This window comes from Candidatus Methylobacter favarea, from assembly GCF_902806695.1.
In the GTDB taxonomy this organism is placed as follows: domain Bacteria; phylum Pseudomonadota; class Gammaproteobacteria; order Methylococcales; family Methylomonadaceae; genus Methylobacter_B; species Methylobacter_B favarea.
In genome coordinates, this window is the sequence record NZ_CADCXN010000001.1 from 115344 (window position 1) to 221922 (window position 106579).

A 106579-nucleotide genomic window follows, 5' to 3' on the forward strand; every position below is an offset into this window, starting at 1 on the left:
AAGCCACCTCCAAAAATCAAAGTATGGACGACGAAGACGCTGCTGTAACTTCTAGACGCAAATTCCTGAAGAATATGGCCTATGGCTCTTTGCTCTCAGTTGCGGGCTCAAATATTGCCAATGCGGGTATTCTGCATTTTCCGTCCTTCAAAACGCTCGCTCTGGAAAATATGCATACCGGCGATAAATTAAAATTAACCTATTTTGAAGCAGGCAGCTATATTAAGGATGCGCTGCAGGAAATCAGTTATCTGTTCCGCGACTATCATACCGGCGATATCCATCCGATTGACCCGGCATTATTGGATCAATTATACGATTTGAAGCTCATTCTCGGCGTCAGAAAGCCTTTTCACGTTGTTTCCGGGTATCGCTCTCCTCTTACCAATGCCAAATTACGGCGAAACAGCCGAGGTGTCGCCAAGAACAGTTTCCATATGCAAGGAAGAGCCATAGACATACAGATTGCCGGCGTGGATACTAAAAGGATTAGAAATGCGGCACTCGCGATGCAGCGGGGCGGGGTCGGCTATTATCCGCGATCCGAATTTGTTCATCTGGATACAGGCAGCTTTAGAACCTGGTGAAAATTTCTTCTCGTGTCGATTTTGAAATAGTGTTAGGTTGACTTCTGATTATTCCCGTTTAAGCGGGTTTATGATAGGCCAGGATAATAAATTATTTCCCTAATTCTACAGGCGAACTGTTTTTGCTGATAAAAAGCGAATGGTCGGATACGTCTTCGGGTTTCTTAAGAGCCCCGAGCAACACAGCGTCATGGCCGTAAATATCCGGGTAAAATACTAAATTATTATTTTGATCAAAAAACGACGTGGTATAAAAAAATAATACCGGTATCGACTTTTTCAATACTACCCGTTGCGTTTTAGGTGTTTTCATAGCTTGTTCTACAGCTTCTCTAGTCCAGCCCTCCTGATTTTTAAGAACGAAATCCGCCAGCTTCTTAGGATCTTCAACGCGCACACAGCCATGACTGAAATCTCTTCGCGACTTGCTGAATAAGGAATTGGCAGGCGTATCATGCAGATAAACATCATTCTCGTTCGGGAAAATAAACTTCACCCTGCCCAGTGCATTCTTTAAACCCGGCCGTTGACGGACTTTTAACAGGCCTTGTTTGAGCTGAGCAATCGAGGTTTCGGTAACAGGAACGGGCAACGCCTCATTACCAAATCTTGAAACCAGCTCCATATTTTCTGTAGCCAGATAATTATTATTTTGAATCAATTTTGGCAATATTTCTTTTTTTGTAATGCTGTAAGGAATATTCCAGTACGGCATAAAATCAATAAAGCGCATTTCCGCCATCAGCACCGGAGTTTGATTTTTTAGCGCTCTGCCTACAACTACTTTCATGTTGACTATATCAGCTGCCTTTGCCCCCGCCGGTGCGTCGTCAAATGCCCATAATTGAAAAGCTGGAATATTGACAATAATCGAAGCGCCGACGCTGAGTTCGGGAAGCCAGCGCAGCCGTTCCATCGCCAATTCAATTTGCGTCACTCTTTCCTTTAACGGGACGCTGAGCGCCTCTGCTGTTCCCTTCCCGATCACTCCATCCGGCGTCAAACCGTGCCGATACTGAAATTTTTTAACGCCGGCAGCAATTTCCTCTGTGTACACAGGGAATTTGTCACTAGGGCTTTCAGGATATTCTGGGGGTAAGTCACCCACGGCATTTTCTTGGGGTAAATCACCCACGGCGACTAAAAAGCGGCGAAGTTCCGCAATTTTTGGATGATGGTCTCCAGAACGAACTGGTTTGTTAATTTTCATCTCGAAAAGCGGAGATTTTTCTGCCAGTTGCTTATAAGTAACCAAGGCTTCTTTTAATTTTCGATATTGTTTAAAGTTCGGCTCAACTAACTCCGGTAACTGAAGTAAAGCGCCGGCGTCCAGATTGGCTTTAATCAGCGATGCCAGATCCGTCAGTTTTTTTTCCCGCAATTTTAATTTAAAATTTATTCCTTGAGGATTCACCCGGCCATAATGTAAATCATGTGCGTATCGCAATAAAGATATGCTGATCGCTGTGTCATATAAAGCAAGCTCTTTATAAGCCTCCGGCTTAAGGCTTAAGGCCGGGATTAATTTCTGGCGCAGCGTTTCAGTATCGTAATGTACTGGATTCAAACCATGAACACTTGCATTCGCCAATAAATGGAGGACATCGGCGATATTTTTTTCTGAGTGGCCGTTACCCAGCCAAAGTAATCGATAATCGGCCATTTTATAAAGATTATCCATATCTTCCGCCCGATTCTGGAAACTCGATAGCATTAAATAGGGATGCTGTCTGGCAGCAATAATGGCAGTAATTTCCTGGTCTATGCCGGACACCTCCAGACTGGAGCCTTCGCCGAACAGCGGCTGCATGGACAGATTTAAAAACAGAAACATCAGCGACCAGCCGGCATATCGTTTTAGCAGGATTTTCCAGTCGTTTGCCGGCTGGAAGGATAATTTTTTTATAATGATAAGCATAATCAGCTTCATAAAGGGTATTGCCTGTTATTATTATACTTAATTTTTAAATTTACTGGGCGATAGTAAGGGTCTAGTTTAAGACTATAGCGCCGCCGCATTTATTCAATCAGCTTGGAAACTTGAAGACCACGAAAAAAGCTAATTCAACAACTCTGAACATATTTAGTAAAGGGGGTTCCCATTAAACCAAATATCGGTGCCCCCATCCGGGGGATAGCAAGCACTTTGTCCAGAAAACGCGCAGGACGCACGGATTCAGACAAAGCCGTAATAGCAACCGTAATTGCTAGGGAACCGATTAGATGATCACTATTCGCTTGCGCTCCTTGCGTACTAAATATTAATCGGGTACACATTAATTAAAATCCAGTAGCCGTGCTCAAAATTAATGACCCGGGAAGATTGACTCTGCCCTACCCTGGACTCTGCTCTTAATAATGGCGCGGCGAGCGTTCAAAATACCTCGGGCCCGGTTTTACGGCCTCATTTATTAGTAAATGACCTTGAGAAATACCAGAATAATTAAGATGCCCTTGCGCCGGCATTCGGCCAGAAACTGAAAGGCAGTAATCAATTCATCAATGGAATAAGGAAGCTGGATAAGCATAGCTGCGGCCGCGATCAGACAGAGCGTGCACCAAGTCCCGACAAGAAGGTGCCGAATAATAATAATGAAAAATATACTGACAGCGTCTAAAGGCACAAACCTTATGTCAAACAGAATGACCAGACAGAGCATAATGCCCCAGCGCGCCGGATACTTCGTTAAGGCCGGCCAAATTTCCCGTAAATAGATCCCCCGCCAAGGCCTGCGCCAGCAACAGGCTGGACCTTGGCGATATCTAAAGTGATAATCCGTGCTGTACCGTCCCCATAATGGGGATCTCATAAATTATCGATAGGGTCCAATTGATAGGCCGCCAAATAGAGGAAAATATAAAGCCTCATAAGTGCAAAAAATGACCAGTATGCGCTTCATCCATGCGAAGAGGTGTTAGTTTCAGCGGCGCAATATCAGGGTCGACAGGGCGCGACAACGCCAACTCCAGACATTGGTTGCACCAGCATGGCAAAGCTCATCACCAGGGGCCTGCCAGGGTATTGTTAAGATTGGCTGCGACACTCGGCGTCCAGAAAACCTAAAAAGCGAATATTAGCCACAACCCGTCCAATGCCCCGGCAAAGCTTGCCCATCATGCGCCTTAAAAGTGGCAGCGCCCCGAACAGAACCACTAGAAGGCTGCTAAGCAGGTCATTGACTATCAAGGCCTGGTCTTGATAGTCCAGAATAAGCGGGCTGGTAGCAGCCCTGTACCCATGCTCATAGCTAGAAAATGAGCCGAAAGATTTCCGGTGCTGATTACGCGTTGACTAATTATATTCCTCCAGAGGATGTTCAGAAGATTCAGGCGGGGAAGCCAGCGTTTCAACACCGTCCGGCGGAGTAAGCTTGTTGCGCTTGTACCCCCCTACAAAATTGTTTTTTAATTTCTCGACAATTACAGGAAGCGTATGGGACAGCAAATTCCAGGTTCCCAAGCCAGCAATTTTTCCGATTGGGAAATATTCCGCTCCTATATCCGTCAGTTCAAGACTCAGTAATTTATAGATTAATTGCATAAAATTCATTACTTTGAATTTATTGAATACAAAAAGCCATAGAAGTGCATGTTCAAGCACGACAGAGGCCCTTTGCGGATCAGACAACCACTTGATTATCAATAGATTCTTCTGGATGTACTGCCTAATTATAGGCCCTGGCAAATTACTTATTGCGGCTGATCAAAACTCGCCAGGGTCGCGGTCAATTATTAAAATAAGTTATACATAAGCTTTCTATATCAAAATCCCTGTTTACCTTTTCTGCTAAGATTAATCTGCCGGCCTGGTAAATTTGAGCGTTCATTTTTTTGTAAAACCTTAGCCTTTATGTACTTTTCCCTTTTCAGCTTTAACTTGAATCCAATGAAAACTCTTGCTCCTGGTATTGTATTTTCAAGGACTCATACTCTCCTGACGGTATTACTGATTATTGTCTTGGGATCAGCCGGATCATGGACAGCAACGGCTGCGTCGGAGAAGGAACAAAACCCCGGAACGATTGAAACCAGGGATACTGTGCAAGCCAGCATTGAGGCTATAAATGCCAGACAGGGAATTGATGAGGCGACAAAATCCAAAATACTAAAATTATATCAATCGGCCCTGGATAATCTTGGCAAAATGGAAGCTTTTAAAGCTCAGGCAATTGACTTTAAGAAAGCCATACAGCAGGCGCCGGAAAAAACCAGAAAGCTGCAAAAAGAAATTGAGCAGAGCCAGCTAAAGCTGACCAAACAAAACCTCGAGGATTTTAACCGCATCCCCGTTGAAGAGCTGGAGCAGCGGCTTATTATTGAAAGGGAAAAAGTCAGTAATCTCGATGAACAGATAAAAAATAAGGAAAGTGATCTGGGATTGCAAAACAGCCGTCCGCAAATTATCCGGCAAGAAACGCTGACAGCAAAACAGGATCTCGAAGCAGCCCAGAAAAAGCTTGGGGCATTAGTGACCAGCCCAGGCTCAGCGCCGGAAACTGAAGCCAGGCAGATTTACCTGAAAACTACAATTGAAAGCCGTCTTGCCGAATTAAAAATGCTGGATGTCGAAGCTATCAGTAATCCCGCCCGAGTCGAGTTATTAAAAACCGAGCTTCAGTTGCTGGATATTCAAAAGAACGCCTTAAGTCCCGTAATCACTGTTATAGAAAATCTTTTATCCGAGCGCAGGCAGCAGGAAGCGAGAGAAGTGCAGGATGCTCTCAGTCAGGCGGAAAAAGCAGTGTCCGGCAAGCATGCGCTGATTCAATCCATTACCCTGGAAAATATCCACTATAGCCGGGATTTACAAAATGTCACCGACAAGACTGAACAATACATTGACCAGAAAGCCAGGGTAGAAGCCCAGGCTAGCGAAATTGACGAAGACTTTAAAAGCGCGGAAAAGAAAATAAGCCTGGCCGGTCTAAGTCCGGCGCTGGGTAAAATTCTGCGCGAACAGCGCCGTAATCTAGCCACCCAGGATCAATCTGACCAGCAGTCAGAAACCATTCAGAATGAAACGGCGTTAACCAGCCTGGAGCAGTTCAAGATTGAAGACAAACTGAAACAGCTCGCGGATGTTGATGCCGCCTTGCAGAAAATAATGAAAGGACAGGTTGACCTAACCTTACCAGCCGATCAACGCATGATGATACAGGCTGAGTTGCGCGTCTTACTTAATGCCCAGAAAGAGGTATTGAATAAATTATCGGCTACGTATACGACGTACCTGCGTATTTTAGGCGATTTTGACTTTGCCCGGCAGCAAATGATTAACAAGGCAGAAAAATTTGCTGTGTATCTGGATGAACGTCTGCTATGGGTACCCAGCAGTGAGCCCATCAATTCCGACTTTATAGCGGGCCTTTATCATTCACTGCAATGGCTGCTGTCTCCGCTTAACTGGATGGCGCTGATAACGGACATGCTCAAAATTGCCTTTCAGAATCTGTTTCTTAGCCTGATTGCAATCGTGAGTTTAATTATTGCGCCCTATTGCAGAAAATGGGCAAAACAACAATTAGCAGCTATTTCGGATAAAGTCGACAAAATTTTTACAGACAGATTTAATTATACCTTGCGGGCGCTGGCTTACACCTTGATTCTGGAATTGCCGTTGCCGCTGCTTGTCTATTATCTTGGATGGTTTTTAAATAGCGATCTCCGTGTTGCCGATTTCACCCAAGCGATTGGGCAAGGCTTGCAAGGTGCTGCGGCTCCTTTGTTTATGCTGCAGTTTTTTTACCGGCTGTTCACTGCCGACGGTATAGCGCGTAAGCATTTTCAATGGCAAAAAAGCTCCACCTGTTTATTGCGCAAACACATTGCCTGGCTGCGTTTTATTGCGGTACCGGCTATCTTTATCATCACTGTCACCGGCGCCTCAAAAACCTCTATCCATAGCGACTACCTAGGCCGGCTGGCGCTTGTTACTCTTATGATGGCGCTGGCCATCTTTTTAAGTTATCTGCTAAAACCTGGCAGCGGCTTATTGCAAGGGTATATTAAAGTTCATCCCTTGGCATGGTTTACCCGCTTGCGCTATGTCTGGTATCCGGTCGCAATTTTAATACCGTTAATCATCATCGGATTTGCTATTGCAGGTTATTACATGAGCGCCCTGGAGTTACAGCAAAAATTAATTATTACCCTGCGTTTGATATTTTTAGTTGTCCTTATTCATGAAATGGTGATTCGCTGGCTAACGCTGGTTAACCGGCAGTTAGCTTTGGAAAATGCCCGGCAGAAACGCAAGGCCATGGCGATCAGGGAAAAACCGCAAGCAGGACCGGAAGATCCTGCTCTGCCTGTGGAAGAGCAAAAAATCGATATCCCTAAAATTAATGCGCAAACTATAAAATTGCTGAATGTTTTTATTGGCTTCAGTGTGATTATCGGTTTTTGGATAACCTGGAAAAATATTTTGCCTGCGTTCTCATTTCTGGAAAATATTGTTCTTTGGGAGGAAGTCGTTAGCACTGATAATCAGGAAATCACCAAACCGGTCACCCTGACCAATTTGCTGCTGGCGGGCTTGTATGCTTTTATTGCGATTGTCAGCGTACGGAATTTCTCCGGTATTATGGAATTATTTGTATTTCGCCGCTGGTCGATAGAACCGGGCATTCGCTATGCCATCGATCAACTGGCCAAATATATTTTAATTGCCATCGGTTTTATTACTGTAGCTAATGAGCTGGGCGGCAGCTGGGCAAAGGTGCAGTGGCTGGTTGCTGCCCTCAGTGTCGGTTTAGGCTTTGGGTTACAGGAGATTTTTGCCAATCTGGTCTCAGGCATAATCCTGCTTTTTGAACGTCCTGTCCGGGTCGGCGATGTGGTTACCATTGGCGATATTACCGGCAAAGTCAGCCGTATTCAAATGCGCGCCACGACCATTGTCGACTGGGATCAAAAAGATCTGATTGTTCCGAATAAGACTTTAATTACGGACAAACTGGTGAACTGGACGCTAACTAGCGCCATCCTCCGCATTGTAATACCTGTTGGAATTGCCTATGGCGCAGATATTGAATCCGCGCATAAAGTGATAGTCAATGCCATACGATCAACTCCGCTGGTATTGACGGAACCTGAGACCAGCGTATGGTTCGACGGTTTTGGCGATAGTGCGCTCAATTTCTCGATTTTTATTTTTGTCGAGCTGGCAAATGGATTGGCAGCCAAACAGAATGTGCTTATCCGGCTCGAAAAAGCGCTGCGGGAACATAATATAGCTCTTCATTTTGTCAAACGCGAAATCAGCTTCAGCCCGATCGTCCAGGACTCAGGCCGGACAATACAGGAAACTCAGCGGATAGTAGGAACGCCTAATCCAAAGCAGGCTTGATAGGGTTAGCAATAACCTTATCACAAGATTATGATCGTAAAAGCTAGCCGCTGGCCATGATAGTTTCTGCCTGATTATTCCTGACATGTCCTCTGATTCCAAAATATGACCGTCATGCCGAGCTCCTCCCACACGCCCCGTGCCGTTAGCAGGGTTTATTATTGTACAGGAAATGGCGGCCGCTACCCTGAAGCAATAAACTGCCAGCATTATTTCGCGACAACTAGAAAATAATATTGAATTTTAAAAACCCTATGCCTTCCATAACGTAATCCATAAGCCCTTCTCCTTTTCAGTTCATAGCAATATCATATACTAAAAAATCATGGATTAATCTGACGGACTAAAAGGCGGTGATTTTAAGCTGCTACGGACTTATAAAAACCAATTTGAATACCTTAAAACTAGCCCTGACAATTTTATGAAATTTTTTTATGAACAGCATTTTGTATTGCCTATGACGCTGATGGACTCTCATGAAGAAAAAACCGTTTGGCGCGCCTAAATCCTGTGATGCTAATGTCAGTGTTCTTGAAAGCCAGGCATCGTCCAGGTTGAAGGCAGGGCAATACAAGGACGCCATCGACCTGTACAAGGCGCTGTTAAAACGCGCGGATAATGCTGCCTGGCGACAGGCTCTGGCGCAGTGTTACTTGCAAAGAGCTATGGCATTTGCCGCCAAAGGCATGGTCAAAGAAGCGCTGGTATTGTGGGAAAATTATGCCCGGAATGCCGAGCCGCCGCACGAAGCCTATGATCACTATATCAGCTGGCTATTGCAAACGAACGATATGGCAAAAGTCAAAAACTGTCTTGGCCAGTTATCTGCGCAACAGCTGGACGAATATTATGCTGATCTTGCCGGTTTATTAGGGTTGCTTATCATTACAGATAAAGTCAGTTGCCAGGAATTGCTGCCGAAGGATTCGGCATTCATGAGGCAGCTGGGTTTTGTGCAGGAAGCGTTGAGCGCCTACCGGAACAATAAGCTGGAAGACATTGAGCCGGCATTGAAAAAGCTGCCGTTTCGTTCCGCTTTCCGTGATTGTCGCACGCTTATGAAAGCGGCCCTCCTGATTCCTGAATCGGTCGAACAAGCGCAAGCGCTGCTTATGAAAATTCCTGCCGGTTCGCCGTATCAGCAAGCGGGCGCATTGCTGCTTGCTATTACGCATGAAGGTGCGGCGCTGGTTAATGACTTATTGCAACTGACCACGCCGCAAATCAGGATTATTGAAGCTGCAAAAAACTTAACTAAAGAACAGACCGAGCTACTTGATGTATTAACCAAACAAAAAGGCCGCTTGTCGGACAAAACAAAATTTAATTTGGCTATTCAGTATCAGGCATTGATGGGTGCGGACTTGGCGCAACGTTACTGCCACGCCGCACTGTCAAACTATCCTGCCGGACAGCGCGATTATATCAGGCGCTTTGGCGCTATGGATGACTTTGAAGCATGGCGCTTAAAAGCGCTTTCGTGCGAGCGTGACAGGGATTTTCATGGCGCCGAATATTACTGGCAGCAAGGCATTACTGTTTTAAAGAATCAAGGTACTGAAGGCGCTTTCAGGATAGCGCTGATTATGAGACATATCGCGGAGTATCAGGAGAGACCCGAAGAGGCGGTCTCGTGGCTGATAGACAGCCTTGGTCATGATCCGGATGATCGTGAAAGTTACGTAAAAATTCTCCAGTATTATGAACGGCAGGAACAGGAAACCGATGCCTATAAGGAATGGCTGGATAAAAGCATCAAGAAGTTTCCAGGCGATGTTGAGCTGTTAGGTCTGGCGATAAAAGCCTCGACGCGCAACAAAGCCTTTAAAAAAGCCACCCAATATGCGCAGGCCTTGTTAAAAATTGACCCCGTTAACACGTTTGCCAAACAGGTTCTATTTACCAGCCGCCTGGCTCATGCGCGCAAATTAATTAAAAGTAAAAAGTTGCATCTGGTAGAAAAGGAAATTCAACAGGCGGAACAGATAACAATCGGCAAACGTTACCAGACGCTGGCGCAGTTAATGCGCGGTTTTCTTGTGTTTGTTGCAGAGAATAAAAAACAGGGTGCCGAGTTGATTGCAGAATCCGTGCAAAAATTGCATGACGGGCTTGTTTGCGCCTATTTTTGCGCGACTCTGGAAGCGTTATTATTGGATTTGCAAAGCGCCCCCGTATTAAAAGAATTGCCGCCCTTGGCAAAAGATTATTTGCTGTCCCAGCAGGAAATGACTCAGCTTATTCAACTGATCCACCAATATGCTGATGATAACGTAAACCAGACACAACTGCATAAGGCGCTGAAAAAGGTCAAGGCCGTTATTAAACAGTCCATCAGTCAACAAGATTATGGTGAAGAACTTTTATTGTCGCTATGCCAATGCCTGGAACGCATCCAGCATTTTGAATTGCTGCGGGCTTGCGTCAAGATTGCCCGGCCACTGTGGATTAAACCGATCTGGATGTACTATCGGGTTTATGCTGAAGTCAACGGCATTGCCGGCAAATGTTCTTATATGAACTACTTGCGCTTACGAGACAGCCTGGACAATGCCCAGGAGAAAAAAGACCAGCGGGCTGTTGCTTTGATCGGTAAATTTCTCGATCAATATCATGAAGCGCGCAATCCAGCCGGCTTCTCCCATATTTTCGATTCATTATTTGGCGGCAGTATCGAAAATGACGACGAAAACCCGATAGACAAGTTATTTGGTCATCTTCCCGATGATTTATTCGATCGGCTCGACGCGAAAGTAATGGAAATTACCAAGAAAATTCCACCGGAACGGATGCTTAAGCTACTCGCCGCCGACTATTTAGCAAACAACATGACGATGATGCAAAACCTGTTTAATGATCCTGATGCATTATTTGCCTTTTTAATGCTGAAAGCCGCGGATGATTTAGGGTTTGACATAGGCGTGACTGCTGAAAACATTATCGAATGCTTTCAGGGAAAAAAGGCAGCTTCAAAACCCGCGTCATTTCCGTTTTTTTAACAAACAGCACACACTGATGAAAACACCTTATGAAATTTTAGAGGTAGCCGAACAAGCCACGGATAGTGAAATCAAGCAGGCTTATCTGCAGAAGGTCAAACTCAACCCGCCCGCCCGTAATCATGAAAGATTTCAACAAATACACAGCGCTTACGAGACCATTAAAAATATAACAAGCCGAGAAAAATATGCGCTGTTTAATTACCCTGAAGCCGATTTTGACGCCCTGCTTGATCAGGCATTCAGCACCGCGCAGCCGTTATTAATCAGCGCTGATCATTTCGATAAATTATTGCGCGCGAGTATTGACGACAAAACTTTTCTGATCGGCAACCCTAAAAAGACAACAGTATGAGCGACACACAAAAAAACCGCTTGCTGGAAGAATTCCAGAGTTATCTGGAGCAAACCGATCTGGCCCATGCACTCAGCGCCGAACAGCCTGACTTGACTACCTTGCTCAGCGAAATGGCTGGCTTAAAAAGTGAAGTTAAAGCTGAATCAAGGCACTTCAAAACTACGCTGGACACGCTCAGTAATGCCCTGACGACGTTGCAAGCCGATCATAAAGTGCTTGCCGATGGACTTGCGATTCACAGCGAACGCTTGCAGAAAATGCGTAGCGAAACGTTGCGGACAGTACTGCTGGATATTGTCGATATTTATGATCGGCTCACCGCAGGTTTTGGCGTGTTACAAAACTACCAGCCGGTTTCATCGCTATTCAGCCATTCCAGGAAACAGGATGTCCGCTTTATTAAAGCCTTTAAAAAAGGCCAGTCCATCACGCTCACACGCTTTGAACAGCTGTTGCAGCGCCACAATGTCCACGCCATAGACTGTGTAGGCAAGCTGCTTGATCCTCTCACGATGAGTGCCGTTGAAATCAGCCAAGATCCAACGCTTGCCAACGGCATAGTGATCGAGGAACTGCGTAAAGGTTTTCTTTTCGAAGAAAATGTCCTGCGTCTTGCAGAAGTCAAAGTCAATAAACTTGTAAGCGCTCAGCCCTCCTCTTTGGAAAAGAGGGTTTAGAGAAAATTTTATTAGATAAATCCCCACTATCCCTTTGCCTTCCCCAATTAAAGAGATGTGAACGCTTAAATTCCAATACTTATTAACATTGCGTCCGCGTTAAAAATTTTTTCGTAAATTCATAGTGGATACTTTTAAAGCAGGAATCCTGATAAAGACATGGCAACCGATAAAGCGAGCTTAAAAAGACATATTACTTTATGGCCGCTCGTTCTTTACGGAGTGGGCGATATTTTGGGTGCAGGCATCTATGGATTGGTCGGGAAAGCCGCTGGGCAAATGGGCAACGCAGTCTGGATGGCCTTTATCGTGAGCATGATTGCGGCCTCATTTACCGGACTTTCCTACGCGTCGCTAGGTTCACGCTATCCGCGCGCAGGCGGCGCCTCTTACGTTACCCATAAAGCTTTCCGGAGTAATTTCCTGGCTTATGCCGTGGGTCTTGCAGTACTGGCGTCCGGTCTTACTTCAATGGCTACCGCTTGCCGGGTCTTTGCCGGCTATTTTTCTGGACTCTTTCCTCTATTTTCAGTGCCCGTCATTATTATCGGTTTTGCGTTGTCTTTGACCATTATTATTTTTATCGGCATTCGGGAAACGATTTGGGCCAACAGTTTTCTGGCAGCGATTGAAATCTGCGGCCTTCTGTTTATTATTTTAATGGGATCAAGTTTCGTCGGCAGCATCAATTACCTCGATGCCACTACGGTACAAAATCCAGCCGGAGATCTCGCAATTCCTCTGCTTTTAAGCGGCGCCGTTCTTACATTTTATTCTTTTGTAGGATTTGAAGATATCCTGAACGTGAGCGAGGAAATCGTCGAACCCAGGCGGACGTTGCCAAAGGGTCTGCTTCTGTCGGTGGCAGTGGCGTCCCTGATCTACATGTCGATCAGCATTGTCGCTGTCTCGGTCATTCCTGCTGCGGAGCTTGCATTATCGAAACAGCCGCTTGTTGACGTGATTGGCAAGGCCGCCCCCTGGTTTCCGCCGGAGGCATTCAGTCTGATTGCGCTCATGGCGGTATCGAACACCGCACTTTTAAATTACGTGATGGGCTCGCGCCTTCTTTATGGAATGTCATCCCAAGGGCTTATGCCGAAATTTCTGGCGGTTGTTCATCCGAAACGGTTGACTCCGCATCGAGCAATTCTTATCTTGCTCGTAGTACTTCTGATTTTGGCCTTGAGCGGAGATATTTCAGATTTGGCGCGGGCAACCAGTGTTTTACTTCTTGTTTGTTTTTCGCTGATGAACCTCGCCCTCATTCTCTTACAAAGAAAAGACCAGGTGAAGGGCCGCTTCGAAGTACCGGCGTTTATCCCGGCGGCTGGTTTAGTGGTGTGTATGGCAATGCTGACTCAAGCCAATTCAAAAGAACTTTTAATCGCAGGCGGAATCCTTGTTTTTATCGGGCTGCTTTATTTTTTCGTCAAGCCTTCGGCCGAAGCCATTGAGAAGATGGATGTTTAGCCCGTAGCGCCGCAACAAACACATGCGGGACAATATGCCCCGTTTGGCAGAGGAGCGCAATTGACAGCTTGACCGGGACTAAAAAAATAGAGATAGCTTATGAACGAAATAATTATCGGAATTGATTTGGGAACGACTAACTCGGAAGTTGCCATTGTAGAAAATGGCCAAGTGTTGGTGATTGCAGACAACAACAAAAAAATCCTGCCGTCTTTTGTAGGCATTGATGATCAGGGTGATATTCTGGTGGGCGAAAGCGCCAGAAACCAGTATCTGGTTTACCCGGAACGGACGGTTAAATCCATCAAGCGTTTAATGGGGCAAGACATCCAGGTGAATTTGGCCGGTCATGCTTATGCGCCGCAGGAAATTTCCGCCATTATTCTGAAACGGCTTAAAGCCATTGCAGAACAGTACGTCGATCAAGCGGTTACCAAAGCCGTCATTACCGTGCCGGCGTATTTTTCTGACGCACAGCGCCAGGCCACACGCGAAGCCGGGGAAATTGCAGGACTTGAAGTCGTGCGCATGATTAATGAACCTACCGCCGCCGCGCTGGCTTATGGCGGCAATCAGCTTGAACAAAAACGCATGCTAGTTTATGACCTGGGCGGCGGCACCTTTGACGTGTCGGTCGTGAATATCGAAGCTGGCGTGGTCGAAGTGCTGTCCAGTCATGGCGACAACCATTTGGGCGGCGATGATTTCGATCAACAGATTATTGAGCATCTACTCGATCATCTGCAGGAAACACAGGGTGTTGATCTACGCCAGCACAGCAAGGCGCTGGCGCGCATCACGCGGGCCGCGGAAAATGCAAAATTCGTGCTTTCCGAGCAGCCGTATGCAAAAATTGAAGAAGAATACTTGCTGGAGCATCAAGGCGCTGTAATTCATTTGTCTTTGGAGCTCTCCCGAATCGATTACGAAGCAATGATCGAGGACTATATCAGCGCCACCATTGATGCCGTGCATATCGCCATGAAAGGCGCTAAATTAACCCCCGCCGACATCGATGAAATCCTTCTGGTGGGCGGCTCGACGCGCACGCCGTGTATTCGTGAACGTCTTTATAATGAATTCGGTTTTGAACCGCACAGCGAAGTCGATCCCGATTTATGCGTCGCGATGGGCGCTGCGATTCAGGCCGCGATGATCAGCGGGCAGGAGGTAAACGCGGTATTGGTCGATGTCACGCCTTATACTTACGGCACCAGCGCAATTGGTTATTTGAATGACGACTATTATCCCTTCACCTACGTCCCTATCATTCACAAAAATACCGCGCTGCCGAATCGTAAAACCGAAGCCTTCGTAACCCATCATGATGGCCAGGAAGTCGTTAATGTAACAATCTATCAGGGCGAAGACCCCGACGCCCTAAACAATATAAAAATTGGCGAATTTCTCGTTGAAGGTTTACAGGACGTCGAGGCCGGCAACGTTATCACGCTGACCTTGAAACTTGATCTGGACGGTATGCTGCATGTCTTCGCCCAGGAAAAAGCGACCGGCCTGGAAAAGTCCATTACCATCAAAAACGCCATCTCGCGCTTTGAACACGGGGCCTTAGAGACTGCCCGGCACCGCATCAATAAGCTATTCGGACAAAATGAAACTATCGGCGCTGTTGTTAAAAATGAGTCACCGGAAATCGTCGAGGCGCGCAAACTGATTGCCAAAGCCGAAGCCTTGTTCGACAAAACATCCAGTGAAGACAAAGAGGATATGATGGATTTAATAGAAGACATTAACAGCTGTATCGAAGCCGGACTCAATGACCGATTGCAGGAGACCGCAGCAAAATTAGCCGACATTATCTATTATCTGGAATCCTGATGGAACGCTGCCCCTGCTGCAATGCGCGATTAGCGGGGGCGCAGTTCTGTCCTCGTTGTCAGGCCGACCTGGGCAGCGTCCTCGGCAGCGAACAATTTGCAAGACATTGCTTAAGCAAAGCCTTGCAATGTTGGCTTGCGGATGATCGGCAACTGACCAATCTGGCTTTAGCCAAATCCATCTTCCTCAAACAAACACCTTTGGCGCTGGTTTTCCGTGATTTTATCATCCGGCAGCAATGTGAGAATGTGTTGGGATTATTGGAAAAAAAGAAATATCCAGAAGCAAAAGAATCGCTGTCACTGATGCGCGACTTACACCCTGATGATAAATTTTTAACGCAGTTATACAGATTTACCAAGTATTTATTGGTAAAAGATATAATAAAATTTTCCAGCTGCAAACCATCAGAGTCTTCAATGAGTTCAAATCCGGACAGCCTCCCTTCATCCGGTATCAGCAATTGTTGACTAAATAATGATGATTTCTGCCTGTGCCGCTTTTATAGATGAAATTAAAGCCATGAAGCCGAAGTTAAGCCGACTTCAATGCTGATGCCCTGGGTTGAATGAAGCGATGAGAAAAATACCTGTAGGAATTTCAAAGCCATCGCATTGATGAATCAGGAAGGCTAAACACTGATTTTTCAGGCTAATCGACAAGCTTGCGGTAGGTGCCGCGATAATATAAAAGCGGCGTTCCAGTGCGGCACACACAGTCTTCTACTTCACCGATGATAATCCAGTGTGAGCCTGCGCGCACTTTTTCGATAACCTTGCATTCCAGAGATACCAAGCTGTCATTTAAGATTGGAACTCCGGTTCTACCGGCTTTCCAGGAGGTATTTTCAAAGCGCTGCTCCTGACTGCTGCCACCGGCAAACTGATTGGAAACATCCTGTTGCCCGGCGTTTAAAATGTTGACCGCAAAACACTGGCTTGTGTTAATGCCTTCACCGGTATCGGCAGCTTCATTAATACAGACCAATATCTGCGGAGGATCAATAGAAACACTGGAAAACGCTGTCACTGTCATGCCTTGAACGCCAAATTTTTCAGACTGTGTGGTAACTACGGTAACACCGCTAGCCCATAGTTGCAGGGCTCTTTTGAAATCATCCACACTCACTGTCATTTATTTCTCCGGCAACTGGTTAAGTTCAAGCGCTCCTGTATTTTTTGGGAAAGGAGCAAAGTTCAGGCGTTTTTTAATTCTTTTAATTTACTATAATACAATATCGGCTCTACTTGTTAAATACTCAGGGATGATACGATGGGTTAAAACGCTATACCAGGTTTCCTGATCGATTTTAAACGGGCTATCCGGATTTTAACTTAATCGATCTTTCAACTGTAAAAAGCAATAAGGAAACATCCCTTTGCGGATGTTTCCTTATTGCTTCAATCTTGCAGGAAAAATTCACGCCCCTTTTAATTGAAAATCGGGAGCAGCCTATGAGTTTATATTAATTCGCTTTTTTACTGCTCACTGTTTCGGCGGGCGAAATCAATGCTAATTCTGAGATGAAATAACAGAGCGCAGAGCGGGGTTTTCAAGCAGTATTCGGGAAGGCAGCAAGGCTATGTTTTGGCTTTTATAAGGATAATGATAACTAATTACTGATGCTGGCAAGGGCTGTGCATCCTTATAGGTGACAATAATATAACCTGTCTTGTGATGCCCGGCCCAGTTGTACAGCTCATCAAAATTCGACAATACGGCAATGGGTCGTCCAAGTCGTCCCATAAAATGGTATTGGCCATAATATTTATTTCCGTAATAGGAAATATCCCTGTTTTTATTCATTAAAGCGGCAATTTTGCGGCCAGGATTCTTCGTATCATACCGCTCGGCTTCAATTTCAAAAAAACCGCAGGAAAGCACTATGAACGCCGTTACTGAAGTAAGGCAGACAGCTAAAACCGAATCCTGTGCCGTATTGGCCCTGATCGCTGCGAATGCAAGCGAAACAACCAGCAGCACACTACCCCAAACAGGCGAAAGGACTGACAGTTCAGTCCGCCAGTGATAATAATTATTTAATCCGGGCAGTAATGCTAAAACTATTCCCAACAAGCTAAAAACCAGAACGCCGATTATATGGGCTCGTTTCCAGCCGTCTGGAGCGCTTGCTTCATCGACGGACCGCGCCAACAGTAAAGCCAGGGCGGGCATCAATGGTAACAAATAATGGATGCGCTTTCCGCTTACCAGCGAAAAAGCAATAAAAACAGGCAAAAGCCAAGCCAGGCAAAAACGGATACCGGGCTCCTGAACATTCAGTTTTACTAATCCGCTCCATATCGGCTTGAAGAGCAGCCACGGCAGCAATAGCAGCGGCAAGATTTCAAGATACCACCACCAGGGCAGTTGGTGGGCAAAGGACTTGACCAGACGGCCGCTGGTCTGTCCCAGAAAAATTGCCTGTCTGTAAACTTCCCCGCCCGCCATTCCAGCTGGAATTGCCCAGCTTAAGGCGATTACCGAGCCGATTAAAACAGCTGATACAAGTCCGGCATACCACTGCCTCCAGCGAAAATTGGCAGCTTGCCGTCCGCGCCACCACGGAGCAAGCAGAGCGACCGGCAGCAGATGCAGCAAGATCACGGGGCCTTTGCTAAGAACGCCGCCTCCTATGGCGACTCCTAATAATGCCCAGTGCCTGAATGCCACTCCTGAAGATGCCAATTTTACCAGGCTATAGATACCCAGCAATACAAAAAAGGCCAGCATCATATCGAACATGGTTAATGTGCTGTAAACGATCCAGATAAAAACCCCCAGCAGGATCAGCGGCGTAAGTTCTTCGACTCGTTTGCGCTCCGGCCACAAGGCACGCGCTACTGCGGACGATAAAAACAAGGTTGCCAAAGAAAAAAGAGGCGCAATAAGACGCAACGACCAATCATTGACGCCAAACAGCCGCCAGCCTGCCTGCATTAGCCAGAATAATAAAGGCGGCTTGTGACTGTATGGCTCCCCGTTTAAATAGGGTACGAGAAAATCCTCCCGGACCCACATTTCCCAGGCGACTGCCGCATACCGGGTTTCATCGATAGGAAATAAAGGCCGGGTAGAGAGGCTGACGGCAATCAATCCTCCCCAAATGAGAAAAATCCAAAGTCTGGCTGGCAGGAGTCGATACATGGAATATTTTGAGCGCGTTATTGAGCTTTCAGGTTTTTGTACTCGTGAATAACAAAATACAGGTTTCGAAAATAAATAAACAGACCGGCAGCTTGTCCCACGATAAAAACCGGATCTTGCCGGTATATGGCATAAGCCAGGAGCGTAATTCCCCCGGCAATACTGAAATACCAGAAGGCAATGGGAAACACGCTTTTTTTCTCTTTTTCGCTTTTAAGCCATTGCACGAGAAAGCGCGCCGAAAACAATGCTTGTCCCAAAAAACCTATAGCCAGCCAGATTGTTTCCTTATTCACATTCAATTTCCTTTGACATCGCCAGTTTTGCCCGTTTTTGTAACCAGATTACGCCTAATAAATCAATGATTCCCACCCAAAGCCGATCCAGCGTTCCATAATTTGAACGGCCATGAACTCTGGGACGATGAGTAACCGGTTCAGAAATAACCCGGCCCCCTGCCCGTAAAATCAATGCGGGCAGGAAACGATGCATATGATCGAAGTAAGGTAACTCAAGAAATTTATCCTTTAAAAACACCTTTAACCCGCAACCAGTATCGAGCGTATTATCGCCTAACAAGCCAGACCGAACCGTATTGGCTACTTTAGAGGAGAAAAGCCGCCAGGCTGAGTCATGGCGTTTGTGTCGCCAGCCGGCCACCATAAACAAGTTATTTATAGATTGTCTTTGTTTTTTCAATACATTGTATAATCGGGGAATATCGGCCGGATCATTCTGACCATCGCCGTCCAGCGTCGCTATGTAAGGATAGCTTGCAGCCTTTACGCCAGTGTAAATAGCAGCACTTTGCCCGCAGCTTTGTTGATGCTGAATCACCCTCAGAGTTTTATACAGTTGTTGTGTCTGTTTTAATACTGCCGCTGTGCAGTCATTACTGCCATCATTAACATAAATAATTTCATACTCTTCCGTTCCGCTCATAGCTGTAACAATCTCGTCAACCAGAGAAATTATATTATCCGCTTCATTATGAACAGGAATAACAATCGAAATTTTCACAGTTACCCCAAAGGTTTGAAAACTCATAAAAAAAGGGCTGCATTCGGAGAATACAACCCTTTTATTATTTCATTTTGGATAACGCCGGTCACTCCATAATACAATATTATTTTAACGTTTGGAGTATTGGGGACGTTTTCTGGCTTTGTGCAAACCAACTTTTTTACGCTCTACGATACGAGAGTCTCTGGTAACAAAACCAGCTTTTCTAAGCGCCGGACGCAGGGCTTCATCATAGGCCATTAATGCCCGCGTCAAACCGTGGCGGATAGCGCCGGCCTGTCCTGAAGGACCACCGCCTTTAACGGTCACGTTTATATCGAATTTGCTTGCCATGTCAATACATTCAAGCGGCTGAAGAGAAACCATCTGGTCTGTTTTACGGCCAAAATAGTCTTCAATAGTTTGTTTGTTAATAATGATTTTTCCAGTGCCTGTTGTTGCGTAAACACGTGCTATCGCACATTTACGGCGACCGGTTCCATAATATTGAGCTGCTGCCATGGTCTATCTACCTGTTTATAATTCAAGAACTTTGGGCTGTTGAGCCTGATGATCGTGTTCAGTGCCTGCATACACTTTCAATTTCTTGAACATTGCACGGCCTAATGGATTGTTGGGCAACATGCCCTTAACGGCTGTACTAAGAATACGGTCAGGGAAAATTTTTCTTAGTCTGCCAAGGCTAACCGTTTTAAGATTACCGATATAGCCGGTATGATGCTGGTACAGTTTATCTTTTTCCTTATTGCCGGTAACGCCTATTTTTTCCGCATTAACTACAATAATGTAATCACCAGTATCTACATGCGGCGTATATTCCGGTTTGTGTTTACCGCGAAGACGACGCGCAATCTCGGAAGCAAGACGGCCAAGCGTCTTCCCTTCCGCATCAACTACGTACCAATCGCGCTTGACTTCTGCTGGTTTTGCACTAAATGTTTTCATCGTTACTTGGTCTTACTGTTAAGGCTCAATAAAAGAGCTGAAATTCTACTAGGCATTACCAATTTTTTCAAGCTAATTTACAAATCCAATGCGCAGGCGCCTTGCTTTTTTAGCCCTGAGCATGGCATCCGGCTTATAATTTAATATTTAATGAATGTAATTTACGATAAAGGTGGGTTCGTTCCATGCCTACAGCAGACGATAATTTGGCAACGCTGCCGCCTGTCCTCTCAAAATGATATTCCAGATAAGCTTTCTCAAAATGATCCCGGGCATCTTTTAACGGTAAATTAAAAAATTCAGGCACCGATGACGTAGCGATAGCATCGCCTGTAACCGAACCTAATGCCGACTTCACTTCATCCAGTTCAATATCTTCTCCGACCCCAAGAATCATAAGCCTCTGCACCAGGTTTTTTAACTCCCTTACATTGCCGCGCCAGCTGTAATTGCGCAGGAAATTCTGCGCCGCCATTGAAAATTTTCGAAAAGACAGCTTATCCTGGGTGACAAAATAATCCACATAAAAATTCAGCAGGGCCGGCACATCTTCACTATGCTCCCTGAGCGGCTGGATTTCCAGGGTCACTTCATTGAGCAAATAATATAAATCCTGACGAAAACGCCCTGATTTAACCTCCTCATCCAATGCTGTTCTGGTAGAGGCCACTACCCTGACATCAACCCGAACAGTCTCGCTTCCCCCGACGCGCAGAAAAGAACTTGACTGCAGGGCGCTCAGCAATCGTAACTGGGTTTCTTTATCCATGCCGCCAATTTCGCCGAGGAACAGCGTGCCTTTATTTGCCCGTTCGAGCAAACCGGGATAGATTTTACCGCTTCCTTCCTTGCCAAAAAACTCTACCGCGGAATTTTCCGGCGCTATACTGCCTACCGCCACGTCAACGAAAGGCCCTTCGCGATGCGCGCTGTTATTATGCAGATAACGTGCAAACAGCTCCTTGCCGACACCGGCCTCGCCGACAAACAATACCCGCGTATCATGCTGAGCCAAGCGCTTTAATTGATCCTTGGTTCTGGCAACTGAAGCGCTTTTGCCCACCGGCTCAATATCAGGAACCAACAGTTGCCTGAGGCCCGCGTTTTCTATTTGCAAATTGCCGGCTTCCAAGGCTCTTTCCACAATCAATAATAATTTTGCCAACGATAAGGGCTTTTCGAGAAAATCATAAGCGCCAAGCCTGGTTGCCTCAACAGCGGCCTCTACCGACCCATGGCCTGACATCATGATAACGGGACACATCATAGTATCCTCTGCAACCCATTCTTTTAGCAGCGTAATGCCATCGGCATCAGGCATCCAGATATCAAGCAGAATTAAATTGGGCGCACCGGTTTTTTTTAATTCCCGGGCTTCGCCTGCATTCTCCGCCATGGCCACCCGGTATCCTTCATCCTCGAGAATTTCGCTTACCAGGCGGCGAATATCCGGTTCATCATCTACGACCAATATACGAGGTGTCTGTGTATTCATATTTTTTCGGTATATCCAAGGTTAAATGGCGGGAAGCTGAATTATAAAGCCCGCTCCTGTTTTACGGCTGGTATCGACCCAGATTGCCCCGCCATGCTCTTCAATTATTTTTTTTACAATAGCCAATCCCAGACCTGTTCCCTTGGTCTTGGTAGTCACATAAGGTTCAAAAATTTGCTCAATCTGCTGTTCCTTGATGCCGGGGCCATCATCATAAAGTGCTATTTCTATAAAATCAGTGCTGTTTTTTTGCACCCTGTGCAAATTTATTTCAATTCGGCCTTTGGCATCTATCGCTTCCAGAGCATTTTTTATCATATTATGCAGAACCTGTCTGATATTGACAGGATCTCCATTAATCATCAATAAGCCGGTTTCATAATCAGCCTTGAATTCAACCCCAGGCTGGACCGCATAAAGCGCCAATACTTCCTGCACCAAATCAGGCAAATCAATACGCGTGGTCTGCTTTTTGGAGGGTTTTGCATATTCGGAAAAATCATCCACCATTTCTTTCATTGCTTCAACCTGCTGCACGATAGTCCGGGTTGAACGCTGCAGTATATCGGCATATTTTGGCTCCAGCCGGTCCGCCAGCTTATGTTGCAGCCTTTCCGCCGACAGCTTTATAGGCGTTAGCGGATTTTTGATTTCATGAGCCAGTCTTCGCGCCACCTCACCCCAGGCGGCATTTTTCTGTGCCTGGATCAAATCCGTGACATCGTCAAATACGACAACTGCTCCAACGCGCCCGCCCTCCTGGGAAAAAAGAGGAGTGCCCCGGCACAATAGTTCCTGGCGGCCGTTCGCGCCTAAAAAAGCCAGTCGCTGCTGCCAGATATCATCCGCTTGCTCCACTAATCGCTGAATTGATTTTAACGGCTCTGCCAGCTCCGAATAGCCCTGGGCGAGGCCCAGTAAAGTCTGACCGACAAAATGACTGACATGAATGCGAAAAATTCGATAAGCGGCCTGATTAACTGTGCGAATTGTATAATCGGCATCAAAACTGATTACCCCGGCCGTTAAATTAGCCAGAATCGTTTCCAGATAAGCACGCTGATTTTCTACCTCAACCCCTGCCATTCTGATCTCATCGCGGGCTCTGGCAATGCGCTGGGTCATTTCATTGAATGACTCCACCAGAAAACCAAGATCATCCTGCGCAATAACCGGCAACTGTTGATCGTAATGCCCTGAAGCGACTGCCTGCGTGCCTTTGACCAGCTCTTTTACCGGCGCCACAATGTTGCCTATGCTGATAAAGGCGACCCAGATGGCCGCCAGCAAACTCATTAATAAAACCAGCGACAAAACCAGAGAAAAACTCAATTTTAATGAATCCCGCAGAAAATTCATTTCCTGATAACGCACAAAAGCAAACTCCACGGAATCCGCCAGATCGGCAATCCTCACGGGCACGGGATACAAGGCCTGTAAATATTCCGGCTCCTGGCTTTTTACCGTGACGATCACCTTGATCATTAATTCATCCTCACGCACAGGAGCTAAAGCAACATAGTCCGAATGCTGGCGTAATTGCAGGCGAATATTCTCATCAGGCAAACTGGGCAAAATATCGCCAGGATTGCTGCTGCTTGATGCAATAATTCTTCCCTGGCGGGAAAACAGGGTCATTTCAGAGGCTCCAGAAAGGGCGCGCATGTTTTCCATTTCCAGAGTTGCCAGAGGTTCTGATAATTCTTCCAGTTTAGCGGTCAATTGCCGGGTTTGTCTCAAATGCCAGCGCATTCTTTGATCCAGTGAAGCCTGACTGAGTTCCAGGGCGTCTTCCATTGCCCTATCCATTTCCACATTGAACCAGCTGTCTATGCCCTGATGCAGAAACTGCATGGAAAAATAAAACACAATAGCGGCAGGGGCCAAGGCAAGCAACACAAACAGAGAGACCATGCGGGTGGTTAACTTTGAACCCGCTTCCCGTTTTTTTAATTGCCGCGTCAGGGAATAAATATTGGCCCCGACCAGCCCCAGCAGCACAACGGAACCCAGGGCATTGATTAAAAGCAGCCATGAATACATCGCACTCAATTCTGAAGATTCCTGCGTCGCTGAACTCATAAGCTGCAGCGACAGCAAAATCAGACCGAACAGGATTATCACCGACAGACTGACGGGCGGCTTTATTTTTTCAGAGGCCATACATACCAGGCGCTGGATAAATACCATTGAGGATTTGCATAGGCAATCGGGCGCAACGGCAAAGGCAGCGCTTCCCGATCAAGTTTTACTTTCATTTTGGCAAGATAATCTTTTCCGGAAGCAATTTCAGTCTTATCCATAAGGTAAAAATCGCGTACTGTCGACATAAAATCCAGCGCGGCAGGGAGCGTTGAATAATTAAAAACCTCGCCTCCGTTCTCATTTCTGACCCTGTACATATTCAGTAAGGCATGATATTGGATGCGATAGCGTATTTTTTTATTAACTATTATCCTGTCCCAGAGGTAATTACGCTGCTGCTGAACCTTGACCTGCACAGTCCAGAACAGGGGAACGCCATTTTTTAATGCGTCCATTGCTCTGGGACTTAATTGATAATTTATATCGGCAGACAAGACATAGCTATCGTCTTGTAAAATAATTTCGGCATTTTCTATTTCAACTGCAAACGGATCGGCATCACATAAAGCTGGCAACAGCCATGCAAACAGGCAATAGAAAACAGCCCATAGTAAATGTAATTCAGGCTTTACGGAGGCGCGCATAATAAAAGCCGTCCATTGCTGATTCTCCGGTAAGAATCTGGCGACCGCAAGGCCTGGCGGTGCCCCATTTTGCATCAATCGGCCATTCGACGGCATTGTCATGCGTTGCCAGGAAAGCCTGTATCTGCTGTTCATTTTCCCGTTTGAAAACAGAACAGGTCGCATACAACAATACGCCGCCGGCAGCTAGCAGCGGCCAGACAGCGTGCAGAATGTTTTTTTGCAAAACCTGCAGCGGCTTGATGTCTTCGGCTCTGCGCAATAACTTGATATCGGGATGCCGCCGGATAACGCCTGATGCTGAACAGGGCGCATCCAGTAAAATCCGCTCGAAAGGTTTTCCATCCCACCACTCTTCAGGCTTTGCCGCATCACCGACTATCAAGCTGGCGTGCAGCTTTAAACGGTGTAAATTTTCCTTGATCCGCTGCATTCTCGATTCGTCAATATCTACCGCCACCAGTTCTTCCAGGTTGGGTTGACTTTCAAGAATATGCGCCGTTTTGCCGCCCGGCGCAGCGCACACATCCAGTACCCGATGCCCGGGCTGCACATCCAGCAAAACAGCGGCTAACTGTGCGCCGCTGTCCTGAACTGAAATTAAGCCTTGACCGAAACCCGGCAACAATTCCACGGCTACCGGTTTATCGAGAATAATTGCCGAAGGACAAAAGCTGACGGATGCCGCCCCTATATTCTGTAATGAAAGTGCGGTTAAATAGTGCACCCGGCTGGTTTGCGCCAGGTTGACACGCCCTGCCATAGGGGGCTGCCGGTTGTTTTCCAGTAAACACTCAGCCGCCTGCTGCGGCCAATCCTGCTCAATCTGTTCAATAAGCCAGTCAGGATGACTAACAGCTGCGGACTTGTTTTTATCGGCTTTATTTTCGAGGTTGTCCGCATCTCTAAGATAGGCTCTTAACACAGCATTAATAAGAGATTTAGCCCAGGGTTTTTGGCGGGCAGCCAGAACTGTCTCGGATACTGCCGCATGAGGCTTGACTCTCATATATTTAAGCTGAAACAAACCTATTAAAGCCAAGGCTTTAACATCGCTGTCTTTTAGCGGCTTATGCAGGAGCTGATTTAAAATAAAATCCAGGCGGTGATATTGCCTGCAAACGCCATAGCATAATGCCTGAATAAAAGCCTTGTCCTTGCCTGCTTCAGGATTCCGGAAAGCCTTATCAAGCGCTGCGTTCATGGACTGTCCGTCCTTTAAAACCCTTGTCAATACCCTGGCTGCGGTTAATCTCGAATTCACTGGGTATTCAACCTAGCTTGATTCCATCAAGATGATGAGCGCTGAGGAAAGCCTCTGCCGGCATGCGTTTTCCTCCCGGCAACTGCACGTCATGCAACCGCAACAGGCCTTTCCCTGTCGCCACATCCAGATTCTTATTAATGCATCTGGCAACTCCGGGTTCAGTATTAACCTCCTCCTCAATAGCTTCAGCCTGCCAGATTCGCAACACTTTGCCCTGGTAAAAAGTCTGGGCAACCGGCCATGCATACAGTCCCCTTACTTTTCTGTTTATGGCGACTGCCGATTGCGTCCAGTCAATGACGGCTTCACTTTTTTCCAGTTTTTCGGCGTAAGTAACCAGGGCTTCATCCTGCGGCTCAGGCTGTACAGTACCCGATTCTATTTGCGTCAATACTTTTTCCAGGCCCAATGCACCCAGTTTGGCGAGTTTGTCATAGAGATCGGCTGCGGTATCAGTTGGCCCTATAACATATTCTTCCTTGTGCAGCATAGCGCCGGCATCCAGCTTTTTAACCACCTGCATAATGGTGACGCCGGTTTTCTCGTCGCCGGCGATTAAAGCTCGTTGAATCGGCGCTGCTCCGCGCCAGCGCGGCAGCAATGAGCCATGCACATTAATACATCCCAGTCTGGGCAAAGCCAGTATGGCTTGCGTTAAAATCATGCCGTAGGCGGCAACAACCAGAAGATCGGGATTAAATGAAGCCATTTGCCTGAGATCTTCCTCTGTCTTCATAGTAAGCGGCTGAAAAACGGGAATTCCGGCGCTTATCGCCAGTTCCTTGACCGGACTTAAATGTACTTTACGCCCTCTTCCCGCCGGCCGGTCGGGCTGGGTATATACGGCACAAATCTCATGCGTGGAATCCAGCAGCATCTGCAAGGCGGGCACGGCAAAGTCCGGCGTGCCGGCAAAAATAATCTTCATGATCAGCTATGTTCCAGTTTATGAAGTTTTTGCAGTTTTTTCTTAATACGTTGTCGTTTCAATGGCGAAATATAATCGACGAACAATTTTCCGTTCAGGTGGTCCATTTCATGCTGCACGCAAACGGCAAGTAAATCTCTTGCTTCAAATTCAAAAACCTGACCCTCTCTGTCTAGCGCTTTTACCCTGATATATTCGGCCCGTTTTACCTTTTCAAAAAAACCCGGTACCGAAAGGCAGCCTTCTTCGGATTCTTCGACCCCCTCTTTTTCGAGGATTTCAGGGTTTATCAGACACACGGGAGTATCTTTTTTTTCACTGATATCGATAACGACAACCCGCAGATGCCTATCCACCTGCGTAGCTGCCAAACCTACGCCATGGGATTCGTACATTGTTTCAAGCATATCATCGACTAGTTTTTTGAGCTTATCATCAACCGTTTGAACATCTGCGGCTTTTTTACGCAATCGTTCATCCGGAAACTCAAGAATAGTTAGAATACTCAACACTCTCTCCACTACTATAATAATTGAAACCGGAATTCTATATGAATTTAAACAGAATCTAAATGGCCTGGGGCTTCTTGAAGAACCTGCAGAACTTCATCCCTGGCCTTAAATGTCTGCCCGGTAAATTCATTCTCCCACAAACAGATCTCGGGCATTTGCAAAGCATCGGCTTATGCAGCTATGGCCTCTTGTCGCTTGCTTTTTAAAAACCGGTAAATACATCCGCAAAAATAAAAGCTTTCAGTCAAGCCCTGCAATAATCCGGTTTGACGATTTTAAGGCCTGTCAGGTTCAATGGAGATGACAGATTAAGACCTGTTTTTATAGAAGGAGCCTTAGCCTGCTGCTTGCGGATACAGTTAAATCCCTGGCGCGGGCATTTGTATTCAGGCATTTTGTCCACGGCTAAAATTAATCAGGCTCTTCAATAGCTTAACCCTGTTATGGCGACCGATATAAGGCGAAGTCCTTCCTCTGGAACTTCAAGCCTATAATTTTAAGGTTTTCCAGAACCTGGGCTTAAGACAATTGTCTCAGTGTGGAAAAGCGCATTGACGACAGCGGGCAAAATAAGGTAAAAGGAATTTCTCCTGCGTAACCGTGCTCCGCCAGGGAGGCAGTTGTCAATAAAATACGCAGGCTGTATTTTATAAAGCTGTATCCGTAAGGAGAATAGTTATGAGTCAAGAAAAAAGTTATTTAAAAGGCCAGTTCGGGAATGCTGTTTCCGTTATTGTCAAAGGCATAGATCATGATGTAGAAAAGGGTGAAGACCTGCTTATGCTGGGTTTTGGCACGATCATGCTGTCTTCCACTTTCGCGCCTGTCGCGCCGCCGATTGTACTTTTGCCGTTGGTAGCGCTTACTTTCGCTGTTTCGGCGGGCCTGGCGCGCAGGAATTATTACAATATGCAACGAAAGCTCGCAGAATCCATGGCGCTGCTTGACAGGCATGAGAAAGCGCTGCTTTATCCAATTGCCGCCGTTTTTGCAGACCATCCCATAAATTCCCTCGCGGAGTCCTATAATCCTTTCAAGAACTTGAAACGAACCATTAAAAGCGCTCTGGGCGGATTTTTAATCAATCCCTTATGGATGCCGATTTTTTATATGATGGGCATACAGATCAATGAAGAAAAAAACCTGGGCATATTGAACAGGGCCATTATTGGCGTTGAGCAGAAGCTGTTTCCCAAACGGGTAGACACTGAATAAAGCCTGTTTATTATCCCGCTGCGCACTCTAGTCATCCATTTTGTCCCGCAAAAGATGCGCATAGGCCGGTAACGTTTGCAGCCGCTTATCCTCAAGGGGTTTACCCACCGTAAAATGATACAGGCTTTGAAAATTATAATCCTTGATCCCGACAATTTCATGTACGCCATCATCGAAGTAACAGCCGATGCCTGTGCCGCGAATTCCCGCGGCTTCCGCTTCCAGATACAGCACTTGCCCGATAAGGCCGCATTCCCAGAATAAACGCCGGTAAATCCAGGGCTTTTCCTCCATGAGTCCGCTGAATTCTGCCACCATAGCCAGACTGAACATACCATCGGCGGCAATCGGTTGATGGCAGGAAAGCGTTCTGGCAAGCTGTCTGAAATCCCCCGAATACAAATGGTAAAGCGGTATTGCTGCAGAGGCATTGTCATGCCGCGCCTCTACTTTCCGCCAGTCAAAATCAGTCAGGGTTGCCGCCTGCAGCTTCTCCAGGACATCATGATTTCTTGGCAAGGCATATAAACCGGGGGCCAGCCCTTCAATCCGATGGATAAAAATAAACAGGTGTATTTTTGGCGGCCAGCGCCACATATCGAAAGGCAGTTTACTTGGGGTTAAAACGGCACTCAGCATCCGGTAAAAGTCGGCAAGCGGCAGCGGAGGCGTTTTGCCATCAAACTGTTGAGCACTGCGGCGCTGGCGAATAATGGCCGTTGCCGTTTGCCTGCAGGATGATTTTATCGCCTGCTCCCGACTTGGCTGCCAATAGGCTTCCTGCGTATACGGTTTTGCGGCCGCTTTTGAAACTTCGTCAATGACCGGCCACTTATATAAATGATAGGCGCGAAGGCTCTCTGCTTTTCCAAACCACGCGCCGGACTGGGCGCTTTCCAGCAATGCAGCAGTATTTAAAGGCTTGCCGCGGCCAGCACGCGTATTTATCCGGCAAATAATATCGGGAGATTCATGCTCATGATTGCGGAAATCACCGCTTCGGTTAATGCCCAGCAAAGCGGCGATATCGGCATCCGGCCATTCAGCCAGCAATTCAACCGACCAGCCCAGTATGGCCGCAGCATAGCGCAGCGCGCCCAGGGCATGGCCTGTATCATGCTGGCAATAGCGGTAAGCCCGCTCGCCGTATTTCCAGGCCTCCCGCCAGTGAATTGAAGTTAAACCGATAAAAATATCCGTTCCGGTGGCTTCCGGGGTGAAAAGACAACGTCTTTCCAGATGATGATCATGACTGACATAATGATAAACCCCGGGGTTAAACAAGTCCTTGTCCGTATTAATCAGATAAGCTTCTGTCGGGTGCAGATTGCCGCTGGAAGGATTGCAGCGCAAGGCCCAGCGGCTTGGGCCGAATTGTTTCCAGGCGGACAGCCCGAAGGCCAGTTCCAGCAGTAAGCCCGTATTGACCTTGTTTAAAGGTTTAGGCGGTATTAATTCCGGTTTATCCAGATCAGCAAACAACGGTTCAAGCTCTGCGCCAGGGCTTGGCAGCGCGACAATATCGCAGCCTGAAAAGCGCCGGAACGGATCGGGCTGATCGTCCCAATCGAGGGTTTCAGGCCCCCTTGCGTATTTCTCCAGCCGGTGTTTGGTACGATCATGGTAGGCAAGAACTGTTTCGGTTTCCTGGTTCATAATAATGGCTTAAAGTTTGTTTAATAAAAAATAATTCCCGCCATTCAAGCTAAACCCTGAAAAGGCAGCTTTAGAAAGCTGTAAATTACCATACTAATCCGGCTTGTACCCAAGCAATGCACTATTCCATGATATGCTTTGTCTGACTAAACAATCTGTAACTGATCGTATCGTTGAGTCAAGCTCATGCAATTACCCGAAAACCTCCGCACTACCCCGCTTGCCCGTCGCCATGTTTTCCATGGCGGCGACCGTATAACCTGCACCCGCTAGTCCTATGCTATGCCAAACGCGAGAGTGAGCTGAAAAAAGCTAAGGCCTTGGGCGATCGTATCCTTGATCTCTATATATCCGTAGATGGTACCATTATGGGCAAGCATGGCGGCCCTTTGCCGTGATCCGGTGCAGGTAGTGGAAGCTTGCCGCTCAGCAGCATAGGTAAAGGCCGCCGCGTCGCTTTTTCACCCGCCGTGCAGCTTACTGAATGCGCTCAAGCTCGAAGGCCGCGTGAAAGCGGTATTGAAACGTGCCGGTTTTGAATTGTTGGCCGTGCAAGAGTCAACCATCTGTTGTGGCTCCGCGGGCACTTATTCCATCCTGCAACCCGGATTAGCACGCGAATTGCGCGACCGCAAACTCAAACACTTGCAATTACCTGAGCCGGAGGTTATCGCCACTGCCAATATCGGCTGCTTAACGCATCTGAACACCGCCAGTGAAATACCTGTGGTGCATTGGCTGAATCTGCTGGAGGCAGGTTAATTTTAGCTTTTGCAGGCCGCCTCGCTTTGCTCCAGGCTCGGGGACTCTGCAAGGCTGATTTCAATGGCCGAGTTTGTCCGCATAGAGCCATCAATTTATCTCAATCGGAGTCTGAATTGAAAACATCTCAAAGCCAGTCCAGACCGGATAATGACCGGAAGCTATGGTCATGAATGTAGGCGCTGTCTCTTGCCCTAATGGCGGTGACGTCCCGGCCCGGTCATAGCCAGCGAGCAGGCGTGATGGGTTGTGCCGTGTTCGATTTGCAAAGTGCAGTGATGGATGGAATGCTGCTGTTTCAGCGTCGCTTCGACGCTATCCATAAAAGCATCGCCAGGGTGTCCGCCAGGCATGACCAGATGGACAGTCAGCGCATTTTCGGTGGTACTCAGGCCCCAAATGTGCAAATCATGAATATCCGTCACGCCGTCCAGTTGGCGCAAGTAGGCGTCAATAGCAGCTTCATTGATCTGCCCGGGCACTGCATTTAGCGCCAGTTTCATCGAATCCCGCAGCAAGCCCCATGTGCCTGCCACAATGACCACTACAATCGCCAGACTGATGATCGGGTCCAGCCAGTACCAACCCGAGTAAAACATTGCCGCGCCGGCAAACACCACGGCGAGCGATACGGCGGTATCCGCCAGCATGTGCAGGTAAGCGCCGCGAATGTTCAAATCCTCTTTGCTCCCTTTCATCAGGAGCCATGCGGTCAGGCCGTTAATGACAATGCCCGCAGCCGCCACAATTATTACTGTCAGACTGGCGACCATGGGCGGCTGTGAAATACGGTGCACAGCCTCCCATGCAATCGCGCCACTGGCGACCAGAAGCAAGGCGGCATTGCCCAGCGCCGCCAGAATGGATGTGCTGCGGAATCCATAGGTGTAGCGCTGGCTGGGCTGCTTGCGAGACAAAATAACCGCGCCCCAGGCCAGCAGCAAACCGAGCACATCAGAGGCGTTATGCCCGGCATCGGCCATTAAAGCGGTTGAGTTGGAGATGAAGCCATAGATGAACTCAATTACTACAAATATCAAATTCAACACGATGCTGAATAGCAAAACTCGTCCTTTGTTATTTAAAGCGTCGTGAGGGCATCCCCCGGCATGGTCGTGTTTATGATCATGTTTCATAATGGATAGTTTCTCGTCCGGAAAATAGCTTGAGAGTTTGAGCTTTCTCTTTCTATTAAATGTTTTATTTTGTCGGTTATCTTAAATTTTTGCATCCATTTAATCATGCCCGATAACCGAGTTTACGCAGTTATTGAACTTGGATGGATTTTAATAAAGAAATAATCCGGCCGTTAATAATGGCTAATAATAGCACTAGTATTCAGTCGCTTTTGTTTAGTCGAGTACTATTTAACACGTCGTTCGTCATGAGCCTTGCGGTTATATTCAGGAGAGCTTTGTCGAAGAACTTGTGTTCAGGCTGCGACGAGCTCAGCATGAACGGCTCTTTTAAATTCTCACCGGTCATGAATAAATTGACTCAAACTAGGCTTCGATCAGCAAGATGATGTCGCGATTACATTTTTACCCTATTTGACAGTTAACTGCATAAGCGGCTTGAAAAAATCAGGGGTGCTTCAATCCGAGCAAAACGGACATCATAGAGAGCATTCGCTTCTGACGTGCAGAGCCGCTATCTTTTGGATTTTGGTTGCCGGATCAATCCGATGAGCGCCATTATGCAAAAGACCGCCCCCGCATAAAACGTAAACGAGGCTCCAAGCCGATCCCACAGCAGCCCGGCCAATGCGCTGGCCATGAGCATGGCAAGCCCGCTCATCAGATTGAAGAAGCCATAGGCGGTGCCGCGCAGGTCGGGGGGCGCGGTATCGGCCACCATAGTCGCCAGCAAGCCCTGCGTCATCCCCATATGGATACCCCAGAGCGCGACGCCGCTCAGCACCACCCCCCAATAATCGCTGGAGGCCAGCACCAGATCAGCCGCAATCAGAACAATGAGGCCAAGCGCCAGCAGTTTGGCATGGTTCATCTGGTCGGAAAGCTTGCCGAACGGATAAGCCGAGACCGCATAGACCAGATTCATCGCTACCATGACCAGCGGCACCAGCGCAATGGGAATACCGCCCTGCTGTGCGCGCAGAACCAAAAACGCTTCGCTGAAACGGGCCAGCGTGAAAACGGCGCCGACAGCCACCACCCACCAATATCTTCGGTCGAGGCGTTGCAGATTTTTTCGGCTGATCGGATTGGTGCGCGTGCGCGTGACAGCCACCGGATGCTCTGGTTCCCTCACGCCGAACAACAGCAGTGCGACCGCCATCGCTCCGGGGATGACCGCAACCCAAAACACCGCCCGGAAGTCGTTTGCCCAAAGCAGCATCAAGACGGCCGCCAGCAGCGGCCCCAAAAACGCGCCCACTGTGTCGAGGGACTGGCGCAGCCCGAAGGCGGCGCCCCGCAAGTGGAGCGGAGCGAGATCCGCAACCAGGGCATCGCGCGGGGCGCCGCGCACGCCTTTCCCCACTCTGTCCAGGAGTCTCGCTACTAATACAATGCCGGCGCCGGGCGCCAGGGCGAACAGCGGCTTGGTCAATGCTGCCATGGCGTAGCCGGTCAGGGCAAGACCTTTGCGCCTGCCGAGATAATCGCTCAGCACGCCCGAGAATACTTTGACAATCAATGCCGTGGATTCAGCCAGCCCTTCTATCATGCCCACAGCGAAGGCGCTTGCATGCAAGGTTGTGACCAGGAACAAGGGCAGCAGGCTGTGGATCATTTCCGAGGAAATATCCATCAACAGGCTGACGAAGCCGAGTATCCAGATGCCTGCAGGGATTTGACTCAGTGTGTTGGTGCTGCTAATTCTACTCATTTTTTTTAAGAAACATGTAAAGGAAAAGGCAAGATGACAGTGGTACCGTTGCCGGTTTGATCTTCCAGTATCTATCTACCCCGAGTGAGCCCGGTTAAAAAGCCGTAAGAACCCCGGCAATACCACGAGCACCAGCGGTATCTGGACAATCAGTCCGGACACGATGGCGATCGCCAGGGGCTGCAGCATTTCCGAACCGGCGCCGATACCCATTGCCAGCGGCATCAGCGCGAGAATGGCTGCCAGGGTGGTCATGGCAATCGGACGCATGCGGTTGTTGCCGGCCGTTATCATGCGCTCAATGCCCTCTTCCGACTCAGGCAGGCTCTGATATTCCGAATAATAAAAGATGCTGACCTCGGTGACAATGCCGATTACCATAGTCATGCCCATCATGGCGGTGATGTTCAATTCGATATGGGCCAGCCACAAGCCGACAAACACGGCCGCGACGGCCGACAAGGTCGTCAGCATCATCGCCAGCGCCACATGAAACTGCTCGTACAAATACAGCAACAGGATAAAAACCAGCGCCACCGCCGCGGCAAACACGATGATCAGGTCATGGAAGGCGAGGCGCTGCTGCTCATACAAACCGCCCAGAACATAGTAAACATCTTTCGGCAACAGGCCGGGCTGTTCCAGGGTTTTGACGACATCGGCGACGGCGGAACCCATGTCCCGGCCACTGATGCGCGCCGTAACGGCCACCATGCGTTTTAGATTGTCGCGGGCGATTTGCGCCTGCCCGCTTTCCGTAATGATTTCCGCGATCCGTTTAAGCGGCACCCAGTGGCTGTTCAGGGAGCTGTTGGCAGAACTGCCTTGAGCAGTGCTATTGACAGCACTGCCTTGAGAATTGTTGGGAGCCAGGATCCGCAACTGCTCCAGCGCCCGCATCGCCCCGCGCTCTTTTTCCGGTATCCAGACCCGCAGATTGACCATCTTTGGCCCCTCCTGCAGTTGGGTGGTAACGGTTCCCGACAGGTAATTGTTGAGGGTCTGCTGGACGGCCGCGGGACTGAGCCCTTCCAGGGCGGCTTTATCGCGTAAAACCCGGATATTGACCGCATCGCCTGCCGGGATGACGCCGTTGTTAAGGTCAACGACGCCCGCTATTTTTTCCAGCGCCGGAGCGATTTTATTGGCCAATTGCGCCAGTAATTGGCCGTCATTGGCATACAGTTTGACTTCTATCGGCTGCGGAACTGCGGTTAAATCACCGATCAAATCTTCCATCAGTTTGGCAAGTTCAATGCTCAGCCCCGGGACTTGCATGCCAATCTGTTTCCGGACACTGTCCATCACCTCATCCTGACTGCGCCGGGGCAAAGGCGTTAAGCGCACGAAAAAATCGCCCTGATTGGCTTCCTTAAGGGAGCCTCCCAAACTGTTGCCGGTGCGGCGAGAATAAGTCTCCACTTCGGGCAACTTGCGCAGAATCGTTTCCACTTGTCTCAGCAAGCGATCCGTTTCCGACACCGAAGTGCCCGGCGCGGATCGGTAATCGAGAATAAAACCGCCTTCATCCATCGACGGCATAAAGCCCGAGCCGGTCTGCTGCCAGCCCAGGAAGCCGGCGGCCAAGAGCGGAAGCAGCGCGGTCAATATCAGCCAGGGTCTGGGCAACATCACTTGTAACAGGCTTTGATAGCATTGATGGAACCAGCGCGTCACGGGGCCGTTTTCTTCCTGTTCGGTATCTTTTTGCGTCAGGCTATGAGAGGCCAGCAACGGCACGGCCAGCCAAGCCACGATAAAGGAAATAAACAGGGCCGAAGCCATAGTGATGGACAGCGCTTTAAAAAAACTGCCGCTGACGCCGGACAAAAAAGCTAATGGCGCAAAGATGATAATCGTCGAGGCCGAGGAGCCTGCCAGCGGTTTGGTGAATTCCTCGGCGGCCAGATGAATACGCTCCTGATAGGTACCCGATGCTTCCCGCAGGCGGCGGATAATATGTTCGATCATGACAATTGCATCGTCGATGATCAAGGCCACGGCAGCCGCCATGCCGCCCAGCGTCATGATATTGAAGCCGATACCCAGTAAATGAATGATCAGTACGGTCGCCGACAAGGCCATAGGCACGGTAATGGCGGCAATCACCGTGACCTTGAAGTTACGCAGAAATACCAGCAGGGTGACAATGGCCAGCCCCAATCCGATCAGCAAGGATTCTACGACGCTTTGGGCCGAGGCGACGATCAGATCGCTCTGGTCGTACCATTTGGCGATATTTATATCGGCCGGGAGCTTCTGTTTGATGAGTTCCAGTTGCGCTTGCGCGTTGCGGGCAATTTCAACGGTGCTGCTGCCGGGTTGTTGATTGATTTGAAACAGCACGGCATCGCGGCCCTCGGCGGTGATTCTCTGCCACTGCGGTGCGGTTGTTTTCACCACCTGTGCGACATCTTCAAGATAGACCAGGCCATTCTGACCGCTGCGTAAAATAGTTCTTGAAATCTGCTGCGAGTTTTGCAGTTGGGTATTGGCCAGCAGCAGGTACAGTTTATAGTTTTGCTCCAATCGCCCCACCGCCTGGATCACATTGGCCGCGGAGAGGGCAGCGGCAATGTCATTGAGACTTAAACCCAGCGCATTGATGCGCGCCGGATCGACGAGAACCTGATATTCCGCGATTGCGCCGCCCAGCACATCCACTTTGGCCACGCCGGGAATCGCCGAAAGGATCGGCCTGATTTGATAAAGCGCGATGTCCCGGAGTTCGACCAGACTATGGCCTGGCGACAACAGGCTGTAACCCAGCACAGGGAAAACCGTAGGATCCATGCGTCTGACGCCGAACGACAAGGCGGCCGGCAGCGTTGAGCGAATCTGATTAATGGCCGAGGCTACCTGCAGCATGGCCGAGACCATATCGCTGCCCCAGTTGAAATTGATGGCGATATCGGCGCTGCCGCGGCTGGTTGCCGAGCGCACGGTCAAAACCCCCGGCACGGCGCGCACCGCCTCTTCCACCGGCCAGGTGACCTGAACGGCCATGCGCTCTGCTGGCATGTCGCCGGCATTGAGATTGACCACCACGCGTGGAAAGGTCACCTGAGGAAACAGGCTGACCGGCGTATTGTAGATTTCAAAGAAGCCGGCGATGGCAATCAGGCTCAGCGCAAATAAAATGGAACGGCGGTGCCGATAAGCCCATTGTGTCATTGCGCCGCTCCCTTGCCGTTATGATTGGCAGGCGCCGCGGATACGGCCATGCCGGGTTCCAGTTCGTAGTTGCCCAAAACCGCCACGTCATCCCCGGCCTTCAAATCGGCGGCGATCACTTCAACCTGCCGGTCATTTTCGAGGCCGATCTCGACGCGGTGTTTGACGGCGCGGCCGTTTGCAACCGTAAACAGATTGTAGCCGCCCTCATCGGGCAGAACCGCCTGCCGCGGGACTGAGAAGGTATCGGCCGAAGCAATGACGATCCGGCCTTCGACGAAGTCATTGATCAATAGAATCTGATTCAGGGCCGGCCTGACGAAGACATTGAGCAGGCGGGTATTGGGATCGATTTGATGGGTGATGATCTCGATACGGCCTTCGACCGGTTCCGCAGCGGGCGTGTTGACCGATCTTATCAGGACCTGTTGGCCGGGCTGCAGATGGGCGTAGTCCTCCGGCTCGACGCCTAAGCGCACCATCCACTGGTTCTGGTCGGCGAGTTGCAGCAAGGGCGCGCCGGCGGCAACGATTTGCCCCTGCTGAACGCTGACCAGATAAATGATGCCGTCTTGTTCCGCCCGGATTTGCCGTTCTTTACCTATACCCTGGTCAAGCAGATTTTTGACCATGACCCGGGCCTGCTCGACGCGCAATTGCGTCGCGACGCTATTTTGCCGAGTTGCCAGTTTCAGACGGATGCGTTCCTGCAGCAGCTCATTGTCGCGCAATGCCGCCCCCAGTTCTCGTCGCGCCTGCTCCAGTTGCAACACAGCGCTCACGCCCGGCTTTAATGTCAGCAGCACATCGCCTTGCCGGACAATTTGGCCCTGATTAACCTGCATTTTATCGATCTGGCTGATATAGGGAACGCTGATCGTCATCAACTTATCCGGAAACGGCAAAACGACGCCGTAAGCGGTAAAGGTTTCGTTGAATTCGCCTTTATGCAGTTTAATCGTTTGCACCTGCGCCACCGGTTCCGGTTCGGAAACCGGCGTGTCCGGACCGCTTGCATCGTGCGGCTTTAGCCGCCAGTAAAGCAGCGAACTGACCATTACCACGGCCAACAACGCAACAAGGACGATGGTGTTTTTAGAATTGAACTTCATAATTCCTTTTCATTAAAATCAGTAGCCGCATGATAAAGTCCGCTCGCCACCTCCAAGGCAATCCCCGCTTGCACTAACTGCAATTCCAGGGTCAGCAGGCCAATCTTTTTGTCCGTCAGATTATTCCAGGCGACGTAATAATTAAATACGTCAACCTGGCCGTTTTCGATACCTGTCTGATAGGCTTTGACCAGATTGGCCAAATCGGGAATAGCATGACGAACGGATTGAATCTGTTTGTTTAGCGAGGCGATAGTAACCAGCAATTCGGCAATATCGGCTCTGGCTTGAAACAAGCGGCTGCTGTATTGATCGAACAGTTGTTGCCGCGTCGCCCGGTCAAGCGCGATCTGACCCTGATTCCGGTCGAATATCGGCACGGTCATCGAGACGCCGAAGCCCAGGGTATAGAGGTTGCTGTTATCCCGGGCGGAATCAAAGCCGATACTGATCTGCGGAAATTGCTGCATCACGGCGATATGCAGGCGTTCTTCCTGACTTTCGTAACCCCGTTTCAGGGCCATTAAATCCAGCCGCCGGTTTCCTATATCCTGTATTAAGGCGTCATAAGCCGGAGCTTTCATGGCGGTAACGAGTTCAGCATCCTGCTGCAAATTAACTGCTTCATGGGGTTTAAGCCCCATGGCCCGGTTCAGGCGTTGTTGCTGCTGTTTTATTTGCAATTTAAGCGCGAGCAAGCGAATATCGACCAGATTCTTGGCGGACACGGCGGCGACCCGTTCAAGCTCCGTGACCAGGCCCAGTTCAGCGGCTTCCTGCAAGCGCGCGCGGTTGTCTTCCAGACGCTGCGCCATTTCGCTGAGTAACGCCTGTTGCTGGCGGTAAACGATCAATTGATAAGCAGCCAGCTTTGCCGCCTGGGCGATTTGCCATTCCTGCCAGGCGATTTGCAAATCGACGCTTTGTTGCTGTTTTTCGGCAGCCTTTATTTTGTTCTGCCGCCAAACCAGGGCCGTCGCCTGCCAGCTCAGGCTGGCGCCAAAGGCATTGTTCGTGCCCAGATTAGTGCCGGCGGAAGGCGCGGAAAAACTGTAGGACACTTTAGGGTCCGGCAATAAGCCGGCCTGCAACAGTTGCGCGTTGGCAATACCGTGTTGATCTCTTATTCCACGCAGTTCCGGATTGCGCAACACCGCCAGAATGGCTGCTTCATCCGGTGATAAACCATTTGCCATATCAAACTTAACCGGTTCGAGCAGGGGGTGCTTTATTTTTGCCGCCTGCATAGTGATCTGTGCACGGGATGGCGTTTGCAGTTGTTGCTGAACGGCTTGTTCCGTCAATGGTTTTGACTGATAGTGAGCGCAGCCAAGCAGCAGGCAAAGCCATCCTGCCGTAAATGAATTAATGCCGTAAGTTTTCATGCGCTATTACAGGATCTGTTGCAGAAGATGACTGCCGCTTTAAGGCCCGGATGGTTATCTGATAAGACCAGGGTTCCGCCATGAAGATCGGCTATGGCTGATACTATGCTAAGGCCCAGGCCATTGCCTGGGGTCGTGCGGCTTTGTTCAAGCCGGTAAAAACGTTGCAGCACTTTCTGGCGGCTCGCTTCGGCAATGCCGGGGCCGTTGTCGGCAATAATCAACTCAATGCGATGGCCAACTGAACGCAGGCTGAGTTCAATCAGCGTGTTTTCAGGCGTATGCGCAATAGCATTGTCCAGCAGATTAAAGGCCAGCTGCGTCAGCAGTTCCTTATCACCGGACAATGTTACGTCCGGGTCGATGGCTGAATGGATGGTTTTGCCCTGCTCCTCGGCGACAGGAGCCAGCGCTTCGGCCACGGAAACAACAATATCACTGAGGTTGACGGTTTTAAAACCGCTGCGCCGCGACCCCGATTCAATCTGCGAAATCCGGAGCAGCGCGGAGAACGTCGCCAGAATGGTATCGACTTCTTCAATGGCAAGGGCGATCTGTTTCCGGTACTGCGCTGCCGATAAATCCCTGTTGACCGCATTCTCAAGCCTGAATTTCAAATGACTGAGCGGCGTGCGCAGATCATGGGCAATGTCATTGGAGACTTGCTGGACGTTTTCAATCAACTCGCCGATTTTATCCAGCATAAGGTTTAGCAATAAAGCCAGCCTGTCCAGTTCATCGCGGTTTTTTGCCACGGGCAGCCGATGCTTCAGGTCGCCCGCGATGATGACTTCAGTTGATGTGGTAATGCCTTCGATTTTTTTCAGGAAGGTGCGGCTTAGATAAAGCCCGCCTCCTGCCCCGAGAGTAATTACCAGGACAATGCCCCATAAAAAAGCCTGGATTATCGCTTCACCCGCATCCCGGATATACTCGCCGTCATGGCCCACGCCGAGCCAGACATTATCCGGCAGCGGAATAACCTTCATATAAATAACGTCCATTTCTTCCCGCCGAGGTTTTGTGTCCGCGGCCGGACGGATGATGGTCTGCCAGCCCGCGGAGGGTTTAAAGCCGCCGAAATTTCCGCCGATTAACACGCCATTGCGATCCAGAATTCCGCAAATATGCGATGCCATGCAGTCATTTCCGGCAATTTCTTCTTTTAATTCGTCCAGTCCGTCGGAATCGTATTCAGCTTTCAGCATCGTTGCCTCGATCTCGATACCGCTTTTAAGCTGTTGCTCAAGGGTATGCGTCGTCAGCCAATAAACCGTTAGGCCGATGGCCAGAAAAGAAAGCAAAAACAGGCCCAAATATAAGGCCGACAGTTTAAAACTGGTGGTATCGGCGATGTCAGGCAGTTTCATGGATCATATAGCCTGCGCCGCGCACGGTCAGGATCAGATCCGGCCTGCTGCCGGCATTGAGCTTGCTGCGCAGACGGCTGATATGAGTTTCGACGATATTGGTTTGGGGATCAAAATGAAAATCCCAGACGTTTTCAAGCAGCATGGTTCGGGTCACCACTTGCCCTGCATGGCGGACCAGATACTCCAGCAGGCGGAACTCGGTCGGCTGAAGATCAATGAGTCGCCCGGCGCGTTTGACCGTTCTTTTTAACAGATCGATTTCAAGATCCTGAACCTGCAAAAACTTTTGTTCCACTGTTTCCCGAGGCCTGCGCAGCAGCGCGTTGACGCGGGCGTCAAGCTCGCTGAACGCGAACGGCTTGACCAGATAATCGTCACCGCCGGCATTGAGGCCTTCAACGCGGTCATCGATGCCGCCCATCGTGGTCAGAAACAGGACCGGCGCCGTGCAGCCGCTGCTGCGCAGTATTTTGATCAAGGTCAGCCCGTCGAGGTGAGGCAGCATGCGGTCGACAACAAGCAGGTCATAGTTCCCTTCCCTGGCCAGGAGCAGGCCTTCGTAGCCGTCCTTTGCCAGGTCGACAGTATGGCCTGCCTGTTTCAGGCCTGCCGAGACATAATCCCCGGTCTCATTGTCATCCTCGATCAGCAATAGTTTCATGTCCTGGACACTGGGTAATTTTTATGATGATGGATGGCGCAGAAATTTATCCGGGATTATTATCAGCCGGTTTTTTATTTCCATTCCACATGGCTTTCACCAGATTTTCCTTGTGTATAACGCTTTCAAAGGCAACCCCAAGCACATGCACGATAACGAGCAGCAAGCTAAGGTTAGCCGCGATTTCGTGCGCTTCCTCCCAAAACTTTTCATTGCTCGGGCTTACCAGACCTGCAAGCGGGCCCAGATTCTGGTCAGCTGCATAAACGATCAGGCCTGATATTACAGTGACGAATAAGCTGACGATTAACAGCACTATCATGGCGGCTCCGGCCGGATTATGGCCGAGATAACGTTTAGCTTTTAACGCGACGGCATCCTTAACGTAAGCAACGGACCTGGCCGGAGAGCATAAAAAATTCGAAAATCTCGCGTAGCTGTTGCCTGCAAAACCCCAAAACAATCGAAAGACCAGTAAACTAAGCACCAGGTAGCCGGCCCATACATGGATCGTTAAAAGCTCGTCTTCAGTCAAATAAGCCGCAGAAAAACCGGCAACCAAAAGCCAGTGAAAAATTCTAAGCGGCAGATCCCAGATTTTAATTAATTTCGGTGATTCCATTGAGTATTCCTGAAAATATCAAAATAAAGCCGGGGAAATGTTCCGATACGCGCCAACTTAGTGGCTATAGTACGCTGCAATTGCATGGAAAGTCGTCATGTCGGCATGGATTGCCGACATCCAGAACACAGGGATGTGCTTGTAGCCATTGCCATCCGTGGCAGCTGGATTCCGGCAATCCATGCCGGAATGACGCGCTTTTCCTTAAGTTGGCGCATATGGGAGCAATTCCCCGGCAATTCGATTATTTATTTTCCGAGCCTTCATCAGCTTCATCATCCAATGAAACTTTAAGGACGCTCCCGGTTTTGCCATCGACCTTGACTTCATAAACCTTGCCGTCCTTGACTGTTTCAACTTCGAACTGAACGGTATTTGATTCCTCGTCCACTTCAGCTTCCATGGCTTTGCCGCCGGTTTTCTTTTCCGCCGCCCTGATCGCCTCGGTTAAAGAAATTTTGGCCTGGCTGAAAAGCGTTAACTCTTTGGCTTCCTTTTCCTTTGACTCGCCTGCTTGCGCCGCGTTAACGGCGGCGCCTGTCATGACTGCCGCCGCCAGCATCGCTGTCAGGATTTTGTTGGCTTTATTATGCATTGTCTTTCCTCTTTCATATCAGGCGGAATTGCCTGATTTCAGAAATAGAATAAGCCCGAATACATTGCCGGAAGCCTTCCGGAACTATACCATTTTGTAATGTTTGGCCGTTGACCGGCAAATCATTGAAAATCCGCATCCATAGCCATTAAAGCCGCCGGCATGGCCGGCAAAAAATCGATGAGGCACAAGTAAAAGTCCGTAAATCAAGCATTGAGCCTGTCAATGCTTGTCAATTATTTCCTCTTTCAATACATCAAAGGGATTGAAGGCAATAGCCAGACTGAGTTTCAGGTTGATAATGCAGGCGGCGGTGGTGCCGGTAAAAATGCAGATCATGATGGCGATCTGGTATTTTACCGCCAGCCAGGGTTCGCTGCCGCCCAGGATTTGTCCGGTCATCATGCCGGGCAGCGATACCAGACCCATGGTCGCCATGCCGGCGATAGTCGGATTGATTGCGGCCTTGACGGCCAGGCGAAAATAGGGCCGCACGGCTTCCCAGCGCGACGCGCCTAATAATAAAAAGGTTACATACTCGTTTTCGCTCTTGCGCAAGGCTGAATAGAAGCGCTCCAAAGCGATGACGTTGCCTTGCAGACAGTTGCCGAGAATCATGCCCGCCAACGGCACGAGGTAACGGGCATCATAAAAGTGCGCCGGCTGGATAACCAGGATCACCAGATAGGCGGTGGTGAACAGTATGCTTGAAGCAATGGCCGTAAAAGTGGCCAGAAAAAAATAACGCGCTTTAAGCCCGGCGCGCTGCAGGATGCTCCAGTCGGCGACCAGCAGCATCATCAATATCCACAAGCCATTAAACCAGGGGTTATTAAGGTGGAACAACATTTTCAGATAGATGCCTACCAGCATTAACTGAATGCTCATGCGCAGGATGCTGACGGCGATGTCCCGACTCAAACGCAGACCGATCAGCCACAGCAGCAGCCAGGGCAGCACGCAGAGACCATAGAGCAGCGCCATCTGCGGCAGGGCGATGTCAAGTGTTTTCATGTCACATCCTGAATTAACCGGCCCTCTTCCAGCTTAATAACCCTGTTGCAGCGGCTTATCCAATCGGGATCATGCGCCACCGACAGAACGGTCAGGCCGGGATCGGAAAAAACCTCGAAGACGGCCTGTTTGCTTGCTTCATCCAGCGCACTGGTAACCTCGTCCAGCAGATACAGGTTTTTTCCCAACAGCAGGCCCCGAGCCAGCGCAATGCGTTGTTTCTCGCCGACGGAAATATGATTGCTCGCCTGCTTTAAAATATCGGCCGGCAACTGCAGCCGCTGCAATGCTTCAATCAATTGAGCTTCCGCAGGCTGCCGGCCCCGATGCGCTTTAAACTGAAAAGGCAGCAGCAGTGCTTCCCGCACGCTGTCAGCGCCCAGCACGGGCTCCTGGCCAATATAAGCGGTGCAGCTTCGAATGGCCTGAACGGATAGGTAATCCAGCGGTTTTCCCCGAAAATAAACCATGCCCCGGCTTAGGGCGTGAAGACCTAACAGCGTCCTCAGAATGCTGCTTTTACCTGAACCGGATTTGCCGCATAAAACAGCTTTTTCACCGGGGAAGAGCTCAAAGCTGATGTCAGATAGAATTGTTTTTTCATGGGCATTGACCGAGACATGTTCGAATCGAATGATAGGGGTCATTAGGGTAAGACGGGTATTAATTTGAATTCGCCATTAAAAAAATGAAGTTGGCGATTATTAATACCTAACACGCCGTAAATGTAAAGCCAGCTTACCCCCATTATTATTTTCCTGTAAATCTTTAGGGAACCTCTGAACATTGCGCTAGTCCCAATTGTCAAGTTCAAACTTTGCATGAGGAGACATTTAAAGAATATGGCCACTACATTACTTACGCCGAAAGCCGAACTCGTCGCCAAGGCGCATCAGCAAATGCAGCACGAACTGTCTGATACTCTGTGGAGCATGACCGAAAAGCTGGCTCTCACCTGCCGCATCCTGTTCGATGCCGGACATGATTCCGGCCTGGCGGGACAAATCACTGCGCGTGCTGAAACGCCGGGCGCCTATTACACGCAGCAATTCGGACTGGGTTTTGACGAAATCACGCCGTCCAACCTGGTGCTTGTCGATGAAGACTTAAATGTCATCGAAGGCACGGGCATGGCTAATCCGGCCAATCGTTTTCATAGCTGGGTCTATCGCGCACGCCCCGACGTGAACTGCATTATTCATACCCATCCGCTGTATATTGCCGCCCTGTCGATGCTGGAGACGCCACTGGTAGTATCGCATATGGACATGTGCCCCCTGTTCGACGATTGCGCCTTTTTAAAGGACTGGCCGGGCATACCGGTCGGCAATGAGGAAGGTGAAATCATCTCGACAGCGCTGGGCGGCAAGCGGGCGGTTTTACTGTCCCATCATGGCCAATTGGTAGCGGGCAGCACCATTGAAGAGGCCTGCGTGCTGGCCGTGCTGTTCGAGCGCGCCGCGAAGATGCAGCTGATTGCAATGGCCGTCGGCGAAATCAGGCCCATACCGCAGGCCTTGGGCTGCGAGGCCCATGACTGGATATCCACGGCGAAGCGCAGCCAGACGTCATTTGCCTATTATGCCCGCCGCGCCTTGCGAAGCCATCCCGATTGTCTGGCTTGATTATCCCGATAAGCAGTAAAACAGGAACTCATTTTTATCCAGGTCGTTATTTCATCCAACAGAAGGACTTACAGTATGTCAAATCATCTTTTTAAAGGCATTATCTCCTACCCCATTACTCCTTTTAACGCCGAAGACGGCGGAGTTGATATTAAAACCCTGGGGCGCCTGATTGATCGTCTCATTGAAGACGGCTCGCATGCTATCGCGCCTCTGGGCAGCACCGGCGAGAGTGCCTATCTGAATGTTGACGAATGGTACGAAGTAGCGGAAGCTTCCGTAGCACAGGTCGCCAAGCGGGTGCCGGTGGTAGTCGGGATATCTGATCTTACTACCCAGAATGCCGTGCGCCGGGCAAAATTTGCCGAGACGGTAGGCGCCGACGCCGTCATGGTTTTACCTATTTCCTACTGGAAGCTCAGCGAGCGGGAAATCTTCCGGCATTACGCTGCAATCTGCGAAGCCATCAGTATTCCGGTCATGGTTTACAATAACCCGGCCACCAGCGGCATTGATATGACGCCGGAGTTAATCGTGCGCATGGTTAAGGAAATTGACAATGTCACCATGGTAAAGGAAAGCTCCGGGGACATTCAACGCATGCACCGGCTATTTCACCTTTCGAATGGAGAGATCCCCTTTTATAACGGCAGCAATCCCCTGGCGCTGGAAGCTTTCGCCGCTGGCGCGACCGGCTGGTGCACCGCCGCTCCCAACCTGATCCCCGAATGGACGCTGCGGCTGTATGAGGCATCCGAAGCCGGCGATTTAAAGCAGGCGCGCGAAGTGTTCTACAAACAGCTTCCGCTGCTGCAATTCATTCTTAAAGGCGGGCTGCCCACGACCATCAAGGCAGGCTTGAAACTGCAGGGATTTGAAGCAGGCGCTCCACGCAAGCCTTTGCTTCCTCTGGATAGCGCCGGCCAGAATGAGCTGGCTGCAATGCTTAAACAATTGCATGACTGATGGTTACGCAGGGCCTCAGTAGCAGCGCCGGCATACGGCAGGGAGTCAGCTTTGGCTCTCCTGCCTGCCCGACGCCCGTTAGGTAAAGGCAAATCTGCCCGAGGCGCAGTAAGACCGGTATTCAATATAACCGGCTGTATTAACGCAATTAACGCAAGCCGGCAGGCTCTTTACGGTGCTCATCATCTCCCGGCGAATTATTCTGGCACTCCCTGCCGGAACGATACAATCATATTTACGGCAGTGATAAATCCAGTCAGAGACTTCGGAAATCACCACTGTTTCGATTACAGCTTACAGGCTGAGCATTAATCAGCTCAACCTGTAATTTTCTCACCATTAGCAGTGCCTATAACCCCTGCCGTTGCGATAAATCGCAGAGCATCCTCAACAGTCATATCTATTTCCACTACATTTTCCCGGGACACAATGACTGTATTTCCACCCATTTGATAACTGAATGGCAGAAATACGGCAACTTGGTCTTTAGCGATAAAATTTGAAAACTCTTCAGAATCTGAAACAGTAATAAAGCCTATCTGCAGACCATTGCCATCCGGTACCTTGAGTAAAACCACCTGTTTAAATTTTCCTTTCTGCTGGCCGGAGAACAGCGAAATAAAATCGCGTATTGCTGTGTATATGGTTTTAACAACGGGAATCTGGACTACCAGTTGTTCAAAGTTATTGAACCACTTGCGGAAAGTTTGAGACTCCAGGAAGCCTCCGAAAAAAAACACTACCACCAGACCTAAAACAAAGCCCAGGCCTTTTATATACCAACTGTCGGGAAAGAAGAACTTGAAGATATTTCCCAGCGCCAATTCGGCAGTGCCGGCCAGCCAGAAGAGCAGATAGAGCGTGAGGGTAATCGGGATAATAGCAATTAACCCTTTAAGGAAGGTCTTACTGACCGGTTTCATTTCCAATTTCCAGTTATTATTATTCATAAGCGGTAATAATTTTTCCAAATAAAAGGGTAATGTTTCTTATTAACAGATTTAAGCCGTAGAGATTTCATCTCCAGTGAGCGCCTTATTAAATCTTCAGCCTGCGCACAACAATTAAAATCCTATCGATACCCTGCCCCGAGCATCGACAATAATGCGGCGCCCATAGCCGCAGCGCCTACCTTTCACAAAATAAGCCTTTATCCGCATTGGCTGTGAACCAGGGCGAAAATAGTTCGCCTACAGAAAAGGCGGCGGTGCTATTTCCCAATCCCGCATTGCCTGTTCTCCGGGACGATCAATTTTAATTTTGCCGCTCTCGGTCGAGATTACCCAGCTTACCGGGATATAGTGGTACTGACCGGTCTGATCTTTCTTCAGCCGGATAAAACTGCCTCCCTCGGCCTGGTCGACAGTGGCAAATTGTCCGCCCTGGGAGCAAACGACGGGCATGCCAGGTTTAATCTGGTCAGTAGTAATCATAGCTTTTCTCCTGTCCGCTCAGTGTCTGAACGTGTTGGATTTATATTCTTTTGGCAATAATTCAGGCAAAATTAACATGCCCTGTAGATTATGCAAACCTAACCGGCTTACTCGAGTTATTGTTAATAATGAGAGAGACACTGCCGGCCTCGTTAATCCTGTTTAAAAATTAATCTCTTTTACGCAGTTATCACGATCAGGTCTGTGCCACTTCCAACATACAAAATAACTCATAAGCATCGGTTGCCTTACATTTTATCCCGGCTTTTCCCGCAAGGGAAATTAATTCAACTCTACTCCAGGACAAGCTTGTCAGACTTTTAAAAATCGGAATTCTGGATGAATGGGCTAAAACAGATTGCAGGCGCCAGGATTAGAACAGAGCCTCAGTCCGGTGGAAAGGCGCTTTCAGCCCCGACATTGCCGAGGGTTATGAAAATGACAGAACTTCACTCTGATCATTAACGATCAGTGACATTTAAAGCTTTATAATTTCCGTTGTTTATTCAGCCAGGCCGGCCTCGCAAACGAAGGTTTTAGGGCGCGGAATGCCGCTGTTCTTACCCACTCGAAGTGGTGTAGAATCGATGAAGGCAATCCTTTTTGGAGTTTAGCAAAGGCTTAGGCGGCGGCGGTGGCCGCACGATGACGCCGAGAGCATTTTTTGATTTACTTACCAATGCCCGTTAAAATTTTTACTATTATCCTCTTAATCATTGATTTATGGAGATAAACAATGAGCAATCAATCAACTACCGAGTACCTGTCAGCCCACGAGTTTTTCTCAGGATTCAGCGATGACGTTTTCAAATTCCTGTGCGAGTCCTCAAGCATGCACGAGATCAAAAAGGGGCAGATACTGTTTCAACAGGGCGAAAGCGCGGACAAGTTCTATGTGGTTCGCAAAGGGCGCATTTCCGTACAAATACCGGCGATACTAGGCCCGCCCCTGGAAATCCAGACTCTGGGCAAGAACCAGGTATTGGGCTGGTCCTGGCTGATATCACCCTACAAATGGAATTTTCAAGCCAGGGCCGAAGAAGATTCGGAACTGCTCATGTTTGACGGGAGCGCCATACTGGCGCGATGCGAACAGGAGCCGAAATTCGGCTACATGCTGTTAAAGAAATTTGCAGCATTGATGTCAATGCGTCTTGATGAAGCACGTCGTAAGATGATGGATGAATGGAACCCGGCCGGGTTTGCTTAGGAAGTATTCATACACAGCCAGAAGCCCTAGACACAAGGCTGAGCATCGTCTGTCAGTTGCTGCCTTGGCATGCGGCGAAACTGCTTCAATTTCAGAAAGAAGCGTTTTAAAAAGAAGCGGGACGTGCAACGCTTCGTATGAAAGGCGGGTCACCCTTCAAAAGGATGAGCAGTTCGAAATGAAGTGTCATGACATTAACGAAACTTAACCGCCAGCGCTGACTCCTGAAGGGGCGGGTATTAGAACGGCTCTATTAATGAATTGACCGGCGTTCAAGTATTGAAGCGAGCCACACCGATATTACCTATGAAATCCGGACACCTCGAGGGCCAGGCGTTCAGTGATCGGCCTGTGTCTTTGGCAGCTTATTCAGCCAAATCGCCAGGGTCATAGAAAAATCCCGTGTGCCGTCCAGATAGCGATGTATGCGTGACCTACAGGCAGGCTTTTGTAGCTTATCACCTTGTAGAAAGTCAATTACTGTAACTTTTCTATATAATAGAAAATATGAATTGATGAATTCGGATGTGCACAGCGTAAGCAGCTATCAAAGCCAAGGCTTAGCAAAGTTTATAAGGAACGGGCTTGTATGGAACTAGCCCCTAAGGAGGTAGTATAGGTGTTGGTGATATCCTGTTTATTTAGCATATCCGGCTAATCAGTGTAAAAAGTGTTTTTGCGCGAAACCCATCTTGCCTGAACCGCTTCCTGTTGAACCGCTTGTTCCACCCCGTTATGATAGGGCCTATGAAGGCAAAGGAATATTCGATTTGATGATGATTTGCGAACCCAAACCGGATTTCCGCGAACTGGACATCATCGACAGAGGCACCCGAATCGAATTCGAGCACAGAACGAAAAATGTTGCGGGCATCTACTTGATGTCTCGGTTATTTATGTCGTACTGGACAATCTCAACACCTATAAAATAGCTTTCTTGTATGAGCTTATCCAGGCGAGCTAGCGCACTGTTTGTCGGAAGACTGGAATTTCGCTGCACCCCAGACACGGTAGTGGATTGAATAGTGCGGAAATTGAACTGGGTGGATTGTTAAAACCGCGTTTGTCGCTACGCCTTCCACACGAAGAGGAGACCCGGCTTCGTGAAATGGAGCGCACTGCTCAAACGCTTTGCAAGCGGGTGCAGGTAGAGCGTCTGACCGAGCTTGCATAAAAGCTGTAGCCCAACGTCCTGATTGGCAACATATCCTGATCGACAGTACGGGTGCACATGACTACGACGGTGCCGCGGGAGCCTTGTTGCAGTTGACTCGATTCAGGGCAGGCGCTCTTCTTGGCGATAATGGTTATAACAGCGATGCCTTTGTCGAAGCCATCCGGAAACAAGGTATGCAGCCTTCAATGCACTTCTTAGCAAGTGGCTGCAGCCGTCATAGTCATTGGTTTCTCTATAAAGAATGTCATCTGATTAACTGTACTTTCGGTAAATCAGATATTACCGGCGAATGTTCTCACGATTTGAAAAGCTCTTCAGAAACTACATGGGCTTCATCCGTTTCGTTTCAGCTCTGATTTGGCTGCAATAAAATGTCAACAGAACCTAGGCTATATCCTTGCGTTTCAAGATGACTAGCGACGGGCATTAAGCAAAAAGTAGTGTTTGCAATAGCTGTGTTAATCCCGTAAATAGACAAAAAAGGGCTTCTACAGCTTGGCATTCATCTTTATTTCGAGATGATATAATATCAAAATTATTATTGTTGAATCATTATGCTGCAAAAAATCAAAGGGTTAATAAGGGAATTAGGCTTTCTAAATACCATACTTCACTTGACCAATTATTTTTTTCTTCGTTTTAAAATACCTTTTCGAGTTTTCAAATATTATTTTGTGGCTCAAAGATTATATGAAAAAAGCTTATTACCGGATAGAAGAGGTCGTAATATCGGAATTTCTGATATTCCCTCAAAAGTCAAACCCCACCCATGCCCACGGCCGAATGCAGTAATCATTGATCGTTATCAGCAAGGGGCCGTATGTCTAGGGGCCTATAAGGAACACGAATTTGCCGGTTGCTTTTGGTACATAACAGACAAATATAAAGAAGATGAAGTGAATTGTTTATATAAATTAGCTAACATTGATTCAGCATGGGATTTCGATGTATATGTTGTTCCGAAATTCAGAATGTCTCCAGTGTTTTTAAAACTATGGGATGATGCCTCTAAGCATTTGATAGAACAGGGTATTCACTGGTCCTTAAGCCGAATTTCTGCGTTTAATGCCAGATCTATATCCTCACACTTACGAATGGGCGCTCAATTAGTGGGTTGGGCATGCTTTATATGTACGGGGTCTTTTCAACTTACAATAGCCAGTATATTTCCTTTTCTGCATATTTCATTTAATAAATCATCGTATCCTGTCTTTATTTTAATGCCACCCAAAAATTAATATTTTTTCAGAATGTTAATTAATAAACCAACAATTATAGGATTTTTATGTCTGTTCAACATCAAGTTATTTCTATTTTAACAGAGGTATTACAGTTAAATAGTGGCATAGTTTCGACCATGACACTGGATACTCACCTATTAGGTGCGATCCCGGAATTTGATTCTATGGCGGTGGTTTCAATTTTGACTGCTTTAGAAGATCACTATGGCTTTTTGGTAGAAGATGATGAGATTGATGCCGGCATATTTGAAACCATAGGCACCTTAATTACTTTTGTTGAAAAGAAATCAAGCGAATCATAGTAAGGAGTTATTGATTGCGAAAATTGTTGCTTTTGTTTGATTTGTTAATTCGAACTGCTTTTATGAAATCCCGGCGTAAATGCCTGAATGAGCAAAGCCAGTGCTTGATAAAAGGGGATACTGAATTATGTCTTCAGTGATGCCTGTATTTATTCCTGGTCAAGCCGGTCGATTATTTGCTATTTATCACCATCCAGCTACAGGTGAGAAAGCAAAAAAAGCAATTTTACATATTCCCGCTTTTGCAGAAGAAATGAATAAATCCCGTCGTATGATAGCGATGCAGGCACGGGAGTTTGCTAAAAGCGGCTATGCAGTATTGATATTCGATTTGTTTGGCACTGGCGATAGTGAGGGGAAGTTCTCTGATGCTACCTGGGAAATTTGGAAGAATGATGTTCATACCGTATGCCAATGGCTAATTGAACAGGGAATTTTGAATATCAGCTTGTGGAGTTTGAGAAGCGGGATATTATTGGCAATGGATTTTCTTGAAGATGCAAAAATTAAGTTCGATAGAATGTTGTGCTGGCAACCGGTTTTGAATGGCGAGATATTTATCATGCAGTTTTTGCGTCTGCGTGTTGCCGCGGCACTAATGGATAAAAGCGCACATCCTGAGAAGGCATCTGATCTTAAACAGCAATTACTTGATGGAAAAGTTGTTGAAGTCGCAGGTTACACCTTACATCCTGATTTAATTAATCCGTTAATGAAATTGTTTTCAGATAACATTCATTTTTCAAAAATTGATAATATCAATGTTTTTGAATTGATCAGTAGCTGTGAAAAAGGGATATCCCCCGGAATTAACAAGTTGATTGAGTCTTTACAACAAAGAGCTCATTTGGTTTCAGTACATGTTGTGGTTGGCAGTTCCTTTTGGTCGACTCAAGAAATTGCTGAAGTCCCGGAATTAATAACACAAACAGTTAATAGTCTGTATTGAAGAAATACCGGTAATGATGAATAGAGAAATCCCGATTATTTTCCAATGTCATCAAGACAATTTGCTGGGCATTATTCACCAGCCGGTCTGTGCTTCAAAATTAGCTGTGTTATTCGTTGTCGGGGGCCCGCAATACCGGGTCGGCAGCCACCGGCAGTTTGTATTATTGGCAAGAATGCTGGCGGCTCATAACATTCCGGTCATGCGTTTTGATTATCGGGGTATGGGCGATTCTGAAGGAGAACCCCGGTCATTTACTTCTATAGACGATGATATTGCTGCTGCCATAGCCGCTTTTTATCAAGTTTGCCCCGAAATATCGGGAATAGTAATTTGGGGTTTATGCGACGCCGCGTCAGCGGCTTTATTTTATGCCTATCAGGATGAGCGTGTGCAGGGGCTGGTCTTGTTAAATCCCTGGGTATATACGGAACAAGGGGCTGCAACTGTCTATCTTAAGCACTATTATTTACAGCGTCTGTCAAATCCTGATTTTTGGCGCAAAATATTCAGCTTGAAATTTGATTATCTTGCCTCTTTGTCTTCTTTCGTGACGATAACTTGCAAAATGCTGAACAAGTCAACAGGAGCAGGTCATAGCGTTGACAAAACGGTTGATAAAGTTGATCCAAACCTGAGTTTGCCTGTCAGGATGAAAGAATGCATGCGCAGATTCAAGTATCCGGTGTTGTTGATTTTAAGCGGTAAGGATTTGACGGCAGATGAATTCAAAGATGCCGTCGCTACCGATGCCGAATGGCAGGGATTATTGGCAGATGGCCGGGTAAGCCGTTATGATTTTACGGAATCGGATCATACCTTTTCTTCCAGCCTGTGGCAGGATCAGGTTGCGGACTGGACGTTAGGCTGGCTAAATGATTTAAATCAGAAGTTGCAATAACATGCGTCAGTACAATCGTATCACGCGGGTATAAGAAATATGCAAACCGTCTTGTTAAAAACTTTGCAACTGCTATGCACATTAGCCTCCGGACCAGGCAGCAAGAAAAAGCTTTTTATTCTGATCTACCATCAGGTTTTGGAGCAACCCGACTTTATGCGCCCCTGGGAAATTGATAAAACAGTATTCAGTTGGCAGATGGCGTTAATCGCGAGATATTTTAACGTATTGCCATTGCATGAAGCCCTCGAAAAAATGGCTAACGGTACATTGCCGCCCAGAGCGGTTTGCATCACCTTTGATGACGGTTACGCCAATAATTATACCCATGCATTGCCAATTTTACTGGCCAATAAGTTAACCGCCACTTTTTTTATTGCTTCCGGTTATCTGGATGGCGGCAGGATGTGGAATGATACGGTGATTGAAAGCATTCGTACCTTGCCAGGCCCCCGCCTTGATCTGACAGCAATCGGCCTGGGAAGTTACGATATCAGCAATCCCGTTAAAAAAGCCCAGGTAGCGGTAGATATCCTCCCCAGAATAAAACATCTGCAACCGGCGGCTCGCGCCCAGTATGCCGGCTATCTTGCTTCTTTGGCTAAAAAAATGCCTGATGACCTGATGTTAACTTCCAGTCAGGTAATGAAGCTTTATGTAAGCGGTATGGAAATTGGCGGGCATACCGTTACCCATCCAATTTTAGCGTTATTAGCACCGGATGAGGTAAGGCAAGAGGTGGCCGATAATAAAACAACGCTGGAGCAATTGTTGAATACTAAAATTCGCTATTTCGCCTATCCTAATGGCAAGCCTGGCCAGGATTATTCGCCAGATCAGGTTCGTATCATTAAGGAGTGCGGCTATCAGGCAGCGCTCTCAACCCGGCCGGGAGTATCCGCCAAAGGGAATGACCGCTGGCAATTAGCAAGATTTACACCCTGGGATTCCAGTCCGGCCCGGTTTATGTTACGTATAGCCAGGATGTATTATTTTAACAGGCTTTAATATGCCTCCGTTGATCCTGGTTTTACTGCTGGATTTATTATCAATCCGGCACTACCTACCGGGTCAGCGAATCTGGCGAAATAAAGAATAACTGACTGAATGCCACACATCCATAATAACGTGGAATATACTTTATTTTTGCAGATCAAAGCTTGCGTAACAGGACTAACGAATTATGCCGACATTATTCCATCATTTATATTCTGAGCCTGCCCGGCAATGTGGAAATTCTCCAGCCATAGTGCATAAAAAAAACGCATGGACTTATCGGCAGCTTGATCAGTTTGTGCAGCAGCAGGCGCAGGCTCTGCAAGGGATTCATTTAAAACCGCAACAACGGGTTGCTGTTTACCTGCCCAAGCAAATTGAAACCGTCACCAGCTTTTTATCGATTTCCAGGGCCGGCGGCGTTTTTGTGCCGGTCAATCCGGTTTTAAAAGCCGCCCAGGTTGGCTATATTCTGATCGATTGCAATGTACAAATTTTAATTACCTCCAAAAGCCGTTTACAAAGTCTGGCTCCTGCTCTTGAAAACTGCTCGGATCTTCATACGATTATTCTGGTTGAAAACGATTTTGTCCCGGAAGAATTCAATATTCCCCAAACTATTTTAAGCTGGCAGAACTTTATTTCCTCTGCCATTCATAAGCCAGTAAAGTTATTAACCATAGATACGGATATGGCCGCCATTCTGTATACCTCGGGCAGTACCGGCAAACCTAAAGGCGTTGTGTTGTCGCATCGGAATATTGTTGCCGGGGCAAAAAGCGTTAGCGAATATTTAACTATTTCCTCAGCAGACCGCCTTTTGGCAGTGCTGCCATTCAGTTTTGACTATGGCTTAAATCAGTTAACGACTTCGCTGCTTAAAGGCGCCTGCTGTGTTTTACTGGATTACCTGTTGCCGCGCGATGTCATTAATGCTCTCACTGCGGAAAACATTACCGGGCTCGCGGCTGTGCCGCCTCTTTGGGCGCAGCTTGCCAACCTGGACTGGCCTGAAACTATTAACACGCATTTGCGCTACATGACGAATTCAGGCGGGAAAATGCCTAAATCCGTGCTGACTGCGATACGGGGCAAAGTGCCTGACTGTCAATTTTTCCTGATGTATGGCTTGACAGAAGCGTTCCGTTCAACCTACTTGCCCCCGGAACAAATTGATGAGAGGCCTGATTCGATGGGCAAAGCGATACCTAACGCCGAAATTCTGGTCGTTCGGGAAGATGGATCGCCCTGCGCCGCGCACGAGCCTGGCGAATTGGTGCACCGGGGTTCTTTGGTGGCAATGGGTTACTGGAACGATCCGGCCAAAACCGCTGAACGTTTCAAGCCGGCTCCGGGGCAGTTAACAGAATTGCCTCTGACAGAAATTGCGGTCTGGTCAGGCGATACCGTGACGATGGATGAAGCAGGTTATTTGTATTTTGTCGGGCGCAAGGACGACATGATTAAAACATCCGGTTATCGCGTCAGTCCTACGGAAATCGAAGAAGTCATTTATGTATCGGGCATGGCCAAGGAGGCCGCTGCGATCGGTATTGAGCATGAAGAGTTGGGGCAGGCGATTCTCGTTGTGGTCAGCGTGGAAGACAGTGACAAGTTTAATGAACAGGCTTTGGTCAATTTATGCAAAGCGCAATTGCCTAATTTCATGGTGCCGGCAAAAATCGAGGTTTTAACCGTTTTACCCAAAAATCCGAACGGAAAAATAGATCGTAAAGCGCTTGCCCAACAATTTGCCGCTATTTTCCAACGCGTACCATGATAAAAACAGTTCCGCAGCACCCGCCCATGACGCAGTTTCCCGTCAAGGGTAATAATCTGACCGTCGGCGGTATTGAACTGACCCGATTAGCGGCTCGTGTGGGGAAGACACCGTTTTATGCCTATGACCGCCAGTTAATTACCGATCGTATAACTGAATTGCGCCGGCAAATGCCTGACGAATTAAAAATTCACTATGCGATGAAAGCCAATCCAATGCCCGCGGTCGTGCAGCATATGGCCGCCCTGGTTGACGGCTTTGATCTTGCTTCAGCAGGAGAAATGAAAGTTGCCCTTGACACGCCTATGTCAGCAGAAAATATCAGCATGGCAGGTCCTGGAAAGCGCCCCCAAGAATTAATGCAAGCCGTCGCAGCGGGCGTTACCATCAACATAGAATCTTTTCATGAACTGGAAACCATTGCATCTGTGTCCGGACAAAGCGGTATTCAAGCGCAAGTAGCTGTTCGTATTAATCCTGCTTTTGAACTCAAGGCTTCCGGCATGAAAATGGGCGGCGGCCCCAAACAGTTCGGCATTGATGAAGAATTGCTGCCTGAGGCATTAACACGCATCAACGAATTGAATCTGGACTTTAAAGGCTTTCACATCTACAGCGGCTCACAAAACCTTAAAGCTGAAGCCATTATTGAAGCCCAGCAAAAAAGCATTGATTTAGCCATCAAGCTGTCTGACTATCACCCGGCGCCGATTAAAAAACTCAATATTGGCGGCGGTTACGGCATTCCTTATTTTCCTGGAGAAACCCCATTGGATACGCGCCAAGTTGGCGATGCATTGGCAAAAGCCATGGCCAAATTCAAGGCAGTCAATCCGCAAGCCGAAGTAATCATTGAATTGGGGCGCTATTTAGTCGGCGAAGCAGGCATTTATGTCTGCCAGGTGCTGGACAAAAAAATTTCGCGAGGACAAATTTTCCTGATGGTCAACGGCGGATTGCACCACCATCTTGCTGCATCCGGCAACTTCGGACAGGTCATCCGGAAAAACTATCCGGTTGCCATAGGAAATAAAATGAATAAGCCGGAAAAAGAAACAGTCAATATAGTAGGGCCGCTCTGTACGCCACTGGATATTCTCGCCGATAAAATGGATCTGCCGGCCGCAGAGATTGGGGATTTGGTGGTTATTTATCAATCCGGCGCTTATGGCTATACTGCCAGCCCCCATCAATTTTTAAGCCAGCCGGAAGCTGAGCAGGTATTGGTTTAACTTGCGGGCGTAAAACAGACTAAAGCCTTTCGGAAATAGAAATATGAATGAAGATTATTGTCTTAAAACCGTGTGGCGAAAAAGCCTGAAATTACCGCTTTTGTCTGAACAATAAGGATTTATGAAAACTCCAAAAAGTCTGGAGCCGCTGGTGCGCGACGGGCTCGTCGATGAAGTTATCCGGCCTTTAAAGAGCGGCAAGGAGGCCGCTGTTTATGTGGTTCTGTCTGAAGGTGAGATTCGCTGCGCCAAAGTGTATAAAAATGCTGCGCAACGCGGTTTTCACAAGCAGGCCCAATATCAGGAAGGACGCAAGGTGCGAAATAGCCGCCAGGCTCGCGCGATGGAAAAGCATAGCCGTTACGGCCGCAAACAGCAGGAAGAAGTCTGGCAAAATGCCGAGGTGGATGCGTTATACCGTCTTGCAGCAGCTGGCGTACGAGTTCCGCAGCCTTATAACTTTGTCGAAGGCGTATTGCTCATGGAATTAATTACGGACGAACAGGGCAGCGCTGCGCCGCGGCTTAACGATCTTGAATTAAGCAGTGAAGAAGCGCTGGAATATCATGGCTTTCTAATTAAGCAGGTAGTCGCCATGCTCTGCACAGGACTCATCCATGGAGATCTTTCAGAATATAATATCCTGATTGACGCCCATGGGCCGGTTATCATTGATCTGCCGCAGGCGGTTGATGCGGCGGCTAATAATAATGCCGGTAGAATGCTGGAACGGGATGTCGATAATCTGGCTGCCTACTTTGGCCGTTTTGCTCCCGAGCTGCTGACTACCAGTTATGGCAAGGAGATCTGGAAAATCTACGAAAGCGGCAATCTTCATCCTGACCTTAAACTGAGCGGCCATTTTAAGAACAGCAATAAAATAGCCGACGTGAACAGCATTATGCGGGAAATAAACGATGCGCGGGAAGAAGCGCTAAGGCGCCGTTACGAACAGGAAGATTAAGGTCCCAGTAGAGGCCATTTACAGTATACATATCCAATCCATCGCTATTAATGGCCTTATCAAAGCGGCCTGATATAAATTTTAAATATTACTGTTGATCCAGCGAATAATATCCGCCTCTCTCATGGCGCCGGCTTGACGAACAATTTCACGGCCCCCTTTAAATACAATCAGCGTAGGAATGCTGCGAATATTAAACTGGGCGGCAATGCCCTGTTCCTGTTCCGTATCAAGCTTGGCAAGACGTACCCGCGGTTCAAGTTTGGCCGCTGCCTGGGCATAAGCCGGCGCCATCATTTTGCAAGGCCCGCACCAGGGCGCCCAGAAATCAACCACGACAGGAATATCATTTCGGGAAAGGTGGCGCTGGAATGTTTTTCCCGTTAACTCCAGCGGATGCCCATTAAATAATATCTCCTTGCATTTGCCGCAATGGGGTTGCTGCGCCAATCGCTCGGATGGAATGCGATTTACAGCCTGACAATGGCCACAAACAATATGCACTGAATTCATCTGCTGGTGTTCTCGTTTGAAGTTGATTTATGGAAAGGGATATCCCGGCTACAATTTAGCCAAATTTACCGATTTCATATAGCCGCGCCATGTTATTAGCGCCTCGCCTTGTCTTGATTATCTTATTGCTATTTAATTGCAAATATAATCCCTTTTCCATTTTCCGGATAAACAATTTCAAAACTTTTCAGACTATTGGGAGCCTAAGCAAATCCCATCTGAATAAACGCAGCAGAAATCACTTTATCGGATTTAAGATACTAAAGTTAAATCTCACTAAATATTCATCCTGCCGGTTCAGAAGGCAAGCACATTCCATGCCTATTTATCTAAGGCTATAAGCTTATGTACGTCACCGTACGGACAGCCAGTGACCCTGCCTTTAAATTTATGTCTAATGGAGTTAATTGAAGATTTTAAATTAAATAAAGTCCAAACACCCAGGGTTATGTAATAACTTTTATATTTCTGGCTTATTCCAAAGGAAAATTTTATGGATTTGCGGGATTTTGTCTACCACAACTGATATTTAGGAGAACACCATGCAGCCGATAATTGTTTTTTCTCATCTCCGCTGGAATTTTGTCTTTCAGCGCCCTCAGCATTTACTTACCCGTCTGGCCGCCGATCATCGGATTTTTTTTATTGAAGAACCTGTAGAAAGTAATGCATCCAGCGCTTTTATGGAAATCAATTACCCGGCTCCCAATATCAGCGTATATCGTCCCCATACCCCGGTCAGCACTCCTGGTTTCAATGATGATCAGCTAACTTATCTATATCCGCTCATTAATAAGCTGGTAAAGAATGAGCAGCTTGATGATTATGTGGTCTGGTTCTATACCCCTATGGCGCTGCCATTGGTTCAAAGGCTTTCTCCAAAAGCTATTATCTATGATTGCATGGATGAACTATCAATGTTTCATAATGCGCCACGTCAATTAGTCCAGCGGGAAACTGCGCTTATAAAATGCGCTGATCTGGTTTTTACAGGCGGTCCCAGTCTTTATGCCGCTAAAAAAGATCGGCATCCCGATGTACATTGTTTTTCCAGCAGTGTGGATGCCGAGCACTTTGCCAAAGCGCTGGACCGCTCCATTGAAGCGCCCGAGCAAGACCATCTGCCGGGTTATCGAGTGGGGTACTTTGGGGTCATTGATGAACGGCTTGACCTGGGCTTGATTGACAGTCTGGCGCGCCGGCATCCTGAGTGGCAGATTATTATGGTGGGGCCTGTGGTAAAAATTAATCCTGATCAATTACCCCGCCTGGCAAATATCCATTATTTTGGTCAGAAATCGTATGATGAACTGCCGGGCTTCCTGGCCGGCTGGGATATTTGTCTTTTGCCATTTGCTCGTAATAATGCAACCCGCTTTATCAGCCCGACAAAAACCCTGGAATATATGGCCGCGGAAAAGCCCATAGTCAGCACTCCCATTACCGATGTAGCCGAACTGTATAGTGATATTGTCTATCTTGGCGACACCCATGATGAATTTATCGAGGCCTGTGAGACGGCATTTAAAGCCAGCGCAGCGGAAAAAACGCGTCGCATCAGGGAAATGCGCAAAGTATTGTCAAAAACTTCCTGGGATAGCACAGCTGCAGCCATCAAAGCCTTGATTGCCGATGCCGTACAGCGCAATATCAGCAAAGGAGAAGTTCCGGTTTCTGAACGCTGGACTCTCTCGCAAGGCCAACAGCCTCCCGCCAGCATACAGATAGGTAAAGCGGACAGCGTGGCTTTGAACCAATTGCCAAATGTAATAATCGGCGCCGGTCCGACCGGATTATCGGCCGCCTATCATCTGGGCCCGAATTCTCTATTGCTGGAGCAAAACAGTACCGTAGGCGGATGGTGCCGCTCCATTAATGATAAGGGTTTTACCTTCGACTACGCGGGCCATATCATGTTTTCCAATGATGACTATGTGCAAGCGCTTTATCATAAACTTTTAGGCGATAATATCCATTGGCAGAACCGCGAAGCCTGGGTATACAGTAAAAATGTCTATACGCGCTATCCGTTTCAAGGAGCGCTCTATGGCTTGCCGCCAAAAGTAATCAAAGAATGTATAGTAGGCGCTATCGAGGCCCGTTTTGGCGATTTAAAAGCCAGTCCTGCTGCCGCGCCTGCAAAAGCAATATCCAGCAATACTACGGCTTGTAAATCTGATTCCGCAATAACGGATTGTTGCGCCGACGGCATGAGCGAAGCTACCGCGCCGCTGGGCGTAGTGGTTCCGTTTGGCGCGAAAGCTGCCGAGCCGCGCAATTTTGAGGAATTCATCTACCAGGTTTGGGGGGCAGGCATAGCCAGGCACTTTGCCATTCCTTATAATCGGAAAATATGGGCAGTGCCCCTGAATGAAATGGAAACTTCCTGGCTGGGGGGCCGCGTGCCGCTACCCGACCTGGAGGATATGATTGAGGGCGCCCTGTCTCCGGTTCCCAAGCCGATGGGCCCCAATGCGCGCTTTGGCTATCCCTTGAAAGGCGGGTTTCAGGCGCTGATGGACGGCTTTCTGCCGCATTTGGAAGGTAAGCTGGAATTCAATGCCAGCGTCATGAACGTTTCTCCCAAGCGGCGCCTGTTGACTCTGGCTGATGGCCGCCATATAAAATACAAGACGTTGATATCGACAATGCCGTTGCCAAAGCTGGTTGAACTGATCGGGGATGAAGCACCACGCCAGGTACAAAAAGCCGCCAAAAGCTTGCGCCATACCTCAGTCCGGTGCGTTAATATTGGCGTTGGCCGCGAAAAATTTACCGATAAGCACTGGATTTATTATCCGGAAGATTCCGTATTCCACCGTATCTTTGTCCAGGGCAACGCCAGTCCTTATTGTAATCCGCCCGGCGGTTTCGGTTTTACTTGCGAAATAAGTTATTCTCCCCTGAAGCCGTTGCCGTGTGAAGGGGAAGAACTGATACGTCTTTGCATTAACGACGCCATTAAAGTCGGTTTTATCAATCGGGATGATGAAATCATCACGACCAGCGAAGTCGATATGCCCTATGCTTATGTGGTTTATGATCATGCGCGGGCGAAAAATGTTGAAACTATCCGTTCTTGGCTGCTGCAAAGCGATATTATTCTTTCCGGACGCTACAGTGAATGGGAATACTATAATTCCGATCATGCTTTTCTTGCCGGCAAAAAAGCAGCGGAAACGGTGCGTAAAACCGAACAGAAATTCAGAACAAGCAGGCTTTCTGCTTCAGCAGAAGTAAAAGGAAGTCAACAGGTGAATTTATAGATTTTCAGATAATTGATACGGCGGCCAATAGAAGCCGCCGTATGCCACCTGTTTTTTTAATTATTGAACCGGCACAATTCAGTCTTTTCCTCTGGATTCAGAAGTGACTTGAGTTCATGTCTGACCATGTTAGAGAAGAAAACCGACTAATGCGACTTTTTAGGAGAGTCGGTAGAGAATACGCGTGATGCCGGCGAGGCAAGTGGCGTCTCGTATCAGATAATGAAGCAAGCTTGCCGGCTCTAAAGCGATACTCCTTTTTTCCGGGAGGAAGAGCGGGTTAACAAACTGGAAACACTGCCGCGGCCTGCAACTCCGTAATTGTTTTTAAGACCGCAAATCAGTTGCGCTACGCTATCGACACTGGCTGACAATGAAAACTGTCGCTCTACGCGTTGCCGTGCAGCTTGTCCCATGCTGTCTTTTAACTCGGGCGTGGCTAACAGGGTGATTGCAAAATGCGCAAGGGCTTCAATATCTCCAGTCTTGGCGAGAAAGCCGCTCATTGCGCTTTCAATAATCTCTGCTACGCCGCCGACATCCATAGCCACAATCGGTATGCCTGACGCCATTGCTTCAAGCACCACAAGCGGCATGCCCTCGCTGCGTGAGGAGGAGACAAGGATATCGAACTCTGGATAAATATTCTGCATATCTTCCAATATTCCCGTCATATGAATACAGTCCTCCAGGTTAGACTGGCTTATTATTTGCCTGATTTCATCCTCCATTGGGCCCTCACCCACCATCAGAAAATGAGTATCCGGTAAAGTCTTATGTATTAACTCTGCCGCGCGAGCAAACCGGTCGGGGCCTTTTTCCACAGCCAGACGCCCAACAAATCCCACCAGCAGCGCCGTTTCCGGAATATTGTGTAGAGCACGGAATTCAGCGTTCCGTGGGCGCGGAGAAAATATTTTAGTATCGACGCCGTTAGCAATCAGGCTCAAGCGTTCAGCGGGGATTCCTATGGTCAGTGCCTGCATATAGGCAGACTGGCTGACTACAGTAAGGTGAGTGCCCGTTAATTGGCTTATTTCAACCTCAATCGAAGGTACAAACATGCCATGCACGGTAGCCATTCCCGGCACTTGGCTGAGCTGACTGCAAAGCCCGGCTAATACATGCGCGTTAGGAAGATGGGCATGCACCACATCAATGGCTTTGAAATTAATCAATTGCGTAGTAAATTGAATAGATTGCCATAATGGATCTTCATGAATTGGAGTAATAAATACCTCGCAACCGGCCTCTCTTAGCTGTCTGGTAAAACGGCTTTCGTAGGGACAAATACAAATCACGGTAAAATGACTGCGCGGCAATCCTGAAATCAGACGCAAAACGTACATTTCCATACCGCCGATAATTCCGTTACCTATGATTTCAAGGACGCGAATCGGGCGTTCTGAAATAATTTCTTTCGTTGTGGCATGCATTTTCATCTCCCCTGACTGGCCTGAAGTCCGAGCCATGCGGCGGCAGTGCCGCCCATGATGCGCTCGCGATCATTTTTGCTGACGTTAAGTTGATCAAACAGTGCTTTCATTTCCGTAATTTTCTCGCTGATATGGTCGCCGCTGCAGGGTAAAAAGCGATCGCTGCCGAACTGCAATAACCCAGGCCCCAAAACAGCGAGCGCTTTTTCAAGTACCTCAAGCCGGTAGATCGGCGGCGCTCCAAAAGATAAGTCGAAGCGAAATTGACACGCATCAGGCGGTATTCCGTTTATAAGATCGATCAATCCCATGGCAATAGCCTCATCGCACCATGGCCAGCCTAGATGGGCCAGCGTTACTTTCAAACCCGGATGATCACGCACAGCTTCAAAAAACGTGGGCCGGCAAAATCGCCCTGAACGGCCGTCTATAAAGATTCCGCTGTGAAACAGTATCGGAATATCCAGCATTCGGGCCCGCTCGTATAATCGATGAGCGCAGTCATCGTAAGGATTCCAGCCCGTGGGCACTGTCTTTAAACCCTGCAGGCCCAAATCGCTGATTGCCTGTTCAAGATCATCGGCGGCATTGGCCAAGGCCGGATTTATCACTGCCAGTCCGATAAGTCGATCCTGATGGCCGGCAATCAAAGCGGCCAGATAAGCATTAGCATCATGCAGTGATTCAGCATTGTGAATAGAATAGGGGGAGTTAAGAAAAGGCGCCAGCAATACGGCGACATCAATGCCTGCATCATCAAGACTATGCAATACATCGGCCGTTTTTTCAGAACCCGAGCAATGTAGATGAGCATCAATAATCATTGGACTACGCTTGGTAAGGATAAATCTGATAATCAGCAGACGCAAAGCGCTTCTTCAGGCGTCTTATAGCCATGATCCCGCCTGATAACTGCCGATCCTGATTATTTTATTGACGCAGCTGCCGAGTATTCGCCCTCCAATTAGCTCGCCTGTAAAATTAATTATTGCGTACTCCATTGCCCTGCCAAAGCTTGACTTTCAATTTTCCCATTTAGCAAACAATCTTTCCAAATTGCTGCCGTGACTCTATATTCTTAAATAGCTACAGGTAATAAAAATAAAACAAATAGAAAAGCAGGTCAGTACGGTAGCGCACATAAAAAGAACTGATTATCTTCTGTCAGCGACTTTAAAATAGCCACAGCTGTCCTGCTCAAAGACAGGCCCTAATAAAGAAGGCTACAAGAACATTTATTTGCCGAAACCGGTTTCCATGCAGCTGTGCATTATATAAAGCAGGAGCGAAAAGACTACCAGGCCGGTCCTGGCCTGAGGCTTCGATCTTTGCAGACCGGCAGTTTAATTCGATGCATTTACCCCGAACCCATTTGATATCGTGTAGGATCAGGAATTCCAGCGTGCGCAAAACCGCTTTTTCTTAGCCGGCAGGCGTCACAGCCGCCACAGGCTCTGCCCTTTTCATCGGCCGCATAGCAGGAAACGGTGCGTTTATACTCCACACCTAATTCAACGCCCCGCTTGATGATTTCCGCCTTGCTTAAAGCAATCAATGGCGTGTGTATAAGGAAGCGCTCACCTTCTACACCCGCTTTAGTGGCAAGATTCGCTAATTGCTGAAACGCTCTGATAAATTCCGGTCTGCAGTCCGGATATCCGGAATAATCAACGGCGTTCACGCCAATAAAAATGTCGCGCAGATTTAGAACTTCCGCCCACCCCAAGGCACAGGCCAGGAAGATCGTGTTTCTTGCCGGCACATAAGTTACCGGTATGCCTTCTTGAGGTGTTTCAGGCACTGCAATGTGCGTATCGGTCAAAGCAGAACCGCCAATCGAGCCCAGACCGAGCTTGATAATTTTATGATCTTCGACCTGATAATCTGAAGCTATTTGTGTTGCCGCGATAAGCTCGGCATTATGTCTCTGGCCGTAATCAAAGCTTAATGCATAACAGAGAAATCCCTGCTTTTTGGCTATAGCAAGTACAGTGATTGAATCTAGGCCGCCTGACAAAAGGACGATGGCTTTTTTTTGCATGCTGTTTTACTTACCTTGAGCATTATCCCAAAGTATTTTGTGCAGTTGAATCTGGAAACGGACAGGTAATCTGTCGTGAAGAATTTTGTCTGCAAGCTGTGCGGGATCCTGCTGCCCCATCACAGGAGAAAACAGTACCTGGCAACGGCTCGGTAGATCGTATTCGGTCAAAGCGGTTTTTGACCATTCATAATCTTCATCATTGCCTATGACGAACTTAACCTGATCCGCCGGGACAAGATACTCTATGTTTTTATAGAGATTTTTGCTGGATTCACCTGAACTTGGGGTTTTAATATCCATCACTTTGACGACGCGCGAATCAACAGGAGACACATCGATTGCGCCGCTGGTTTCAAGTGCAACAAAATAGCCTTTATCGAGCAACTTTATCATTAACTCAAGGCAACACCGCTGCGCCAGAGGCTCGCCGCCGGTTACGGTAATATACCGGGTGCTGTATTGTTCAACCTCGGCGATGATTTCATCGATTTCCATTTTTTTACCGCCGCTAAAAGCATAGGCTGTATCACAATAAACGCATCGTAATGGACAACCGGTAAGGCGTATAAATGCCGTGGGCAGGCCGACAGTATTGGACTCACCCTGCAAGGAGTAAAAGATTTCTGTTATGCGCAGCAAACTCACGCTCAGGGTTTAAGATCATCGATTAAAAGTAATTTTCTTGATGCCAGATGCGCTGCCGATGAGCCGGGAAATTCCACCGTAACGCGAGTCAAGTATTCTTTGGCTCTTGCCCAGTTTTTTAAGTCATACTCAATATATCCCAGTTTTAATAATGCATCCGGTACTTTTGCGCTGCCGGGATAATTTTCAACGACTTTTGTGAAGGCGCTGCGCGCAGAATCAATATTCTGATTTACTCTATACGCTTCGCCCAACCAGTATTGAGCGTTATTTGCATACTGACCAGCCGGATATTTAACCAACAGAGCATTGAACTCTGTTATAGACTGATTGGTATGCCCATTTCTCAGCGCATCATAAGCCTGTTGATATGCCTGCTTTTCACTCTCGGTAGCTTGCGCAGCCTCCGGTTCCGCTGGCGGTGCTGCCTGCTTATTCGCCGGAGCGGGCGCCGGAACCGCAACAGGGACGGGAACTGTTACCTGCTTTTTGATTTCTTTGGCCTCGGTCTCTGCCGGCTGTACTTGCTCTTGCGGAGCTCCGGCCACGGGCTGATCAGTACCGTTTTTGCTTTCTATAACTTGAAGCCGCTCATCAAAATCAGAGTACATGGTATTTTGGCGCTTTTTTAATTCGCTAATCTGGTAGGCCTGCTCTTCCACCTTACCGGTAAGCTGCTGCATTTCAGCCTGCAATTGCTCCAGGCGGCCCATGATTTCATATAGCGTATTGGCCGATGGCGCAGGCGATCTGGCCGGCCTGGCGGTGCCGGCAGGATATACTGAAGTGTCAACCACGGGCGGTAACGGCAAGGGCTCTGCACAGGCCGTGCTGCAGGCGCATAACACCATGAAAAAGCGCGCTTTCATTTATTTATATACCATTTCAACGCGGCGATTCAGTTCCCATGAGGATTCATCGTGCCCAAACGACGCAGGCTTTTCTTCGCCATAACTAACAATTTCCAGCTGACCGTCGGAAACGCCTTGAACTTTCATCATACTGGCCACTGATTTGGCCCGTTGCTCGCCCAATGCAATATTGTATTCGCGAGAACCCCGCTCATCGCCATGGCCTTCAAGCACCATGCGATAGCCCGGGTTGGCAGCGAGGTATTGGGAGTGAGCAGTAATGACCGGAACAAAATCCTGCTGAACCTGACTGCTATCCAGCATGAAGTAAATGGTCTGTTTTGACAGCGGATTATTTGGATCACTGAATTCCTGACCCGTGCCTGCTCCACTGCGTCCTGAACCATTCATTTCCGAACCGGATAAGCCTGAACCATCATTTACTCCACCGGTCGAGGCATCATTGATGCCGCCTTGAGCATTCTGGGTTCCATCCGTGAGACTTGCATCCTTTTCCTCTGTTTCGCTGCAAGCCGTCAAGAGTGTTAGACTTATGGCCAAAGCCCATACTGTTTTATTCAATTTCATCTTTAATCCCAAAAATAGTTAAACATTTATAAAAATACGTTTACTGCCCACAGCATCAGGGTGACCATGCCGGCTCGCGAACTTCACGGCTATCAAAAACTAATTTCTGCTGCATTTTACCATCGATTGATACGGCCGATAAGAAGCCCGTGTTACCTTTTTGTGAGGCGTATAAAATCATACTGCCATTCGGTGCAAAACTTGGGGACTCATCTGAAGGGCCTGCCGTCAATGCATTAATTGACCGGGTCGCTATATCCATAACGGCGATACGGTAATCACCGCCGTTGCCGTGCACCATCGCTATGTTTTTACCGTCCGGCGAAAAACTGGCGCGGGCATTATAATCTCCGCTAAAAGTGAGCCTTTTCTCAAGGCCGCCCTGACTGGGCATGCTATATAATTGCGGCTTGCCGCCCCGGTCCGAGGTGAAAACAATAGCGCTGCCGTCAGGTGACCAGGCGGGTTCGGTATCAATTGCATAACTTTTGGTGAGCTTGACTAATGAACGCGTAATCAGATTCAACACATAAATATCGGGGCTTCCGTCTTTAGACAAGGTTAAAGCCAGCTTTGCGCCATCGGGCGACCACGCAGGCGCACCATTAATACCGGGGAAATCTGCAACTTTTACTCTTTCGCCTGTGGCCAGGGTCTGGACGTAAATCGCCGGTGATTTTCTCTCAAAGGAGACATAAGCCATTTTTCTGCCATCAGGCGACCAGGCCGGCGACATCAAGGGTTCAACTGATGTCGCTATGGTTTGCGGGTTAAACCCGTCTGCATCTGCAACCTGCAGTTTATGGGTGCTCCGTTTGCCTTGCCCAGTACTGGTGATATAGGCAATCCGGCCGCTGAAAACGCCTTTGGTGCCGGTCAGTTTTTCAAAAATAAGATCGCTGATATGGTGAGCCGTACGGCGAAGCTCGGCAGGCGATGAGGTCATCCTGTAGCCCATTAGCTGCTCGCCTTTATAAACATCAAACAACTGAAACTGAATATTATATTGCCCGCGGTCTTCACTTACCTGGCCGATAACCAGATAATTCTGCCCTACGGCCTGCCAGTCTTTAAAGTTAACGGCCTGGGCACTGCCGGGTTTAGCCGGCATGCTCTGTTCATCCAGCGTTCTAAAATAACCGCTCCGTCCCAGGTCGGAATTAACAATGGCGCTAATAGCAACCGGAGCGCCTGCAGGACTCTGCAAGGCAAACGGTACTATGGCGATCGGCACTGCGCTTTCAATGCCTTCCGTGATTTCAATCGTCATTTCTGCATGACTTAGGGATGTATTAAAAGCAAGCAAACCCATTAATAACATTTTTCTAAAAAAACTCACATTCGTACCTCTGCAACATATTCAAAAACTGGCTGATACTCGATACCCGGATTTCTTGCAAAAAATCGGCATCCGGCTTAACTTCTGATAAAAGCTATAAAGGCATCCTTATTATTTATTTCGGCTCAAACACAAACTGAAAGGATCTGAATTCTTTTGCAAACAGATTTTTATCTTTAGGCACTGGCAGCGGCGACGCTTTATTTACAGCATTTTCCGCCGATCGGTCAAAAATATCATCCCCGCTGCTGGAAATGACCGAGGCATCGATTACTGTCCCATCCGACATAAGCCGGACCCTGATTGTGCATTTCAAGCCTGTCTTGTCAGTGGGACGAATCCAGCTGCGGTTTACTTTTTGCTTGATGTCTTTCTTTGCTTTTTCTGCTTCGGCCTGTGCCGCCGCTGCTTTTGCGTTGGCAATTTCTGCTTGTTTAGCTTTGGCCGCGGCTTCATCGGCTTGTGCTTTTACTCGTGCCGCTTCGGCGCCGGCCTTGACTTTTGCCGCTTTCTCAGCCTCGGCTTTGGACTTGGCCGCTGCTTCGGCTTCCGCTTTTGACTTGGCTATTTCGGCTTGCTTGGCCTTGGCTTCCGCTTCGGCTTTTTTCCTCGCTTCGGCCTTCTCTGCCTCGGCTTTCTTTTTCGCTGCTTCAGCTTTAACTTTTGCTGCCTTCTCGGCCTCGGCTTTGGCTTTCTCAGCTTCCCGCTGCTTTGCTTCAGCTTGAGCTTTTTCTACTTGTTTTGCTTTTGCAGAGGCTTCGACTTTTTTCCGGGCTTCTGCCTTTTCAGCTTCAGCTTTTATTTTAGCGTCCTCAGCCGCTTCAACCTTAGCCTTGGTTTTTTCTATTTCTGCTTGTTTAGCTTTGGCTGCGGCTTCATCGGCTTGTGCTTTTACTCGTGCCGCTTCGGCGCCGGCCTTGACTTTTGCCGCTTTCTCAGCCTCGGCTTTGGACTTGGCCGCTGCTTCGGCTTCCGCTTTTGACTTGGCTATTTCGGCTTGCCTGGCCTTGGCTGCTGCCTCCGCTTTCGCAGCCTCAGCCTTCTTTTTTTCGGCCTCCGCCGCTTCGTCCTGCTTGGCTTTGGCTATTTCAGCTTGCTTGGCCTTGGCTTCCGCTTCGGCTTTTTTCCTCGCTTCGGCCTTCTCTGCCTCGGCTTTGGCTTTCTGAGCTTCTATCCGCTTTGCTTCGGCTTGGGCTTTTTCTGCTTCAGCCTGATGTAGTGCTTGTTCAGCTTTAAGATCGGCTTCTGCTTGTTGTTTACGTTGTTCTTCAGCCAAACGCTGATCCGGTCTTGCCGGTTCCGGCTTTACTGCTTCGGGTTCAGGTTCAGCCTGCTTCCCGGTTTCATCGACGATAGTCGCATTAATAATTTCCTGAGCAGATTTTGACTCTTCTTCCGTATACTTGAACAGGGATCCTAGCGCGAACAACGCTAAAATCGTAATATGCAAAGCCAGGGCCAGAATAAACGGCCATGAAAATCGCTTTTTTTGACTATCCATCTGAATTATTGGTCGCCGGACCGGGTGATTAATCCTATGCTGGGCACGCCGGCGTTTTTCAGTCCCGCCATCACGGTAACTACGGTGCCATATTCGATGCCCTTGTCTGCTTCAATCAGAACCTGTGTTTCCGGTTTATTGGCCAATACAGCCGCCACTCGATCATCGATCTCTTCAGGCTGTATTTGCTGCTGATCCTGATCGCCAACAATAATATAATATTGGCCTTCCTTCTTGATTGAAACCACCACGGGAGGCTCGTCTTTCTGTTCCACCGTTGCCGATTCAGCTTGCGGCAAATCCACTTTCACGCCGGTTTGCAGCAATGGCGTAGTAATCATGAATATAATCAATAATACCAGGGTGACATCAATGTAGGGTACTACATTGATGTCACCCATGGGTTTTCTGCGCCGGTTTTTCCTGATCATTTGCTGTGCGCCTGCCTTTGCAACAATACCACAAACTCTTCTACGAACAATTCATAGCGGCCGGTCAGCCTGTCCAGACGGGTAGAGAACCTGTTATAGGAGACCACTGCCGGTATTGCCGCAAACAAGCCAATAGCTGTTGCAATCAGGGCTTCTGCAATACCGGGCGCCACTTGCGCCAGCGTAGCCTGTTTAACGTTGCCCAGAGAAATGAAGGAATTCATAATCCCCCAAACCGTACCGAACAATCCGACATAGGGACTGGTTGAACCGACCGTGGCAAGAAAGGCCAAATGCTCATCCAGGCGTTCCAGTTCGCGCGATAACTCAATGCGCATAACGCGCTGCGCACTTTCCACCTGCACGCCAGGTTCAACATTGCCCGCTTGCCGCATCCTTGAAAATTCCTTGTAGCCGGCAAGAAATATTTTTTCTATTCCTTCCGGCTCAAAATCCTTGGTAGTGAGCTTTCTGTACAGATCAGCCAATGCCGCACCGGACCAAAACTGTTCTTCAAATTCGTCAGTAATTTCGATCGCGCGGTTAAGTTCCTTGCGTTTGGAAAAAATGAACGTCCATGATGCCACCGAAGTTGTCAACAGCAACAGCATGACGAATTGAACCACAAAACTCGCTTCTTTTATTAAGTGGAAAATCGATAAATCAGTATTCATTTGTTAACAACTCTAGTAAATTCTCAGGGATTGCTTTAGGACGCATGGTTTGCGCATCCAGACAGGCAATTCGATTTACACTCTTACATAAAACATCGTCACCTCGGGTAATGAGTTGCTCAAAAACAAGACTGACTTTTTTAGCTACAGTCACTTCCGCGCTGGCCTGTAGCAGATCATTGAAGCGGGCAGGGTTCAAATAATCAACCTGCACAGAGCGCACGACAAAAATAATGCCTTCCGCAGCAGCCAGCTCATCCTGTTCAAAACCGAGTGACCTGAGCATTTCTGTTCTGGCCCGTTCGAAAAACTTGAGATAGTTGGCGTAAAACACCACACCGCCCGCATCAGTGTCTTCGTAATAAACACGGATCGGCCAGATAAATTTTTTAATTTTCAATTAAAAGTAGCAGGTTAATCGTGCAGCTGCAAATATCGGCTCAGGCAACGCCAACCCAGCCTAAAGAATTATTCGCTACGCAAAAGGGTTATAAATGGCTACAAATGAATATAAATTTTGTTTTTCTTCATGAAATTTTTTTGGCTATTGAATAACATGAGTTAATCAAATAAATCCCCGGACGCACCCAATTGACTGGGCGGCTGCAAGCCAAAATGCAGATAGGCATTCGGAGTCACCACACGGCCGCGCGGCGTTCGCATAATAAAACCCTGTTGCAACAGATAGGGTTCCAGCACATCTTCAATAGTGCCGCGCTCTTCACTGATTGCCGCAGCCAATGTATCAAGACCTACCGGTCCGCCGGCAAAATTTTCAATCATGGTCAAAAGCAGCTTGCGGTCGAGGGCGTCAAAACCGTTATTATCCACTCTCAACATGTCCAGAGCCTGAACGGATATCGCTTCAGTCACTATGCCATTGCCTTTTACTTCAGCATAATCGCGTACTCTGCGCAGCAATCTATTGGCAATTCGGGGCGTGCCGCGGGAGCGGCGGGCGATTTCATAGGCACCCTGCTGTTCGATTTGAATAGCCAATACTTTTGCTGAACGAATGACAATACTGGCGAGTTCATCGATAGTATAAAACTCCAGCCGTTGAACAATGCCAAAGCGGTCCCGCAAGGGGGAAGTCAGCAATCCGGCGCGCGTCGTGGCGCCAACCAGCGTAAACGGCGGTAAATCCAGTTTGATTGAACGGGCCGCTGGGCCTTCCCCGATCATAAGATCAAGCTGGTAATCTTCCATGGCCGGATACAGGATTTCTTCAACCTGAGGACTCAAGCGGTGAATTTCATCAATAAACAGCACATCATGAGTCTCAAGGTTGGTCAGCAGCGCAGCCAGATCACCCGCTTTTTCGAGTACCGGCCCTGAAGTCTGGCGAATATTAACACTCATTTCCGCCGCTATGATATTGGCCAGTGTTGTTTTACCCAAACCCGGAGGACCAAAAATCAGGATATGATCCAAAGCTTCCCTGCGTGCTGTTGCCGCCTGAATAAAAATTTCCATTTGCACGCGCAATTCTTTTTGCCCGATATACTCCGCCAGGCGCTTCGGCCGGATGGCCCGATTCTGGCGTTCTTCATCCACCTGGCTGTGAGCGGATATCATGCGGTCACCTTCAATCATTTTCCCGCACCCTGCAACGCCAGCCTGATAATGTCTTCACAGGTTCTGTCTTCCGCGCTTATGTTTTGCACCATCCGGCCGGCGTCGAGCGGCTTGTAACCCAAGGAACACAAGGCGCTGAGGGCTTCCTGTTTGGGATTATTGACGGGAGAAACGGAACTTGCATTGCCGGGGCTCGTCATTGCTGAACCCTCCAAATCCGGCAATCTGTCGCGCATTTCAATAATCAGGCGCTCGGCCGTTTTTTTACCTACGCCGGGCAATCGCACCAGGGCCTGCATATCATTATCATAAATACAGCGATAAAACTCTTCCGCACTCTGTCCGGATAAAATAGTTAACGCCAGTTTTGGCCCTACGCCATTAATTCTAATCAGGGATCTGAACATTGAACGGTCTGATTCCGTGGAAAACCCGAATAAAATATGCGCATCCTCGCGCACCACCAGATGCGTGTGTAAGGTTATCTCTGCCCCTACGGCCGGCAGGTTATAAAAAGTAGTCATCGGCGCTTCGACTTCATAGCCGACGCCCTGCACATCGAGCAACAATACCGGCGGCGCTTTATGCACCAGTTTGCCGCGTAAAAAACCTATCACCTGAATACTCCCTGCTGCAAGCGCAGTGCGGTTTGCTGATAATGGGCATGACAAACGCAGAGCCCCAAAGCATCGCTGGCATCGATCTGCAGCTCACCCTGTATGCATAACAGAATTTTCACCATGTGCTGAACCTGGAGTTTATCAGCGCCGCCCTTCCCTACCACAGCCTGTTTGACCTGCCGGGCCGCGTATTCAAATACCGGCAAGCCGGCTGTGTGAACCGCACAAATGGCCGCGCCTCTCGCCTGTCCGAGTTTAAGCGCCGAGTCTGCATTTTTATGCATAAAGACCTGTTCTATGGCCATTTGTTCAGGCTGATATAACTCGACAACTTCCAGTAAACTATCAAAGATCTGTTTGAGCCGGTCTGGAAAATAAGCGGCCTTGACCCGGATACTGCCGCTGGCTACGTATTTATAGCCTCCCGGCAATTCTTCTATTATTCCGTAACCCGTCAATCTTGAACCGGGGTCTATCCCTAAGATTCGCATCAGTTATTAATAAATGGTAGGAACTCTGTTACGAGTTGAACGAATTAAATAGCGATCAATGTTGCAAATCGGTATTGCCAACAGTACACCATCGCGCCTCAATGGTATCTGCGGACAGATCAGCGCCACAGGCCCATTTAATAAAATAACCGCCATTAATGACTTTTGCGAATTCATTTTGGTTTTGAAGCGTTTCAAACGCTTCCTCGTGAAGGTAGGGGCCCACATCAAAATAAACAACACGACCATCCTAGGCAAGAACAGTCAATCCAGTTGGTTGTATCTTAAGTTCAGCGATTCTCATTGATCAAGCCCTTTAATTGAAAATGGTTTATGCCATGCACAGTTAAATCCGCGTCTGCAAGCAAGTAACAAGTAATCTCGATGGAGTGAAACGGAATCTAGGACATGGGGACGCCGATTATCCTCGATTCCACTTCGTTACTTCGAGGCTACTTGCTACTTGCTACTTGCTCCCGCATCAAAAGCGTAGGCCGAAATAAGACCGCCCAAGCGTAGCGCTCATCGTTATACACAAATATACCGGTAACTCGTCATACCCCCGGGAAGCGGATATCCAGTGCCATGGATGGCGAACTGTATACTTTCATGTAGCCTGGATTCATGCGGGGCTTTCCTGCTCCGCACCCCAAGGGGTAAATGCCAATCCGCTCCTGGCGGATTGGTCCGGCACAAATCTGTCTGGAACAGATTTGCATCCACCCGAAGGGCTCCGGGCAGGATAGCCCGGAGTGAATCCCTGACCGAGGCAGGCTCTGGCGGAATGACGGGTCTGAACAAAATTGTGTATAACGATTAGCGCTCCAGCGTGAGAACGATAAAATTAACCACGGAATTAGGCCACTTTAGTCTGGTAATGCAATTGGTGTTGCTCAGCCAGTTTCCGATGAATATTGCCAGGACTTAATTCCAAGCCATTAGGCCAACATAAGGCTCCAAGTTCCAAAAAGAATTGTTTAAGGTACACATCATCATTTAATGCCATAACCAATTCCGTTTGTCGGTCAATTAATGGCTGCAAATCATAATCGCCAAAGGAATTATCAGAAAAGTACAAGCGCAAAATTCTTTGTTGTACATAATGTGCTTGAATAATTTTAATCATTATCAGCTCCTGCGATACGTTGTAATGGTTTTAACTCAAGGGCATATTGCCAATCTATTAACAATTCCTGCTTATGTTCTGTTGCCCATTCGCGTACCAATTTAATGGCCTTGCTAGGTAGTGTTCCCGCTAAAAGCTCACCGCTTTCAATCGCCATTAATGCTTGATGCCCTTGATATTCCACGTGAAAATGTGGAGGATTATGATCATCATGGTACATCCGAATATAAATGCCAAAAAAATAGGAAATTATGGGCATTTTATTGATACGTTAATGTTTAGAATACATAAGGTCACAAGCTTGTTTAACCTCGGCCAAAATTGAAATGTTGGGTTGCAAAAAGCGGCAACCTATGCCCTACTTGGCTTTTTGGTGTTACTTTGTTTTTTTAGAGTTTCTTTTTTAGCAAGTAAGTAGCGAGTAGCCTGGATGGAGCTTTGCGGAATCCAGGATTTTGTGGCACTGATTATCCCGTATTTCGTTACCTTTCATACAGGCTACTTGCTGCTTCTATCGAATGACGATAGATATCGCTGAATCGTTTATCAAATTTGCCACCGGAATCAAATGGCTGAATTACAAACATATAGGCATTATGAATCCTTAGATGTACTGTAATAAATCAACTTAATCAATCCAAGCCTTCCATAATCTCATCACTGATATCCGCATTGGAATACACAGCCTGCACATCGTCCAGATCTTCCAGGCGGTCTATTAGGCGCATCATTTTTTCTGCACTTTCAGCATCCAGTTCGGTCATGGTTGCGGCCTGCATGGTCACTTCGGCATTGTCCGGTTCAAAGCCTGCTGCAATCAGGGCTTCTTTTACGGCCAGGTAATTTTCCGGCGTCGTCATGACGTCAACAGAGCCGTCATCGTTGCTGATGATATCCTCGGCGCCCGCTTCCAGCGCGGCTTCCATCAGAGCATCCTCGTCAACGGAAGGGGCATAACTGAGCATGCCTACCTTGCTGAATAGATAGGCGACCGAACCGTCAGTGCCTAGATTACCGCCGGCCTTGGTGAAGGCATGGCGCACTTCGCCGACGGTGCGGTTGCGGTTATCGGTTAAACAATCCACTATCACCGCCGTACCGCCAGGGCCATAGCCTTCGTAGCGGATATTTTCATAATTAACGCCTTCCAGCGCGCCGGAGGCTTTTTTGATGGCGTTATCGATAGTGTCGCGGCGCATATTTGCGCCCAAGGCTTTATCAATTGCGGTGCGTAAAGCCGGGTTACTGGCCGCATCGGCTCCGCCGCTTTTTACGGCGACGGTAATTTCGCGCAACATTTTGGTAAATATTTTGCCTCGCATTGCATCCTGCCCGGCCTTGCGATGCTTGATATTAGCCCATTTACTGTGTCCAGCCATTTTCTCTCTCTAGCAACAATTAAAATTTGCAGATTTTAACATTCTGACCCGCGCAATTCGATACAACCTTATAAAATATAGGCCAAAACTGAAACCAACGAGGGCCCGGACGTATAAAAATCGGCCAGGTCACGCACAACCGGCCTGTCAATGACGCCGCCAAAACCGATGACGCAGGCTCCGGCTTGCCTGGCTTCCATATCCGTCTTGCCGTCGCCTATCATAACCAGCGATCCTTGGGATTTAATCAGCCGCCTGCAAATCTCGGCTTTTCCACCTGTTTTGGACAAGGGTGAACTTTGCTCATAATTTTGATAGCTGCCGTCCTTATTGAAATAAATATCGACGGCATGAACATGATTTTCAGGCAGCCCTAAATGCTTCGCCAATGGCAGGATAGCCTGTAAGAGGCCTCCGCTGATAATATGCACCTCTTTATTTTGCAAGGCCAAGGCAGTAAATACGTCTTTGACTCCGTCAACTACCTCTTCAATATACAAGCCGGCCAGCCAGTCAATACTGTCGCTATCCGGCCTGATCAGCGCCAGCCGCTGTTCATAGACCGCCTCCAGCGGAACCAGTCCGTTCATCGCCGCATCTGTCAGTCTGGACATTTCCTCGCCCATGCCGGCCCGTCTTGCGAGTTCGTCTATGCCTTCTATTTTGCTTAACGTACTGTCGCAATCAAAACAGATAACTTCAAAACTCACAGGTTAATCTGGGTAGCCTTATGCACGGCAGGTATGCCGCACAAGTGCTGCAATAAAGTCTCGGTCAAAGGCTCGGAAACGCTGATAACCGCCATCGCCTGCTGCTGATTATCGGCCATACCGACCTGCATCCTCGAAATATTGATGTCCGCATTGCCCAGCACTGCGCTGATTGCCGATATTACGCCCGGTTTATCATCATGCCGGGTCACTAATAAAGTGCCTTCAGGCACCACTTCAATAGCAAACTGATCTATGGAAACCAGGCGGGGATGGCAGCCGCCCAGCAAAGTGCCGTCCAGAGCAATGGTATGATCCGCGCAATGGCCGATCACCCTGATTAATGACAGATAATCGTGCGTTTCCTCCGTCCGGGATTCAATCAGCGAAATCCCCTGGCGCTTGGCAATGTTTTCCGCGTTAACGCGGTTTACCGGTGTCGAAAACTGGCCGCTTAGCACGCCTATCAGCGCCGCCACCGATATGGGCCGCGCTTCAACTTCCGCCGCCCTGCCGAACAGCGCAACTTCCAGTTTTTCCAGCGGCTTGGTCGCAAGACCGACCAGCACTTTGCCCAGAATAGTGGACAGGTTCATAAACTCATGCGATTTCTTTAATTCTTCGGCGGACAGACGGGGCAGATTCAACGCATTAACGGCTTCGCCGGTCTTCAGGAAAGTAACGGCCTGTCTGGCGATTTCCACGCTGACCGCTACCTGCGCTTCACTGGTCGATGCGCCCAGATGCGGCGTAAAAACAATATTGTCCAGCTCCAGCAAAGGCGAGTTCGCCGGCGGCTCATTTTCATAAACGTCCAGAGCCGCACCGGCGCAACGCCCGCTCTTCAAGGCGTCATACAAAGCCGCTTCATCAATCAAACCGCCTCTGGCGCAGTTAATTATCATGGCTTCTTTTTTCATCATGGCAAACTGGCTCGCGCCGATAATATTGCGGGTTTTTTCAATTAACGGACAGTGCAGGGTAAGATAATCCGCCCGCATCACCAAGCCATCCAGACTTACTGACTTGACGCCCAGGTCTTCAAATATTTCCGGCGCCACAAACGGGTCATAAGCAATCACCTGCATTTTCAAGCCTAAACCGCGCTGCGCGACAATTCGCCCGATCGTGCCAAAACCGAGTATGGCCAGTGTTTTATGGGCGACTTCAGAACCCATAAGCCTGGAGCGCTCCCATTTACCGGCGCGAACCGAACGGTCAGCCTTGGGCAAATGGCGGCTCAGTGACATCATATGAGCGATGGCCAGTTCAGCCGTCGTGGTCGCATTCGCATCGGGCGTATTCATGACAATAATGCCCAGCTCGGTTGCCACGGGGATATCGACGTTATCAACGCCGATGCCGGCGCGGCCGATCAGCTTTAAACGCTTTGCCGCCTGTAAAACGTTGGGAGTGACCTTGGTGTCGCTGCGAATCAATAAGGCATCGTAATCGCCGATAATCTTGCAGAGTCCCTCCTCATTAAGCCCCGTCTCGATATGTATTTGAATACCGGGCTGCTCGTTTAGATAATTGATGCCGGCTTCTGCCAGCTTGTCGGAAATAAGAATTTTTTTCATGAATAGTTTGGTTAAAACGCTGCGAGTTAAAAAAACCTATAGCTTAACAGCTTTGCTATAATCCCGGTATTATCAATGTGATATAAATCTCATCCGGAACATGCATTTTTTTTAGCCCGCTGGGGAATGAAATGTCGGCTTTAAGACGCTTTAAAATCAGATTAAACCAATGACGCTCAGGAAACGGATAGCCGGTTTAGTATTTCTGCTGCTGATTTCCACTGCACTCTGGATAGGCTTCAGCAAACTTTTCACATCCACACCGCGGGTTACTTTCACCACCATTACGGGAAAAAAAATCAGTTTAAACGATTTGCGCGGCAAACCGGTTATAGTCACATTCTGGGCAACTGACTGCCCCGGCTGTATCAGGGAAATACCGCACCTGATTGATCTGTATAGCCGATATCATGCCCTGGGCCTTGAAATCATAGCTGTGGCGATGTACTACGATCCGCCGAGTCATGTCGTAGCCATGAGCAGGGACCAGCAACTGCCTTATGATGTGGCCCTGGACTTAAAATCCGAACATGCCAGGGCATTCGGCGATGTCAGGCTTACGCCCACTACATTTTTGATCGCTTCTGACGGTTCGATTGCCCTGCAAAAAATCGGCGCTTTTGAGCCGGCAGACATGAAAACCCGTATTGAAAAACTTTTGAAAGGATAGCGCATGCTCTGGTTGAAAGCTTTTCACTTAATATTTATGGTCACCTGGTTTGCAGGTCTGTTTTATTTGCCGCGCCTGTATGTTTATCATGCCCAAAGCAGCGATGAAATCAGCAATGAGCGCTTTAAAGTCATGGAGCGCAAACTGTTTTTCGGCATTATGACGCCAGGGATGTTGCTTACATTCCTGTTCGGCATCTGGATGCTCGCTGATTATGCCTGGGACATTTACTCCGCCAGCGGCTGGCTGCATGCAAAACTGGCTCTGCTGGCATTGTTGCTGGTCTATCACTATTACTGCGGCCGCTGGCTTTTTGATTTTAAACGCGACCGCAACCGGCACAACCATGTTTTTTACCGCTGGATGAATGAAGTGCCGGTTTTATTTTTAGTTGGCATTGTCATTCTGGCGGTGGTTAAGCCTTTTTAAACTACCTCTTTCCCCGCTTTCAAAAAAAAGGAACTATCAAAAGACTTTTATCCAAGTCCATTTCAACTGCTACAATTCGCTAATTTCAACCACTGAAGAATTTAAAAAATGGATGTAATTCAGCGTATTGCCGAAGAGCTATCGGTTAGCAGTAAACAGGTCAGCGCAGCCGTGGCCTTGCTGGATGAAGGCGCTACAGTGCCATTTATCTCCCGTTATCGCAAGGAAGCGACCGGCGGTCTGGATGATACGCAGCTAAGGCTGTTGGACGACCGTCTGGGTTATTTACGCGAACTTAACGAGCGCCGTAAAACCATTCTGGAAAGCATCAGCGAGCAAGGCAAGCTAACACCCGACCTGGAAAAAGCCATTAACGAGGCCGATACCAAAACCCTGCTGGAAGATTTATATTTACCCTACAAACCCAAGCGCCGCACCAAAGCGCAAATTGCCCGGGAAGGAGGGCTTGAACCGCTCGCGGACGCCTTGTTGGAAAATCGCAACCTGATCCCGGAACATATTGCCGCGAACTTTATTGACCTGGAAAAAGGCGTGTCCGATGTTGCCGCCGCCCTGGAGGGTGCGCGGCAAATCATTATGGAACGGATTTCCGAGAATGCGGAGCTGCTGGCTGAACTGCGCGAACGCATCTGGCAAAAAGGCATTGTTCATGCCGTGGTTGTAAGCGGCAAGGAACAGGCGGCCGAAAAATTCAAGGATTATTTCGATTATCAGGAAGCCATCAACCAAATCCCCTCGCACCGGGCTTTAGCTCTGTTTCGCGGCCGCAATGAAGGCTTATTGACATTATCGCTTAAACCCGGCGCCGAAGAAAAAGACGAGCATGACCTTTGCGCCCGCTTCGTTGCGCGCCATCTTGAAATCACAGACACAGCAAAACCGGCCAATGTCTGGCTGACGGAAACGGCACGTTTCGCCTGGAAAGTCAAGCTGTTTACGCGTATTGACCTGGATTTAAAACTCCGGCTGCGAGAAGCGGCCGAACAGGAAGCCATCCGGGTTTTTGCCAGCAATTTAAAAGATTTGCTGCTGGCCGCACCGGCGGGGCCGAAAGCCACCATGGGCCTTGACCCCGGCATACGCACCGGCGTCAAAGTCGCCATTGTTGATCCTACCGGAAAATTGTTGGCTACCGATACCATTTATCCGCACCCGCCGCGCAAGCAATGGGACGAATCGATTGCCACTCTCGCAAAACTCATACAACTTCATCACGTTGACCTGGTCAGCATAGGCAACGGCACAGCTTCCAGGGAAACCGATCAACTGGTGGCCGATGTCATGAAGCGGCACAGCGAACTCAAGGTTAGCAAAATTACGGTTTCAGAAGCGGGCGCCTCGGTTTATTCTGCATCGGAACTTGCTTCGAAAGAATTCCCCGGCCTGGATGTTTCGTTGCGCGGCGCCGTTTCAATCGCCAGGCGCTTGCAGGATCCCTTAGCCGAACTGGTTAAAATTGATCCCAAGTCCATAGGCGTGGGCCAGTATCAGCACGATGTCAATCAGGTTCAGCTGGCCCGCGGTCTTGATGCCGCCGTCGAAGATTGTGTCAATGCCGTCGGCGTTGATGTCAATACGGCCTCAGTGGCTTTACTGAAACAGGTGTCGGGATTATCAGCCGGCGTCAGTGAAAATATTGTTGCCTTCCGCAATGAGAACGGCCCGTTTGTTAACCGCAGGCAATTGAAAAAAGTGCCCCGACTGGGTGATAAGGCCTATGAACAGGCCGCGGGATTCCTGCGCATCATGAATGGCGACAATCCGCTGGATGCATCTTCAGTTCATCCCGAGGCTTATCCCGTTGTTGAAGCCATTATAGCCGGCACCGGAAAATCCATCCGCGACCTTATCGGCCAACGCAGCTTTTTACGCAACCTGAACCCTGTCCATTACACCAATGACATTTTCGGCCTGCCCACGGTCACCGATATTCTGCAGGAACTGGAAAAGCCTGGACGCGATCCGCGCCCGGAATTTAAAAGCGTACAGTTCAAGGCAGGCATTGAGAAAATTACCGATCTTGAACCGGGGATGACGCTCGACGGCGTGGTCACCAATGTCGCCAACTTCGGCGCTTTTGTTGATATTGGCGTGCATCAGGATGGCCTGGTGCATATTTCCCACCTGTCGGATACTTTTATCAAGGATCCGCGCGAGGCCGTTAAAACCGGCGACATGGTCAAGGTAAAAGTGCTGGAGGTTGATGTCGAACGCAAGCGCATCTCCTTGACCATGAAGACTGCGGCTGATTTAGCGGCTTCCGGGCCCGCGCGGAATAATCAAAAACCGGTAAAAACGCCAAAACAGCAGGCTCCGCGTCAAGGTTCACTGGCTGACGCCTTCGCCAGGGCGCTGAAAAAATAATTTAAAAAAGCTCTGCTATACTGGATTTATTATCCAATAATCGCAGGATTTGAGATGACCCAATTTATCCGTTTTTTTATTTCTTTTCTTTTCACTGGCGTATTGAGCGTCCATGCGCCTATGACTCAAGCCGATATGCAGCAGCAAGGTTATGGCGATACGGCCTATACGCCAGTCATTCAAGCGGATGAACCGCAACAACAAATCAGTTATGGCCGCAAAATTGGAAAAAAAGCCCTTAGCGGCTGGACTAACCTGAGTTTGGGCTGGCTGGAAATTCCTAAAAATATCATTAACACCACCAATCAAAGCAACTTCTTTTACGGCGTATTCGGCGGCTTCCTGAAAGGCATAGTGAACACCTTGGGGCGCACGAGCGTCGGCATCGTTGATTTAATTACCTTCCCCCTGCCTACCAAGCCGATTGCCCGCCCTTTGTTTATCTGGGATGATTTTGACGCCGACACTACTTATGGCGAGGTATTTCGCCTGAACAAAAACCAGCCCTAGACCCAGTTCGCCCTGCGGATATAAACTGACTCAGGACGCTTTTCTCAATTCACCCATGCCGTTGGGTTTTTTAACCACTTGCAGCTGCACTTTAAAGCGTTTTTGTACAGCTTCCACATGGGAAATAACGCCCACGGTTTTCCCGTGCGTATGCAGGCTTTCCAGGGTGCTGATGACGGTATAAAGCGTTTCCGCATCCAGATTGCCGAAGCCTTCATCCAGGAACAGCGAATCTATGGGCTCGCCGCTATTTGCCAATTCCGAAAGCCCCAGGGCCAGTGCCAGACTTACCACGAAACTCTCTCCGCCCGATAACGTCTTGGGCAAACGGCGGACATTGCCCTGATAAGTATCTTCGATTTCCAGCGCCAGACCCTGCTCGCTAGGCATCTGCCTGATGTAGTAACGGCCGCTGATTTTTTCGAGTACCGCATTGGTTTGAGCCAGCAACTGATCGGCAACCTTGCCCTGAACCCGCCGGCGAAAACCCATGCCGCTTTCTGCCGCCATCTGAGCTGCTTCAGCGCTGTATTGCCGGGTTACAATTTCCTGAGTTTGGAACTGAGAAAAGACCGCATCATATTTTTGCCGCAATTGTTTTTGATCATTTAAAAGACTTTCCAGACGCCGGGCTTCGAGATTTGCTATATCCATTTTTTCTGCCAGAGTCCTTGATTGAACCTCTATTTCTTCAGGGTTTAATTCCGAAGTTATAGACGCACTTTCGGCTTCCAACTGCGCCTGACTTTTTTCCAGCGCGGTCATTTCAAGCATGACAGCCTGCTCCAATTCAGCCTGACTCTCTTCCAGTTCAGTCTGGCCTTGCAACAATTCCAGAGCTTCGCTGAGCCTGGTCATCGTGGTGAATTGAGTTGCCTGCAATTTTTCCTGCAAGGCCTGCTGCAAGCTGTGAAGTTCCGTTTCCTGCTGATTAATAAGCTGTTCCTTATCGGCGATCAGTTTCTGTTTTTCAATCAGGGCCAGATGCAGACTTGCGGTTTCTTCGGATTGTAATTGACCGGCATAAACTTCCAGTTTGTCATTATCTGCCGTTATTTGAGTCCGGCAGCCTGACAGCTTTGCCTCCAATGCCTCCAGTTCCCCGATCAACGCTTGGCGGCGAAAAGCATAACTCTGGTAGTCCTGGCGGCGTCTGGTGAGCTGCTCATGCAGGGCGTCTTCCTGACTTTTAGCGGGCAGGCTTTCATCCAGCAAGGCCAGCTGTTCAATGATCTTGCCGGTCAGCTCTTTTTCTTCCTGCCGGCGCTGCGCTGTTGCCGCTTCAAGGTCTTGCTGTTCGTGAGCGCGCGCCTGCCATTCTGCATCCAGCTTCTGAATGTTTGTTTGCAGTTGTTCGGCAGCGGCTTCACTGTGGGCGATTAACAGCTTTAGCTTTTCTATACTGCCTTGCTTGCGGCGGTATTTTGCCGATAAGCCGGCAATATTTTTTAATTCATCGGCCTCAGCTCGCAGCAGCCGTTTCATTAATCCGATATTTTTAATATCCAGATTATTGCTTGCTGCATTGAGACGATTACACAAGCTTAACCACTCAGACCTGATCTGTTGAAGCAAAGCTTGATTAGCCTTGTGTCTCTCAGTCTGCTTTTGCGCCACGGCAAGTTTGCGGCCAGTGAGATCAATAGCAATTATTAAAGAGTGTATTTTGTTCTGCTGATCCGCCAGGGCCTGTTGGGAGTTAGTCAAAGCCGGAGGACGTTTTGCATAAGGATGCTGCAAAGCGCCGCATAATGGACACGGCTTTCCATCCACAAGATGCAGTCTGTCCGCCGCCATTTTTTTCACTAACGATTCACGGAAAGCAGATTCCTCCAAAATGCTTTTAATATTTTCCTCGCGTTTTATTTCCTGTTTTAATTTTTCAAGCGCAAGGCTCAGTTCTTCTACATTATGTTCCGGTTCATTTTTATTGAAGAAAGCGCCGAAAAATCCAGAGCCTCCTTGAGTCAGCTTCCTGTTCGCTTGAGCCAGCTGGTTCAAATCCTGAAAGGCTTTAACCCGCTCCTGCTGTTGCCCGTGCAGCTCTTCAATTTCCTCCGGATTATGGCCCTGAGCGATTAACTCCAGGCCATTTTCAGCAAGCTGTAATTGGCGTTTTGATTCGGCAACTTTTTTGTGTTGCTTCTCCATCGCTGATTTATTATTTTTCAGCGCCGAAGAAACATTTTTTGACCACTTGGCAAAAGCTTTCTGTTTTTCGGTTAAATCAACCAGATCCGCCCTGAGTTTTTTTAATTTTTCTGTTTCAGGAAAGTTTGCCAGCAGGGATTCATCAGCTGAATGCTCCTCAAGCCAGCGGCTTGCGGTGATAAGGGCCGACTTCTTTTCCGTTTGCTGCATTGCCAGGGACTGCGACAAGTCAGATTCTGACTGCCGATGCACCATAAGCTGAGCCATCTGGGCCCTGATGCTGTCAATGGTTTGCTTTTGCTCGGCAAGCGATTTATCCGTCGGGCCTGACACGCCGTTTGCCTTGCTATCGGAGTTAGCAATCATTTCTTCCAACTGCCTAAGCTCGCTCTTGAAAGCTGCCAGCGTCGCTTTGCCCTGCTCAATTTCCTGATTTTTTTCCGTTACAGTTTTCAGCTCATCCTTGAAAATTAATGCCCCTTCAGAAACCGCTATTTCATCCAGTTTTTTTTGTTTATTTTCTACCTGGGCTTTGGCTTCGCTAAGTTTTTTTTCCTGCGCGGCAATCCCGCTTTGTAGCGCCGCTATTTTTTTCAGCGCGGATTGCTGTTGCTCGAAATGGTTTTGCTCATCCCGCAGATCTTCATACTGGTCTTTAAAATCGGCTAAATCCTCGGCCATGGCTTCCAGTTTTTCTTGCTCCATTATCGGAATGGCTGCTAAATCCTGTTTTAACTGCTCCAGCCGCAACTGTGCTTTATCGGCTTTTTCAGTTACTTCCTTTTTATAATCCGCATAAATATCACCGCTGATAATTTTTTCCAGTATGTCCATGCGTTCACTGTCCAAGGCATTAAGAAAAGCCGCAAAATCTCCTTGCGCCAACATAATCGAGCGCGTGAAGTTACGGAAATTCATGCCGGTAAGCTCGGTAATTTTTGCACGCACCCGCTGCGGAGCAGTCGCTAGCACTTCCTCGCTGCCATTTAAACGAATCAATTTCATTTCCAAAGGCAGGATTTCACCGCCCGGATTATTATCTGCACGCTGTGCATGCCAGCTTGAGCGGTATTTTTCCTGATCCAGAGAAAACTCAAGCTCTGAAAAACAGTCGGCGGTATGTTTGGTCATCACATGCCCGGCAGGCCGGTCAAAGCGAAAAGTCTCGCCATATAAAGCCAGCGTGATGGCATCCAGTATGCTGGATTTGCCGGAACCGTTCGGACCTGTAATTGCGAAAACCCCACTATCTGAAAACGGCGATTGCTCGAAGTCAATGCGATTCTCGCCTTCTAATGAATTGATATTTTTAAAATAAATATTAAGAATTTTCATACAGTGACAATTCTGCAGGATAGACAGATGGGATTTTCAAATTTTTTCATTATAGCGCGGTCGGGCAATTTTTCCTCCTCTCTCAATGCGCAAGAAATTTGATAAGAAATTTAATCTGGGTAAGCAGGAAAAACGATTTAACTAGACACTGTCTGAATATGAATGATAGTAAGCGGGATATTTTTAAAGGTCTGCTAAGATGTCATGAGGAGGACTGTTAAATGTTCAAGACAATTTTACGCTGCTTAATAACACTACTGTTCAGGGTTGAAGTAAGCGGCCTTGATAATTATAAAAATGCCGGAAGTCGTGTTTTGATTATCGCCAATCACACCTCTTTTCTGGATCCGGTGCTGTTATGGCTATTCTTGCCGGATGACATTACCTTCGCCATCAATACCCAGATTGTCCAGCGCTGGTGGTTAAGGCCTTTTTTGGGATTATCCCATGTGTTCCCCATGGATCCCACTCATCCTATGTCCTTGAAAAACTTGCTTCATTATCTTCAACATGACACGCGAACGGTTATTTTTCCGGAAGGGCGCATCACGGTAACCGGATCTTTAATGAAAATTTATGACGGCACAGGCATGGTCGCCGACAGAGCTGAAGCCGCCATTTTGCCGATACGAATCGATGGCGCTCAATACACGCATTTTTCCCGATTGCGAAATATCGTTCGCTTGCGTTTTTTTCCCAAGATAACCCTTCAGATTTTGCCTTCTACGCATATTTCCGCTCCTTCTGAACTGAAAGGCAGAAACCGGCGCCAATACAGCGGACTGATGCTGGCCAATATTATGGATGATATGATGTTTGCGACCAGTCCTTACCGGCGCACCATTTTTGCGAGCCTGCTTCACGCCCGGTCAATACATGGCGGCAAACATACCGTTGCCGCTGACCTGGAGCAAAAGTCGCTAGCCTATGACACTTTAATTACCCGGACCATTGCCATCGGTAATGCGTTAAAAAAAATTACGGAAACTGGCGAGAATGTTGGTGTTTTTCTGCCTAATTCCACTAAAACCCTGTATGTGGTTTTGGGGTTACAGCTTTATGGCCGCGTACCGGCCATGTTGAATTATTCGATCGGTTCAGCCGGCATGGCAGCAGCCTGCCAAATCGCAGAGGTAAGAACGGTGTTAACGTCCAGGCGCTTTATAGAACTGGGTAAATTTAGCGAACAGGCCGATGATTTAAATAAACAAGTCAATCTGGTCTATCTGGAAGATCTGGCTGGAAAAATATTGCCGTTAGCCAAATTAAAGGCGCTCTTGCAAAGTAAAACCGCTGCTTACTGGTACAATCACAAGGAATACAGTCCGGATAGTCCTGCGGTAATTTTATTTACTTCCGGTTCCGAAGGCACGCCCAAAGGCGTGGTGCTGTCCCATGCCAATATTTTGGCCAACCACAAGCAAGTCGCGGCCCGTATCAGTTTTAATCCCCAGGATGTGGTGCTCAATTTTCTGCCCATGTTTCATTCCTTTGGCTTTACCGTCGGCACTCTGCTGCCTGTTCTCAATGGCATGACGACTTTCTTTTATCCGACGCCTTTGCATTACAGCGTTATTCCTGAAGTCGCTTATGAAATCAATGCCACTATCATGTTCGGCACCAATACTTTTTTAGCGGCTTACGGTAAAAAGGCGCATCCTTATGACTTTTACAGCATGCGCTATGTGGTAGCCGGCGCGGAAAAGCTTCAGGACAGTACGCGCGCGCTCTGGGCCGATAAATTCGGCATTCGCATTCTGGAGGGTTATGGCGCTACGGAAACAGCGCCAGTCGCGTCGGTTAATACTCCTATGAATTATAAAGCCGGTACTGTCGGGCGGCTCATGCCTCATATGAATTACCGATTGGAACCTGTTCCGGGCATTGACGATGCAGGGCAGCTCCATGTCAGCGGCCCCAATATCATGCTGGGTTATCTGTTGTCAGACCGCCCCGGCAAACTGGTTCCGCCTGAATCCCTCTATGGCAAAGGCTGGTATGACACGGGCGATATTGTGCATGTCGATGACGAAGGCTTTATCAGCATCCGCGGCCGCAGCAAGCGGTTCGCCAAAGTCAGCGGGGAAATGGTTTCATTAACGGCCGTGGAAGGCTATGCAGTAAAGGCCTGGCCAAATGCCCTGCATGCGGCAATAAGTCTGCCTGATGAAAAAAAAGGCGAAATGGTTGTTCTGGTTACGACGCAAAAACAAGCCACCCTTGGCGATTTGGCGGCTGCATCAAAAGGAGTGGCCTATATCAGTCTGCCCAAAAAAGTCCTGGTGGTTGATTCAATTCCGCTCATGGCTACGGGTAAAATCAATTACCCGGCCGTAACCGAGCTTGCCGCCGGCAAACTCTCGTTAGTCACTGCCACAGACTGAAGTTATATAATGGCCGCGGCGTTCCTGCTCCAGGCCCTATTCCAGAGATATTATTGAGCCGGCTGCATGAATAAACAAATCTACCCCTTACTGATCGCTCAGTTCCTGTCGGCATTTGCCGATAACGCCATCCTGTTTACGGTCATTGCCTTAGTAATGCACTCCGCGCAGTTGCCGGGCTGGTATGTTCCCGCCCTGCAGAGCGTATTTCTGGTTGCATTCGTGGTATGTGCGCCGTGGGTTGGAGGTTTTGCCGATAGTCATGCCAAATCACGAGTATTGATTGGCGCCAATCTGGTTAAAGCGGCGGGCGCAGGGTTATTGATGGCAAATGTGGAACCCTTGATAGCTTATTGCGTGGTCGGAGTGGGCGCGGCCATTTATAGTCCGGCGAAATACGGTATTTTGCCTGAACTGGCCAGCAGTAAATTTCTGGTTAAAGCCAACAGCTGGATTGAAGGCTCCACCATACTGGCTATCCTGCTCGGCATGATTATTGGCGCTAAAGTGGCAGATTATTCCCTGCAATGGGCGTTGACAGGCACGATTATTCTTTTCCTGATTTCAGCACTCGTTACGCTGTTTTTACCGGTCAAAATCCTCAAAAATCCTGCCTCCGGCTCAAAGATTCTTGAGTTCGGACGGCAGACCCGGCGTTTTTTGGCCACCCCCCGTTCACGGTTCGCCATTATCGGCGCTTCTTTATTCTGGGCGGCCGCAGCTACCTTAAGAGTGATTATTGTAGCCTGGGCGCCCCTGGTTTTACTGTCCAAAAATGCCACAGAAATTGCCGAATTGACCTTATACCTTGCTATCGGGATCATAGCCGGAGCGGCAGTTGTACCGCAACTGATTCCTCTGAAACATCTACGCCGTGCCCGAATACCGGCTTTTTTAATGGCCTTATTTATCTGCGGGCTGAGCCTCACGAATAGCCTCTGGCCAGCCCGTTTTACCCTGTTTTTTATTGGCATGACGGGTGGTATGTTTATCGTGCCTATTAATGCGGTATTGCAGAAGCTGGGGCACCACAGTATTGGCAGCGGCAGCGCGGTAGCCATGCAGAACTTTTTTCAAAATTTTGCCATGCTGGTTGCGGTGGGCAGCTATACCTATGCAGCTGCGCATAATATAGGCCCGATTATAGCCATGCTGGCTCTGGGTGCGCTGGTTTTTATCGCCACTTTTTTAGTATCGCTGAGCTTGCCTGAAAATCAGCAGAAAACTAAAGCATGACCTAATTATGCCTGCCCAGCAAGAGGCTTTAGCTGATTGACGCCAGAGGTCCAGCATTTTCAGCGGCGGAGCGTCCGACTCCACTGCATAGATCAGAGGCAGATACCTTCCTCGTTGTTCAGTACGCTAGAGTCCAAAACCTTCAGCCTTTGATAACCAGCCCCTTTCACATCCAAGTCTCTTTCATATGTAAAATCGAATAATACAGCTAGAGTGTCTAGAACCGAATGGAATTAGCCGAATGCTGCCGGCTTTTTTTGATATCGATCAGAATGTAAGTCCGGCCTGAATTTAGACGCATCGGTCAAATAATGATGAGATAAAATCAACTGTTACCGAAACAACTTGAAAAGATGCGTATATAAGGAATAGAATGTTATTTAAGTTGCTTTAATTCGTCAGATAGTCATTTTTTAATTTGATGGTCTTGTGTTAGAACCGCATGCGAATCATCATCAATATAGTAAAATTCAAGCAGTTAGCGACTTTTCGCAACTGCTTTTTTTATGTCCGGGAATTTTGTTGTGCAAGATAGTTTTCAAAATCCCCCGACTTTTTTGCCTTAATGATGAACAATGGGCAACACAAGTTGTCCAATTAGTTGGCTTCCTGTAATCCGGATTGCAGGTAATCTGGAATCGGTTTTCATGCCGAGATACAATTTTAATTGAAAACCGACTGACGATGAACTTTACTCATGCTTGAGGTCAGGCACTCGTATGGGTTTAAAATGCTTTATAGCAGCAATAGCCCCCAGAAAAGAGGCAGCATAGGTTGCACAGGAAAAATTTTCCAGCTTATTTCAATGTTGCGTGTCGCGATGACGGCGAACAGTGAGACTTTAAGATGATTTCCTAAAACTAAAATCCATTATGATTCGGAAAGTTAAATACCTCAACAACATCGTGGCGCTGAACCATCCTGTATCCGGCTATGCTCAACTTTAAGCCTTTACGCTCAACCGGCATAATGTTGGCAGGAAAATTTATCCAGTTCAAAGGCCTGCGCGTGCTCGGCCATATGCGTTCTTTCAGTTAATGAGATAATACCTTTTTGGCCCCTGATGAATTATTTAAAATTTAAACAAATGGACATAATTGACTCAATGCAGGGTCTATGTTAATTAAGATATATAACAAATCAATGTGAGAGTTGTAATGAGTATTTTTGAGCACTACAGGACAAAATTTGACGAACAGAGGGAAGAAGAACTTACGATTCAGGAATATCTGGATTTGTGCAAGAAAGACCCGCTTGTATACTCAAGTCCAGCCGAGCGTATGCTTGATGCGATAGGCGATCCGGAATTACTGGATACCCATAATGATCCAAGACTCAGCAGGCTGTTCCTGAACAAAGTCATAAAAATCTATCCTGCTTTCCGTGAATTTTACGGGATGGAAGAAGTAATCGAGCAAATCGTTTCTTTTTTCAAACATGCCGCTCAGGGCCTGGAAGAAAAAAAGCAGATTCTCTACCTGCTGGGCCCGGTCGGCGGCGGTAAATCTTCACTTGCTGAAAAGCTTAAGTTATTAATGGAAAAAACCCCCTTTTACGCGATAAAAGGCTCGCCTGTATTTGAATCTCCATTGGGGCTTTTTAACGTCATTGAAGACGGCGAGATACTGGAGCATGATTATGGAATACCCAACCGTTACCTGAACACGATCATGTCGCCGTGGGCGACAAAACGTCTGCATGAGTTTAACGGCGATATACGGCAATTTAAAGTAATCAGGATACGACCTTCTATCCTGAGACAGATTGCTGTTACCAAGACCGAACCCGGCGATGAAAATAACCAGGATATTTCTTCCTTGGTAGGCAAGGTGGATATTCGTAAACTGGAAAAATACTCGCAGGACGACCCGGATGCCTATAGCTACTCCGGAGGTCTTTGCCGAGCCAATCAGGGCTTGCTTGAATTTGTGGAGATGTTCAAGGCTCCCATCAAGGTACTGCATCCCTTGCTGACAGCTACTCAGGAAGGCAATTATAAAGGTACGGAAGGATTCCCCGCGATTCCTTTTCAAGGCATCATCCTCGCGCATTCAAATGAATCGGAATGGCAGGCTTTCAAAAACAATAAAAATAATGAAGCCTTTCTCGACCGGATTTATATCGTTAAAGTGCCTTATTGCCTGAGAGTTTCTGAAGAGATCAAGATTTACAAGAAACTGTTGGAAAACAGTTCCCTGTATGCCGCGCCCTGCGCCCCCGGCACCTTAAAAATGATGGCGCAATTTGCCGTGTTGTCACGTTTGAAAGAACCGGAAAATTCCAATATTTTTTCCAAAATGAGAGTTTATAATGGTGAAAATCTGAAAGACACTGACCCTCAGGCCAAGTCCTTCCAGGAGTACCGTGATTACGCCGGAGTCGATGAAGGCATGACCGGTCTGTCTACCCGTTTTGCCTTCAAGATTCTATCCAGAGTATTCAATTTTGACAACACCGAAGTCGCGGCAAATCCTGTACATCTACTCTATGTTTTGGAACAGCAGATTGAACGCGAGCAGTTCCCCCCCGAAATTGAGGAAAAGTATTTATCTTACCTGAAAGGTTATTTAACTCAGCGTTATATCGATTTTATAGGCAAGGAAATCCAGACAGCCTACCTGCAATCTTATTCTGAATATGGTCAAAACATATTCGATCGGTATGTAACCTATGCCGACTATTGGATACAGGATACCAATTATCGCGATCCGGATACCGGTGAAATGTTCGATAGAAGCGCATTAAATAATGAACTTGAAAAAATTGAAAAACCGGCAGGCATCAGCAATCCCAAGGATTTTCGTAATGAAATCGTCAATTTCGTATTACGAGCCCGTGCCAAGCATGAAGGCAAAAATCCTGCCTGGACCAGTTATGAAAAACTGCGCGTGGTCATTGAGAAGAAAATGTTCTCAACCACTGAAGATTTGTTGCCAGTCATTTCATTTAATGCCAAAGCCTCCCCTGACGATCAGAAAAAGCATGAAGAATTTATTGATCGCATGGTGGAAAAGGGCTATACCGAAAAACAGGTGCGTTTACTTAGCGAATGGTATTTAAGAGTACGCAAATCATCCTAGCCCGTGAGGTAAATAGAGTGGTTCAAATCGTAGACAGACGCCTGAATGGAAAAAACAAAAGTGCTGTTAACCGGCAGAAATTTATCCATCGTTTCCGTTCGCAAATAAAAAAAGCGGTTGCCGATGCAGTAAACAAGCGCAGCGTGACGGATCTGGATAAAGGCGAAAAAGTCTCCATCCCGGCCAAAGATACATCTGAACCGTTTTTTCACCACGGTCGGGGAGGCTATCGAGAACGCGTGCATCCTGGCAATAAGGAATTTCAACAAGGCGATAAGATTGCCAGGCCTGACGAGGGCTCCGGGCGGGGCAGCAAGGCCTCGGACAGTGGCGAAGGCCAGGATGAATTCATTTTTGAATTGACCCGTGAAGAATTTCTCAATTTCTTCTTTGAGGATCTGGCCTTGCCTAATCTGGTGAAAACGAAGTTGGCCGCTGTCAATGAGACTAAAAAGGTCCGTGCCGGCCATACCAGCACAGGCGTACCAACCAACATCAATGTCATTCGTTCGCTGCGAAATGCATTAGGACGCAGGATCGCCTTGCGCGGCCCTTATATGGACAGTCTGATAGAGGCTGAGAAACAACTGGAGGATCTGCTCAAACGTTATCTTGAAACCGACAACGTGGTCATGATTGTGCGTAAGGAAATTGAGCAGCTCAAGGAAAAAATAGCCCGGATTCCTTTTATTGATACCTTTGATTTGAGATATGACAATCGCATTGACCGGCCAAAACCGATTACCCAGGCCGTCATGTTTTGCATTATGGATATTTCCGGCTCTATGGGCCCTGAAAAAAAAGATATAGCCAAACGATTTTTCATGCTGTTGTATCTTTTTCTTATAAAGACCTATGAAAAAATTCAGGTTGTTTTTATTTCTCATCACACAGAAGCGCATGAAGTCGACGAGGACACTTTTTTTTATTCAAGAGAAACCGGCGGCACAGTTGTTTCCAGCGCACTCAATCTCATGAGTGCAATTATTCAGGAACGGTTTCCTACCTCGCAATGGAATATTTATGCCGCTCAAGCTTCAGATGGAGACAACTGGGATAATGATTCAAAACAATGTACAAAAATTTTGGCCGAACAAATCATGCCATATGTGCAGTATTATGCCTATACCGAGATTACCGAAGGCAGACATCAGAATCTCTGGCATGAATACTTAACAGTTAAACATCAATGGGATAATTTCGCCATGCAGCGCATTGAAGCATTGACGGATATTTATCCGGTATTTCGAAAACTTTTTGAGAAAAAGAACGCATGAACAACAAACCTCTATCAGAAACATCGGAATGGACTTTTAAGCTGATAGAAAAATATCATAAGGAAATCGCCCGCATTGCCGAAAATTTCGGCCTGGACACCTACCCTGTCCAGCTCGAAATTATAACGGCCGAGCAAATGATGGATGCTTATGCTTCTATCGGCATGCCGGTAGTTTATAACCACTGGTCCTTTGGTAAGGAATTTGTCACCAATGAAGCACGTTATAAAAAAGGCCAAATGGGTTTGGCCTATGAAATTGTGATCAATTCAAATCCGTGCATCGCTTATTTAATGGAAGAAAACAGTATGGCGATGCAGGCCCTAGTAATTGCCCATGCTGCTTACGGGCATAATTCCTTTTTTAAAGGCAACTATTTGTTTACTACATGGACCAGTGCCGACTCCATTATTGATTATCTGCTGTTTGCCAAGAATTATATTGCCCATTGTGAAGAATGTTATGGCGAAAAACAGGTTGAGGAAATTCTTGACTCTTGCCATGCCTTAAGAAATTTCGGAGTTGATCGTTATAAACGTCCATCGCGGTTGTCAATGCAGGAGGAACAGGCCAGGCAAAAGCTTCGCGAAGAATACCTGCAATCTCAAATCAATGAGTTATGGCGGACAATTCCGGCAAAAGAAATAGTCCGTAAGAACAGAAAGGACTGGCAGTTCCCCGAAGAGCCGCACGAAAACATCCTCTACTTCATCGAAAAGAACGCGCCTTTTCTGGAATCCTGGCAACGGGAAATCGTGCGTATTGTGCGTAAAATTGCGCAATACTTTTATCCTCAACGACAGACTCAGGTAATGAATGAAGGCTGGGCTACTTTCTGGCATTACACGCTGCTTAACCAGCTTTATGCAGAAGGACTTGTGACCGACGGCTTCATGATTGAATTTCTGCAATCCCATACCAACGCCATTTATCAACCTGCTTTCGACAGTAAATATTATTCCGGCATTAACCCCTATGCACTGGGTTTTGCCATGATGGCGGACATTCGTAGAATCTGCGAAAATCCTACCGCCGAAGACAGGCGCTGGTTTCCAGATATTGCCGGCAGTGACTGGAAAAAAACGCTGCATTTCGCCATGCAGAACTTTAAAGATGAAAGCTTTATCGGCCAGTATTTATCACCCAAAGTCATTCGCGACTTCAAGCTGTTTTCGATTCTTGATGATCATAAGGACAGTGAAATGGCAGTAACCTCAATACACAATGAAAGCGGCTATCAATACATCCGGCAGATTTTATCAGAGCAGTACAACCTGGGCAGTAATGAACCCAACATCCAGGTTTATGATGTCAACCGGAAAGGCGACAGAAAACTGACCTTGCGGCACACCCAGTATCATCGTTTGCCGCTGGACAAAAGCATCGATGAAGTATTGAAACATGTTGTCAGACTTTGGGGTTTTGATGTGCGCCTTGAAACCCTGAGTGAGGCTAATTCAATTATTCAGATTTTTGAATGTAATCATTAAGGCTCATATTTTATCCATGAGTCAAGAGACAGGTGAGTATTCGAGGCTATCCTCATCTTTTAATAGTTGCGACAGAACCCGCTAAAATAGCATGAGGACTCTATTTCCCAGGATAATTTTACCAAAAGGGAGTTATAAAGAATGGTGTTTTCAGAAGTCATTCAGGTCTTCATTGTCGGGCTGTTAATTGTTCTGCCCGTATGTTTGATCTACAAAAAAGCCGGTTTTCATCCGGCATGGGCCGCGCTGGTATTTTTGCCCGGCTTCGGTTTGCTGCTTGTTTTAATGCAACTGGCGCTGCTGCCCTGGCCCAATCTGCGCGATAAAATAGAGCGCGGCTCATGACCTTATTTTATATACTGCTGCCGGTTTATATGGCATTTTGTTTGTGGCTGGGTTTACGCATTCTGCAAAAGGCCGGCTTCGACGGTTGGTGGACGCTGGTATTGTTAATTCCAATCGTCAATATCATCATGATCTGGATGTTTGCCTTCATGCGCTGGCCTGCTCTGAAAGAGAATATCAAACAGGATTTATAAGGAGAATGTCGCACTGGCAATTTTGGATTGACCACGGGCACGTTCACCGAAATCCTCAAAACGCATCATTACCCGCAAACTGCTGTCAGAAAATATCGAAGGTTATCAGAACCGCGCTTTGCAAGGGAGACGCCGGATATTGCAAGTGCTTGCCAATGGGTTGCTCGACGCTCACACCCAAGGCATAAAAATGGGCAGCCCCGTCCGTCGTCCTCAACGCATTGCTGGAACGCAAGGGCGAAAAGATGGGACTGGTGATTACGCGTGATTTTAAGGACTGTTTGCATATCGGCTACCGGAACCTTGCGGATGAACTGTGCGAATATTTTTGCTGCCAAAACCTCAAAAAGCAAGGCCGCGCTGCGTTGCTGACGCAAGCTGTCGAGGTATGCGGATCCGAAGCAGACGGCATTTTCTTTTACGCTGTTACGGTACCGGCAGCAGCTTGTCCCTCCGTTTTGCCGACAAAGAGATAATTAAAATAAATGATTATTAAAGAAATTTAACTTGAAAGCAGGATTTGAATTAATGCAATTAAGCAGTAGTTATAATAATTATTCTTAGTCTGAATTGCAGCACTCCTTACAAAATTTTCAATCCGGATTTTTTCTCCCTTAGAAAACTAATCGGCATTGAAATTGCCGAGTCAAAAGGATCATTATGCATTTAGATGTGTTTTTATCGCTGTTCAGCTTAATGCTGGTATCGCTGGCGGTTTTTATTTTATCGAAAAGACTACGCGTTCCTTATACCGTACTGCTGGTATTGTGCGGTTCCTTTCTGGTGCCAATTTCCCAAATCGATGTTTTTTCATTTATTACCAGTTTTCAACTGACGCCCGAACTTTTGTTTTTTGTATTTCTGCCAATTCTGATTTTTGAATCCGCGTATAACATGAGCGTTCGCAGCGTAATCGATAATATCTATTCGATTGGCTTACTGGCGATTGTTGGTTTGATTGTTTCCACGCTGTTCGTCGGTGTGGCTGGCTATTATGTATTTAAGCTGGCAGGTTTTGAAGTGCCGATGCTGGCCTTGTTGCTGTTCGGCGCGATTATCTCTTCCACCGACCCGGTAGCGGTGTTGGCGTTATTCAAGGAATACGGCGCGCCGCGTCGTTTAACGCTGATTTTTGAAGGTGAGAGTTTGTTTAACGATGCGACCGGCTTTGCTGCTTTTCTGGTTGTTGTGGAGTTGCTAGAGCATGGCTTTAGCGGCACAAGCTCGGTAATGACCGCTCTGATTTCATTTTTTACCATGCTGGCCGGCGGTATTATATTCGGCTTGCTGATGGGTTTTTTATTCGCCAATCTGATTGAAGTAGCCAAAGGCAATGAGCATCTGGAAATCACCTTGACCTTGCTGGTCGCCCATTTTACTTTTGTACTGGCTGAGGTGATATCCGAACATTTGGTTATTTATGGTCAAGAAATAAGCCTGTCTTCGATTATCGCGACGCTGGCTGCGTCTATGGTAATCGGTAATTACGGCCGTTATAAAATGTCTCCCGCGGTCGAAAACTACATGGAAAAGTTCTGGGGATATTTCGCTTTCCTGGCGAACTCCCTGGTGTTTATTTTGATGGGGCTTTTGTTTGCCAACTTGGCCATCAGGCTCGATGTCGCTATCTGGTATATCATGCTGGCTATTGCCGTGGCTGCGGTTGGCCGGGCTGTGTCGGTTTATCCGCTGCTCTGGTTGCTCAATAAAACCGGCAGGCAAGAGCCGATTCCGACTTCGTGGATGAGCCTGCTTTCGTGGGGCAGCCTGCGCGGCTCACTGGCCGTGATCATGGTGCTGTTAATCCCCAAGGATTTGACCATAGCCGGTTGGAACCTGGATTTTACCCTCAAGCAATTTATTGCCGCCGTAACGATTGGCAGTATCTATTTCACCTTGCTGGTAAAAGCCACGACTATCGGCAAGGTCATGCATGCCCTTAAAATCGATGCGCTGACGCCCGAAGAAGAAGTCGGGTATTACAAAAGCCAAGCGCAGATGTATGAGGAGTCGTTGCAAAAACTAAATGACCTCTTTAAAAATCATCTGTTAAATAAAGAACAATATGAGGATTTTCAGCGTCATTACCAGTATCTTTATCATAATGCCGGTATCAAGTGTAAGGAAATCATCGGCGATTCCGGTGAGTTGATCGAAAACATGCTCCGCATTTATGCGCTTGGCATCGAGAAGGCCGAATTGAAAGAAATCTTTCAACGCCGCGAAGTCAACGAGAAAATATATAAAAAAATATTCAACATGCTGAGCATACAAACGGAACGGATCGAGCGAGGCCATGCGCAGGTAACCTCCCCTAACGAACATTTTCCTATCGACGGGATGGAGCGTCTGGTGCTGCTGATAAGTCGGCTTGCATTTTGGCGGGATCATTCTTTCAAATCGGAAGAACTCTATCTTTACTACCGGACTTTAAACAAACTGATCGAACGAGTCATTGAACGCCTGACCTCGCTGAACGACTTTAGCCTAAGTGAAATTTTCGCCGATAAGTCTGCGCTGGATAAATTGCTTACGCTCTATCAGGAGTTGCATGGCAATACGGAAAGCAGAATGGAAGGCATCTTGAAGAAAAATTACGCCTTGCTTAATCGTTTGAATAAAGGCACGGCCGAGGTTTCCCTGCATGCCTTGCAAACTCAAACTTTAAACGAACTCTATAAAAACGAAATCATTAGCAGCAAACTTTTTATCAGGCTGGATCATGAATTGCAGGAAAGAAATAGCAGTAAAGTTTAGCGTTAAATTGCGGTCAACTACCGATGCAATTAATGGGAGCTTGAGCTTGACAGTCGGTCAATACCGTCGTTCGCGGCTGGCCAAAGTTTGCCCGCCCTGAAAAAGCCGGCATCGGACAAACTCCGTTTCCAGGGCTCATGCCACCCCGGCATCGACGTTGGTCGCCCGATGTAGCGATGCGGCATAAAAGTTTGAAGTTGCAGACAGCAACCCATGAACTGGTATTTGCTTTTCGGAACTTATTGATTCTGCCGGGAATCGTTGACGTGAGAAAACTTGTTTGACATAACGGCTTGAAAAAGGAGCAGATATGCCAGAAAACTCCAATTCGTCATCCTCCCGTAAATGGTCCGCCAAAGTAACGCGCGAAAGCAATGCGCTGAGCCTGGAAGAAGGGGTATTCACCTGGAAGGATCCGAAAAAAATTGCCCGGTCACTTAAACAATCAGCCGATGCCAGCAATCGCCGCAAGGCTGAGCCTTTCCGCTCGGCGATGTCTATGCTGGTTTTCTATATCAATCGCGCCGGAAAAAATCTCGATCAGGAGCAGCGGCAAATTTTGGAACAGGCCAAACAGTCGCTGCGCGATTTATACGGAAAAAGCTGACGAAACAGTTATCCCGCTGCAAATCGCCTTGCCCGTTTCAGACCTCGGCCTGAATGCCTGAAAGCGCCTTCTCCGGCCACGCGTCGTTGCTTTCGCTAGCGCGGATGGGAGAGAACAGGCCTCGTCTTGATCATTGGCTTCATCACCAAAGATTTGTTTCCTTAGTGCCTGACTTCCTTTTGTTGTTTGCCAATTGAACTATACTGAAAAGCACCAACTTCCAGCCCACTGTAATTCACCCTGCAATGGATCAAAAAGAAAAACCAATAGGGTCAAAACCTGCGATTAAATCAAGGAGGAATAATTGTTCCACACGCTACTATTTGAAAATGAAATCCTGCGGATACAAAAACTGCACGAATATCTGATCCTCGACACTGAGCCTGACCAAGCCTTTGACAACATAGCCTCACTGGCAGCGCACATTTGCGCTACGCCTTTTGCATTGATAACACTGGTCGACCGCGAGCGGGAGTGGTACAAAGCCAAAAAAGGCATAGCTGTCAACGAAACCTCCCGGGATGGCGGGTTTTGCACGCAAACCATCCTGCACCAGGATGTCATGGTAGTGCCAAACGCTGACAATGATAGCCGTTTCTCGGCTAATACCCTCGTTACTTCGGAGCCGAATATCCGTTTCTATGCAGGAGCCCAGGTTCGAGCACACACAGGTGAGGCGCTAGGCACAGTTTGCGTTCTTGATACAGTAGCGCGGGAATTAAGCCCCGAGCAAATCGAAGCGCTCCGTCTGTTGGCCCGTCAAGCCGAGGCAGCACTGGAGCTTAGGCGTAAGGAAATGGTTCTGGTTGACAAGCTTGGAGATGCAAAAAACACCGAACAGCTACTGCAAACCATGCTGGGCGAGTATAAGGAAATTCTTGGCAGCGCCAATATGAGTATCATTTCTACTGACAAGCAAGGCCTTATCACCTCTTTCAATCGCAGCGCCCAGCGCATGCTGGGATATACCGAAGCGGAAGTAGTCGGCAAGCACACGCCGTTGCTGTTCCATGATGCGGACGAGGTTACCGCTAGAGCCGATAACTTAAGCGACGAACTGGGCCGCGCCATTACTCCCGGCTTTGAGGCCTTCATCGCAAAGTTGCCTACAGCAAGCGCAGACGAAAGAGAATGGACTTATGTCCGCAAGGATGGAAGCCGTTTTCCGGTCAGGTTATCGGTCACAACCCTCCATGGATCTGAAGGTAACATTACCGGTTTTCTGAAAATTGCCATCGATATAACTTTTCTCAAAGAAGCGGAAGATCGCCTGAAAAACTCCGAACGGTTTACCCGTGCTGTGCTCGACGCCCTGTCAAAACAATTTTGTGTCCTGGATGCAAAGGGCAATATAGTAGAAGCAAACAAGCCATGGCTGGATTTCAAATATGAACATACCCTTGAAGGCGGCACGCAAGCTCTCGAAATTGGCCAAAACTATCCGGCGCTTCTTGATGCCGAGTCGGCTAGTAGCAGAGGCGGAAAAGCATTTGCCGAGGGCATTCGTTCGGTCTTGAACGGCGCAGCATCACATTTTTCGCTTGAATATTCCTGTCGCACCCAATCCGTACAACAATGGTTTGCAGGAAAAGCAATTCCTTTCCCGGATCAGGAACTGGGCAGTGTTATCGTGATGCATGAAAACATTTCCGAGAATAAGTACCTTGAACACCGGTTTCGACAGGCGGTGGAATCGGCGCCTTATGCTATCGTTATGGTAAACGAGACAGGCGCGATTGTGGCGGTCAACTCGCAAACAGAGACGTCTTTCGGCTACTCACGCATTGAACTCTTCGGACAGCCGGTTGAAATATTAGTGCCGGAGCGTTTTCGCAGTGCGCATTTTGGTTTGCGGCACGCCTACTTCGTCGTCCCCACATCCCGACCGATGGGCGCAGGCCGTGATCTCTACGGCGTGCGCAAGGATGGAAGCGAATTTCCTGTTGAAATAGGCCTTAGTCTCATTGATAGCCATGATGAAACGCTGGTGCTGGGCACCATCGTCGATATTACCGAGCGCAAGCAGGCCATGGCGGCGCTCAAGGCCAGTGAGTCTGACCTGAAAGAAGCGCAGCGACTGTCCGGCCTGGGCGGTTGGAAATGGGATATCCGTAGCGGCGAACATGCCTGGTCTGAGGAGACCTACCGCATCTATGGCCGCGATCCGGCCCTGCCCCCCGCCCTATACCCTGAAGTTCAGCAATACTTTACTCCGGCTAGCTGGGAGCCTCTCGCCGCTGCCGTGGAAAGGTGCATGGCGGAAGGCGCTCCCTACGAATGCGATGCCGAGGTGCAGCGCCCCGACGGCACGCGCCGCTGGATTGTCGCTCGCGGCGAAGCTGCTTTCGGTGCCGATCGACAGGTCATCACCCTGCACGGGACTGTGCAGGACATCACCGAACGCAAGATCGCCAATGGCAAGCTGAAAGAAGCCCTCAACGAGAAAGAGATGCTGCTCAAGGAGGTTTACCATCGGGTAAAGAACAACCTCCAGATTGTGTCAAGCCTGATTAACCTACAGGCCAGAAGTGTCAAAAACAAGGAGACTGTTGACCTGCTCAAGCAGAGCGCCGACCGTATCAAAGCCATGTCGTTACTGCATGAGAAGCTCTACCAATCGAAGGATTTGGCGAGCATCGATTTCAATGCCTACATTCATAGTCTGGTCGAGCATCTGCTGTTCGGCTATGGCGTTCAGGCAGGCAAGATCAACATGAGCATAAGGATTGCCAAGGTATTTCTCGACGTCGATACGGCTATCCCGTGCGGACTTATCATTAATGAGCTCCTGACCAATGCCCTGAAGCATGCCTTTCCTGACGACCGGCAAGGCGAAATCGGCATTGTCTTCAGGCAAGAAGGGGGGGAATTCATCCTCGTGATTACGGATAACGGCGTCGGCTTTCCGGCCGGCCTGAACCTGGAAAACAGCGCCTCGCTTGGCTTGCAGCTGGTGGCTACCCTGACCAATCAGCTCATGGGGCGCATGCAGGTGGATCAGGCAGGCGGATCCACCTTCACTATCCGCTTTACCACTATTTCTTGAACGGATGGGACTTGCTATGCTGGCAAACAAAATTATGATTGTTGAAGATGAGGGCATAATCGCCATGGATATGCGCAGCCAATTGGAAGGTTTCGGCTATGACGTGGTTGCGACCGCTTTTTCGGGACAAGAGGCCATCACGCTGGCAAGCCGGCACAGGCCCGAGCTGGTGATGATGGACATAGTGCTGAAAGGCAGCATGGACGGCATCAGCGCGGCTCAAACGATTACGAAATCCCTGCACATTCCGGTGATTTTTCTCACGGCTTACAGTGATCCCGCTACCTTGCGGCGCGCAAAAACCACCGGCGCCTATGGCTATTTGATCAAGCCATTCCGCCCGGATGAACTGCGCGCCTCCATCGAAGTTGCTCTCTACAAGCATCAGCTGGAACGGAAGCTGAAGGAAAGCGAACAATGGTTTGCCAAGACGCTGCATTGTATCAGCGATGCCGTCATAGCTACTGACGCCGATGGTAAAATCCGCTTCATGAATCCGGTGGCCGAGACAGTGACAGGTTGTCAGCTGGAACAAGCCAAAGGCACGGTCGTCAGTGAACTGATGACGCTGTTGACTGAGTCAAATCGTACGGTCATTGAAAACCCGGTCCCGAAAGCCTTAAGGAGTCTCGCTGTTACCGGCCTCGACTGCGCCACGATACTTGTTACCCGGTCCGGTGCAGAACTCCCGATTGACAATGGCGCGGCTCCCATCATTGATGATGATGGCACAGTGTTGGGTGCAGTGCTGGTATTTCGGGACGTCAGCGCCCGCCGGCGCATGGAAAATTTACTTCGGGAAAGCGAAGAACGCTTTCATAGCGCATTCGATTTTGCCGCCATCGGTATGGCCTTAGCTTCAGTAAATAAACGTTTTTTACAAGTCAATAGTTCACTCTGCATGATATTCGGTTACTCCGCGGAAGAATTGCTGGCATCCGGCCTGCAAATGCTCACTCATGGCAACGACTACGACACACTGCTTGACCACTATCTGCGCCAGGTGCTGAGCGACGAACTGCCATCGTTTCAAGTTGAGGTGGAGTGCTATCATAAAATCCCTGGCAAGATTATTTGGGCTCTGCTAAGCGCATCTTTGGTGCGCAACGCGGCAGGCAAGCCGCAGTATTTCATTATCCAGATCCAGGACATCACCGACCGCAAATACGCCGAGCAGCAATTGATATATGTCGCCAACCACGACCCGTTAACCGGCCTGCTCAATCGCGCGCAATTCCATGATCGTCTTACTCAGACTATATCCTCTGCCCGGCGTCATGCAAGCAAATTGGCGCTGATGTTTCTTGATCTTGACCGCTTCAAGTTGATCAATGATACTTTGGGCCACCGGGTAGGCGATCTATTGCTGCAGGCAGTAAGCGAACGGTTGAAAAGCTCGATACGGATTAACGATACCCTGGCCCGGCTGGGCGGCGATGAGTTCATAGTGCTTCTGAGCGATATATACCATATTGATGATGTCGCGCGCATTGCGCAAAAGACCATTGAAGCGCTTACCCAGCCGTTTACCCTGGAAGACAACGATATAGTGATAACTGCAAGCGTCGGCATCAGCGTTTTCCCTGACGATGGGGAAAATAGTCAAAACCTGATGATGAACGCCGATACGGCTATGTATCTGGCCAAGGATCGCGGCAAAAACAACTATCAGTTTTATACAGCGGAAATGACCGCAAGATCACTGGAGCGCATGACTATCGAAAGGGGTCTGCGCCATGCCTTGACACATTATGAATTAAAGGTTTACTACCAGCCTCAGATAGACTCGACAAGCGGCCGCGCAGTCAGTGTCGAAGCCCTGGTGCGATGGCAGCATCCGGAATGGGGCTTCGTTTATCCTGACCGGTTTATTGCGGTAGCCGAAGAAACGGGTCTGATCGTCCCAATCGGTATCTGGGTATTGCGCACTGCCTGTCTGCAGGCCAGAACGTGGCAGGAAAATGATGGGCCATTCACGCAGGTGGCGGTAAACCTGTCCCCCCGTCAATTTATTGAAACCGACCTGTTTGAGACGATTAAAGAGGTGCTGGCCGAAACCGGCCTCAAGCCTTGCTGCCTGGAACTTGAAATCACCGAGTCCGCAATTATGCAAGACCCGGAGAGGACTCTTCAGGTTTTGCAACAACTGCATAAACTGGGGGTGCGGCTCAGCATCGATGATTTCGGCACAGGCTATTCCAGCCTGACTTACCTACGGAAGTTTCCGGTACATAGCGTCAAGATAGACCGTTCTTTTGTCATGGATATTCCGGGCGACGAAGACTGTATGACGCTGGTGCGGGCAATTATCGCGCTGGCCCACGAACTTAAACTGAAAGTCACAGCCGAAGGCGTGGAAACCGGAGAGCAAATGGCATTTCTTACAACTCAACAATGCGAGATTTTGCAGGGATACCTGTTTAGCCGCCCTGCCTCGGCAGAGCAACTCGAAACTGATTTCAATACTGCTGCCTTAAAAACATTTCTGTCCGGAAATAATGACTAGGCGGCCCAGGAATCCTGGCTCATAGGCCTTTCCCAAAGGCAGATCAGCCCTTTCGAACCCAGCCTATCTTATCGCCAGCAGGCAGAAGCCCTGCTCCATCTCAATCAGACGCAGCCTGGAAAAACCGGCGCTTGTGACTTGCTCGCTCAGGCCCGTGCGCGGCTGACCTGACTGGGCTGTAAAGCCAAGCGCCATTTTGCCGCCCATCTTCATGACGCGGCAGATTTCTTTAAGTCCCGCCAGTGCGTCCGGCCATACTTGCAGGGAATTGATGGAGAGGACTTTATTGACGCTGTAATCCTCGAAAGGCAGGCGCTCCACGGCGCCCAGACGCAGATCAATCCGGCCTTCAGCAATGGCTTTGGCGTTGCGCGCCTGCACCTGCTCGACCATTTCCCGTGAACTGTCGATGCCCGCTATCCAGCCTGTCGGCGTCGAAACGGCCAGCCGCTCGATGGCGACGCCCGGCCCGAATCCGACTTCCAGTACGCGGTCACCGGGCTGAATCTCAAGCAGATCGATAACCTGTGGCGTAAAGGACATTTTCGTATGAGCCATAATATGGCCGCCCAGTCGGCCTAATAATCCTTGCGGGCGGCCAAACAGTCGCATTAACAGAGGGTCAAGACACATGAGATTTCTCACAATCAATTTACCAGCATACAATATTCAATTTTAAAATACACCGCGCGCTTTGTGCAAAATCAAGGAGCATTAAAACTTACGATGCATCCCGCTCCCCGCTTCCGAAAACATTCTAAGAAGCTGTTTGGAAATTATCGCGTCAAGCCAAACGATTCACCATGATGCGAGTCATGGCGATGTAAATCCAAGCTTCGTCGATGCGAGTCAGTCGTTCGTAGGCTTTACTGAGACGACGCGA

The 106579-nt window shown here is 48.2% G+C and carries 89 protein-coding genes and 3 pseudogenes (1 of these 92 running past the window's edge); 40 read left to right on the plus strand and 52 right to left on the minus strand.

The features are described 5' to 3' along the window. On the plus strand, positions 1-587 hold the 3' portion of the coding sequence (mepK, locus tag HUX64_RS00505) for a peptidoglycan L,D-endopeptidase MepK (RefSeq protein ID WP_246246846.1). 7 nt of this gene lie to the left of the window's left edge; the window shows 587 of its 594 coding nt (coding positions 8-594); the start codon falls outside the window, past its left edge; the stop codon is at positions 585-587. A gap of 91 nt (positions 588-678) precedes the next feature. Here the strand turns inward: mepK and HUX64_RS00510 are convergent, their stop codons facing one another. Both HUX64_RS00510 and HUX64_RS00520 read right to left on the minus strand, forming a co-directional pair. Further along, complete coding sequence (locus tag HUX64_RS00510; protein ID WP_174624289.1) at positions 679-2505, minus strand: L,D-transpeptidase family protein; 1827 nt, start codon at positions 2503-2505, stop codon at positions 679-681. Positions 2506-3879: 1374 nt separating this feature from the next. Continuing rightward, complete coding sequence (locus tag HUX64_RS00520) at positions 3880-4128, minus strand: hypothetical protein (RefSeq protein WP_174624291.1); 249 nt, start codon at positions 4126-4128, stop codon at positions 3880-3882. Between the two features lie 345 nt (positions 4129-4473). On the opposite strand from HUX64_RS00520, the gene HUX64_RS00525 reads away from it, so the two are divergent. From HUX64_RS00525 to HUX64_RS00555, 7 genes are all read left to right on the plus strand, one after another. Next, on the plus strand, positions 4474-7935 hold the full coding sequence (locus HUX64_RS00525) for a mechanosensitive ion channel domain-containing protein (RefSeq protein ID WP_174624292.1): 3462 nt from the start codon (positions 4474-4476) through the stop codon (positions 7933-7935). Positions 7936-8411: 476 nt separating this feature from the next. Then, entirely contained in the window at positions 8412-10934 is a 2523-nt protein-coding gene (locus HUX64_RS00530) for a tetratricopeptide repeat protein (RefSeq protein WP_174624293.1), read from the plus strand. Positions 10935-10950: 16 nt separating this feature from the next. Next, complete coding sequence (locus HUX64_RS00535) at positions 10951-11289, plus strand: J domain-containing protein (RefSeq protein ID WP_174624294.1); 339 nt, start codon at positions 10951-10953, stop codon at positions 11287-11289. Then, the gene (gene grpE / locus HUX64_RS00540) at positions 11286-11969 is read left to right on the plus strand and encodes a nucleotide exchange factor GrpE (RefSeq protein ID WP_174624295.1); all 684 of its coding nucleotides are present in this window, start codon (positions 11286-11288) and stop codon (positions 11967-11969) included. The genes HUX64_RS00535 and grpE overlap by 4 nt, the downstream gene beginning before the upstream one ends. 159 nt (positions 11970-12128) lie before the next feature. Beyond that, positions 12129-13442, plus strand: a complete 1314-nt coding sequence (locus HUX64_RS00545) for an APC family permease (protein ID WP_174624296.1) — start codon at positions 12129-12131, stop codon at positions 13440-13442. Positions 13443-13541: 99 nt separating this feature from the next. Then, positions 13542-15281 (plus strand): Hsp70 family protein, encoded by a 1740-nt coding sequence (locus HUX64_RS00550; protein WP_174624297.1) that lies wholly within the window; start codon positions 13542-13544, stop codon positions 15279-15281. Further along, positions 15281-15751, plus strand: a complete 471-nt coding sequence (locus HUX64_RS00555; protein ID WP_174624298.1) for a hypothetical protein — start codon at positions 15281-15283, stop codon at positions 15749-15751. Before HUX64_RS00550 ends, HUX64_RS00555 begins: the two co-directional genes overlap by 1 nt. Positions 15752-15932: 181 nt before the next feature. Here the strand turns inward: HUX64_RS00555 and HUX64_RS00560 are convergent, their stop codons facing one another. From HUX64_RS00560 to def, 12 genes are all read right to left on the minus strand, one after another. Continuing rightward, positions 15933-16415: a flavin reductase family protein gene (locus HUX64_RS00560; protein WP_174624299.1), complete on the minus strand. Its 483-nt coding sequence runs from the start codon at positions 16413-16415 to the stop codon at positions 15933-15935. 378 nt (positions 16416-16793) lie between these two features. Further along, positions 16794-18428 carry an ArnT family glycosyltransferase gene (locus HUX64_RS00565; protein WP_174624300.1) on the minus strand — a complete coding sequence of 545 codons (1635 nt, stop codon included), beginning with the start codon at positions 18426-18428 and terminating at the stop codon, positions 16794-16796. 17 nt (positions 18429-18445) lie between these two features. Beyond that, positions 18446-18724 (minus strand): lipid-A-disaccharide synthase N-terminal domain-containing protein, encoded by a 279-nt coding sequence (locus tag HUX64_RS00570; RefSeq protein ID WP_174624301.1) that lies wholly within the window; start codon positions 18722-18724, stop codon positions 18446-18448. Continuing rightward, on the minus strand, positions 18717-19448 hold the full coding sequence (locus HUX64_RS00575) for a glycosyltransferase family 2 protein (protein ID WP_174624302.1): 732 nt from the start codon (positions 19446-19448) through the stop codon (positions 18717-18719). The genes HUX64_RS00570 and HUX64_RS00575 overlap by 8 nt, the downstream gene beginning before the upstream one ends. 111 nt (positions 19449-19559) lie before the next feature. Next, the gene (gene rpsI / locus HUX64_RS00580; RefSeq protein ID WP_174624303.1) at positions 19560-19952 is read right to left on the minus strand and encodes a 30S ribosomal protein S9; all 393 of its coding nucleotides are present in this window, start codon (positions 19950-19952) and stop codon (positions 19560-19562) included. 15 nt (positions 19953-19967) lie between these two features. After that, positions 19968-20396 (minus strand): 50S ribosomal protein L13, encoded by a 429-nt coding sequence (gene rplM / locus HUX64_RS00585; protein WP_174624304.1) that lies wholly within the window; start codon positions 20394-20396, stop codon positions 19968-19970. A 133-nt stretch (positions 20397-20529) separates the two neighbouring features. Then, the gene (locus HUX64_RS00590) at positions 20530-21891 is read right to left on the minus strand and encodes a sigma-54-dependent transcriptional regulator (protein ID WP_174624305.1); all 1362 of its coding nucleotides are present in this window, start codon (positions 21889-21891) and stop codon (positions 20530-20532) included. Between the two features lie 21 nt (positions 21892-21912). Next, positions 21913-24054, minus strand: a complete 2142-nt coding sequence (locus tag HUX64_RS00595) for a sensor histidine kinase (RefSeq protein WP_174624306.1) — start codon at positions 24052-24054, stop codon at positions 21913-21915. Further along, complete coding sequence (locus tag HUX64_RS00600) at positions 24036-24620, minus strand: DUF4390 domain-containing protein (protein WP_174624307.1); 585 nt, start codon at positions 24618-24620, stop codon at positions 24036-24038. Before HUX64_RS00600 ends, HUX64_RS00595 begins: the two co-directional genes overlap by 19 nt. Beyond that, positions 24598-25884, minus strand: a complete 1287-nt coding sequence (gene rsmB, locus HUX64_RS00605; protein WP_174624308.1) for a 16S rRNA (cytosine(967)-C(5))-methyltransferase RsmB — start codon at positions 25882-25884, stop codon at positions 24598-24600. The genes HUX64_RS00600 and rsmB overlap by 23 nt, the downstream gene beginning before the upstream one ends. A gap of 7 nt (positions 25885-25891) precedes the next feature. Continuing rightward, entirely contained in the window at positions 25892-26815 is a 924-nt protein-coding gene (gene fmt / locus HUX64_RS00610) for a methionyl-tRNA formyltransferase (RefSeq protein ID WP_174624309.1), read from the minus strand. Positions 26816-26817: 2 nt separating this feature from the next. Continuing rightward, complete coding sequence (gene def / locus HUX64_RS00615; protein ID WP_174624310.1) at positions 26818-27324, minus strand: peptide deformylase; 507 nt, start codon at positions 27322-27324, stop codon at positions 26818-26820. A gap of 681 nt (positions 27325-28005) precedes the next feature. Here def and HUX64_RS00620 point away from each other — a divergent pair. Continuing rightward, positions 28006-28542, plus strand: a complete 537-nt coding sequence (locus tag HUX64_RS00620) for a hypothetical protein (protein ID WP_174624311.1) — start codon at positions 28006-28008, stop codon at positions 28540-28542. Positions 28543-28569: 27 nt separating this feature from the next. Here the strand turns inward: HUX64_RS00620 and HUX64_RS00625 are convergent, their stop codons facing one another. Beyond that, a complete protein-coding gene (locus HUX64_RS00625) occupies positions 28570-30198 on the minus strand; it encodes a SagB/ThcOx family dehydrogenase (RefSeq protein WP_174624312.1) in 1629 nt (542 codons plus the stop codon). Between the two features lie 173 nt (positions 30199-30371). Between HUX64_RS00625 and HUX64_RS20295 the strand changes: the two genes are divergently transcribed. Together HUX64_RS20295 and HUX64_RS00635 are read left to right on the plus strand one after the other, a co-directional pair. Further along, positions 30372-30596 carry an FAD-linked oxidase C-terminal domain-containing protein gene (locus tag HUX64_RS20295; RefSeq protein WP_174624313.1) on the plus strand — a complete coding sequence of 75 codons (225 nt, stop codon included), beginning with the start codon at positions 30372-30374 and terminating at the stop codon, positions 30594-30596. A gap of 70 nt (positions 30597-30666) precedes the next feature. Beyond that, a pseudogene (locus HUX64_RS00635) lies at positions 30667-30960 on the plus strand (heterodisulfide reductase-related iron-sulfur binding cluster); the annotation flags it as partial. 194 nt (positions 30961-31154) lie between these two features. On the opposite strand, the gene HUX64_RS00640 reads toward HUX64_RS00635, so the two are convergent. The 11 genes from HUX64_RS00640 to HUX64_RS00690 all read right to left on the minus strand — a co-directional run bounded on the left by HUX64_RS00640 (position 31155) and on the right by HUX64_RS00690 (position 44393). After that, positions 31155-32096: a cation diffusion facilitator family transporter gene (locus HUX64_RS00640; RefSeq protein ID WP_174624314.1), complete on the minus strand. Its 942-nt coding sequence runs from the start codon at positions 32094-32096 to the stop codon at positions 31155-31157. 514 nt (positions 32097-32610) lie between these two features. After that, positions 32611-33810: an MFS transporter gene (locus HUX64_RS00645; RefSeq protein ID WP_174624315.1), complete on the minus strand. Its 1200-nt coding sequence runs from the start codon at positions 33808-33810 to the stop codon at positions 32611-32613. 75 nt (positions 33811-33885) lie between these two features. Next, positions 33886-36984: an efflux RND transporter permease subunit gene (locus tag HUX64_RS00650; protein ID WP_174624316.1), complete on the minus strand. Its 3099-nt coding sequence runs from the start codon at positions 36982-36984 to the stop codon at positions 33886-33888. Further along, complete coding sequence (locus HUX64_RS00655) at positions 36981-38096, minus strand: efflux RND transporter periplasmic adaptor subunit (RefSeq protein ID WP_174624317.1); 1116 nt, start codon at positions 38094-38096, stop codon at positions 36981-36983. The genes HUX64_RS00650 and HUX64_RS00655 overlap by 4 nt, the downstream gene beginning before the upstream one ends. Continuing rightward, positions 38093-39481: a TolC family protein gene (locus tag HUX64_RS00660; protein WP_174624318.1), complete on the minus strand. Its 1389-nt coding sequence runs from the start codon at positions 39479-39481 to the stop codon at positions 38093-38095. Before HUX64_RS00660 ends, HUX64_RS00655 begins: the two co-directional genes overlap by 4 nt. Then, positions 39478-40851, minus strand: coding sequence for a sensor histidine kinase (locus tag HUX64_RS00665; protein ID WP_174624319.1), 1374 nt, complete (start codon positions 40849-40851; stop codon positions 39478-39480). The genes HUX64_RS00660 and HUX64_RS00665 overlap by 4 nt, the downstream gene beginning before the upstream one ends. Next, entirely contained in the window at positions 40838-41515 is a 678-nt protein-coding gene (locus tag HUX64_RS00670) for a winged helix-turn-helix domain-containing protein (protein ID WP_174624320.1), read from the minus strand. Before HUX64_RS00670 ends, HUX64_RS00665 begins: the two co-directional genes overlap by 14 nt. Before the next feature lie 46 nt (positions 41516-41561). Continuing rightward, the gene (locus tag HUX64_RS00675; RefSeq protein WP_174624321.1) at positions 41562-42137 is read right to left on the minus strand and encodes a cytochrome b/b6 domain-containing protein; all 576 of its coding nucleotides are present in this window, start codon (positions 42135-42137) and stop codon (positions 41562-41564) included. Between the two features lie 244 nt (positions 42138-42381). Next, positions 42382-42732 carry a PepSY domain-containing protein gene (locus HUX64_RS00680; RefSeq protein ID WP_174624322.1) on the minus strand — a complete coding sequence of 117 codons (351 nt, stop codon included), beginning with the start codon at positions 42730-42732 and terminating at the stop codon, positions 42382-42384. 222 nt (positions 42733-42954) lie between these two features. Next, a complete protein-coding gene (locus HUX64_RS00685) occupies positions 42955-43746 on the minus strand; it encodes an ABC transporter permease (RefSeq protein ID WP_174624323.1) in 792 nt (263 codons plus the stop codon). Further along, positions 43743-44393: an ABC transporter ATP-binding protein gene (locus HUX64_RS00690; protein ID WP_174624324.1), complete on the minus strand. Its 651-nt coding sequence runs from the start codon at positions 44391-44393 to the stop codon at positions 43743-43745. Before HUX64_RS00690 ends, HUX64_RS00685 begins: the two co-directional genes overlap by 4 nt. A 195-nt stretch (positions 44394-44588) precedes the next feature. On the opposite strand from HUX64_RS00690, the gene HUX64_RS00695 reads away from it, so the two are divergent. Both HUX64_RS00695 and HUX64_RS00700 read left to right on the plus strand, forming a co-directional pair. After that, positions 44589-45371, plus strand: coding sequence for an aldolase (locus HUX64_RS00695; RefSeq protein WP_174624325.1), 783 nt, complete (start codon positions 44589-44591; stop codon positions 45369-45371). A gap of 75 nt (positions 45372-45446) precedes the next feature. Next, complete coding sequence (locus HUX64_RS00700) at positions 45447-46337, plus strand: dihydrodipicolinate synthase family protein (protein ID WP_174624326.1); 891 nt, start codon at positions 45447-45449, stop codon at positions 46335-46337. A gap of 317 nt (positions 46338-46654) precedes the next feature. On the opposite strand, the gene HUX64_RS00705 is transcribed toward HUX64_RS00700, so the two are convergent. Beyond that, a complete protein-coding gene (locus tag HUX64_RS00705) occupies positions 46655-47287 on the minus strand; it encodes a DUF502 domain-containing protein (protein ID WP_246246849.1) in 633 nt (210 codons plus the stop codon). 240 nt (positions 47288-47527) lie between these two features. Further along, a complete protein-coding gene (locus HUX64_RS00710) occupies positions 47528-47770 on the minus strand; it encodes a DUF2171 domain-containing protein (RefSeq protein WP_174624327.1) in 243 nt (80 codons plus the stop codon). Positions 47771-48506: 736 nt separating this feature from the next. Between HUX64_RS00710 and HUX64_RS00715 the strand changes: the two genes are divergently transcribed. Further along, a complete protein-coding gene (locus tag HUX64_RS00715) occupies positions 48507-48980 on the plus strand; it encodes a Crp/Fnr family transcriptional regulator (protein WP_174624328.1) in 474 nt (157 codons plus the stop codon). A 1122-nt stretch (positions 48981-50102) separates the two neighbouring features. Here the strand turns inward: HUX64_RS00715 and HUX64_RS00720 are convergent. After that, the gene (locus HUX64_RS00720) at positions 50103-50327 is read right to left on the minus strand and encodes a hypothetical protein (RefSeq protein WP_174624329.1); all 225 of its coding nucleotides are present in this window, start codon (positions 50325-50327) and stop codon (positions 50103-50105) included. A 384-nt stretch (positions 50328-50711) separates the two neighbouring features. On the opposite strand from HUX64_RS00720, the gene HUX64_RS00725 reads away from it, so the two are divergent. The 8 genes from HUX64_RS00725 (at position 50712) to HUX64_RS00760 (ending at position 58522) form a co-directional block, all read left to right on the plus strand. Next, the gene (locus tag HUX64_RS00725) at positions 50712-51395 is read left to right on the plus strand and encodes an N-acetyltransferase (RefSeq protein WP_174624330.1); all 684 of its coding nucleotides are present in this window, start codon (positions 50712-50714) and stop codon (positions 51393-51395) included. A 47-nt stretch (positions 51396-51442) separates the two neighbouring features. Next, positions 51443-51700, plus strand: a complete 258-nt coding sequence (locus HUX64_RS00730) for an acyl carrier protein (protein WP_174624331.1) — start codon at positions 51443-51445, stop codon at positions 51698-51700. A gap of 127 nt (positions 51701-51827) precedes the next feature. Beyond that, complete coding sequence (locus HUX64_RS00735; RefSeq protein ID WP_174624332.1) at positions 51828-52649, plus strand: hydrolase 2, exosortase A system-associated; 822 nt, start codon at positions 51828-51830, stop codon at positions 52647-52649. A gap of 13 nt (positions 52650-52662) precedes the next feature. Continuing rightward, entirely contained in the window at positions 52663-53550 is an 888-nt protein-coding gene (locus HUX64_RS00740; protein WP_217426370.1) for a hydrolase 1, exosortase A system-associated, read from the plus strand. Positions 53551-53589: 39 nt separating this feature from the next. Further along, entirely contained in the window at positions 53590-54558 is a 969-nt protein-coding gene (locus tag HUX64_RS00745) for a polysaccharide deacetylase family protein (protein WP_174624333.1), read from the plus strand. Positions 54559-54733: 175 nt separating this feature from the next. Next, a complete protein-coding gene (locus tag HUX64_RS00750) occupies positions 54734-56326 on the plus strand; it encodes an acyl-CoA ligase (AMP-forming), exosortase A system-associated (protein ID WP_174624334.1) in 1593 nt (530 codons plus the stop codon). Then, the gene (locus HUX64_RS00755) at positions 56323-57558 is read left to right on the plus strand and encodes a pyridoxal-dependent decarboxylase, exosortase A system-associated (protein ID WP_174624335.1); all 1236 of its coding nucleotides are present in this window, start codon (positions 56323-56325) and stop codon (positions 57556-57558) included. The genes HUX64_RS00750 and HUX64_RS00755 overlap by 4 nt, the downstream gene beginning before the upstream one ends. 121 nt (positions 57559-57679) lie before the next feature. Next, on the plus strand, positions 57680-58522 hold the full coding sequence (locus tag HUX64_RS00760) for a PA4780 family RIO1-like protein kinase (protein ID WP_174624336.1): 843 nt from the start codon (positions 57680-57682) through the stop codon (positions 58520-58522). An 81-nt stretch (positions 58523-58603) separates the two neighbouring features. Here HUX64_RS00760 and trxC read toward each other — a convergent pair whose 3' ends face one another. Continuing rightward, entirely contained in the window at positions 58604-59035 is a 432-nt protein-coding gene (gene trxC / locus HUX64_RS00765) for a thioredoxin TrxC (protein WP_174624337.1), read from the minus strand. Between the two features lie 542 nt (positions 59036-59577). On the opposite strand from trxC, the gene HUX64_RS00770 reads away from it, so the two are divergent. Beyond that, on the plus strand, positions 59578-62301 hold the full coding sequence (locus tag HUX64_RS00770) for an NAD(P)-binding protein (protein ID WP_174624338.1): 2724 nt from the start codon (positions 59578-59580) through the stop codon (positions 62299-62301). A gap of 242 nt (positions 62302-62543) precedes the next feature. Here the strand turns inward: HUX64_RS00770 and HUX64_RS00775 are convergent, their stop codons facing one another. The 11 genes from HUX64_RS00775 to ybgC form a co-directional block, all read right to left on the minus strand. Then, complete coding sequence (locus HUX64_RS00775; RefSeq protein ID WP_174624339.1) at positions 62544-63737, minus strand: glycosyltransferase; 1194 nt, start codon at positions 63735-63737, stop codon at positions 62544-62546. A 2-nt stretch (positions 63738-63739) separates the two neighbouring features. Continuing rightward, the gene (locus tag HUX64_RS00780; protein ID WP_217426371.1) at positions 63740-64606 is read right to left on the minus strand and encodes an amidohydrolase family protein; all 867 of its coding nucleotides are present in this window, start codon (positions 64604-64606) and stop codon (positions 63740-63742) included. A gap of 488 nt (positions 64607-65094) precedes the next feature. Beyond that, positions 65095-65778: a 7-cyano-7-deazaguanine synthase QueC gene (queC, locus tag HUX64_RS00785; RefSeq protein WP_174624341.1), complete on the minus strand. Its 684-nt coding sequence runs from the start codon at positions 65776-65778 to the stop codon at positions 65095-65097. A 6-nt stretch (positions 65779-65784) separates the two neighbouring features. Continuing rightward, entirely contained in the window at positions 65785-66426 is a 642-nt protein-coding gene (gene queE, locus HUX64_RS00790) for a 7-carboxy-7-deazaguanine synthase QueE (RefSeq protein WP_174624342.1), read from the minus strand. A 2-nt stretch (positions 66427-66428) separates the two neighbouring features. Next, positions 66429-67295 carry a tol-pal system protein YbgF gene (gene ybgF / locus HUX64_RS00795; protein WP_174624343.1) on the minus strand — a complete coding sequence of 289 codons (867 nt, stop codon included), beginning with the start codon at positions 67293-67295 and terminating at the stop codon, positions 66429-66431. Further along, positions 67296-67865, minus strand: coding sequence for a peptidoglycan-associated lipoprotein Pal (gene pal, locus HUX64_RS00800; RefSeq protein ID WP_174624344.1), 570 nt, complete (start codon positions 67863-67865; stop codon positions 67296-67298). It abuts the gene before it with no gap. A 55-nt stretch (positions 67866-67920) separates the two neighbouring features. Beyond that, complete coding sequence (gene tolB, locus HUX64_RS00805) at positions 67921-69186, minus strand: Tol-Pal system beta propeller repeat protein TolB (protein ID WP_174624384.1); 1266 nt, start codon at positions 69184-69186, stop codon at positions 67921-67923. A 133-nt stretch (positions 69187-69319) separates the two neighbouring features. Continuing rightward, the gene (tolA, locus tag HUX64_RS00810; protein WP_174624345.1) at positions 69320-70705 is read right to left on the minus strand and encodes a cell envelope integrity protein TolA; all 1386 of its coding nucleotides are present in this window, start codon (positions 70703-70705) and stop codon (positions 69320-69322) included. Positions 70706-70710: 5 nt separating this feature from the next. Then, on the minus strand, positions 70711-71136 hold the full coding sequence (gene tolR / locus HUX64_RS00815; protein ID WP_174624346.1) for a protein TolR: 426 nt from the start codon (positions 71134-71136) through the stop codon (positions 70711-70713). Continuing rightward, positions 71133-71810, minus strand: coding sequence for a protein TolQ (gene tolQ / locus HUX64_RS00820; RefSeq protein WP_174624347.1), 678 nt, complete (start codon positions 71808-71810; stop codon positions 71133-71135). The genes tolR and tolQ overlap by 4 nt, the downstream gene beginning before the upstream one ends. Further along, positions 71800-72204: a tol-pal system-associated acyl-CoA thioesterase gene (gene ybgC, locus HUX64_RS00825; protein ID WP_174624385.1), complete on the minus strand. Its 405-nt coding sequence runs from the start codon at positions 72202-72204 to the stop codon at positions 71800-71802. The genes tolQ and ybgC overlap by 11 nt, the downstream gene beginning before the upstream one ends. 26 nt (positions 72205-72230) lie before the next feature. Between ybgC and HUX64_RS20050 the strand changes: the two genes are divergently transcribed. Continuing rightward, positions 72231-72365 carry a hypothetical protein gene (locus HUX64_RS20050; protein WP_281355240.1) on the plus strand — a complete coding sequence of 45 codons (135 nt, stop codon included), beginning with the start codon at positions 72231-72233 and terminating at the stop codon, positions 72363-72365. A 6-nt stretch (positions 72366-72371) separates the two neighbouring features. Here HUX64_RS20050 and ruvB read toward each other — a convergent pair whose 3' ends face one another. From ruvB to serA, 9 genes and pseudogenes are all read right to left on the minus strand, one after another. Continuing rightward, on the minus strand, positions 72372-73403 hold the full coding sequence (ruvB, locus tag HUX64_RS00830; protein ID WP_217426373.1) for a Holliday junction branch migration DNA helicase RuvB: 1032 nt from the start codon (positions 73401-73403) through the stop codon (positions 72372-72374). Then, positions 73403-74005: a Holliday junction branch migration protein RuvA gene (gene ruvA / locus HUX64_RS00835; protein WP_174624349.1), complete on the minus strand. Its 603-nt coding sequence runs from the start codon at positions 74003-74005 to the stop codon at positions 73403-73405. The genes ruvB and ruvA overlap by 1 nt, the downstream gene beginning before the upstream one ends. Continuing rightward, complete coding sequence (ruvC, locus tag HUX64_RS00840; protein ID WP_174624386.1) at positions 74002-74502, minus strand: crossover junction endodeoxyribonuclease RuvC; 501 nt, start codon at positions 74500-74502, stop codon at positions 74002-74004. Before ruvC ends, ruvA begins: the two co-directional genes overlap by 4 nt. Before the next feature lie 52 nt (positions 74503-74554). Next, positions 74555-74737 (minus strand): annotated as a pseudogene (locus tag HUX64_RS20300) (hypothetical protein); the annotation flags it as partial. Positions 74738-75355: 618 nt separating this feature from the next. Further along, positions 75356-75625, minus strand: a complete 270-nt coding sequence (locus tag HUX64_RS00850) for a DUF2442 domain-containing protein (RefSeq protein WP_174624350.1) — start codon at positions 75623-75625, stop codon at positions 75356-75358. Continuing rightward, complete coding sequence (locus HUX64_RS00855) at positions 75618-75884, minus strand: DUF4160 domain-containing protein (protein ID WP_174624351.1); 267 nt, start codon at positions 75882-75884, stop codon at positions 75618-75620. The genes HUX64_RS00850 and HUX64_RS00855 overlap by 8 nt, the downstream gene beginning before the upstream one ends. A 373-nt stretch (positions 75885-76257) precedes the next feature. After that, positions 76258-77004, minus strand: coding sequence for a YebC/PmpR family DNA-binding transcriptional regulator (locus HUX64_RS00860; protein ID WP_174624352.1), 747 nt, complete (start codon positions 77002-77004; stop codon positions 76258-76260). Between the two features lie 68 nt (positions 77005-77072). Continuing rightward, on the minus strand, positions 77073-77714 hold the full coding sequence (locus HUX64_RS00865; RefSeq protein ID WP_174624353.1) for an HAD-IB family phosphatase: 642 nt from the start codon (positions 77712-77714) through the stop codon (positions 77073-77075). Continuing rightward, a complete protein-coding gene (gene serA, locus HUX64_RS00870; protein ID WP_174624354.1) occupies positions 77711-79294 on the minus strand; it encodes a phosphoglycerate dehydrogenase in 1584 nt (527 codons plus the stop codon). The genes HUX64_RS00865 and serA overlap by 4 nt, the downstream gene beginning before the upstream one ends. Before the next feature lie 169 nt (positions 79295-79463). Between serA and HUX64_RS00875 the strand changes: the two genes are divergently transcribed. The 4 genes from HUX64_RS00875 to HUX64_RS00890 all read left to right on the plus strand — a co-directional run bounded on the left by HUX64_RS00875 (position 79464) and on the right by HUX64_RS00890 (position 83288). Beyond that, positions 79464-79964 carry a peroxiredoxin family protein gene (locus tag HUX64_RS00875; RefSeq protein WP_174624355.1) on the plus strand — a complete coding sequence of 167 codons (501 nt, stop codon included), beginning with the start codon at positions 79464-79466 and terminating at the stop codon, positions 79962-79964. 3 nt (positions 79965-79967) lie between these two features. Next, positions 79968-80393, plus strand: coding sequence for a protoporphyrinogen oxidase HemJ (hemJ, locus tag HUX64_RS00880; protein WP_174624356.1), 426 nt, complete (start codon positions 79968-79970; stop codon positions 80391-80393). Between the two features lie 108 nt (positions 80394-80501). Continuing rightward, positions 80502-82778 (plus strand): Tex family protein, encoded by a 2277-nt coding sequence (locus tag HUX64_RS00885; protein WP_174624357.1) that lies wholly within the window; start codon positions 80502-80504, stop codon positions 82776-82778. 54 nt (positions 82779-82832) lie between these two features. Next, positions 82833-83288, plus strand: coding sequence for an exosortase system-associated protein, TIGR04073 family (locus HUX64_RS00890; protein ID WP_174624358.1), 456 nt, complete (start codon positions 82833-82835; stop codon positions 83286-83288). A gap of 30 nt (positions 83289-83318) precedes the next feature. On the opposite strand, the gene HUX64_RS00895 is transcribed toward HUX64_RS00890, so the two are convergent. After that, a complete protein-coding gene (locus HUX64_RS00895) occupies positions 83319-86774 on the minus strand; it encodes an AAA family ATPase (RefSeq protein WP_174624359.1) in 3456 nt (1151 codons plus the stop codon). Positions 86775-86995: 221 nt separating this feature from the next. On the opposite strand from HUX64_RS00895, the gene HUX64_RS00900 reads away from it, so the two are divergent. The 12 genes and pseudogenes from HUX64_RS00900 (at position 86996) to HUX64_RS00955 (ending at position 105696) form a co-directional block, all read left to right on the plus strand. After that, the gene (locus tag HUX64_RS00900; protein WP_174624360.1) at positions 86996-89158 is read left to right on the plus strand and encodes an AMP-binding protein; all 2163 of its coding nucleotides are present in this window, start codon (positions 86996-86998) and stop codon (positions 89156-89158) included. 66 nt (positions 89159-89224) lie between these two features. Further along, on the plus strand, positions 89225-90394 hold the full coding sequence (lplT, locus tag HUX64_RS00905; RefSeq protein WP_174624361.1) for a lysophospholipid transporter LplT: 1170 nt from the start codon (positions 89225-89227) through the stop codon (positions 90392-90394). 1157 nt (positions 90395-91551) lie between these two features. Next, on the plus strand, positions 91552-93474 hold the full coding sequence (locus tag HUX64_RS00910) for a PrkA family serine protein kinase (protein WP_174624362.1): 1923 nt from the start codon (positions 91552-91554) through the stop codon (positions 93472-93474). 17 nt (positions 93475-93491) lie between these two features. Then, positions 93492-94751, plus strand: a complete 1260-nt coding sequence (locus tag HUX64_RS00915; RefSeq protein ID WP_174624363.1) for a YeaH/YhbH family protein — start codon at positions 93492-93494, stop codon at positions 94749-94751. Continuing rightward, positions 94748-96241: a SpoVR family protein gene (locus HUX64_RS00920; RefSeq protein ID WP_174624364.1), complete on the plus strand. Its 1494-nt coding sequence runs from the start codon at positions 94748-94750 to the stop codon at positions 96239-96241. Before HUX64_RS00915 ends, HUX64_RS00920 begins: the two co-directional genes overlap by 4 nt. A gap of 141 nt (positions 96242-96382) precedes the next feature. Further along, positions 96383-96586, plus strand: coding sequence for a hypothetical protein (locus tag HUX64_RS00925; protein WP_174624365.1), 204 nt, complete (start codon positions 96383-96385; stop codon positions 96584-96586). Further along, positions 96583-96780 (plus strand): hypothetical protein, encoded by a 198-nt coding sequence (locus tag HUX64_RS00930; RefSeq protein WP_174624366.1) that lies wholly within the window; start codon positions 96583-96585, stop codon positions 96778-96780. Before HUX64_RS00925 ends, HUX64_RS00930 begins: the two co-directional genes overlap by 4 nt. 218 nt (positions 96781-96998) lie before the next feature. Continuing rightward, positions 96999-97256, plus strand: a pseudogene (locus HUX64_RS20305) (hypothetical protein); the annotation flags it as partial. A 184-nt stretch (positions 97257-97440) separates the two neighbouring features. Next, the gene (locus HUX64_RS00940) at positions 97441-99537 is read left to right on the plus strand and encodes a cation:proton antiporter (protein WP_174624368.1); all 2097 of its coding nucleotides are present in this window, start codon (positions 97441-97443) and stop codon (positions 99535-99537) included. 310 nt (positions 99538-99847) lie between these two features. Continuing rightward, positions 99848-100144, plus strand: a complete 297-nt coding sequence (locus tag HUX64_RS00945; protein WP_174624369.1) for a DUF3175 domain-containing protein — start codon at positions 99848-99850, stop codon at positions 100142-100144. Positions 100145-100448: 304 nt separating this feature from the next. Next, complete coding sequence (locus HUX64_RS00950; RefSeq protein WP_174624370.1) at positions 100449-103190, plus strand: PAS domain S-box protein; 2742 nt, start codon at positions 100449-100451, stop codon at positions 103188-103190. A gap of 16 nt (positions 103191-103206) precedes the next feature. Further along, positions 103207-105696 (plus strand): GGDEF domain-containing response regulator, encoded by a 2490-nt coding sequence (locus HUX64_RS00955; protein WP_174624371.1) that lies wholly within the window; start codon positions 103207-103209, stop codon positions 105694-105696. A gap of 63 nt (positions 105697-105759) precedes the next feature. Here HUX64_RS00955 and HUX64_RS00960 read toward each other — a convergent pair whose 3' ends face one another. Beyond that, positions 105760-106329, minus strand: coding sequence for a class I SAM-dependent methyltransferase (locus HUX64_RS00960; RefSeq protein ID WP_174624372.1), 570 nt, complete (start codon positions 106327-106329; stop codon positions 105760-105762). Positions 106330-106579: the final 250 nt, after the last annotated feature.

Bases quoted from the DNA above. Each gene is read 5' to 3' on its own strand.
- HUX64_RS00940 (WP_174624368.1), top strand. From the start codon at position 97,441: ATGCATTTAGATGTGTTTTTATCGCTGTTCAGCTTAATGCTGGTATCG.
- HUX64_RS00855 (WP_174624351.1), bottom strand. From the start codon at position 75,884: ATGCCCATAATTTCCTATTTTTTTGGCATTTATATTCGGATGTACCAT.
- HUX64_RS00700 (WP_174624326.1), top strand. From the start codon at position 45,447: ATGTCAAATCATCTTTTTAAAGGCATTATCTCCTACCCCATTACTCCT.
- tolR (WP_174624346.1), bottom strand. From the start codon at position 71,136: ATGATCAGGAAAAACCGGCGCAGAAAACCCATGGGTGACATCAATGTA.
- HUX64_RS00860 (WP_174624352.1), bottom strand. From the start codon at position 77,004: ATGGCTGGACACAGTAAATGGGCTAATATCAAGCATCGCAAGGCCGGG.
- HUX64_RS00920 (WP_174624364.1), top strand. From the start codon at position 94,748: ATGAACAACAAACCTCTATCAGAAACATCGGAATGGACTTTTAAGCTG.
- fmt (WP_174624309.1), bottom strand. From the start codon at position 26,815: ATGAAGATTATTTTTGCCGGCACGCCGGACTTTGCCGTGCCCGCCTTG.
- serA (WP_174624354.1), bottom strand. From the start codon at position 79,294: ATGAAAAAAATTCTTATTTCCGACAAGCTGGCAGAAGCCGGCATCAAT.
- HUX64_RS00925 (WP_174624365.1), top strand. From the start codon at position 96,383: ATGGTGTTTTCAGAAGTCATTCAGGTCTTCATTGTCGGGCTGTTAATT.
- HUX64_RS00895 (WP_174624359.1), bottom strand. From the start codon at position 86,774: ATGAAAATTCTTAATATTTATTTTAAAAATATCAATTCATTAGAAGGC.
- tolQ (WP_174624347.1), bottom strand. From the start codon at position 71,810: ATGAATACTGATTTATCGATTTTCCACTTAATAAAAGAAGCGAGTTTT.
- rpsI (WP_174624303.1), bottom strand. From the start codon at position 19,952: ATGGCAGCAGCTCAATATTATGGAACCGGTCGCCGTAAATGTGCGATA.
- HUX64_RS00530 (WP_174624293.1), top strand. From the start codon at position 8,412: ATGAAGAAAAAACCGTTTGGCGCGCCTAAATCCTGTGATGCTAATGTC.
- lplT (WP_174624361.1), top strand. From the start codon at position 89,225: ATGAATAAACAAATCTACCCCTTACTGATCGCTCAGTTCCTGTCGGCA.
- HUX64_RS00650 (WP_174624316.1), bottom strand. From the start codon at position 36,984: ATGACACAATGGGCTTATCGGCACCGCCGTTCCATTTTATTTGCGCTG.
- rplM (WP_174624304.1), bottom strand. From the start codon at position 20,396: ATGAAAACATTTAGTGCAAAACCAGCAGAAGTCAAGCGCGATTGGTAC.
- HUX64_RS00930 (WP_174624366.1), top strand. From the start codon at position 96,583: ATGACCTTATTTTATATACTGCTGCCGGTTTATATGGCATTTTGTTTG.
- HUX64_RS00705 (WP_246246849.1), bottom strand. From the start codon at position 47,287: ATGAATAATAATAACTGGAAATTGGAAATGAAACCGGTCAGTAAGACC.
- HUX64_RS00850 (WP_174624350.1), bottom strand. From the start codon at position 75,625: ATGATTAAAATTATTCAAGCACATTATGTACAACAAAGAATTTTGCGC.
- tolA (WP_174624345.1), bottom strand. From the start codon at position 70,705: ATGGATAGTCAAAAAAAGCGATTTTCATGGCCGTTTATTCTGGCCCTG.
- HUX64_RS00665 (WP_174624319.1), bottom strand. From the start codon at position 40,851: ATGAAACTGCCTGACATCGCCGATACCACCAGTTTTAAACTGTCGGCC.
- HUX64_RS00675 (WP_174624321.1), bottom strand. From the start codon at position 42,137: ATGGAATCACCGAAATTAATTAAAATCTGGGATCTGCCGCTTAGAATT.
- HUX64_RS00900 (WP_174624360.1), top strand. From the start codon at position 86,996: ATGTTCAAGACAATTTTACGCTGCTTAATAACACTACTGTTCAGGGTT.
- HUX64_RS00680 (WP_174624322.1), bottom strand. From the start codon at position 42,732: ATGCATAATAAAGCCAACAAAATCCTGACAGCGATGCTGGCGGCGGCA.
- HUX64_RS00535 (WP_174624294.1), top strand. From the start codon at position 10,951: ATGAAAACACCTTATGAAATTTTAGAGGTAGCCGAACAAGCCACGGAT.
- HUX64_RS00760 (WP_174624336.1), top strand. From the start codon at position 57,680: ATGAAAACTCCAAAAAGTCTGGAGCCGCTGGTGCGCGACGGGCTCGTC.
- HUX64_RS00590 (WP_174624305.1), bottom strand. From the start codon at position 21,891: ATGAATACACAGACACCTCGTATATTGGTCGTAGATGATGAACCGGAT.
- HUX64_RS00565 (WP_174624300.1), bottom strand. From the start codon at position 18,428: ATGTATCGACTCCTGCCAGCCAGACTTTGGATTTTTCTCATTTGGGGA.
- HUX64_RS00910 (WP_174624362.1), top strand. From the start codon at position 91,552: ATGAGTATTTTTGAGCACTACAGGACAAAATTTGACGAACAGAGGGAA.
- HUX64_RS00945 (WP_174624369.1), top strand. From the start codon at position 99,848: ATGCCAGAAAACTCCAATTCGTCATCCTCCCGTAAATGGTCCGCCAAA.
- HUX64_RS00960 (WP_174624372.1), bottom strand. From the start codon at position 106,329: ATGTGTCTTGACCCTCTGTTAATGCGACTGTTTGGCCGCCCGCAAGGA.
- HUX64_RS00525 (WP_174624292.1), top strand. From the start codon at position 4,474: ATGAAAACTCTTGCTCCTGGTATTGTATTTTCAAGGACTCATACTCTC.
- HUX64_RS00890 (WP_174624358.1), top strand. From the start codon at position 82,833: ATGACCCAATTTATCCGTTTTTTTATTTCTTTTCTTTTCACTGGCGTA.
- HUX64_RS00595 (WP_174624306.1), bottom strand. From the start codon at position 24,054: ATGGCCTCTGAAAAAATAAAGCCGCCCGTCAGTCTGTCGGTGATAATC.
- HUX64_RS00725 (WP_174624330.1), top strand. From the start codon at position 50,712: ATGCTGCAAAAAATCAAAGGGTTAATAAGGGAATTAGGCTTTCTAAAT.
- hemJ (WP_174624356.1), top strand. From the start codon at position 79,968: ATGCTCTGGTTGAAAGCTTTTCACTTAATATTTATGGTCACCTGGTTT.
- HUX64_RS00645 (WP_174624315.1), bottom strand. From the start codon at position 33,810: ATGAGTAGAATTAGCAGCACCAACACACTGAGTCAAATCCCTGCAGGC.
- HUX64_RS00550 (WP_174624297.1), top strand. From the start codon at position 13,542: ATGAACGAAATAATTATCGGAATTGATTTGGGAACGACTAACTCGGAA.
- HUX64_RS00770 (WP_174624338.1), top strand. From the start codon at position 59,578: ATGCAGCCGATAATTGTTTTTTCTCATCTCCGCTGGAATTTTGTCTTT.
- queC (WP_174624341.1), bottom strand. From the start codon at position 65,778: ATGCAAAAAAAAGCCATCGTCCTTTTGTCAGGCGGCCTAGATTCAATC.
- trxC (WP_174624337.1), bottom strand. From the start codon at position 59,035: ATGAATTCAGTGCATATTGTTTGTGGCCATTGTCAGGCTGTAAATCGC.
- ybgF (WP_174624343.1), bottom strand. From the start codon at position 67,295: ATGAAAGCGCGCTTTTTCATGGTGTTATGCGCCTGCAGCACGGCCTGT.
- HUX64_RS00955 (WP_174624371.1), top strand. From the start codon at position 103,207: ATGCTGGCAAACAAAATTATGATTGTTGAAGATGAGGGCATAATCGCC.
- HUX64_RS00510 (WP_174624289.1), bottom strand. From the start codon at position 2,505: ATGCTTATCATTATAAAAAAATTATCCTTCCAGCCGGCAAACGACTGG.
- HUX64_RS00660 (WP_174624318.1), bottom strand. From the start codon at position 39,481: ATGAAAACTTACGGCATTAATTCATTTACGGCAGGATGGCTTTGCCTG.
- HUX64_RS00755 (WP_174624335.1), top strand. From the start codon at position 56,323: ATGATAAAAACAGTTCCGCAGCACCCGCCCATGACGCAGTTTCCCGTC.
- HUX64_RS00735 (WP_174624332.1), top strand. From the start codon at position 51,828: ATGTCTTCAGTGATGCCTGTATTTATTCCTGGTCAAGCCGGTCGATTA.
- HUX64_RS00885 (WP_174624357.1), top strand. From the start codon at position 80,502: ATGGATGTAATTCAGCGTATTGCCGAAGAGCTATCGGTTAGCAGTAAA.
- HUX64_RS00730 (WP_174624331.1), top strand. From the start codon at position 51,443: ATGTCTGTTCAACATCAAGTTATTTCTATTTTAACAGAGGTATTACAG.
- HUX64_RS00875 (WP_174624355.1), top strand. From the start codon at position 79,464: ATGACGCTCAGGAAACGGATAGCCGGTTTAGTATTTCTGCTGCTGATT.
- HUX64_RS00655 (WP_174624317.1), bottom strand. From the start codon at position 38,096: ATGAAGTTCAATTCTAAAAACACCATCGTCCTTGTTGCGTTGTTGGCC.
- HUX64_RS00560 (WP_174624299.1), bottom strand. From the start codon at position 16,415: ATGACAGTGAGTGTGGATGATTTCAAAAGAGCCCTGCAACTATGGGCT.
- HUX64_RS00750 (WP_174624334.1), top strand. From the start codon at position 54,734: ATGCCGACATTATTCCATCATTTATATTCTGAGCCTGCCCGGCAATGT.
- HUX64_RS00600 (WP_174624307.1), bottom strand. From the start codon at position 24,620: ATGCGCGCCTCCGTAAAGCCTGAATTACATTTACTATGGGCTGTTTTC.
- HUX64_RS00520 (WP_174624291.1), bottom strand. From the start codon at position 4,128: ATGCAATTAATCTATAAATTACTGAGTCTTGAACTGACGGATATAGGA.
- HUX64_RS00555 (WP_174624298.1), top strand. From the start codon at position 15,281: ATGGAACGCTGCCCCTGCTGCAATGCGCGATTAGCGGGGGCGCAGTTC.
- HUX64_RS00740 (WP_217426370.1), top strand. From the start codon at position 52,663: ATGATGAATAGAGAAATCCCGATTATTTTCCAATGTCATCAAGACAAT.
- HUX64_RS00715 (WP_174624328.1), top strand. From the start codon at position 48,507: ATGAGCAATCAATCAACTACCGAGTACCTGTCAGCCCACGAGTTTTTC.
- HUX64_RS00775 (WP_174624339.1), bottom strand. From the start codon at position 63,737: ATGCATGCCACAACGAAAGAAATTATTTCAGAACGCCCGATTCGCGTC.
- HUX64_RS00745 (WP_174624333.1), top strand. From the start codon at position 53,590: ATGCAAACCGTCTTGTTAAAAACTTTGCAACTGCTATGCACATTAGCC.
- HUX64_RS00670 (WP_174624320.1), bottom strand. From the start codon at position 41,515: ATGAAACTATTGCTGATCGAGGATGACAATGAGACCGGGGATTATGTC.
- pal (WP_174624344.1), bottom strand. From the start codon at position 67,865: ATGAAATTGAATAAAACAGTATGGGCTTTGGCCATAAGTCTAACACTC.
- HUX64_RS00695 (WP_174624325.1), top strand. From the start codon at position 44,589: ATGGCCACTACATTACTTACGCCGAAAGCCGAACTCGTCGCCAAGGCG.
- HUX64_RS00685 (WP_174624323.1), bottom strand. From the start codon at position 43,746: ATGAAAACACTTGACATCGCCCTGCCGCAGATGGCGCTGCTCTATGGT.
- HUX64_RS00690 (WP_174624324.1), bottom strand. From the start codon at position 44,393: ATGACCCCTATCATTCGATTCGAACATGTCTCGGTCAATGCCCATGAA.
- HUX64_RS00625 (WP_174624312.1), bottom strand. From the start codon at position 30,198: ATGAACCAGGAAACCGAAACAGTTCTTGCCTACCATGATCGTACCAAA.
- HUX64_RS00640 (WP_174624314.1), bottom strand. From the start codon at position 32,096: ATGAAACATGATCATAAACACGACCATGCCGGGGGATGCCCTCACGAC.
- HUX64_RS00620 (WP_174624311.1), top strand. From the start codon at position 28,006: ATGAGTCAAGAAAAAAGTTATTTAAAAGGCCAGTTCGGGAATGCTGTT.
- grpE (WP_174624295.1), top strand. From the start codon at position 11,286: ATGAGCGACACACAAAAAAACCGCTTGCTGGAAGAATTCCAGAGTTAT.
- tolB (WP_174624384.1), bottom strand. From the start codon at position 69,186: ATGTTATTAATGGGTTTGCTTGCTTTTAATACATCCCTAAGTCATGCA.
- HUX64_RS00710 (WP_174624327.1), bottom strand. From the start codon at position 47,770: ATGATTACTACTGACCAGATTAAACCTGGCATGCCCGTCGTTTGCTCC.
- HUX64_RS00545 (WP_174624296.1), top strand. From the start codon at position 12,129: ATGGCAACCGATAAAGCGAGCTTAAAAAGACATATTACTTTATGGCCG.